Source organism: Hymenobacter sp. B81, assembly GCF_044628455.1.
Taxonomy (GTDB): domain Bacteria; phylum Bacteroidota; class Bacteroidia; order Cytophagales; family Hymenobacteraceae; genus Solirubrum.
Window position 1 is genome coordinate 189199 of record NZ_JBIYZW010000003.1, and the last position, 115343, is coordinate 304541.

The 115343-nt window shown below is 65.7% G+C and carries 89 protein-coding genes (1 of these 89 running past the window's edge); 39 read left to right on the forward strand and 50 right to left on the reverse strand.

The window, feature by feature from the left end:
- The coding region (gene hrpB, locus ACE191_RS17770; protein WP_400193581.1) for an ATP-dependent helicase HrpB at positions 1–1735 on the forward strand (1735 nt) is incomplete at its 5' end.
- Between the two features lie 410 nt (positions 1736–2145).
- Here hrpB and ACE191_RS17775 read toward each other — a convergent pair.
- The 3 genes from ACE191_RS17775 to ACE191_RS17785 form a co-directional block, all read right to left on the reverse strand.
- On the reverse strand, positions 2146–2997 hold the full coding sequence (locus tag ACE191_RS17775) for an FRG domain-containing protein (protein ID WP_400193582.1): 852 nt from the start codon (positions 2995–2997) through the stop codon (positions 2146–2148).
- Between the two features lie 70 nt (positions 2998–3067).
- Positions 3068–3748 carry a potassium channel family protein gene (locus tag ACE191_RS17780; protein ID WP_400193583.1) on the reverse strand — a complete coding sequence of 227 codons (681 nt, stop codon included), beginning with the start codon at positions 3746–3748 and terminating at the stop codon, positions 3068–3070.
- 15 nt (positions 3749–3763) lie between these two features.
- The gene (locus ACE191_RS17785; protein WP_400193584.1) at positions 3764–5584 is read right to left on the reverse strand and encodes a TrkH family potassium uptake protein; all 1821 of its coding nucleotides are present in this window, start codon (positions 5582–5584) and stop codon (positions 3764–3766) included.
- 190 nt (positions 5585–5774) lie between these two features.
- Here ACE191_RS17785 and ACE191_RS17790 point away from each other — a divergent pair, with 190 nt between their 5' ends.
- Both ACE191_RS17790 and ACE191_RS17795 read left to right on the forward strand, forming a co-directional pair.
- Positions 5775–7007, forward strand: coding sequence for an acyl-CoA dehydrogenase family protein (locus ACE191_RS17790; RefSeq protein WP_400193585.1), 1233 nt, complete (start codon positions 5775–5777; stop codon positions 7005–7007).
- Between the two features lie 70 nt (positions 7008–7077).
- The gene (locus ACE191_RS17795) at positions 7078–7770 is read left to right on the forward strand and encodes a hypothetical protein (protein ID WP_400193586.1); all 693 of its coding nucleotides are present in this window, start codon (positions 7078–7080) and stop codon (positions 7768–7770) included.
- Positions 7771–7844: 74 nt separating this feature from the next.
- Here the strand turns inward: ACE191_RS17795 and ACE191_RS17800 are convergent, their stop codons facing one another.
- The 3 genes from ACE191_RS17800 to ACE191_RS17810 all read right to left on the reverse strand — a co-directional run bounded on the left by ACE191_RS17800 (position 7845) and on the right by ACE191_RS17810 (position 9875).
- Positions 7845–8264, reverse strand: a complete 420-nt coding sequence (locus tag ACE191_RS17800) for a hypothetical protein (RefSeq protein ID WP_400193587.1) — start codon at positions 8262–8264, stop codon at positions 7845–7847.
- Between the two features lie 87 nt (positions 8265–8351).
- Entirely contained in the window at positions 8352–9371 is a 1020-nt protein-coding gene (locus ACE191_RS17805) for a hypothetical protein (RefSeq protein WP_400193588.1), read from the reverse strand.
- A 42-nt stretch (positions 9372–9413) separates the two neighbouring features.
- Complete coding sequence (locus ACE191_RS17810; RefSeq protein ID WP_400193589.1) at positions 9414–9875, reverse strand: DUF4268 domain-containing protein; 462 nt, start codon at positions 9873–9875, stop codon at positions 9414–9416.
- 115 nt (positions 9876–9990) lie between these two features.
- On the opposite strand from ACE191_RS17810, the gene ACE191_RS17815 reads away from it, so the two are divergent.
- Positions 9991–10329, forward strand: coding sequence for an HIRAN domain-containing protein (locus tag ACE191_RS17815; RefSeq protein ID WP_400193590.1), 339 nt, complete (start codon positions 9991–9993; stop codon positions 10327–10329).
- A gap of 118 nt (positions 10330–10447) precedes the next feature.
- On the opposite strand, the gene ACE191_RS17820 is transcribed toward ACE191_RS17815, so the two are convergent.
- Positions 10448–10882: a hypothetical protein gene (locus tag ACE191_RS17820; protein WP_400193591.1), complete on the reverse strand. Its 435-nt coding sequence runs from the start codon at positions 10880–10882 to the stop codon at positions 10448–10450.
- 705 nt (positions 10883–11587) lie between these two features.
- Between ACE191_RS17820 and ACE191_RS17825 the strand changes: the two genes are divergently transcribed.
- From ACE191_RS17825 to queG, 3 genes are all read left to right on the forward strand, one after another.
- Positions 11588–12013 carry a hypothetical protein gene (locus tag ACE191_RS17825; protein WP_400193592.1) on the forward strand — a complete coding sequence of 142 codons (426 nt, stop codon included), beginning with the start codon at positions 11588–11590 and terminating at the stop codon, positions 12011–12013.
- Between the two features lie 245 nt (positions 12014–12258).
- Complete coding sequence (gene ruvB / locus ACE191_RS17830; protein ID WP_400193593.1) at positions 12259–13308, forward strand: Holliday junction branch migration DNA helicase RuvB; 1050 nt, start codon at positions 12259–12261, stop codon at positions 13306–13308.
- A gap of 133 nt (positions 13309–13441) precedes the next feature.
- Positions 13442–14419, forward strand: coding sequence for a tRNA epoxyqueuosine(34) reductase QueG (gene queG / locus ACE191_RS17835; RefSeq protein WP_400193594.1), 978 nt, complete (start codon positions 13442–13444; stop codon positions 14417–14419).
- Here the strand turns inward: queG and ACE191_RS17840 are convergent.
- The 7 genes from ACE191_RS17840 to ACE191_RS17870 form a co-directional block, all read right to left on the reverse strand.
- Positions 14416–14610 carry a hypothetical protein gene (locus ACE191_RS17840; RefSeq protein WP_400193595.1) on the reverse strand — a complete coding sequence of 65 codons (195 nt, stop codon included), beginning with the start codon at positions 14608–14610 and terminating at the stop codon, positions 14416–14418. The two genes, queG and ACE191_RS17840, sit on opposite strands and share 4 nt — an antisense overlap.
- A gap of 243 nt (positions 14611–14853) precedes the next feature.
- Positions 14854–15672, reverse strand: a complete 819-nt coding sequence (locus tag ACE191_RS17845; RefSeq protein ID WP_400193596.1) for a ferritin-like domain-containing protein — start codon at positions 15670–15672, stop codon at positions 14854–14856.
- Between the two features lie 20 nt (positions 15673–15692).
- A complete protein-coding gene (locus ACE191_RS17850) occupies positions 15693–16385 on the reverse strand; it encodes a ferritin-like domain-containing protein (RefSeq protein WP_400193597.1) in 693 nt (230 codons plus the stop codon).
- Between the two features lie 174 nt (positions 16386–16559).
- Complete coding sequence (locus tag ACE191_RS17855; RefSeq protein WP_400193598.1) at positions 16560–17462, reverse strand: ferritin-like domain-containing protein; 903 nt, start codon at positions 17460–17462, stop codon at positions 16560–16562.
- 42 nt (positions 17463–17504) lie between these two features.
- Positions 17505–18248, reverse strand: coding sequence for a ferritin-like domain-containing protein (locus ACE191_RS17860; protein ID WP_400193599.1), 744 nt, complete (start codon positions 18246–18248; stop codon positions 17505–17507).
- Positions 18249–18574: 326 nt separating this feature from the next.
- The gene (locus ACE191_RS17865; RefSeq protein ID WP_400193600.1) at positions 18575–19570 is read right to left on the reverse strand and encodes a ferritin-like domain-containing protein; all 996 of its coding nucleotides are present in this window, start codon (positions 19568–19570) and stop codon (positions 18575–18577) included.
- Positions 19571–19617: 47 nt separating this feature from the next.
- The gene (locus ACE191_RS17870) at positions 19618–20385 is read right to left on the reverse strand and encodes a ferritin-like domain-containing protein (RefSeq protein WP_400193601.1); all 768 of its coding nucleotides are present in this window, start codon (positions 20383–20385) and stop codon (positions 19618–19620) included.
- A 240-nt stretch (positions 20386–20625) separates the two neighbouring features.
- On the opposite strand from ACE191_RS17870, the gene ACE191_RS17875 reads away from it, so the two are divergent.
- From ACE191_RS17875 to ACE191_RS17890, 4 genes are all read left to right on the forward strand, one after another.
- A complete protein-coding gene (locus ACE191_RS17875; protein ID WP_400193602.1) occupies positions 20626–22203 on the forward strand; it encodes a BatD family protein in 1578 nt (525 codons plus the stop codon).
- 106 nt (positions 22204–22309) lie between these two features.
- A complete protein-coding gene (gene aroC, locus ACE191_RS17880) occupies positions 22310–23389 on the forward strand; it encodes a chorismate synthase (RefSeq protein WP_400193603.1) in 1080 nt (359 codons plus the stop codon).
- Positions 23390–23492: 103 nt separating this feature from the next.
- The gene (locus ACE191_RS17885; RefSeq protein ID WP_400193604.1) at positions 23493–23693 is read left to right on the forward strand and encodes a hypothetical protein; all 201 of its coding nucleotides are present in this window, start codon (positions 23493–23495) and stop codon (positions 23691–23693) included.
- Between the two features lie 113 nt (positions 23694–23806).
- Positions 23807–24427: a NifU family protein gene (locus tag ACE191_RS17890; protein ID WP_400193605.1), complete on the forward strand. Its 621-nt coding sequence runs from the start codon at positions 23807–23809 to the stop codon at positions 24425–24427.
- Between the two features lie 108 nt (positions 24428–24535).
- On the opposite strand, the gene ACE191_RS17895 is transcribed toward ACE191_RS17890, so the two are convergent.
- The 10 genes from ACE191_RS17895 to ACE191_RS17940 form a co-directional block, all read right to left on the reverse strand.
- Positions 24536–25462, reverse strand: coding sequence for a DUF5777 family beta-barrel protein (locus ACE191_RS17895; RefSeq protein WP_400193606.1), 927 nt, complete (start codon positions 25460–25462; stop codon positions 24536–24538).
- 13 nt (positions 25463–25475) lie between these two features.
- Positions 25476–26027: a YceI family protein gene (locus tag ACE191_RS17900; RefSeq protein WP_400193607.1), complete on the reverse strand. Its 552-nt coding sequence runs from the start codon at positions 26025–26027 to the stop codon at positions 25476–25478.
- Positions 26028–26039: 12 nt separating this feature from the next.
- Positions 26040–26417, reverse strand: coding sequence for a hypothetical protein (locus ACE191_RS17905; RefSeq protein WP_400193608.1), 378 nt, complete (start codon positions 26415–26417; stop codon positions 26040–26042).
- 87 nt (positions 26418–26504) lie between these two features.
- Positions 26505–28199, reverse strand: a complete 1695-nt coding sequence (locus ACE191_RS17910) for a hypothetical protein (protein WP_400193609.1) — start codon at positions 28197–28199, stop codon at positions 26505–26507.
- Positions 28186–28776 carry an RNA polymerase sigma factor gene (locus ACE191_RS17915; RefSeq protein WP_400193610.1) on the reverse strand — a complete coding sequence of 197 codons (591 nt, stop codon included), beginning with the start codon at positions 28774–28776 and terminating at the stop codon, positions 28186–28188. The genes ACE191_RS17910 and ACE191_RS17915 overlap by 14 nt, the downstream gene beginning before the upstream one ends.
- A gap of 301 nt (positions 28777–29077) precedes the next feature.
- Entirely contained in the window at positions 29078–32059 is a 2982-nt protein-coding gene (secDF, locus tag ACE191_RS17920) for a protein translocase subunit SecDF (protein ID WP_400193611.1), read from the reverse strand.
- 162 nt (positions 32060–32221) lie between these two features.
- Complete coding sequence (locus ACE191_RS17925; protein WP_400193612.1) at positions 32222–32590, reverse strand: hypothetical protein; 369 nt, start codon at positions 32588–32590, stop codon at positions 32222–32224.
- Between the two features lie 98 nt (positions 32591–32688).
- On the reverse strand, positions 32689–33318 hold the full coding sequence (locus ACE191_RS17930) for a uridine kinase (RefSeq protein ID WP_400193613.1): 630 nt from the start codon (positions 33316–33318) through the stop codon (positions 32689–32691).
- 130 nt (positions 33319–33448) lie between these two features.
- The gene (rdgB, locus tag ACE191_RS17935; RefSeq protein ID WP_400193614.1) at positions 33449–34042 is read right to left on the reverse strand and encodes an RdgB/HAM1 family non-canonical purine NTP pyrophosphatase; all 594 of its coding nucleotides are present in this window, start codon (positions 34040–34042) and stop codon (positions 33449–33451) included.
- Positions 34043–34238: 196 nt separating this feature from the next.
- Positions 34239–34649 carry a hypothetical protein gene (locus tag ACE191_RS17940; RefSeq protein WP_400193615.1) on the reverse strand — a complete coding sequence of 137 codons (411 nt, stop codon included), beginning with the start codon at positions 34647–34649 and terminating at the stop codon, positions 34239–34241.
- A gap of 208 nt (positions 34650–34857) precedes the next feature.
- Here ACE191_RS17940 and ACE191_RS17945 point away from each other — a divergent pair, with 208 nt between their 5' ends.
- The 6 genes from ACE191_RS17945 to ACE191_RS17970 all read left to right on the forward strand — a co-directional run bounded on the left by ACE191_RS17945 (position 34858) and on the right by ACE191_RS17970 (position 39557).
- Complete coding sequence (locus tag ACE191_RS17945; protein ID WP_400193616.1) at positions 34858–35106, forward strand: type B 50S ribosomal protein L31; 249 nt, start codon at positions 34858–34860, stop codon at positions 35104–35106.
- Between the two features lie 186 nt (positions 35107–35292).
- A complete protein-coding gene (locus ACE191_RS17950; protein WP_400193617.1) occupies positions 35293–36531 on the forward strand; it encodes a GlmU family protein in 1239 nt (412 codons plus the stop codon).
- A 23-nt stretch (positions 36532–36554) separates the two neighbouring features.
- The gene (locus ACE191_RS17955; RefSeq protein ID WP_400193618.1) at positions 36555–36833 is read left to right on the forward strand and encodes a hypothetical protein; all 279 of its coding nucleotides are present in this window, start codon (positions 36555–36557) and stop codon (positions 36831–36833) included.
- A 23-nt stretch (positions 36834–36856) separates the two neighbouring features.
- Entirely contained in the window at positions 36857–37999 is a 1143-nt protein-coding gene (locus ACE191_RS17960; RefSeq protein ID WP_400193619.1) for an ATP-binding protein, read from the forward strand.
- A 143-nt stretch (positions 38000–38142) separates the two neighbouring features.
- Complete coding sequence (gene hemC / locus ACE191_RS17965) at positions 38143–39099, forward strand: hydroxymethylbilane synthase (protein ID WP_400193620.1); 957 nt, start codon at positions 38143–38145, stop codon at positions 39097–39099.
- A 74-nt stretch (positions 39100–39173) separates the two neighbouring features.
- On the forward strand, positions 39174–39557 hold the full coding sequence (locus tag ACE191_RS17970) for an NTF2 fold immunity protein (RefSeq protein WP_400193621.1): 384 nt from the start codon (positions 39174–39176) through the stop codon (positions 39555–39557).
- A gap of 85 nt (positions 39558–39642) precedes the next feature.
- On the opposite strand, the gene ACE191_RS17975 is transcribed toward ACE191_RS17970, so the two are convergent.
- Positions 39643–40272, reverse strand: a complete 630-nt coding sequence (locus tag ACE191_RS17975) for a DUF2238 domain-containing protein (protein ID WP_400193622.1) — start codon at positions 40270–40272, stop codon at positions 39643–39645.
- Positions 40273–40636: 364 nt separating this feature from the next.
- Here ACE191_RS17975 and ACE191_RS17980 point away from each other — a divergent pair, with 364 nt between their 5' ends.
- The 3 genes from ACE191_RS17980 to ACE191_RS17990 all read left to right on the forward strand — a co-directional run bounded on the left by ACE191_RS17980 (position 40637) and on the right by ACE191_RS17990 (position 45032).
- A complete protein-coding gene (locus tag ACE191_RS17980; RefSeq protein ID WP_400193623.1) occupies positions 40637–41341 on the forward strand; it encodes a peptidylprolyl isomerase in 705 nt (234 codons plus the stop codon).
- Between the two features lie 27 nt (positions 41342–41368).
- Positions 41369–42271, forward strand: coding sequence for an SDR family oxidoreductase (locus tag ACE191_RS17985; RefSeq protein ID WP_400193624.1), 903 nt, complete (start codon positions 41369–41371; stop codon positions 42269–42271).
- Positions 42272–42377: 106 nt separating this feature from the next.
- Positions 42378–45032: a S8 family serine peptidase gene (locus tag ACE191_RS17990; RefSeq protein WP_400193625.1), complete on the forward strand. Its 2655-nt coding sequence runs from the start codon at positions 42378–42380 to the stop codon at positions 45030–45032.
- Between the two features lie 336 nt (positions 45033–45368).
- On the opposite strand, the gene ACE191_RS17995 is transcribed toward ACE191_RS17990, so the two are convergent.
- Positions 45369–46139, reverse strand: coding sequence for a M57 family metalloprotease (locus ACE191_RS17995; RefSeq protein ID WP_400193626.1), 771 nt, complete (start codon positions 46137–46139; stop codon positions 45369–45371).
- A 599-nt stretch (positions 46140–46738) separates the two neighbouring features.
- Between ACE191_RS17995 and ACE191_RS18000 the strand changes: the two genes are divergently transcribed.
- From ACE191_RS18000 to ACE191_RS18010, 3 genes are all read left to right on the forward strand, one after another.
- On the forward strand, positions 46739–48142 hold the full coding sequence (locus tag ACE191_RS18000; RefSeq protein WP_400193627.1) for a stage 0 sporulation family protein: 1404 nt from the start codon (positions 46739–46741) through the stop codon (positions 48140–48142).
- Positions 48142–48648: a gliding motility lipoprotein GldH gene (locus ACE191_RS18005; RefSeq protein WP_400193628.1), complete on the forward strand. Its 507-nt coding sequence runs from the start codon at positions 48142–48144 to the stop codon at positions 48646–48648. The genes ACE191_RS18000 and ACE191_RS18005 overlap by 1 nt, the downstream gene beginning before the upstream one ends.
- 228 nt (positions 48649–48876) lie before the next feature.
- Positions 48877–50574, forward strand: coding sequence for a hypothetical protein (locus ACE191_RS18010; RefSeq protein WP_400193629.1), 1698 nt, complete (start codon positions 48877–48879; stop codon positions 50572–50574).
- Positions 50575–50815: 241 nt separating this feature from the next.
- Here the strand turns inward: ACE191_RS18010 and ACE191_RS18015 are convergent, their stop codons facing one another.
- The 5 genes from ACE191_RS18015 to ACE191_RS18035 form a co-directional block, all read right to left on the reverse strand.
- Positions 50816–51691: a hypothetical protein gene (locus ACE191_RS18015; RefSeq protein WP_400193630.1), complete on the reverse strand. Its 876-nt coding sequence runs from the start codon at positions 51689–51691 to the stop codon at positions 50816–50818.
- A gap of 186 nt (positions 51692–51877) precedes the next feature.
- The gene (locus tag ACE191_RS18020) at positions 51878–52852 is read right to left on the reverse strand and encodes a ComEA family DNA-binding protein (RefSeq protein ID WP_400193631.1); all 975 of its coding nucleotides are present in this window, start codon (positions 52850–52852) and stop codon (positions 51878–51880) included.
- A 598-nt stretch (positions 52853–53450) separates the two neighbouring features.
- Positions 53451–54383, reverse strand: coding sequence for a hypothetical protein (locus tag ACE191_RS18025; protein ID WP_400193632.1), 933 nt, complete (start codon positions 54381–54383; stop codon positions 53451–53453).
- Positions 54364–55158, reverse strand: coding sequence for a UDP-2,3-diacylglucosamine diphosphatase (locus ACE191_RS18030; RefSeq protein ID WP_400193633.1), 795 nt, complete (start codon positions 55156–55158; stop codon positions 54364–54366). The genes ACE191_RS18025 and ACE191_RS18030 overlap by 20 nt, the downstream gene beginning before the upstream one ends.
- Positions 55142–55795, reverse strand: a complete 654-nt coding sequence (locus tag ACE191_RS18035) for a lactate utilization protein C (protein ID WP_400193634.1) — start codon at positions 55793–55795, stop codon at positions 55142–55144. The genes ACE191_RS18030 and ACE191_RS18035 overlap by 17 nt, the downstream gene beginning before the upstream one ends.
- Before the next feature lie 192 nt (positions 55796–55987).
- Here ACE191_RS18035 and ACE191_RS18040 point away from each other — a divergent pair, with 192 nt between their 5' ends.
- A complete protein-coding gene (locus ACE191_RS18040) occupies positions 55988–56803 on the forward strand; it encodes an alpha/beta fold hydrolase (protein WP_400193635.1) in 816 nt (271 codons plus the stop codon).
- Positions 56804–56884: 81 nt separating this feature from the next.
- On the opposite strand, the gene ACE191_RS18045 is transcribed toward ACE191_RS18040, so the two are convergent.
- Together ACE191_RS18045 and ACE191_RS18050 are read right to left on the reverse strand one after the other, a co-directional pair.
- Entirely contained in the window at positions 56885–59005 is a 2121-nt protein-coding gene (locus ACE191_RS18045) for an OmpA family protein (RefSeq protein ID WP_400193636.1), read from the reverse strand.
- Positions 59006–59031: 26 nt separating this feature from the next.
- Entirely contained in the window at positions 59032–60045 is a 1014-nt protein-coding gene (locus tag ACE191_RS18050; protein ID WP_400193637.1) for a tetratricopeptide repeat protein, read from the reverse strand.
- Between the two features lie 363 nt (positions 60046–60408).
- On the opposite strand from ACE191_RS18050, the gene ACE191_RS18055 reads away from it, so the two are divergent.
- Positions 60409–60825, forward strand: coding sequence for a BrxA/BrxB family bacilliredoxin (locus ACE191_RS18055; protein ID WP_400194115.1), 417 nt, complete (start codon positions 60409–60411; stop codon positions 60823–60825).
- A gap of 72 nt (positions 60826–60897) precedes the next feature.
- Here the strand turns inward: ACE191_RS18055 and ACE191_RS18060 are convergent, their stop codons facing one another.
- The 3 genes from ACE191_RS18060 to recQ all read right to left on the reverse strand — a co-directional run bounded on the left by ACE191_RS18060 (position 60898) and on the right by recQ (position 66034).
- Complete coding sequence (locus ACE191_RS18060; protein ID WP_400193638.1) at positions 60898–61419, reverse strand: dihydrofolate reductase family protein; 522 nt, start codon at positions 61417–61419, stop codon at positions 60898–60900.
- Between the two features lie 136 nt (positions 61420–61555).
- Complete coding sequence (locus ACE191_RS18065; RefSeq protein ID WP_400193639.1) at positions 61556–63652, reverse strand: M3 family metallopeptidase; 2097 nt, start codon at positions 63650–63652, stop codon at positions 61556–61558.
- A 153-nt stretch (positions 63653–63805) separates the two neighbouring features.
- Positions 63806–66034 (reverse strand): DNA helicase RecQ, encoded by a 2229-nt coding sequence (gene recQ, locus ACE191_RS18070; protein ID WP_400194116.1) that lies wholly within the window; start codon positions 66032–66034, stop codon positions 63806–63808.
- 84 nt (positions 66035–66118) lie between these two features.
- Between recQ and ACE191_RS18075 the strand changes: the two genes are divergently transcribed.
- Positions 66119–67099, forward strand: coding sequence for an SIS domain-containing protein (locus tag ACE191_RS18075; protein WP_400193640.1), 981 nt, complete (start codon positions 66119–66121; stop codon positions 67097–67099).
- 151 nt (positions 67100–67250) lie between these two features.
- Positions 67251–68345, forward strand: coding sequence for a mannose-1-phosphate guanylyltransferase (locus ACE191_RS18080; RefSeq protein WP_400193641.1), 1095 nt, complete (start codon positions 67251–67253; stop codon positions 68343–68345).
- 151 nt (positions 68346–68496) lie between these two features.
- Here ACE191_RS18080 and rlmB read toward each other — a convergent pair whose 3' ends face one another.
- The 5 genes from rlmB to ACE191_RS18105 form a co-directional block, all read right to left on the reverse strand.
- Complete coding sequence (rlmB, locus tag ACE191_RS18085) at positions 68497–69354, reverse strand: 23S rRNA (guanosine(2251)-2'-O)-methyltransferase RlmB (protein ID WP_400193642.1); 858 nt, start codon at positions 69352–69354, stop codon at positions 68497–68499.
- Entirely contained in the window at positions 69309–70547 is a 1239-nt protein-coding gene (locus ACE191_RS18090) for a GWxTD domain-containing protein (protein ID WP_400193643.1), read from the reverse strand. The genes rlmB and ACE191_RS18090 overlap by 46 nt, the downstream gene beginning before the upstream one ends.
- A 305-nt stretch (positions 70548–70852) precedes the next feature.
- Positions 70853–73843, reverse strand: coding sequence for a DUF2723 domain-containing protein (locus ACE191_RS18095; RefSeq protein WP_400193644.1), 2991 nt, complete (start codon positions 73841–73843; stop codon positions 70853–70855).
- 165 nt (positions 73844–74008) lie between these two features.
- A complete protein-coding gene (locus ACE191_RS18100; RefSeq protein WP_400193645.1) occupies positions 74009–74635 on the reverse strand; it encodes a T9SS type A sorting domain-containing protein in 627 nt (208 codons plus the stop codon).
- A 240-nt stretch (positions 74636–74875) separates the two neighbouring features.
- Entirely contained in the window at positions 74876–75640 is a 765-nt protein-coding gene (locus ACE191_RS18105) for a biotin--[acetyl-CoA-carboxylase] ligase (RefSeq protein ID WP_400193646.1), read from the reverse strand.
- A gap of 41 nt (positions 75641–75681) precedes the next feature.
- Between ACE191_RS18105 and rsfS the strand changes: the two genes are divergently transcribed.
- Positions 75682–76068: a ribosome silencing factor gene (rsfS, locus tag ACE191_RS18110; protein ID WP_400193647.1), complete on the forward strand. Its 387-nt coding sequence runs from the start codon at positions 75682–75684 to the stop codon at positions 76066–76068.
- Between the two features lie 130 nt (positions 76069–76198).
- Complete coding sequence (gene ftsH / locus ACE191_RS18115; RefSeq protein ID WP_400193648.1) at positions 76199–78343, forward strand: ATP-dependent zinc metalloprotease FtsH; 2145 nt, start codon at positions 76199–76201, stop codon at positions 78341–78343.
- A gap of 441 nt (positions 78344–78784) precedes the next feature.
- Here the strand turns inward: ftsH and ACE191_RS18120 are convergent, their stop codons facing one another.
- The 4 genes from ACE191_RS18120 to ACE191_RS18135 form a co-directional block, all read right to left on the reverse strand.
- On the reverse strand, positions 78785–79753 hold the full coding sequence (locus ACE191_RS18120; protein ID WP_400193649.1) for an ABC transporter permease: 969 nt from the start codon (positions 79751–79753) through the stop codon (positions 78785–78787).
- Complete coding sequence (locus tag ACE191_RS18125) at positions 79750–80748, reverse strand: ABC transporter permease (protein ID WP_400193650.1); 999 nt, start codon at positions 80746–80748, stop codon at positions 79750–79752. Before ACE191_RS18125 ends, ACE191_RS18120 begins: the two co-directional genes overlap by 4 nt.
- Positions 80749–80755: 7 nt before the next feature.
- Entirely contained in the window at positions 80756–82498 is a 1743-nt protein-coding gene (locus tag ACE191_RS18130; RefSeq protein WP_400193651.1) for an ABC transporter substrate-binding protein, read from the reverse strand.
- Between the two features lie 72 nt (positions 82499–82570).
- Positions 82571–82762, reverse strand: coding sequence for a hypothetical protein (locus ACE191_RS18135; RefSeq protein WP_400193652.1), 192 nt, complete (start codon positions 82760–82762; stop codon positions 82571–82573).
- 355 nt (positions 82763–83117) lie between these two features.
- Between ACE191_RS18135 and ACE191_RS18140 the strand changes: the two genes are divergently transcribed.
- The gene (locus ACE191_RS18140) at positions 83118–84632 is read left to right on the forward strand and encodes a hypothetical protein (RefSeq protein WP_400193653.1); all 1515 of its coding nucleotides are present in this window, start codon (positions 83118–83120) and stop codon (positions 84630–84632) included.
- 136 nt (positions 84633–84768) lie between these two features.
- Here the strand turns inward: ACE191_RS18140 and ACE191_RS18145 are convergent, their stop codons facing one another.
- Positions 84769–85128 (reverse strand): hypothetical protein, encoded by a 360-nt coding sequence (locus ACE191_RS18145; protein WP_400193654.1) that lies wholly within the window; start codon positions 85126–85128, stop codon positions 84769–84771.
- Positions 85129–85557: 429 nt separating this feature from the next.
- Between ACE191_RS18145 and ACE191_RS18150 the strand changes: the two genes are divergently transcribed.
- Positions 85558–86133 carry a DinB family protein gene (locus tag ACE191_RS18150; RefSeq protein ID WP_400193655.1) on the forward strand — a complete coding sequence of 192 codons (576 nt, stop codon included), beginning with the start codon at positions 85558–85560 and terminating at the stop codon, positions 86131–86133.
- Here the strand turns inward: ACE191_RS18150 and ACE191_RS18155 are convergent.
- Positions 86130–86894, reverse strand: coding sequence for a fatty acid desaturase (locus ACE191_RS18155; protein ID WP_400193656.1), 765 nt, complete (start codon positions 86892–86894; stop codon positions 86130–86132). The two genes, ACE191_RS18150 and ACE191_RS18155, sit on opposite strands and share 4 nt — an antisense overlap.
- A gap of 273 nt (positions 86895–87167) precedes the next feature.
- Here ACE191_RS18155 and ACE191_RS18160 point away from each other — a divergent pair, with 273 nt between their 5' ends.
- The 3 genes from ACE191_RS18160 to ACE191_RS18170 all read left to right on the forward strand — a co-directional run bounded on the left by ACE191_RS18160 (position 87168) and on the right by ACE191_RS18170 (position 94934).
- Positions 87168–93557 carry an alpha-2-macroglobulin family protein gene (locus tag ACE191_RS18160; RefSeq protein ID WP_400193657.1) on the forward strand — a complete coding sequence of 2130 codons (6390 nt, stop codon included), beginning with the start codon at positions 87168–87170 and terminating at the stop codon, positions 93555–93557.
- A 149-nt stretch (positions 93558–93706) separates the two neighbouring features.
- A complete protein-coding gene (locus ACE191_RS18165) occupies positions 93707–94384 on the forward strand; it encodes a hypothetical protein (protein WP_400193658.1) in 678 nt (225 codons plus the stop codon).
- 106 nt (positions 94385–94490) lie between these two features.
- Positions 94491–94934, forward strand: coding sequence for a hypothetical protein (locus tag ACE191_RS18170; RefSeq protein ID WP_400193659.1), 444 nt, complete (start codon positions 94491–94493; stop codon positions 94932–94934).
- Between the two features lie 177 nt (positions 94935–95111).
- Here ACE191_RS18170 and ACE191_RS18175 read toward each other — a convergent pair whose 3' ends face one another.
- The 3 genes from ACE191_RS18175 to ACE191_RS18185 form a co-directional block, all read right to left on the reverse strand.
- Positions 95112–95438, reverse strand: a complete 327-nt coding sequence (locus ACE191_RS18175; RefSeq protein WP_400193660.1) for a 2Fe-2S iron-sulfur cluster-binding protein — start codon at positions 95436–95438, stop codon at positions 95112–95114.
- Positions 95439–95525: 87 nt separating this feature from the next.
- Positions 95526–96542 (reverse strand): NAD(P)/FAD-dependent oxidoreductase, encoded by a 1017-nt coding sequence (locus ACE191_RS18180; protein ID WP_400193661.1) that lies wholly within the window; start codon positions 96540–96542, stop codon positions 95526–95528.
- A gap of 196 nt (positions 96543–96738) precedes the next feature.
- A complete protein-coding gene (locus ACE191_RS18185) occupies positions 96739–97371 on the reverse strand; it encodes a peroxiredoxin (RefSeq protein ID WP_400193662.1) in 633 nt (210 codons plus the stop codon).
- A gap of 222 nt (positions 97372–97593) precedes the next feature.
- On the opposite strand from ACE191_RS18185, the gene ACE191_RS18190 reads away from it, so the two are divergent.
- From ACE191_RS18190 to ACE191_RS18210, 5 genes are all read left to right on the forward strand, one after another.
- Complete coding sequence (locus ACE191_RS18190; protein ID WP_400193663.1) at positions 97594–97866, forward strand: antitoxin VbhA family protein; 273 nt, start codon at positions 97594–97596, stop codon at positions 97864–97866.
- A gap of 372 nt (positions 97867–98238) precedes the next feature.
- Positions 98239–111054, forward strand: coding sequence for an amino acid adenylation domain-containing protein (locus ACE191_RS18195; protein WP_400193664.1), 12816 nt, complete (start codon positions 98239–98241; stop codon positions 111052–111054).
- Positions 111055–111170: 116 nt separating this feature from the next.
- The gene (locus ACE191_RS18200) at positions 111171–112589 is read left to right on the forward strand and encodes an aspartate aminotransferase family protein (protein WP_400193665.1); all 1419 of its coding nucleotides are present in this window, start codon (positions 111171–111173) and stop codon (positions 112587–112589) included.
- A gap of 15 nt (positions 112590–112604) precedes the next feature.
- Positions 112605–113486 carry a cupin-like domain-containing protein gene (locus ACE191_RS18205; protein WP_400193666.1) on the forward strand — a complete coding sequence of 294 codons (882 nt, stop codon included), beginning with the start codon at positions 112605–112607 and terminating at the stop codon, positions 113484–113486.
- A gap of 211 nt (positions 113487–113697) precedes the next feature.
- A protein-coding gene (locus ACE191_RS18210; protein ID WP_400193667.1) for an amino acid adenylation domain-containing protein crosses the window boundary here: on the forward strand, positions 113698–115343 show its 5' end (the start). Its footprint extends 6175 nt past the window's final position; the window shows 1646 of its 7821 coding nt (coding positions 1–1646); its start codon is at positions 113698–113700; its stop codon lies beyond the right edge, outside the window.

The following is a 115343-nucleotide window of genomic DNA, read 5'->3' on the forward strand; positions in this document are numbered from 1 at the left end:
CGCGCCGGCCGGCCGGCGCAAGGTGGTGCTGGCCACCAGCATTGCCGAAACCAGCCTCACCATCGAGGGCGTGCGCGTGGTGGTCGACGGGGGCTTTGCCCGCGTGCCGCGCTTTGTGCCTCGCACGGGGCTCACCACCCTCGAAACCGTGCCCGTGAGCCAGGCCGCCGCCGACCAGCGCCGCGGCCGCGCCGGCCGCCTCGGCCCGGGCACCTGCCTGCGGCTGTGGACGGAAGCCGAGCAGCAGCAGCTGCCCGCGCACCTGCCCGCCGAAATCCTCACCGCCGACCTCAGCAGCCTGGTGCTGGAGCTGGCCCTGTGGGGCAGCGACGCCTCGGCCCTGCGCTGGCTCGACGCCCCGCCGCCCCCGGCCGTGGCCCAGGCCCGCGATCTGCTGCTGCGCCTCGGCGCGCTGCTGCCCTCGGGCCAGCCCACCGCGCACGGCCGCGAGCTGGCGCGCCTGGGCTTGCCGCCGCGCCTGGGTCACCTGGTGGTGCGCGGCCGCGAGCTGAACCACGGCGCCACGGCCTGCCTGCTGGCGGCGCTGCTGGCCGAGCGCGACATGCTGCGCGCCGCCGACCCCAGTCAACCCGCGCCGCCCGATCTGCGGCTGCGCCTCGAAGCCCTGCACACCGGCCGCTCACCCTTGCCCGGCCTGGTAGTAGATGCCGGGGGCTTGCGGCGGGTGCGCGAAGCTGCGGCCGCCCTGCGCGGCCGGGCCGGCATCAAAAGCCAGCAGGTGGAGCCCGACGCGGCGGGGCTGTTGGCCGCGCTGGCTTACCCCGACCGCCTGGCTCAGCGCGAAACGCCCGAGCGGGTGCGCCTGGTAACGGGGCAGCGGGCCGCGCTGGCAGCCGAGTTCTTCGGCGCGCAGGACCAGTTTTTTGCCGTGGCCTACCTCGATGGCACCGCCACCGCGCCCCGCGCCGGGCTGGCCGCGCCGCTCACGTTGGCTGAACTCGAGCAGCTGTTCCCCGAGCAGGTGAAAACCCGCGACGAAGTACGCTTTGATGCCGCCGCGGGACGGGTGGTAGCGCGCCGCCTGCGGCGCCTGGGGGCTATGGTCCTCGCCGATTCAGCCCTGAGTCAGCCCAGCGCCGAGCTGGTCAGCCAGGCCTTGCTGGAAGCGGTGCGCGCCGCCGGCGTGGGGAATTTGCCGTGGCCCGAGAGTGCCCGACAGCTGCGCGAGCGGCTGCAGTTTCTGCACCAGCAGCTGCCCGCCGACTGGCCCGACTTCTCCGACACCGCGCTGCAGGCCGAGCTGGATGAGTGGCTGGGGCCGCACCTGGCGGAATTGCGCAGCCTCGGCGACCTGGCCCGGCTCGACTGGAATGAGCTGTTGCTGGCGCGGCTGCCCGGCGGCTGGGCCCAGCGGCAGGAATTGGAACGGCTGGCCCCGGCGCACCTCGAAGTGCCCAGCGGCTCCCACATCCGCCTCGACTACGCCGACCCCGCCGCGCCGGTGCTGGCCGTGAAGCTGCAGGAGGTGTTTGGCCTGCTCGATACGCCGCGGGTGGTCGGCGGCCGCGTGCCCCTCACCCTGCACCTGCTCTCGCCCGGCGGCCGGCCGGCGCAGGTTACCCGCGACCTGCGCAGCTTCTGGCAAACCGGCTACTTCGAGGTGCGCAAGGATTTGCGCGGCCGCTACCCCAAGCACCCCTGGCCCGACGACCCGCTGTCCCACGTACCCACCAAGCTCACCAAAAAGCGCTTCGACCAGAGCCAGAACCGCTGAGTTCCTTGGCGCCCGGCCCGGCTCCCAACGGATTGGCGAAGCTCAAAAAGCCCTCAATAGCCTTAATTAAGCTTAGCTAGCCTGATTTTGCCTTCGCTAAGCTGAAATCAGGCTAGCGAGGCTTGTTTCAGCTTAGCGAAGGTCGAAGCAACGCTAGCTAAGCTGATTTTGCCTTAGCTAAGGTTGAAGCAAGCTTAGCTAAGGCTGATTTGACGCTAGTGAAGCTTGTTTTTGCCTTCGCTAGCCTGATTTCAGCTTAGCGAAGGTCGAATGAAGCTTCGTCAGGCTAAAAGCAGGCAAAGCAGGGAGGAATTGGCAGGAGCCAGCGGCACTTCAGTTCAAGCAGCGGGAGAGAACGGGCAACGAATAACTGGCAACTGGCAACTGACAACCGGCAACCGACAACTGCTTTAGCCGGGTACCTGGTCGAGGCCGGAGTGGGCGTCGTGGCTGGGGGCGGGGCTGTAGTGGCGGTGCAGCCAGCGGCTGAGGCCGCCCAGGCCGGGGAACAGCACCCGCTCGGTGATGTTGGCCTGGTCGAGCTTGTCGCGCACTTCCCACTTCAGGCGCGCCGGCAGAATGATGCGGAAGTACAGCTCGGGGTGCTGCTCCAGCCACTGGGGCAGCACGGCCTGGGCCGTGGACATGAGCGAGAACAGGGCGTACTGGTGCACGATGCGCGCGTCGATGGAGGGCGGCTCGAGAAACAGCATATAGGGCTCGTGGGGCTGCATATCGGCCAGCTCGCGCAGGCTGGTGCACACGGGCTGCAGAATCTCGGGCGTAAACACGTTGGAGCCTTCCTGGCGCAGGGCGTCGCGCAGGCGCTCGGGCATGTATTCGGCGGCCTTCACGTAGTTCAGGGCCCAAATCACGCCGTCGCGGTCGTAGGCCTCAATGTCGTCGGTGGCAAAGTGCAGGGCCACGTAGGGCGAGTACGTCCAGTCGAGCAGGCGGGTGGGCAGGCCGTGGTGCTGGGCCACGGCCAGCCAGTTCCAGAGCGAGGCCGTGTCCATCATGGGCGTGTCGTGGGCGTACTTGCGGAAGTTGCGCAGCAGGTGGTGCTCCAGCTCGTGGTACTGCCCGCCCAGGCGCTGCAGGCTGGTGGTCAGGGTGTAGTCGCGCGAGCGGACGCCCCGGTACACGAAGGGCGAGCGGAAGCGCCCGATGCGGCCGTCCCAGGTGTCGCGGAACAGCACGTGCTGCAGCTCTTCCCAGGATTGTACCTGGATATCGATGGGGGGCAGGGGAGAAGGGGCCACGGGAAAATCAGGAAGGAGTAAGCGGCGGCGTGAAGTACGCAAATCGGCGCGCTAGCGGCCAAGCGCGGGCCTACCGCAGCACTTTGCGGATGTCCTCCATCTTACCGAAGAGCACCATCACGTCGTCGGCCTCGAACACGGTGTCGGCGGCCACCACCCCGATGGCGGCCGGGCGGCGCTGGGCGCGGCCAAACAGGTTGGTGGTTTCCTTGGGGCGGATGATGGTGAGCACGTTGATGTTGTAGCGCTGGCGGAAGTTGGCTTCCTGAATGGTTTTGCCCACGTAGCGCGGCGGCACCGTGGCCTGAATGATGTTGTAGTCCTCCGTCAGATCCAGCGAGTCCAGAATGCCGGTCAGATCGAGGCTTTTGGCCAGGCGCTCGGCAAACTCGGTTTCGGGCCGGATGATCTTGTCGACCCCGATGGCCTCGAGCACGGTCTGGTGCAGGGGCGAAATGGCCCGCCCCACCAGCTTTTTGGCGCCCAGCTGCTTGAAGTTGGCCACGGCCATCACGGAGGCGCCGAAATCCTCGCCGATGCCCACCAGCACCACATCGGTGTCGCCCAGCGGCAGGGTAGCCAGGGCCTGCTGGTCCTTGGCATCGAGGCACACGGTATGAGTCACGCGGTCTTTGAACTCGGTGACCTTGTTCAAGTCGCTGTCGACGGCAATGACCTCGTGGCCCATTTCGGTGAGCTTCATCGACAGCGAGGAGCCGAAGTAGCCCAGCCCAACAATGATGTATTTCATGCGGCGACGGGGGCGTTAGGTGATGATGATGCTCTCGGCGGGGTAACGGTAGTGCAGGTCGTCGGTTTTGCGGAGCATGCCGGCAATGAGGGTAAAGGTACCCACGCGGCCCAGCAGCATGGTGAGCACCAGCACCAGCTTGCTGCCCGCGCTCAGCCCGGCCGTGATGCCCAAACTCAGGCCCGCGGTGCTGTAGGCGGCAAAGGCCTCGAAGGCAATGGACAGCGGGGGCAGGCCGGGGTTGAGGGCCGCCAGCGCCAGCGTGGCCAGCCCCACTACCAGAAACGAGAGCATCATCACGGCAAAGGCCTGCTGCACCGAGCGCGCGGGCACCTGCCGGCCGAAGAGTTCTACCCGCTCCTTGCCCCGGGCAATGGTGTAGATGTTGAGCACGGCCAGGGCGAAGGTGGTGGTTTTGATGCCCCCGCCCGTAGACGCCGGCGACGAGCCGATCCACATCAGCAGCAGATACACCAGCACCAGCGGCAGCGTCAGCCGGCTCAGGTCCACGGTGTTGAAGCCGGCCGAACGGGGCGTGACGCCCCCGAACAGGGCCGTAACGAACTTGCCCGCGCCCTGGTGCTCGCGCAGGCTGTGGTGGTACTCGAAGCCCAGATAGGCCGCCGTGCCCAGCACCAGCAGCGCCGCCGAGGTCAGCAGCACCACCTTGGTATTCACGTTCAGCAGCCGCGGCCGGTACACGTAGCGTTCCTGGTAATAGAGCTGCCGCCAACGCTGGTAGCTTTTCTCGCGCAGGTAGCGGTAGAGGTTGAAGATGATGGGAAAGCCCAGCCCGCCCACCAGCACCAGCCCGATGATGACCAGCTGCAGCGGGTAGTTGAAGCGGAAGCTGCCCTCGTAGAGCCCGGCCGGCAAAGTCGAAAAACCCGCGTTGCAGAAGGCCGAGATGGAGTGGAACACGGCAAAGCCCAGCCGCTCGTGCAGCAGCGGCATCACGGCCGCGTCCAGGCTGAAGAAAATCAGCCCCGCGCCCAGCAGCTCCACCAGGAAGGTAATCCAGACGATGTTGCCGATGGTGCGCATGGTGTTGCCGATGCTTTCCTCGTTGATGAGCCCCTGCATGAAGAGCTGATTCTGAAACGACGACGAGCCCTGGAAAAACTGCGTCAGAAAGCTGGTAAACGTCATCACGCCCAAGCCGCCGAGCTGAATGAGCAGCAGCACCACGGCCTTGCCGAAGGTGGTGAAGCCGTTGGCAAAATCCACCGTGAGCAGGCCGGTCACGCACACGGCGCTGGCGGCGGTAAACAGCGCGTCGAGCGGGCTGATGCCGTGCACCGTGGCCCGCGGCAGCAGCAAGAGGCCGGCTCCCAGCAGAATCAGCACCACGAAGCTGCCGATGAACAGCAGCGCCGGGTTGTACTGCCGCCGGTAGAAGCTCAGCGAGCGGCGCGACAGCTCAATCAGGAACACGTACAGCAGCACCGCCAGAATCAGCAAATCCTGCTCGATGTAGCGGCCCAAGCGGGTGCCTTCGAGCACGAAGCGCTCCGGGAAAAACGTGAGGTACACGCCGTAGGCGGCCACCAGCACCAGCAGGCACTCCACCACCAGCCAGCGGCGGGGCACGCCCACGCGGTTCAGCAGCACCAGGCGCAGCACCAGCACCAGGGCAATGCCCAGGGTATATACTCCGTAGAAAATGTTGAGCGCCGCCTCGCCCGCGGCCGAGTGCGCAAAGCCCAGGTCGTAGAGAAACACCAGCAGCCCGCCCAGACTCAGGTAAAACAGCGCCGCATCGGCCCGCACCAGCAGCCGCGGGCGGTGTTCCTGCAGGCGTTCGTAGAGGTGTTTGCTGAGCTGGGCAAAAAGCATGGCGGGGCGGGGAAGCCGGCGGGGCGGAAAGCACTGCCGGGGCTAGGCCCTACGCAGCGCGGGGGCAAAAGATGGGCCGGCCGCTCCGGGCGCGGCGTCGGTAAAAGTAGCACCGGCTGCGCCGTGGCGGCCGCTTCTGCAGGGCGAAATCTGTATCTTTGAACGTCTGAACTCACCCATTTCCCTGCTCATGTCCTCCCAAGCTGACGTACTCTCGCCCCAGGCTAAAGCCGAACAGCGGCGCGGCTCGCTGAACGCCGCCGGTTTCACCGACTACTACGACATCGACGGCCTGCTCACCGAAGAGCACAAGCTCATCCGCCAGAGCATCCGCGACTTCGTCAAGAAGGAAATCAGCCCCAACATCGAGAAGTGGGCCCAGCAGGCGCATTTCCCCTCGGAAATTGTGCGCAAGTTCGGCGAGGTGGGCGCGTTCGGCCCTACCATTCCCACCGAGTACGGCGGCGGCGGCCTCGACTACATCAGCTACGGCCTGATCATGCAGGAAATTGAGCGCGGCGACTCGGGCATGCGCTCCACGGCCTCGGTGCAAGGCTCGCTGGTGATGTACCCCATCTACGCCTACGGCTCGGAGGAGCAGCGCAAGAAGTACCTGCCCAAGCTGGCCTCGGGCGAGTGGCTGGGCTGCTTCGGTCTTACCGAGCCCGACCACGGCTCGAACCCCGGCGGCATGACCACCACCATCAAGGACATGGGCGACTACTACCTGCTCAACGGCGCCAAGCTGTGGATCAGCAACTCGCCCCAGAGCCAGGTAGCCGTGGTGTGGGCCAAAAACGACGAAGGCCGCATCCGCGGCGTCATCGTGGAGAAAGGCATGGAAGGCTTCACGGCCCCCGAAATCCACAACAAGTGGAGCCTGCGCGCCAGCATCACCGGCGAGCTGGTGTTCGACAACGTGAAAGTGCCCAAGGAAAACCTGCTGCCCAACGTGGAAGGTTTGCGCGGCCCGCTCGGCTGCCTCGACTCGGCCCGCTACGGTATTGCCTGGGGCGCCATCGGCGTGGCCATCGACTGCTACGAGTCGGCCCTGAAGTACTCCCTGGAGCGGGAGCAGTTCGGCAAGCCCATTGCCGGCTTCCAGCTGCAGCAGAAAAAGCTGGCCGAAATGATTACCGAAATCACCAAGGCCCAGCTGATGGTGTGGCGCCTGGGCGTGCTCAAGAACGAAGGCAAGGCTACCTCGGCCCAGATTTCGATGGCCAAGCGCAACTCCGTCGATATGGCCCTGCACATTGCCCGCGAAGCCCGCCAGATCCACGGCGGCATGGGCATCACCGGCGAGTACCCCATCATGCGCCACATGATGAACCTGGAGTCGGTCATCACCTACGAAGGCACCCACGACATTCACCTGCTCATCACCGGCGCCGACATCACCGGCATTCAGGCGTTCAAATAGCCCCTTGGTAAATAAGCAAAACGGCCGCTCCGGTATCGGGGCGGCCGTTTTTCGTTGCTACCTTTTCCGCATGAATAAGAATTATAGCAGCCGATTGACAGGGTGGTTGGTGATAGTGCTGGTGAGTATGGCCGCCTGCCAGTCCAGGCGGCAGGCCGAGCTGGATGCCACTTTTATTGCCGGAGTCCAGGATGGGATACAGGCCAACAAGACTACCGATGGGGCCGAGGCGGAACGCCTGCGCCAGCGCGCCCTGAAGCAGCTTTTCCAGGTGCTGGGCGCCGATTCGGGCTATACCGGCGTGCGGCTCGTTATTGCCCGCACGTACAGAGGGCGCAGCAGCTACCAGCCGGCCATCCGCTGGTTCGAGCAGTCCCGGCGCAAGGAGCCCGAATACTGGCAGCCTACTGCCCAGAACGCCAAAAACTACTACAACCTGGGCTACTGCCAGCTGGCTGCCCGGCAGTGGGATGCCGGGCTGGAAAACGTGGAACGCGCGGTAAGCCTTGACCCCACCAACCAGCTGCGCCAGCAGGCCGGCAACGACTTGCTGCTCATGAGCCGCCTGTGCCAGCGCATAGCTGCCGACCGCGCCGTGGCCGGCGACGTACCGGCCGGCCGGGCCTCGGCCACGCAACTGCGGTTCGTGGCCGCCTCCCTGCTGGAGTTTGCCCAGCAGCTGGACTCCACCCGCACCGACCTGCGGCCCCCGCTCGATTCGCTGCGGGCCATTCCGGCGGTGCGCCGAATGCTGGAGCAATAGCCTGCGTACAACGAACTAAACCAGAAGGGCCGCCCCGCTACCGGGGCGGCCCTTCTGGTTTATGGTAAACGATATTATTTCAGCACGGGCCCATCCTGGCGCAGCAGGTAGCGGGTCGTGAGGCCTTCGTGGGTGGTGCTCACCAGCGTCCAGCCCCGGGCGGTGTACTCGTTCAGCTTCAGCAGCTCGGCCTGGTAGACTTTCAGGTGCGCGTACCGGTTGCGGCGCATAACCAGCGTGGTCGAGTCGGCAATGCCGCGGGCCAGGGAGGCATTGAGGGCCTTTTTGGAAATGCTGTTGAAGTAGGTGGCAAACTCCTCGGTCTTCATGGTGCCGTCGGGCTCGATAACCGTCAGCGCCGACAGCACGTGGGTGGGCCCGGTGGGAATTTCCTTTTCGTGCACCAGCATCAGGTAGCGGGGGGCGGCGGGCTGTTGGGCCCGGGCCGCGGTGGAAGCCAGCAGCAGGCCGGCGAGGATCATAATCCTGTGCATAAGGGGAAGAAGGTAAGCTGAAAGTTGACGGGGCTTTTAGGCTGGAAATAGCCAGCGGGAGGAAAGCAAGTACGTGAGCCGAAGCGCTTAGAGCAGCTCGGTCAGCTCCCGCGTTTCGGCGTCGGCGCGGGCAAAGTCGGGGTGGTCGGCGCCGAAGTGCTCCTGCACCCGCCGGCAAAAAGCCTGCAAATCGGCCGGGCCGGTCGTGTTCACCAGATCAAGCTGCTCCTGCTCGTAGGTCGAGAGGTATTTCTGCGGCGGATCGGGCTTCAGAATCCGCGACGCCACCCAGTCGGCCCAGGTGCCTTCGGGAGTAATTTCCACGAGCAGGGCCAGCAGGGTAACCTGGGCAGCCTGGTAGAGCACCAGCGCCTCAAGTTCGGTAAGGCGGATTTCGGTATCGGCGGGCAGCTCAATCAGGCGCTTGTACAGCGGCTGCCGCACGCTGGCCTGCACGAAGCTCAGGTTGGCGAAACCCAGCACCAGGGCGTGCTCAGAAATCAGCGACAGGTGTTCGATCAGGCTCACGGCCAGCAGCAGCAGCTGGGCCAGGGCAGGCGCAACCGTTCCGAAATCGGCCGACTCGGGCGTATCCGTAACGGCCATGCCGGCCCGCACGGTGTGGCCGAGGCGGGCAAAGGCGCTCTGAATGGCTAGCCGCTGCAGGTGCATCTCTTCGGTCAGCTGGGGATTGCGCACCATCACGCGCCGAATCAGGTGGTGCGTCACCTCCAGGCAGAGGCGGCAATCCCGGTATTTCTTTGCCAGGGCCGCCGGCTCCAGGTCGGCGGCATTGGTCTTATGCCGCCGCGACAGCGTCGTCCAGATCGACGGACACTCCAGCGCCAGCCGCGCCACCGTCAGGTAGCGGTGCATGGCCGGCAGGCCGGTGCGCAGCTCGGTAAACAGCTGGGGCAGCTTGCGCACGTCCCGGCAACGCTCCTGTTCCTCCAGGGTAAAGCCAAACTCCTTGGCCAGAAGGCGGGGCAGCGGGTCGTGAAAATTCAGGGTGAGCAGGGTGGTGGTAACGTGGGCCAGGCCCAGTCCAATCGACACGTCTTCGGCCAGGTAGTTGTCATTCGGGGGCAGGCCTTCATCGGAAAACATAGCGGACACAGTAGCAGTGAATAGTGCGGGTAAGATAAGTATCTAGCGGAGCTCGTCAAACGCATACTGGCCCGTGCTCCAGAACTCGTCCAGCGCCAGCAGCCGGGGCTTGAAAAAGGAAATCAGCTGGGGCCAGTCGTCGCGGCTGAACAGGTTCACCGGCGTCAGCTCCTGGGAAATGCGCGCAATGGCCTGCCCGTGGTCGTCGAGGGCTGCGGGCTCCCAGGTCCAGGTCTCGCCGGTGACGTCCTCCAGCATGGGGCGCAGCTCCCGAAACTGCTCGTAGTACAGCTCGCGTAGGCCCGCGTCGCGGTGGGTTATTTCAATGGCCACGCGGGCGCGCTTGCCGTCGGCGTGCAGGCGGAAGTACACGTGGCGCAGGCCGGTCTTGTAGTTGATCCAGTTGGTGGGCAGCCCCTCGGCCGACGGCACGGGCTGCATGTATTGGCCAAACGTGGTCCAGAATGCCTGGCGCAGGTGGTGGGCTTCGGTCTTGCTGTACATGGGGCGCAAACATACCGCGGTCGGGGCGGCTCAGGCCAGAAGATACGCAGCCCGCCGGCTTCGCGGCCAAAGCCGGTGCCGTCTGCTATTTTGCGGACCCTAAGCTCCTTTCCGCATGTCTGTTGACTCTGCTTCCAAAACCCTGGTGCTGCTCGAATGCCTGGTGGCCGGCACCTCGCACCGCGACAACCTGGCCGCCCACGAACCCGGCCTGCGCCTCGACCAGGCCCTGGAGCTGCGCCGCGAGGCCGACAGCACCTACGACGACTGGGCCGTGCAGGTGCACACCCGCCCCGAAGACGGCGCCGTGTGGCTGGGCTACCTGCCCGAAGGCCGCAACGAAACCGTCGCCCGCCTCATCGACGCCGGCAAGCACCTCTCCGCCCGCCTCACCCACAAATCCTGGGAAGACGACTGGCTCTACCTCAACATCGAAGTCCTGCTCCACGAGTAGGCCCCACCCGGCGTCACGCAGCTACCCCCCCTTGTAGAGACGCATACTTGCGTCTCCCGTTGAACGTCGTCTCCCGTTGAACGGCGCTTCCCAATGAACGGCGCCTTCCCGTCCCGCGTCACGCCGTTGGCGGCTCGGCCGGCAGCGGCGTTTCCTGCACCACGGCCAGCAGCCAGTCCTCCCCGTAGCGCGTAAGCCAGTAGGCTTGCGTGCGGCTCTGCGGCTGCATCTGCGCCAGCCCCAGTTCCTGCAGCCAGCCCATGTCAGCCAGCACCGTGCGCACGTGCAGCCCGGCCGCCGCCGCCAGCTGCGCCGTCGTAAACCGGGGGCCGTGCATCAGGCCCCAGCACAAAGCCGCCAGGCTGCGCAGGCGCCGCGGGTCCAGGTCGCCCAGCCGCGCCGCCAGCGCCCGCCCAATGCGCGCCCGCACCTGCGGCGGCTCAAACCGGTCGGGCGCCGGTGGGGGAGGGGGCGCATCGCGCTGGGCAATGCGGGCCGCAAACTGCGCCAGCAGCTGTTCGGCGGGGGAGAGGGCAGACGCTGGTTCGGGCATGGCACAAAAGCCCCGGCCGCCGGGCAGGCGACCCCCGCTGCCCCGGCCAAATGGCTGCCGCCTAGTTAGCAGTTTTTGCCCAGCCCACCACCCAGCATCACCCTCCGCCGAGCCGGCCGAGGCCAAAAAGAACGTCCTGCTAAGCAAAGCCGAAGCATCTCTACCGCCTCGTTAAGCTTACCGCCTCCCCAAGCCGGCAAAGCAAAGGCCCCCCTTTCATTCCCCCAGCCCAAAACCAGTTCCACGTTAGCAGATACGGATTCCAGGCAAACAGATAACTTTTCCACGCATTCAGATATGACTTACAGGTAAGAAGATGCCATTTCCGCGCACGCAGATACAGTTTCCAGGAGCGTAAATATTCTTTCCGCGCACGCAGATACCGTTTCCAGGAATGCAGGCATCCTTTCTAGGAATGCAGATACGATTTCCAGGATCGTAGATATACTTTCCAGGAGTGCAGATATCCTTTCCAGGAATGCAGATACGGCTTACGTGCATGCAGATGCTGTTTCCACGCACGCAGATACGTTTTGCGCGAGTGTAGCTGTCGTTGCCACGCACGTCGCCCGCCCCGCCCCGCACGGCGTAGCCCGAGCTGCCTCCCCGCTCCAGACCACCGCCCCCAGGCCCCGCCCCCACCTCGGCTATATCGACGGCGGCCCCCCGGGCGTATACCCCGCTTGTACCAACCGCTTTACTGCCATGGCTACCAGCAACCAGAACCCCACCAACCGCAACCCCCAGGGCGGCGCCAACGACGACCGCAAAACCGCCGATTCGCGCTACCAGCCCGACCGCAACCACCCCCAGCGCAACCACGACCGCGACCCGCAGGATGACGGCCCCAGCGCCCAGAACTTCAACACCCGCGCCGCCGACGGCACCTCCGACGGCGTGGCCAAAACCATGGCCGGTGACGGCGCCAACAACGGCGGCCCCGGCGGCCGCGTGGGCGACCGAACCGATAGCCCCAACCGCGACCAGGGCGGCACCCGCGGCGCCGCCGAAAGCCGGGAACCCCACCTGCGCACGCCCAGTGCCCAGTCGTCGAGCCAAAGCCAGCCCAACCAAACCCAGGGCGAGGGCCAAAGCGGCCGCGCCGGCCGCCGCGGCGGCAGCAAAGAGTAGCTCAGCCTCACCCAGGCTACTGCGAGTACAAGCCCGGGCCGGCAGGTCCGGGCTTTAGCATGGGGGCCACCTGCAACCAAGCCGCTGGCGGGCCGTTCGGCGAAGCCCGAAAAGCCAATTGCTAATTAAATTGGTAAAAACCGGAAATGATGTAAGCCGGCCGGGGATAGTTTGCTAAAAAACGGGAGCTTTTTACCGTCCGCCGACGTTACCTTTCGACACCACAACCGCTACTTTTGCTCCCTATGCGCGAAACGTACCTGACCGGAGGCAGCGCCAACTTAGATGCCACGGATAAAGAAATCGACAAGGCCCTGCGCCCCCTGTCCTTCGCCGACTTTACCGGCCAGGACAAGGTGGTGGAAAACCTGAAGGTGTTTGTGGCGGCCGCCCGCCAGCGCGGCGATGCCCTCGACCACGTGCTGCTGCACGGCCCGCCCGGCCTGGGCAAGACCACGCTCTCGCACATCATCGCCAACGAGCTGGGCGCCGGCATCAAGATGACCTCCGGCCCGGTGCTCGACAAACCCTCCGACCTGGCCGGCCTGCTCACCAACCTCGAGCCCCACGACGTGCTGTTCATCGACGAGATTCACCGTCTGAATCCCGTGGTCGAAGAGTACCTCTACTCGGCCATGGAAGACTACCGCATCGACATCATGCTCGACTCGGGTCCCAACGCCCGCTCGGTGCAGATTTCCCTCTCGCCCTTCACCCTCATCGGGGCCACCACGCGCTCGGGCATGCTCACCTCGCCGCTGCGCGCCCGCTTCGGCATCAGCTCGCGCCTGGAGTACTACGACGCGAACCTGCTCACCGGCATTGTGCAGCGCTCGGCCGAAATCCTGGGTACGCCCATTCACGCGGATGCGGCCTTCGAAATTGCCCGCCGCTCGCGCGGCACGCCCCGCATTGCCAACAACCTGCTGCGCCGCACCCGCGACTTCGCCCAGATCAAGGGCACCGGCACCATCACCGTCGACATCTCGCAGTTTGCCCTCAATGCCCTCGACGTCGACCACCACGGCCTCGACGACATGGACAAGCGCATCCTGTCCACCATCATCGACAAGTTCAAGGGCGGGCCGGTCGGCATCAGCACCATTGCCACCGCCTGCGGCGAGGAAGCCGAAACCATCGAGGAGGTGTACGAGCCCTTCCTGATCCAGGAAGGCTACCTCAAGCGCACCTCGCGCGGCCGCGAAGCCACCGAAGCCGCCTACCAGCACCTGGGCCGCCCGCTGCCCCAGCACCTGCGCGGCAACGTGGCCGGCGACCTGTTCACCCAGGAGTAAGGCTGGTTGTTTGTTGTTGGTTTTTGGACCTTTGCCTTTCGGGAGCGTGTCTGAGTTTTCAGGCACGCTTCTTTTTTACCCGCGTCGGTTTTTGGTCGCAGCCAGCAACCAAATACCAATCACCGAAAACCACATGCAAGCCGCCGACCTCACCCGCCTCGAATACACCGCCTTCATCAAGCGCCGGGCGGCCGAGCTGGGGTTTATGGCTTGCGGAATTTCCCGGGCCGAGTTTCTGGCCGACGATGCTCCGCGCCTGGAACAGTGGCTGGCCCGCGGCATGCAAGGCCAGATGCGCTGGATGGAAAACCACTTCGACAAGCGCCTCGACCCGCGCCGCTTGGTCGACGGAGCGAAGTCGGTGATTTCGCTGCTGCTCAACTACTACCCGCCTGCCGACGAGCAGCAGCCCGACGACACCCTGAAAGTGAGCAAGTACGCCTACGGCCGCGACTACCACCACGTCATCAAGGGCAAGCTCAAAACCCTGCTGCAGGACATGCAGGCCCACATCGGCGAAATAGGCGGCCGCGCCTTCGTCGACTCGGCGCCGGTGCTCGACAAGGCCTGGGCCCGTAAGAGCGGTCTGGGCTGGGTGGGCAAAAATGCCAACCTGATTACGCCCGGTGCCGGTAGCTTCTATTTCATTGCCGAGCTGATTGTGGACGTGGAGCTAAGCTACGACGGACCCATCCGCGACTACTGCGGCTCCTGCACGCGCTGCCTCGATGCCTGCCCGACGCAGGCTATCGTAGAGCCCTACGTGGTCGACGGCAGCAAGTGCATCAGCTACTTCACCATCGAGCTAAAGGATCAGCTACCCGCCAGCGTGGCCGGCCAGTTCGGCAACTGGATTTTCGGCTGCGACATCTGCCAGGATGTGTGTCCCTGGAATCGGTTCAGCCAACCCACCGGGGAGGAGGATTTTCGCCCGCACCCGCAGCTAAAAGACCTGCGGCCCGCCGATTGGCAGGAAATTACCCACGAAGTATTCAATGAGTTGTTTCGGCACTCGGCCGTGAAGCGCACTGGTTACGCCGGCCTCACGCGCAACATCCGGTTCGTAGCCGGCGACGCCACTGCGGAGTCGCCGGCTGCGCCAACCGACTAAGCTAGGCGAACCTGGGCGAATACCCGCCGCAGCACACGGCCGTAGAGCTTGGCAAACTGGGTGTAGCACCAGGACTTCAGCTGCTTGACCTCCTCAGGAATGAGCAGGCGCAGGGCCTTGCGAAGTTCTTTCTCAAACAGCGTCCGGTCGAAGCTGACTTTGACAAGAATGGTCTTCACGTATTCCAACATGGTACGCGGGTGTTTGGAGGTGGGGAAATGGGGGTTGGGAGTGTAAACCGCGACCCTATACGAAAGGAAGCAAGAAAGGCTTGGTCTACACGGGGCAGTTGCGGGGAATCCGAAGAAAGATACTACAATTAAGCAGCTAAATGCAAGACATTTTTTTTGATAGTATGTTCATAACATATAGAAAAAATCCCGTCCGGCACGAAGCTGAACGGGACGTTTTCGGCCTTGGCTGGCTACGGCAGCTCAGTACGTGAATTTGGCCAGCAACGCTTCCGCGCTGATGCCCAGCGGCTCATCGAAGGCTTGGGTAATGGGGGCCAGCTTATCAGGCGTGCCGTAGCCGGTCAGCTCGGTAATATTCTGCTCGCTGGTAGCGGTCAGGGGCTGCTTCACGCGGTCTTCGCCGGCGTAGGCAAAGTCGGTTTTGCCCGGTACCGGGCCGTTGCCCTCGACTTGCGAAACCCAGGCTTTCTGACCGCGCAGGCGCCGCACGTAGGCCGAATGCCGCGCCTGCACCGCTTGCATGCTCACTGCCAGCCGCATCAGGTCGTTGTCGGACATGAGCAGGGGCAGCAGGGTTTTGCCGGCCCGCACGCAGGCATCCTCCACAGTTTGCGCCACGCTCAGGAAAGTCGCGCGGTTGGTAAACACGTCGGCCGGGAAGATGGCCGGATCGGCGCCGTTACGGCTGCCGGTGAAATCGTAGTTAACGGTAGTGGGCAGCTCACCGCCCGAGTCAAGCACGACCTTCTCCAGGCGCGTTACGTGCTGCGTTTCGTGGACGTAAAGCGGCTCGATGGCGCTGTGCAGGTCGGCGAGGCCGGGCGCGGTGCGGGCGCGGCCGTAGAGTGCCTGTTGCAGCCGGGCCAGCTGCAGGGCTAATTTCACCAGGTCGAGCAGCGTGCCAATGCGCTGCGCGCGGGCCGGGGTGGCTACACCCGCCAGTGCAAACGGTAGCGCCGCGGCGGCTACGCGGCTCAGACGCAGGAGGGACGAGCGGCGCTCCAGCGAGCCAGTCGAGTCGGCCTGGCCGAGCTCGTCGAGAAAATCAAGCAGGTTCATCACGGAAAGACGGAGCCGGGTTAGCTGGTGGGCAGCTGCGCTGCCGTGAAAGGAATGCTGGCGTACTTGTTCAGCTCGGTGACGACCTCGTCCACGGTTTTCGTTTTTTCGAGGCCGGTAGCGGGGTCTACCACTTCGGCGGCGGTAAACGAGCCGGGTACAAGTAACTCGCGCACTGTGGTCGAGTGGCGGGCTTCCACCGAGGCCATCTTGGCGGCCACCTGCATGAACAGGCTTCCCGTGAACAGCGGCAGCGTGCCGTGCACAGCCGCTACGGCCAGGTCTTCGAACGAGCGGGCCGTGCCCAGCACCTGCTCACGGGTGACGAGCGTGAGGGTGTCGAACGAGAATACGCCGATGGCGAACAGATCGGTCTGGTTGTTCTGGGCGCCCACGGCCAGCAGGTAGTCGCGCTGAATCTGCTCGTGCAGGGTAATTTCCTTGAGCGTGTCCAGCTCGCCGGCGCGCAGGTCGGCCGGGGGAGTGGTGGTTACCTTCTGATAGAAGGCGGCCTGCCACTGCTTCAGGCGGAACAGGTAGTGCAGCAGGCCCGCGTCGCCGCTGCCGAGGCTAATAAGGGCACTGCTCGTGGGCTCAACCTGAGGGTCGTCGCCGCATGCGGCCAGCACCAGGGAAGCCGCTACGGCCGTGCCGGCCGAACGCAAAAACCGGCGACGGGGCGGTTCAGCGGCGGGGATAAGAGAAGAAGACATGGCTAAGTCAAGCGGGCCGCCGGTTCGTACCAGCGGCATCAGTAAACAAAGGTAGCCGTAAACGGCCAAACCGGGTTCTGCCAAAACGAGGCCGGGCCGGCCGCCGTGGTTGCACGCCGGGCCACAAAAAAGGCAGCCCCGAAGGGCTGCCTTTTTTGTGCCGAGCTCTGCTAATTAATTGAGGAACGGCGTGACAATGCTCAGCACCTGGGCCTTGGTCAGCGGCTCGTCGAAGGCCTCGGAGGCCGCCGTGGCCGAAAGGCTGTTGGCCGTGGCAATGCCGGCCAGGCTGACGCCGGCCTGGGTGGTCAGCTCCTCGCCAGCGTAGATGGCGTCGGTTTTGCCCGGGGCCGGACCGTTGCCGTCGTTGCCCACAATCCAGCTTTTGGGCGAGGCGCTGAAGCTGGGCGAGCCGGCCGTAGCCGTGTTGGGCGTGGCGCCGACGGCATTGGCGCGCACCCGGCGCATGGTGCGGATGTGCGAGGCGTGGCGGGCCTCCACCGAGTGAATGTTGAGGGCGGCCTCCAACACGGTGTTGTTGCTAATCAGCTCGGCGGCCTGGCCCTTGTAGGCCCGCACGCCGGTATCCTCGAAGGCCTGCGCCACGGCCAGGAAGGTGTCGTAGTTGCTGAATACCGTGGCGAAGTTGCCGTCGGCGGTAAAGTCGAACCGCGACGCCGGCACGGTTACCAGCGTGGGGTCCACGTCGGTCTTGAGCACGTCCTTAAGGAAGTTGACGTGAGCCAGCTCGTTGTTGCGAATGTCGGTAATGGCCGTGGTGGCGGCACCGGTCGGAATCAGGGCCGCGCCCTTGCTCAGGGCCTCGTTGTAGTAGTGGTATTCAAGCCACTCCAGCGTAAGGGCGAAGTTGAGCACGTCGCGGATGTTCTGGGGCAGGCCGCTGCCCTGCCCGTAGGCCTTGTTAAACATGGAACCCAGGGCCAGCGGTACGGCCGCGGCGGCCAGGGTTTTGCCAAAGCCCGCGAAGTGCTTGAACATGCGCCGGCGCGAGTCCAGGCGTTCGTACACCTCGGGGTCTACTTTTTCGATTTCGGTGATTATCTGGAAGACGTTCATGACGGTAAGGCAGGTGGGGGTAGAAAAGGCGCCGGGCGCCAACTATTCTTTGGGCAGGTTGGCGCCGTTTAGTTTCGAGCCTTCCTTCAGAAAGCCATTAGCGGCGGCGGCCACGTCGGCCGGGGCCTTGGACAGCTCCAGGCCCTGGGCATTTACCACGTTGCTGGCCACAAACGAGCCGTTGCTGATCAGGTCGCGGATCAGGGCGGCGTGCCGCGCTTCCACCGACACGATTTTGCCGGCAATGGTGAGCAGGGTAGCTCCCAGAGTAGTGGCGCTGAACAGCTTGCCAGCGCCGTTGTAGGCGGCCACCCCCAGGTCTTCGAAAGTGCGGGCGGTTTCGAGCACGCTGGTTTTGTTGCCGAAGTTGATGGCCGAGAAGTCCACTTCCAGGGCCTTGATGGGCGTGCCGCCGTTGGCCGAAATGGCGGCCTTCAGAAACTCGCGGTGGATAATCTCGTGGGCAGCCAAATCGTCGAGCACCGATTTTTCGGCGGCCGAGGCGCCGGCGTAGTAGGCCCCGCGCTTCACCTCGGTATAGAAGGCGGCCTCCAACTGCTCGAGGGCGTAGGCGTAGTTCAGAATGCCGATGTCGCCGCTGCCCAGATCTACCGTGCCGGGCGCATCCACGTTGTTGTCATCGTCGTCGCAGCCGGCCAGCAGCAGGCCGGTGGCAGCTACCGCGGCGCTGGAGTAAAGCAGAAAGGAGCGGCGGCGCATGGGCTGCTGCAGGGTGGGGCCGAGGTCGGAGGAGCCGGTCTCGGGCGCGGGAAGGTGTCTGGACATGGCGTAGGGTGAGGTTAGCGTGAATGAAAAAGTCAAAGCATCCCCTTCCAGCCCCGGGCAGGGCGGTTGCATAGCAGAAAAGCAAGGCGAAGTGGGATTTGTCGGCACTTACGGTAGCCGGATAGCTACTGGATTGTGCCGAGCTGCAAGAAACATTTGGCGGTTTTCTGCCGTAGGGCCAGCCATTCAATTCTAAAAACCGCATTTCGGGCCTGCAAACGGCTTTTATAGCGGCAGCTTGGGGAAAGCAAAAACCGAAACAGGCCCATAAAAAAAGCCGGCTGCTCCATCGAGCAGCCGGCTTTAAACCCTGAATAGCACGTCTCCTAGCTAAAGAGCCCGAGGCTGACTCCCAAGGGAGAGCGGAAGTTTCGGGCAATGGCTTTGACCGTAGCCGCATCAAGCGGCTCGTCGAAGGCCTCGGAAGCAGCGGCCGTGGTCACGGTCAGCCCGCCTGGCGCGGTGGTGCTGGTTTGCACGTTGATGGTAGCATGGATAATGTTGTCCTCGGCAGGGCTAGGCAGTGATACCCCGCCGACCACGACGGCCGCGCCAGGGCCATATACCGGCCGGGTCGAAACGGGCTTATCCGCGCCCGGGCCGCCGTTGTCGGTACCTGAAATCCAGCTTTTGGGCCGTAGGTTCAGCTCGGCCGGGGCAGTGCCACCCGGAACGGTGGTAGCCTCCTGGCCGAATTTGCTTTGGGTGAGGCCGCGTCGGATGGTGCGCACGTGCGAGCAATGACGGGCCTCCACCGAGTGAATGTTGAGGGCCGCCTGCAGAATGTCCTTGTTGGCCATCAACAGCGGGGCGCCGCCCTTGTAGGCTCGGATGCCGGTATCGACAAAGGCCTGAGCTACTCCATAGAAAGTGGCCGGGTTGGTAAACACATCGGCGTAGCTGCCCATGCCGGTGTAGTCAAAGGCGGCGGCGGTGGGGTCGGCTTGGCTGAAGGCCTGGGAGCCCAGCGCCGTGCGCAGCACCTTGATGTGGCCCGACTCGTCGTTGCGGATCAAGGTTAGGGCGGGGCGGTCGGCGGCATTGATGAGGGTGCCGGCATTGAGCGCCGTGTTGTAGAAGTGGTACTCCAGGTATTCCAGCTGCAAGGCCAGGTTCAGCACGGCCACAATTTCGGCCGGCAGCGAGGCCCCCTGACCATAGGCTTTGGTGAACACGGTGCCGAAAAATGCTGGCAGGGCAGCGGCCGTGAGCTTTTTGCCCATGCCGCTGAGGTGCCGGAAAGCCCGGCGCCGCGTGTCGAGGCGGGCGTATACTTCGGGGTCGACTTTCTCGATGTCGGAAATGAGTTGGAAGATATCCATTGCGAAAGAGGCAAAAGAGATGAGGCGAAACAGATGAAACCGAGAAATTAGCCGAGGCTGGAAGCGCGCAGTTTGGAGCCTTCGCGCAGAAACTGATTGGCTATGTCAACCACCTGGCTAGGCGTTTTGGAGCGCTCCAGCCCGGTACCAGTGCCCTCGCCCGGGGCCGAGGTGGCCGAGGTGGGCGTAAACAGGTCTACCACTTCGGGCGCTACAAAGGTGTTGTAGGCAAGCAGGTCGCGGATGAGGGCGGCGTGCCGGGCCTCTACCGACACGATTTTGCCCGCCAGCGACAGAAACAGGGGATTGGTGAGGTAGCGCCCCGCGCCGTTGTAGGCCGCCACGCCCAGGTCCTCGAAGTCGCGGGCCGCCTTCAGCACCGAGTCCCGGCTGCTGAAGTCGATGCTGTTGAAGTCGGGCTCCAGATTCTTGATGAGCGTGCCGCCGTTGGCGGGAATGGCCTTTCGGAAGAAGTCGGCGTGAATCTGCTCGTGCAGGGCTAGATCGTCCAGAACCTGCTTCTCGGCGCTGCCCGCGGCCAGCCCTTTGTAGTAGTTGCCACCCAGCACCGCCGTGTAGAAGGCCGCCTCGAGTTGCTCCAGGGCGTAGGCGTAGTTCAGCACGCCCACATCGCCGCTGCCCACATCCACGGTTTCCGCCGGGTCGTTGTTGTCGTCGTCGCAGCCCGCCAGCGCCAAGCTAGTAACGGCTACGGCCGCGCTGGTGTAGCGCAAAAACGAGCGGCGTTGCATAGGCCGCTGCAGGGCGTCGGCCGGCTCGGCTTGCGGGTTAGGGGTAAGCGGTTGGTGATTCATGAGCTAAATGTTTTGGTTGGTAAAAGGCAAAGCGCAGCCCGGCTGCTTCTGAGTGGAAGCCAGTGGGTAACCAGAGGATTGGCGGGGGGAAGTGTGCCAGCTTTTACGCCCCCCGTAGAAAATCGGTGTCGAATTCGGTCAATTTCTACTTAAAAAAATTATAAGCTCAGCAATAAACACTACCTCTGCCGAGCTTGCGGCCGCGGGGCATAACTGGCATTTCTGCGTAGTTTTGACTGAATGCCATTCCGAGTGTTTTTCTGGGTGTGGGGCCTGGTTGCGGTCCTGTTAGCTGGGCTGCTGATCCTGGTTGGCCCCGTTGCGGCCCAGCAGCCGGCGGTGCCCCCGGCTCCCGTGCCCGTAGCCCCGGTGCCGGGTGGGGCGGCCGCCACCCCGCCCGTGGGGCAGCAGGCCGAACTGGTGCTGGGCCGCACCACCTTTCCCATCAACGAGTACTTTACCATTGCCCTGCGCCTGCGCGGGGCCCCGCTCGAGCGGTACTCGGCCTTCCCCGACATCGAGGGGTTCAAGAAAAGCGGCAAGTCGTCGACCACTACCACGCGCATCGTGGGCGGGCGGGCCACGGTGGAGCTGCTGCTCACCCAGCGCTACGCCGCCTTCGCCGAGGGTGACTTCGAGCTGAAGCCGTTTTCGCTCACCGTCAACGGCCAGGTAGTGCGCTCGGTGGGCGCCACGCTGCACGTGGGGGCGCAGGTAGCACCCGCTGCGCCGAGCGCAGCCGCCAAGCCGCCCCTGCAGGGCATTGGGTCGCTCGATCAGCTGTTTGGCAAGCCTAAACCGCAGGATTACATCGAGCCGCGCGACAACGCCTTCCTGGCGTTGGTGCCCGACAAAGCTAGGGTATGGGTGGGCGAGCCGCTGCACGTGGGCTTGTACTTCTACCTGGCGCCCGCCGACCAGGGCCTGCTCGACTTTCACCGCTTTGCCGAGCAGCTGCCCGCCCTGCTGCGCCAGCTGCGGCAGCCCTCGGCCTGGCAGGAAACCTTCGACGAAACCGACATCGTGCCCGACTCGGTGCGGGTGGGGGGCAAGCCGTTTCTGCGCTACCGCCTCTACGAGGCGGTGTACTACCCGCTGAATGCCCGCCCCCTGCAGTTTCCGGAGCTGAGCCTGCAGATGAAAAAGTACCGGGTGGCCAAGAGCCCGGTGGAAGGCGCTGATAATCGCCTGGTGGGCTACAAAACCTACCGCAGCGCGGCGCGCACGGTGCCGGTGCAGCCCTTGCCCCCCAATGCCAACGCCCCGGCGGTGGCCGTGGGCCGCTACCGCCTGCTCGAAGGCATCGACCGCACCACCTTCCGCACCGGCCAGAGCATTGGCTACACGATAACGCTGGAAGGCGAAGGCAACCTTACTGCCCTGCCGCTGCCCACGGCGCTGGTGCTGCCGGGCCTGGAGCTGTTCGGCCCCGAGGTGCGCCAGGAAATAACCCGTCAGAACGGGCGCGTGGGCGGCCGCAAGGTGCTGCGCTACCGGCTGGTGGCCCGCCAGCCCGGTACCTACCGCCTCGACAGCCTGCTGGCCGTACCGGTGTTCGACCCCGAAACCGGGCGCTACGCCGCACTGCGGCCCGAGCTGGTGCTCACCGTGCAGGGCCGCCCGGTGCGCCCGGCCACCGAGGCCGCTGCCTTCATTCGCACCGATCCGTTTTACGCCCAGCACATTCCCACCGCCGACAACACCCTGCAGGCCCGCGATACGCCCCGGCAGGTGCGCCGCTACACCTACGCCGTGCTGGGCGTACTGGGCATGCTGGCCGTGCTGGGCTGGTGGCGGGCTGGCCTGCCGCGCGGCTGATGCCTGCTGGGGCCGCAACAATGGCGTCCGCTGCCGGTAGTGTTGCCGCCAGCTTTTAGTAGCTACCCGCCCGGGGCCGGGCTCTTTTCCTTCCGCAATCCTTCGCATGAGCAATTCTTTTGGCACCCTGTTTCGCATCAGCACCTTCGGCGAGTCGCATGGCCCCGGCATTGGCGTCGTTATCGACGGCTGCCCGGCCGGGCTGCCGGTGGCGGTGGCCGACATTCAGGCCGCGCTGGACCGCCGCCGCCCGGGCCAGTCGGAGCTGACGACGCCGCGCAATGAGGCCGACCAAGTCGAAATCCTGTCGGGGCTTTTTGAGGGCGTTACCACCGGCACGCCCATCAGCCTGCTGATTCGCAACCAGGATCAGCGCAGCCACGACTACACGCACACCCAGCACGCCTACCGCCCCTCGCATGCCGACTACACCTACGACCAGAAGTACGGCCGGCGCGACCACCGCGGCGGCGGCCGCTCGTCGGCCCGCGAAACGGCGGCGCGAGTGGCCGCCGGGGCCGTGGCCACACTGCTGCTGCGCCACCACGGCATCGAAGTGCGCAGCTACGTGTCGCAGGTGGGGGCGGTGGCCGTGCCCCTGGGCTACGAGCAGCTCGACCTGGGCCTGATTGACTCGAACCCCGTGCGCTGCCCCCACCCCGAAACGGCCGAGCGCATGGCCGAGCTGATCCGGCAGACCCGCGACCGGCACGACACGGTGGGCGGCATCGTGACGGGCGTGGCCACCGGCGTACCAGCCGGGCTGGGTGAGCCGGTGTTCGATAAGCTGCACGCCGAGCTAGGCAAGGCCATGCTGAGCATCAACGCCGTGAAAGCATTCGAGTACGGCTCGGGCTTCGCAGGTACGCTGCTGTTCGGCTCGGAGCACAACGACGCATTTTACACCGACGAAGCCGGCCGGGTACGCACCCGCACCAACCACTCGGGTGGGGTGCAGGGCGGCATCAGCAACGGGCAGGACATTTACTTCCGCGTGGCCTTCAAGCCGGTGGCTACCATCCTGCAGCCCCAGCAAACCATCGACGACCAGGGCCGGGCCGTGGAGCTGGCCGGCCGCGGCCGCCACGACGCCTGCGTGCTGCCCCGCGCCGTGCCCATCGTGGACGCCATGACCGCGCTGGTGCTGGCCGACATGCTGCTGCGCGCCCGCGCCAGCCGGCTCTGAGGGGGTGCCCGGTTCGGTAGTTGCGGCAAGAAATAAGGGCTGTTCAGCTGACTATAAACCAGGCAAGTTTGCACTATTCCACCGAATCGGGGGTTTACAAGGCATGAAGGTATTCTGGAAACAATACGATGTGGCCTGTGCCTGTGCCGACTTGAGTACGGCGGCGTTGCGCACTCAGCGTGAAACCAGCTTCCACCAAGACCAAGCCCACTTCTGGGCCGGCGTTAAACGCGAGCTGCGCGCAGCCCTGCGCAACGCCGAAACCACCTTGCTGCTGGGAAGCCGCCCCGTGCTGCCGGGCTAGGCGGCAGGCCACACAATCTGCTACTTTTGCAACCGCAGGGCCGGTGTCGCGGTTATAGTCCCGGCCACCCTGCGGTTGCCTTCTCTCTCTCCCGTAAGCAGCTCGTTACTACCATGAATACTACTGCCCCCGCCGGCTCGGTTTCCATTTACGCCGAAGCCTCGCCCAACCCCGAGTCGATGAAGTTCGTGCTTAACGCCCAGCTCGTGAGCGAGGGCGTGAGCGTGGATTATCCCTCGGCGGCCGAAGCCAGCAACTCGCCCCTGGCCCAGGAGCTGTTCAAGTTCGATTACGTAGGCCGCGTGTTCATTGCCGCCAACTTCGTGACGGTCACCAAGACCACCGACCACGCCTGGACCCAGCTCATTCCCGAGCTGCGCACCTTCCTGAAGTCGTACGTGGAGTCGGGTGGCCCCATTTTCCTGGTCGACCCCGCCGCTGAGCAACGCTCGGCCCAGCAGGCTGCCAGCGAAGGACATTCGGCCGAAGACCAGGAAACGGCCCAGAAGATCATCGATCTGCTCGACAACTACGTGCGCCCCGCCGTGGAGCAGGACGGGGGCAACATCACCTTCAAAAGCTACCGCGAAGGCGTGGTGACGGTGAACCTGCAAGGCTCGTGCTCGGGCTGCCCCTCGGCCACCGTCACGCTCAAATCGGGCATCGAGAACCTGCTCAAGCGCATGGTGCCGCAGGTAACCGAGGTGGTTGCCGAAGGTGTAACCACGTTCTAGCCCCAGGATTCCTCCGGCTTCCGGTAACCTGTTTCGGTACCGCTCCCCAACGCACAACGCCCGGCCGGCCTGGTCGGGCGTTGTGCGTTTCAGGCAATCGTCGAGGCGTTACTCGCGGAGCCTGCCGGTGGCAAACGAACGGCTGATGTTGAAGCCGAAGTAGATGTCGCCGTCGAAAAAGTCGCCGGCGGTGCGGGGCAGAAACAGCGGCTCCACCATGGCCTGGGCATTGGTCAGGTGCAGCTGAAACACGTGGCCACCGGTTTCGATGTCGAAGCCCAGCGCCAGCGGGTTGCGCCCCTGCGCCGCGGCCTGCTCCGACAGCACGTAGTAGTACTCGGCCGTGAGGGCCAGGCGGCGGGTAAGCTTCTGGCGCACGGCCCCGCCCAGGGCCAGCACGTCGTGGTCGTCGGTGGTGCGCGGTACCAGGTTGCGGTGCACCAGCGTGGGCATCAGCTGCACCGACAGCCCCGGGCTGAACTTGCGGGCCACCAGCGCCTGATAGGCGTAGGCCAGCCGGGTACCCAGCTTCCGGTCGGCGCCGGTGCTGTATTTGAGCGTGTTGAGCGTGCTGGCTGCCATCAGCGTCACGGTAACCGGGGTGGCGCGCGGGCCGGTGTGCTGGCGCAGCAGCTTGTATTTGAGGAAGGCGTCGTAGGTTTTGTCGAGGGAGCTGCGCCCCGCACCCAAGGCCAGGCGGTCGGTCAGACCGTATTCCAGCCCCAACCGGATGGTGGCCTGGTCAAGGCCGAACAGGTTGTAGGCGCCGCTGTTGAGCGTGCCGAAGCGGTGGCCGATCAGAAACACCAGCGTGCGGCCCGGCGGCGTTTCTACGGAGTGGCCGTTGACGATGCGCGTACCCTTGAAGGTGGCCGTGGCAAAATCGGGCGCGGTGCTGTCGGCGGCCTGCTGCTCGAGCTGGCGGAGCAGGTCGTCCTGGGCTGCGGCCGGCGCGGCGCGCAGCAGCAGGGCCAGCAGCAGCAGTGCCGGAAGCCGGCCGCCCGGAGCGCTTTTGATAATGGATAAACAGGTCATCGGCGTAACGGAATCAGGGTTGGGGCGCGCACACCGCCTGCACGCGCACGGTTACCGACTTGGCAATGTGTTCCCGCACCAGGGCCGGAATCTCGATGTGGTAATCGGCCGGGGCTACGTCGAAGCGGGTGGTGGCCACCAGTTGGGCGCCTTGCCGCTCCAGGGTACCGGGCACCCGAATGCGGCGCTTCACGCCGCGAATGGTTAGCTCGCCCTCCACCTGCACGGGCACCGCGCCGCTGGCCGGCAGCCCGGCGGCGGGCCAGTCGAGCAGACGTCCGCTGAACGTGGCCCGCGGGTACTTGTCCGACTCCACATAGTTCTCGTTGAAGTGCTGCTGCATCAGCCCGTTGGCAAACACGAACTCCTTCATGGGCACCACGAAAGCGAGCTGCTGCGTGCCCAGGTCGATGGACGCCGCGACCTGGGTGTTGCGGGCCGAAATGTCCTCGAGCGGGGCCGACGAAAAGAACGTGACGGTGCCCGCCCGGGCGGCGTATTTCTGGGCCACCGCCGGCAAAACGAGCAGCAGGCCGGCGGCCAGGGCAATCAGCAGCGGTTTCATACGGCAGCCGGATTAGTTATTGGGGGCCCCGGCCTGTACCCAGGCGCGCAGGCGGGCCACGTCGCAGTCGGCCAGCTTGGGGGCGTTTTTGGGCATGGCGGGGTAGCCGGGCGCGTGGCTCACTACGCCCAGCAGGCTGGGCAGGCCGGCATACACTTTCACGGTAGCGTAGTCGCTCAGGTCGATGCCGGCTTCGGGGGCGGGGCCGCTGTGGCAGGAAACCCCGTTCTGGTTGTAGCAGTGCTGTTGGAGCAGGGGCTGCACGTGGCCCGCGTAGGTAACCATTGCCGGCTCGCAGGCCGGCGCAAACAGCTCTTCCTCGGTTTGGTAGGTGCAGCTGCCCAGCCCGGCAGCAGTCAGTAACAGCAGCAAGAGGAGCGCTCGGGACATGGCAGTGGGGCGGAAACGGATGGACAATAAGGCAGCGGCCGGGCCAGCAGACCGGATGACGCAAAGCAGGAAGTAAGGCGGGGCCGTTTACAGGCCGTATTTCACGCCGAGGAACAGGCCGCCGCTCAGCAGGCGGATCTGGCCGTAGCCCACCCCACCGAGGGGAACTTTGACGAAGGGCTCGGCCTGCAGGCTCCAGCGCCCGCCGAGCTGCCGCTCGTAGCCCGCCGAGAGGTTGAGCACGCTCAGCAGGTGGCGGCCGCCGTTGCTCAGGCGCTTGTCCCAGGTGTAGGTCACGGGCTCGTTGTAGCGGCCGCGCACCACGTAGTGGTAGTAGTAATGCTCGCGCCGCATGAAAAACGACGACAGGCCCAGGCTGACGAAGGCCTGCTGGCGCTGGTCGCTGAGCCAGTCGTAGCGCAGGTTCAGCGGCACGTCGAGGATGGTGCAGGTGCCCTGCACCCAGTCGTAGTTGACCGGGTAGGGGCTGGGGGGCGAGTAGGGTAGCCGGTAATCTTCGCGGCGGGCGCGGTAGTCCTTGTCGGAGCGAATCAGCCCGGTGCTCAGGCGCAGGCGGGAGTTGAAGCGATACTCCAGCAGGGCGCCGAAGTTGGTGCCTGGTGACTTCACGTCGGCAAACTTGACGGTACTGAAGTCGGGCGAGTACAGCAGGCCCAGCACGAGGCGGTGGCCCAGTGGGCGCCGCGGTGCCGGCTCAACCACAAGCGAATCGACCGCGGGCAACGGATGAGCGGTCAGGACCGGCAGCCCGGTTCCGGCAGGTAGCTCCGGCTGGCTAATGCGAAACGCCAGCAACGGGTACGAGCTGGCCGCGGCCGGATCGGCCGCTATTTCGGCGGGTGCCGTTGGGTTTTCCGGAGAAGAAGCAGCCGGGGCGGCAGCGGCGGGCATGCCGCTTCTGGCCGTGGCTGAAGTACTGCTTGCATTCTGATCAGCGGCGCCGGACTGATCCGTTGCAGGGGCGGCGGGGCGGTGGGCGGCGGATTCGCGGGCGGCTACCGGGGGCGCCTCACCTTGCCGGGCTGCGCTACTGGAAGCCTGTTGAGCCAGGGTGTTGGTATCGGCACTACCGGGGGGCCCGGAAAGGGCCGCCGACTCAGGGGACGTCAGCCCCGCCGCGGCCGGTGCCGTGCCGGCCGCGGACTCACCAGCGGCAGCCCTGCTCGCCAACGCTGCCAATTCAGGTTGTGCCGGCTTGGTAGCTACCAAAGCTGGCTTGGCCGGCGGCGTAGCTGGGGCCAGGCGGACAACTGCGGGCGGACGGCTGCGGGCGGCCAGCAGTGCGTGGGTAGCGGTGGGTTGCCGGGGCGAAGCAATAGTGGCCGGAGAGGCAGCGGCCGGAGCCATTACGGACGGCGGCTGGGTTGCCCGCGAAGCAGCGGCAGCAGCAGAGGCTGCGGCAGTAGACGCCGCCGGGGCGGGCTGAACCTGGGCCAGGGCGGGCGCAGCCGACTGGTTGGGCGAATCGAGGCGGGTAGCGGCGGCGGATGGGGTAGCGGCCGAAGACGTCGCGGCCAGCGGCTGGGAAGGGGCCAGTTCGCGGAAGCCCAGCCACAGCAGCAGCAGCAAGCCCACGGCCGCTATTTCGGCGGCGAACAGGCGCGCTACCCGGCGGCGGGCCAGGCGCTGGGCGTCGGCGGCTTCGAGCTGCTGCTCCATGCGCAGCCACGCGCCCAGGGGCACTTCGTCGTCCGGGTAGTCGTGGGCCCCCCGCCGGAACAGTGCGTCCAGTTCTTCATCCGACAAGTCAGGCGTAGGCATGGTGGGCGGTTTTAAGCAGCATGGCCTTGAGGTGGGCCCGGGCTTTGGACAGATTGGATTTGGAGGCTCCGACGGAAATGCCCAGCTGCTGGGCAATTTCCTCGTGGGTGAAGCCGTCGATGACGTAGAGGTTGAACACGGTGCGGTAGCCGGGGGTGAGGCGCTGGATAAGCTGCAGCAGCTCGTCGTAGGCCAGGGAATCGAGGGCGCTGGCGCCGGTGTCGGGGTGGTAGTTGCTGACCTCGTCGAGGTCCTGCTGGTGCTGGTGCTTTTCGGTGGCGCGGTAGTGGTCGATGGCGGTGTGAATCATGATGCGCTTGAGCCAGCCGCGGAACGAGCCGTTGAGCTCGTGCTTGGTAACGTCGAAGCGGATGATGTCGCGGTAGATTTTCATAAAGCCGTCGTTTACGGCTTCCATGGCCTCGTCGCGGGTGCGGGTGTAGCGCAGGCACACGCTCATGGCGTAGCTGTAGTAGCGCAGATACAGCTGCCGCTGGCATACCCGATCGGCACGGCGGCAGCCGGCCAGGATGGCCAGTAAGGCTTCGGCGGCGACGTGGTCGGGCTGGGGGGACACGGCTACGGGGGAGAGTTACTGCCTACTCGGCGGCGGCAGGTAAAAAGGTTGCCCGGATCTGTAAAAAGTTACGCATTTGGGCGCAATGCCCACTACCGATGGCGAAAGCCCCGGGTGCGACAATGCAAAATCAAGCTTGCCGCGCGGCAACGGCCCGTTTCAACCCCAGGGAGCGGCGGCTCAAACGGGCGGCGCGGCAACAAATGCCGTGGCGGGACAAAACAAAACCGCCCGGCCACTGGGGCCGGGCGGTTTGCCAAATCGTCCCCGAAATCCTGGGGACCCGTCGAATCCGTGGTTTTTACTGCACGGCGGTGGAAAGCTTGGGCGCGTCGGCGGGGGTGTTGCCGAGGTGCTGCTTTTCCTTGTCGCCGTAGGTGTCCAGAATCAGCGGGGCGGCGATGAACAGCGAGGAGTAGGTACCCGCCAGCATGCCGATAATCATGGCGAAGGAGAACGAGCGCAGCGTTTCACCGCCGAAGATGAACAGCACTACTACTACCATCAGCACGGTGGTGGCCGTAATCATGGTGCGCGAGAAGGTGCTCACCAGGGCGGGGTTGACTACCTGGGCGAAGGTGAGTTTGGGGTTCTCGTGCAGGTACTCGCGGATGCGGTCGTAGATAACCACGGTGTCGTTCATGGAGTAGCCCAGCACCGAGAGCACGGCGGCCACGAACACCTGATCCATTTCCAGGTTCAGGCCCAGGGCGCGGGCAATGGGGTAGGTGGCAATGATGAACAGAGCATCGTGGAACAGGGCCACTACGGCGGCCATGGAGTACTGCCACTTTTCGAAGCGGAACAGCACGTACACGAAGATGGCGACCAGCGTCAGGCCCAGGCTCAGGATGGAGGTGCGCTTAATGTCGTCGGCAATGGTGGCGCCCACTTTCGAGGAGCTGCGGATCTGCGGGTCGTCGGCGCCGAACTCGGCCAGGCCTTTGAGCAGGGCCGATTCGACTTTCTTGTCGGCTTCCACGCTCTCGTCGTCGGCCAGGTAGCCGGTGGTGATGCGCAGGCGGCTGTTCGAGCCGTAGGTTTTCACTTCGGTGCCGGCGTTCTGGAAGTCGTCGAGCAAAGCTTCGCGCACGTCCGACGATACTTCGGCCTTGTTGAAGTCGACCACGTAGGCGCGGCCGCCGCGGAAGTCTACGCCCAGGTTGGGGCCGCCCTGAATGGCCATCAGCACGAAGCCGATGGTGATGTACACGGCCGAACCAATGTAGGCCAGCTTGCGCTTGCCCACGATGTCGAAGTTGACGCCCTGGAACAGCTTGCGCGAAAGGAAGGTGGAGAAGGTGATGGCCGAGCTTTCCTTGCCCTTGGTGAGCCACTCGATGATGAGGCGCGACACGAATACGGCCGACAGGAACGAGGTGAACACGCCGATGCCCAGGGTAATGGCGAAGTTCTGCACCGGGCCCGTACCGAAGAAGCCCAGAATGATGGCTACGATGAGGGTGGTGACGTTGGAGTCGAAGATGGCCGAGAAGGCGCGCGAGTAGCCCTTGTTGATGGCGTCCTTAACGAGCAGGCCGTGGCTGAGCTCTTCGCGGATGCGCTCGAAGATCAGTACGTTGGCATCGACCGAGGTGCCGATAACGAGTACCATACCGGCAATGCCAGGCAGGGTGAGGGCGGTGCTGAACTGGGCCAGTACGCCCAGAATCAGGAACATGTTGAACAGCAGGGCGGCATCGGCTACCAGACCGGCACGGCCGTAGTAGAAGGCCATGAAGATCATGATGACGGCCAGGCCGGCCAGCGAGGAGTAGAGGCCCTGGTTGATGGCTTCCTGGCCGAGCGAGGGACCCACTACGGCTTCTTCCACGATGCGCGTGGGGGCGGGTAGCTTACCGGCCTTGAGCACGTTGGCCAAATCCTGGGCTTCCTCGATGGTGAAGTTGCCCGAGATGCTGGAGTTGCCGCCGGCAATTTCCGACTGCACCACCGGGGCCGAGTACACGTAGTCGTCGAGCACGATGGCCACCTGCTTGCCGATGCTGGCGGCGGTGAGCTTCTGCCACTTCTTGGCGCCCGAGGGGTTCATCTGCATGCTCACTTCGGGGCGGCCACCCTGGTCGTAGTCCTGGCGGGCGTCCGATACCACGTCGCCGCCCATGGGGGCGTTGCCGCCGGCCTGCTTGCGGATGGCGTTCAGCTGCAGGTATTCCTGCTTGTCGATGGTGGTGGGCTTCACGTCCCAGAGGAACGTGAGGTTGGCGGGCAGCACGGCGCGTACTTCGGGCGAGCGGAGCAGGTCGTTCACGCGGGCGGTGTCGCGGATGTTGGCGCCCAGCGTGCCGGGCATAGTGAAGTACTTGGCCAAGCCGGTGCCGGCCTGCTGGGCCGTGGCGGCCGTGTCGGTTTTAGCGTTTTTCTTGGCCAGCTGGCTGGCCAGCGAGGTCGAGTCGGCGGCAGTTGCGGCGGTGTCGACGGCAGCGGCGGGCGGAGCAGCGGCGGCGGTAGCGCCGGCGCTGCCGGCGGCGTCGCGGGCCTTGATGATTTCGTCGAGCTGCTGCAGGTAGGGGAAGAAGTCCTGCTGGGGCCACACTTCCCAGAACTCCAGCTTGGCCTGGCCCTGGAGCAGCTTGCGCACGCGGTCGGGGTTGTCGACGCCCGGCAGCTCAATCTGGATGCGGCCGGTGCCTTTCACGCGCTGGATGTTGGGCTGGTTCACACCGAACTTATCGACGCGGGTGCGCAGGATGCGGAAGGCGCGCTCAATGGCTTCCTCCACTTCCTTGTCGACTTCGGCCAGCACTTTCTGGTCGGTCGAGTTGTAGTCAATGCCGCGGCTCTTGTTGGTGGTGTTGGCGAAGATGCGGGCCAGCTTGTCGCCGGGCGCTACCTCGCGGAAGGCCTGGGCAAACAGGGCGGTGAACGAGGTGGAGGGGTTCTGCTTCTGCAGCTGCTGGGCGCGGGTGAGGGCCTGGTTGAACTTGGGGTCCTTGGAGTTGCCGGCCATGGCCCGCACAATCTCCACCGGCGACACTTCCAGCGTCACGTGCATGCCGCCTTTCAGGTCGAGGCCGAGGCCCAGCTCCGAGGCGCGCACGTCGCGGTAGGTGTAGTCGACGCCGAGAATGTTGGTGACTGGGGCGCGCCACACCGAGTCGAGGTAGTGCTGGCGCTGCTGCTGGTCGACCTTGCCGTTCTGAGTGGCGTACTGCACGGCGTCGTTCTGCACGCGCCGCGAAATGAAGGTGAAGTAGAGGAAGTAGAAGCACAACGCCGACACGATAAGCGTCAGCGCAATGACCAAACCTTTGTTACGCATGTAAGGGGTACTAAGTAATGAGCAATGAACGGGAGCAATTGGCCGGTGCCAGCCCCAATCGACGGTCAGAGGCTCCGGGCCCGGCTGGGGCCGGGGAGCGGCGCAGTGCGTGGACGCACCTGGCCAATTGCCCGTAGTCGATTGTTAAAGGCGGCTGCCTGTTTAGGGCGCGTGCGGCGACAGCGCCGAGCCCAGCAGGCGGGCGCCAAACCAGTTGGGCCGGGCCTCGGGCCGGGGGCGCGGGGCTGCGGGCTGGGGGCGGTAGGTAGCAAACAGCCGGGCCTCGGGCGCGGGCGGCAGCCAGCCATCGACGGCGGGCAGCAGCCAGGGAGCCAGCGAGGCCGTGGCTTCGAGGGTTACTTTCTGCTTGACCACCGTGCCCTTGGGGGCGCCCTGCAGCTGGGGCACGTTGGCCTTGGCGGGGGCCGCACGGAAGGTGGCTACGGCCTGGTTGTTCAGCCCCACTACCAACAGCAGCGTGACAGCCAGCAGGCTGAAGCGCAGACGGGGCAATATGGCGGTGAACAACAACACGTTGGGGCAGTAGGGTTGCAAATATAGCCAAACGGCCCGCTTCGGAAAAGAAGCGGGCCGTTTAACACGGTTTTTGCCCTAGCGGCGGCTTGCTGCTAAGCCGGCTGCTGATGCACCTTGGTTTTCAGGAACGACACGAGCACGTCGAGGCCGCGGTCGAAGTGGCGGTTGTTGGGAATGATCAGGTCGGCGTCGTGCTTGAAGGGCTTGATGTACTTCTCGTAGGTGGGGGCCACGTGGTGGGTGTAGCGGTAGAGCACGTCCTCCAGGTCGTAGCCGCGCTCGTCCCGGTCGCGCACGATGCGGCGCAGCACTTTCACGTGCTCCCGGGCGTCGATGTATACCTTCAGGTCGAGCAGCTTGGCCACTTCCTCGAAATAGAACACGAAGATGCCCTCCACCACCACGATGGGGGCCGGATTGAACACCAGCTCCTTGGGCGTGGCGCCGGGGTTGTTGAAAGTGTACTCGGGGCGGCGCACCTCCAGGCCCTGGCTGATGCGCAGCACGTCGGCGGCGTAGGCGGCCGAGTCGATGGAACCGGGCAAATCGAAGTTGGTGACGCCCTGGTCATCTACCTGCTGGCTTTCCCGCGGGTGGTAGTAGTTGTCCTGGGAAATCAGGCAGATTTCGTCTTCGGAAAACGAGGAAAGCAGGCGGCGCAGGAAGGTGGTCTTGCCCGAGGCGCTGCCCCCGGTAATGCCGACGATGAAAGGTTTTTGCATGGGGGAAATACCGGACCTGTGGCTGGTTCAACCTTGCAAAAGTACGGAGCCGCCCCCGAAGAACCGGGAAAATGTGTGTCGGCCGCTCCCAGAAAGCCGCCCTGGCGGCGGGCACGCGCTTACGGGCGGCCTAGGCCAGGCGCGGCAGCCGGTTGAGGAACGCCACCAGCTGGCCGACGGCGCGGGCGCGGTGACTGAGCTGGTTTTTCTCGTTCAGCGCCATTTCGGCGAAGCTGCGCCCGTCGCCCTCGGCGGGCACGAATACCGGGTCGTAGCCAAAGCCGCCGCTGCCGCGCTGCTCCGGGGAAATCTGGCCCAGCACCTCGCCCGCAAACAGGTGCTCGTCGGTTTCACTGAGCACCAGGGCCACCACCGTGCGGAAGCGGGCCGATCGGTCGGCGTGGGGCCGCAGCTCGTGGAGCAGCTTCTGCACGTTGTCGGCGGCCGAGCGCTGCGGGCCGGCGTAGCGGGCCGAGTACACCCCGGGGGCGCCGTGCAGGGCGGTTACTTCCAGGCCGGTGTCGTCGGCAAAGCAGGGTACGCCGTAATGCTCCCACACGTAGCGGGCCTTCTGGCGGGCGTTACCCTCCAGGGTATCCTGGGTTTCGGGCAGCTCCTCCTGGCAGCCAATGTCGGCCAGGCTCAGCAGCTCGGTGCCGGCCGGCAGCAGGGGCCGGATTTCCTCCAGCTTGTGGGCATTGTTGGAAGCAAAGCAGAGGCGCATGGGGTGGGGTAATGAGGTGACAGGTGACAGGTGACACGTGACAGGTTGCGGGGACCAGGGAAGCGCAACGGCCGTGGGGCAAAAGTACCGTTGCCGACCGCGCACAAAAAAACCGGCCGTGCCGGTTATCTGATCTAACTCCCCAGGAGTACCACCCTGTCACCTGTCACCTGTCACCTGTCACCTGTCACCTGGCTTACCGGAACATCGACTTGATGCTGCCCCAGGAGCGCTGCACGGCGCTGGGCGTCTGGGTAAGGTTGGTGGTGTAGGTTTGGTCGCCGGTGCTGGCGTGCACGGTGAGGCGGTAGGTATAGGGCCCCCCGCTGGTGGTAGTGGCCGTGCCGCCGCGGTACAGGTTGGCGTCGGTGTACTGGTAGCGGCGCTGCCCGGTGGGCGTCACGTTGATAACGCGCTCGAAGGGCTCGTTGCCGCTGCGCCGGTGCAGGTCGAAGGAGTTGACGCCGCTTTCGCTGACCACCTCCCACTCGATGCGCACGGAGGTACCGTCGGGCGTGGCTTGAAACAGCGTGACGGTGACGGCCCAGGCCGCCGGCACGGCCACCAGCAGGGCCAGAAAGAGCAGGAGTAGCGGTTTGCGGATCATGCGGCGCGCGGCGGAGAGGGTGGGGAAGGGCGGGGACAACGGGCCGAAGCGGACCAAAAATAACCAATTCCGGGAATTACCAGCACCACACAAAGAGGGGAGGGCGGAAAAAAGCCTCAACGCTTTTGATTTCAGCGCCAAGCATGTACCTTTGCCCTCCCTTCCGCAAAATCGGCAGGGCCCCAAGGCATTAACCGCTTTTCGCGTCATGAAAAAAGACATCCACCCCGAGTACCGCGAGGTAGTGTTCCAGGACACCTCGAGCGACTTTAAATTCATCACCCGTTCGACGATGACCTCGAATGAGACCATCACGATGGAAGACGGCAAAACCTACCCCGTCATCAAGGTGGAAGTTAGCAGCCAGTCGCACCCGTTCTACACGGGCAAGAACATGTTCATCGACACCGCTGGTCGCGTGGAGAAATTCCGCACCCGCTACGCCAAAAAAGCTTAAGCAAGCTGCTTGTTGCGGGTTGGCGGCGGCCTTGTTTCGCCGGCAACCTCGCACCGAAAACTCCCGCCGGCCCTGCCGGCGGGAGTTTTTGTTTTTCAACTGGCGCCGGAACGCGACCTTTGCGCCCGGTGCGCGGCCAACAACCAGCTAGCGGCGCGCCCCGTCTACCGGTAACTGACTTCCCTGATGACCGTTCTGCTCTTTGACGACCCGGCTATCCGGCCCCACCTGCTGCCCTTCACCTTCACGCGGCCCGTGGCGGCACTGCGCTGCGGCATTCTCACCATCGCCGAAAAGTGGCAGCACCGCCTCGGCAGCGAGGTACACTACCTCACCGAGCCTTACCTGCAGGCCAAGTTCCCCGCCGCCCCGGCCCAGGGCCCAGCCCTGGTTATCAACGGGGCCGTGTGCCCCGACGACGTGCTGACCCGGCAGGTGCAGGGGCTGCAGCCCGGCGAGGCGCTCTATTCCGACGAGGTGCTGGTAGCCGCCCACCTGGCCGACGCTACGAAAGTTGCCGAGCTGATCCAGGACGGCTTTGCCAAAACCACGGAAACGGCCGAGCCGGTCACCGTCATCAGCCGGCCCTGGCACCTGTTTCTGCGCAACGGCGCCGAAATCCGCCGCGACTTTGCCCTGCTCACCCAAGGCCGCGAGTCGCAGCCGGTGGGCGATGCGCACACCATCGTGTACGCTCCCGAAAACATCTTCATCGAGGAAGGCGTGAAGATCCGGGCGGCTATTCTCAACGCCGAAAACGGCCCCATTTACCTGGGCCGCAACTCGCAGGTGCACGAGGGCGCCATCATCAGCGGGCCGCTGGCCCTGGGCGAGGGCGCCCACATCAACCCCGGCGCCAAGATGCGCGGCGACAACACCGTAGGACCGCACTGCAAGGTGGGTGGTGAGGTAGGCAACTCCATCCTGCTGGGTTACTCCAACAAGGGCCACGATGGCTACCTGGGCAACTCGGTTATCGGCGAGTGGTGCAACCTGGGGGCCGACACCAACACCTCGAACCTGAAAAACAACTACGCCCCGGTGAAGGTGTGGAGCCACGCCGCCGGCCGCTTCGTGAACACCGGCCAGCAGTTCTGCGGGCTGATGATGGGCGACCACAGCAAGTGCGGCATCAACACCATGTTCAACACCGGCACGGTGGTGGGCGTGGCGGCCAACGTATTCGGGGCGGGTTTCCCCAGGCAGTTTATTCCTTCCTTCAGCTGGGGCGGGGCTTCGGGCTTCGAAACCTTCCGCCTGCCCAAGGCCGGCGAGGTGGCCGAGCGCGTCATGGCCCGCCGCCACCTGCCCTACGACGAGGTGGAGCAGGCCATCATGGCCAAGGTGTACGAGCTGACGGTGAAAGACCGCGTGTGGGAGCGAACGGCGGCGCCCGCGGGCGGCGAGGTAAGCTTTGAACTGTAGAACAACTGATTTTCTGAGCTGATATGGCCGAGGAACAACAGCCGTTGCGCGGGGCCGATTACGGCATGGCCGCCTTTCTGGTCGCCGCGCTGGTGGGCGGCAACTTCCTGGATTTCGTCACCTCGTGGCGCATCGGGCTGGTGTCGCTGGTAATTACGGCGGCGGGCATCTGGCTGCTGCTGAAAGTGCTGCGCCGGCCGCTGCCCATTTCCAAAAAAGCCCTGTACGCGCTGGGCATTGCCATGCTCACCATGGCCTTGCGCATCGGCGCCTTCACGCTGCTGCGCAAATATTTGCAGTAAGCGGCTTTCCCCGACTGGCTACTATGCGTTTCGCTGATATTCCCGGGCTGGAAGAAGTAAAGCAGGTGCTGGTGCAGAGCGTGCAGCGCCAGCACGTGGCCCACGCCCAGCTGTTTCGCGGGCGCGAAGGCTCGGGGGCGCTGGCCCTGGCTTTGGCCTACGCGGCCTACCTCAACTGCGAAGACCGCCAGCCCCAGGACTCCTGCGGCCTCTGCCCCAGCTGCCGCAAAATCGACCGGCTGGTGCACCCCGACCTGAACTTCATTCTGCCGGTAACCACCACCAAGCAAGTCAGCAAGGACGCGCTCAGCCACAAGTTCGCGGCCGAGTGGCGCAGCTTCGTGCTGACCGAGGGCGGCGCCTATCAGGGGCTGAACGACTGGATGCAGCACATTGGGGCCGAAAACAAGCAGGGCAACATCTCCAAGGACGAGGCCGTGCAGCTGCTGCGGCTGGTGTCGCTCAAGGCCTTCGAAGCCCAGTTCAAGCTGGTAGTTATCTGGCTGCCCGAGCTGATGCACCCGGCCGCGGCCAACGCCGTACTCAAGCTGCTGGAAGAGCCGCCGCCCGCCACCGTGTTTCTGCTGGTGTGCCAGCAGCCCGACAAGCTGCTGCCCACCATCCTGAGCCGGGTGCAGCTGGTGCCGGTGCGCCAGTTCCGCGACGAGGAAATTACCCAGCACCTGGCCGGGCAGTACGCGGTGCCCGAGGTGAAGGCCCGGCAGCTGGCCCAGATCAGCGAAGGCCACCTGGGCGCGGCCCTCTCGGCCCGCAGCCACGACGGCGGCAACGACTACTTCGGCACCTACGCCGACTGGATGCGCGCCTGCTACGCCCCGAGCCTGGAGAAAATCGTGGCCGCGGCCGATGCCTTTCAGAAAATGGGCCGCGAAAACCAGAAGGAGTTTTTGCAGTATGCCCTGGGCCTTACCCGCAAGGTGCTGCTCTACGGCCTCGACCCGCAGCTGGTGCCCCACCTGCCGGCCCAGGAGCAAACCTTCATCAGCCGCTTCTGCCAGTTTGTGCACCGCCACAACGCCGACGACCTGACCCGCGAGCTGAACGACGCGCACTTTCACATCGAGCGCAACGCCAACCCGCGCATGGTGTTCGTGGACGCTTCCCTGCAGCTAGCCGACTACCTGCGCGCCCCAGCGAATGATTGAATGAAGAAATGACTGAATGATTGAATGTCGTTCTGACTGCGCCAGCCGCGCGGCTCCGCGCCTCCCGAACGTCAATCACTAAGTCACCACCTCGCTCATTCACCCATTCAATCATTCACCCATTCAATCATTCACTCATCGCTATGTCCCACTTCCCCATTCGCATCGGCACCCGCGGCAGCAAGCTGGCTTTGTGGCAGGCCAATCACGTGGCCGATACCCTGCACGCCGCCGGCCTGCGCACCGAAATCGTCATCATTACCACCAAGGGCGACGTGGTGCTCGACCGCTCGCTCGATAAGATTGGGGCCAAGGGCGTGTTTACCGAGGAGTTGGAGGAAAGCCTGCGCACCGGCCAGATCGACATTGCCGTGCACAGCGCCAAGGACGTGCAAAGCCATTTGCCCGACGACCTGGAGCTGCTGGCTTTCATGAAGCGCGAGCAGGTCAACGACGTGGTGGTGAGCTTCGACCCGGGCTTCTCGCTCGACCGGCCCGACATCGTGCTGGGCACCAGCAGCACCCGCCGCCGCGCCCTGCTCAAGCGCCACTACCCCCATGCCATTACGGCCGAGGCCCGCGGCAACCTGCAAACGCGCCTGCGCAAGCTCGAAGAAGGCCAGTACGACGCGCTGGTGCTGGCCTACGCCGGCGTGCACCGCATGGAGTACGACGAGCTGATCGTGAGCGTGCTGCCCCAGACGCAGTTTATTCCCGCTGCCGGCCAGGGCTCGGTGGCCATCGAGTGCGCCAAGAGCCTCGACCTGCCCCGCAAGCTGGCCCTGCGCAATCTGCTCGACGACCCCGACACCCATACCTGCCTGCAGGCCGAGCGCGCCTTCTTGCGCACCATGGAGGGCGGCTGCAGCATTCCCTCGTTTGCCCTGGCCACCTATACCGACGAAGGCACCCTGCAGCTGCACGGCGGCCTCATCAGCCTCGACGGCCAGCAGTACGTGGAGGAAATCCGCAGCACCACTGACCCCGCCGCCGCCGAGGAGCTGGGCCACGCCACCGCCCAGGCCGTGCTCAGCCGCGGCGGCGTGCAAATTCTGGCCGACATCCGTCAGCACCGCGACTCGGAATCGGCTACGTTTTAGCCCGCGGTGGTGGCACGACTCAAAGTCGTGGCACTACTACGTTTAAGCTGCCCGTTCCAACCAATTACAAGCTCATGCGCCGGTTTTCGCCCATCTGCACCCTTGGCATGATACTGCTCAGCGCCTCCGCATTCGGGCAGCAGCCGGCTGATCAAAACCGCAAGCAGGCGCGGGAAAAGTGGCTGGCCGAGATGCTGCAGGAGCCGGTGGAGCGGCGGATTCTGGTACGGCCGGTCATCCGAAACGAAAAGATGGCAGTGGCAATTGCCGAAGCCTATGCCTTCAGCGTTTACGGCGAAAAGCAAATTAAGGAACAGCGCCCCTACCACGTGGAGCTGATAAACGGGTACTGGGTAATTTATGGGCGCTTGCCAGAGCCCTATGACGTTGGAGGGTTCCTTGAAATCGTGCTCGATGCCAAGGACGGCCGGGTGGTGCGGTTCCTGCACAGCAAGTAAGGCCGCTACGGATAGCCGCCGGAACGGAATGAGCGGCGCATTTATGCGCTAGCCAGAAAGTAAACCTAGCGCTTTGGAAGCGGGACTAATGCCGTGCCGGCTCCGGCTCGGCGGGCGCCGAGCCGGTAACTGCGTACAGCCCCAGGGCCAGCACGGCCCCGCTGGTGTCGGCCAGCATGTCCTTCTGTGCGTCCCAGATGTCGCCCTGGCTGCCCAGGAACGCGGCGCCGGCGTCGCCGCCGGCCGTGGCGGCGTAGAGCCACTCGATGATTTCGTAGCTCATGGCCACTGTGCCGATAACGCAGAGCGCCAGCAGGTAGGCCACCCAGCGCACCCGCACCGTGCGGGTGCGGTCGAGCTGCTCCAGAATGGCGTAGGCAAAAAAGCCCACGCTCACGTGCGCTACCCTATCGTACATGTTGCGCTCGAAGCCCAGTAGCTGGTTGAACCAGTCGAAGGGCACCCGCTCGAAGGTGTAGTAGCCGCCGATGGTGTGCAGGTAAATCAGCACGCTCATCAGCGCGTAGGCCAGGTTGGAAAAGCGCGTGCCGCGCCGGTACAGCAGCACCAGCGCGGCCACAATGAGCACGATGGGCAGGTTTTCGGCTACCCAGGTGCCGCGCTCGTGGGGCGTAATGGCCAGGGCCGCAAACAACACGAGGTAGGCTGCCAGCAGCAGCTTGGGAAACCAGGCAGAGGGGGAAGAAGAGGGCATGGCGGAAGGTAAAGCTGCGCCGTGTACGGCCCGCGCCGCCGCGGGTAGGGCCACGGGGGCAATCGGCAAGGCCGGGGACTACCAGTCAGTGCATGATGAAACGTTTTTCCGCCCGGCGACTAAAGCGTTTCACGCTGCTTGAAACGTTTTCAGCGCAATGGCCCAAAACGTTTCATTCCGTCTGAAACGTTTTGACGAGCCGGTGAAAAAACGTTTCATCTACGCGGGGGCCGCTCGGGCAACGGAATACCGGAACAACCGGGGCTGGCCCGCCTTCCCGAAACCGCGTAGCTTCGCAATGGCAAAGCGGCCCCGTTATCTGCCGCTTCCGCCGGCTTTTATTCTGCCACCCGACCTTCCACTTATGTTTGCTTCCCTGCGTCTTACCGCCACAATAGCCGCCCTGTTGCTGGCCGCCGCCCCGGCCGTGCAGGCCCAGCAGCCCGCCGCTGCCACCGAAACCAAGACTAAAACCAAGGTGAAGGCGCCCAAACCCAGCAAAAAAGACGAGCTGGTGACGCTGACTGTGACCCAGAACGGCACCGCGCTGGGCGAGATTCGCCTGCTGACCTACGAGCAGACGCCCCTGCACCGCGCCAACTTCCTGGCTAAGGCCAAAAGCGGCTTTTACTCCGGCACTACCTTCCACCGCGTTATTCCCGACTTCATGGTGCAGGGCGGCGACTTCAACTCCAAGGACGAGGACCCCAACAACGACGGCATGGGCCAGCCCAATGACCCAACCATTACGGCCGAAATCCGCCCCGAACTCAAACACAAGCGCGGCGCGCTGGCCGCCGCCCGCCAGGGCGACTTCGTGAACCCCACCCGCGCCAGCAGCAGCAGCCAGTTCTACATCGTGCAGAACCCCAAGGGCACGCCCCACCTCGACGGCCAGTACACCGTGTTCGGCCAGGTCATCCAGGGGCAGGAGGTAGTCGATAAGATTGCCCAGACGCCCCGCAACGAAATGGACCGCCCCACCGAGGCCGTGAAAATGACGGTGAAGGTGGAAAAGCTCAGCAAAAAGAAAATCACCAAGCTCTACGGCTACACCTACGGCAATTAATCATAGCTATCAACTAATGATAAACTCATGCGTCTGCTGATCACCGGAGCCAACGGCCTGCTGGGCCAGAAGCTGGTGGAGTTGCTGCACCGCCAGCCCGAAGTGGAACTAGTAGCCAGCTCGCGCGGCCACAACCGCCTGGCCGACCGCTACCCCGCGCTGCGCTTCGAAACCCTCGACGTGACCGACGCGGCGCAGGTGGAGGAAGTCATCGGGCGGGTGCGGCCCAGCCACGTCATTCACACTGCGGCCATGACCAACGTGGACGAGTGCGAGCTGAACCAGGACGCCTGCTGGCTCCAGAACGTAACGGCCACCGCCCACCTGGCCCACGCCTGCGCCGCCCATGCCGCGCACCTGACCCACCTGAGCACCGATTTCATCTTCGACGGCTCGCACGGGCCGCTCACCGAGGACGCCGCGCCCAACCCCATCAGCCACTACGGCCGCAGCAAGCTGGCCGCCGAGCAGGCCGTGCAGGCAACCGCCGGCCTGCGCTGGGCCATTGCCCGCACGGTGCTGGTGTACGGCGTGCTCCACGGGGGCGGGCGCACCAACATCGTGCTCTGGGTGCGCGACTCGCTGCGCGCCGGCAAGCAGATAAAGGTCGTCAACGACCAGTGGCGCACGCCCACCCTGGCCGAGGACCTGGCCCAGGGCTGCTGGCTGATAGCCCGCCAGAGCGCCCGGGGCGTCTACAACATCTCGGGCCGCGAGCTGCTCACGCCCTACGCCATTGCCCGGCAAGTAGCCGCCCACTTCGGCCTCGAGGCCTCGCTCATCGAGGAAGCCGACGGCTCGACTTTCACCCAGCCCGCCCGGCGGCCGCCGCGCACCGGCTTCGTCATTGGCAAAGCCGAGCAGGAACTGGGTTACCGCCCGCACTCCTTCGCCGAGGGTATCGACATCGTGGCGGCCCAGGCACCATAAGGGAGTGGGTGGGGCGGACGTTTTTCGCCCGCGCGGGCTATCTTTAACGATGGACACTGCCGTCAGGTAAAGTCCACTCGCGCCACCAACCCAACCAAAACCACCGATGACCTTTCCCCAGCCGCCCCGCGAATTCCGCTCATCCTGGAAACGCGGGTTGCTGAGTTGCTGGCTGCTGCTCTGCGGGGCGGCTGCCGCGGCCCAGTCGGCCAGCCCGGCCGATAAGCTGGCGCCGGCCCTGCAGAACCTGGCCGCCCGCGGCAGCAAAAGCCCGGCGCAAACGGTGCGCGTGAGTTCTGCCCAGCCTGCGGCGCTGCGCGAGTGGGCGGCGCGAGAGCTGCCCCAAGCCCGCTTTCGGCCGCTCACGCCCGAGGTGCTGGAGGTGTCGGGGCTAAGTGCCGCGCAGCTGCCCGCGCTGGCCGCTTCGCCCTTCCTCACCTTCGTCGATGTGGCCCGGCGCCCGGGGCGGGAAGAGCGGCTTATCAGCTTCAACGACCTGAGCGCCAACCGGGCCAGTGTGGTGCACCAGCAGCTGCCCCAGCTCAGCGGCGCGGGCCTCACGGTGTCGGTCAAGGAAAACGCCTTCGACCCGGCCGACATCGACTTCAAGGGCCGGGTGCTGGCGGCCCCCAGCGGCGCGCCCGTCTCGCCGCACGCCACCATCATGGCCACCATCGTGGCCGGGGCCGGCAACTCGGGCCCCACGGGCAAAGGCGTGGCCTGGCAGGCGCGGCTGACTCCGGCCAGCTTCGCCTCCTTTCTGCCCGACGACGGCCAGGCGCTGACGCAGGCCGGCGTGTCGGTGCAGAACCACTCCTACGGCTCGAGTGCGGGCATCGAAAACTGGTACGGGCTGGAAGCGCGCGAGTACGACCGGCACACCCGCCTGTTTCCGGGCTTGCTGCACGTATTCTCGGCCGGCAACTCGGGCACCGATACCAGCCCCAGCGGCCCTTATGCAGCGGTGCCGGGCTTTGCCAACCTCACCGGGCAGTTTAAGATGGCCAAGAACGTGCTGAGCGTGGGTGCCACCGATGCGCTGGGGCAGGTGGCCGCGCGCAGCTCCCGCGGCCCGGCCTACGACGGCCGCGTGAAGCCCGAACTGGTGGCCTACGGCGACGGCGGCACTTCCGAGGCGGCGGCCATGGTGTCGGGCATTGCCCTGCTGGTGCAGCAGGCCTACCGCGACGGGCACGGCGGCGCCCTGCCGACGGCCGCCCTGGTGAAGGCCGCGCTGCTCAACAGCGCCGACGACGCCGGCCGGCCGGAAGTAGACTTTGCCACCGGCTTCGGCCGCGCCGACGCCCTGGGCGCCGTGCAAACCATTCGCGAAGGCCGCTTTGCCGCCGGCAGCAGCAGCCCCGGTGCCACGCAGACGTTTCCACTCACCGTGCCCGCGGGCATGCGGCAGCTGAAGGTAACCCTGGTGTGGCCCGACGCCGAGGCGGCCGCCAACGCCCCGCGCGCCCTGGTCAACGACCTCGACCTGGAACTGGTGCAGCCCGCTACCGGCCGGCGCTGGCGGCCCTGGGTGCTGAGCAGCTACCCCCACGCCGACTCGCTGCAGCTGCCCGCCCGCCGCCGTGCCGACCACCTCAACAACGTGGAACAGGTAACCCTGGCTTTGCCCGACGCAGGCAGCTACGAGGTGCAGGTGCGCGGCTTCGACGTGCCCGTGGGTCCGCAGGCCTTCAGCCTGGCCTACGAGTGGGAGGCCACCGGCCTGAGCTGGACCCGCCCCCAGGCCGGCGACGACCTGCGTCCCGAAGAAAGAAATACGCTGCGCTGGCAGTGGCGCGGGCCAGCCGCGACGGGCCGGCTGGAGTACCGCCCCGTCGGCAGCACGGCCTGGCAGTTGGTTGAGGCCGCGGTGAACCTAGCCGACGAGCAGTGGGCCTGGACGCCGCCGGCGGCCGAGCAGGTAGCCGAGCTGCGCCTGAGCGTGGGCAGCAGCGCCTGGACTTCGGAGAAATTCACTCTCACCCGCCGGCCCCTGCCGCAGGTGGGTTACGCCTGCCCCGAAGAAGTTCTGCTGTACTGGCCCCGCACGACCGGCGCTACCCAGTACCAGCTTTACCGCGTGGGGGCTACCCACCTTGAGCCGCTGGCTTTGACCGCCGACACAGTGCTCGTCATCGACCGCCGGCAGCAGCCCGAGACCTACGTGGCCGTGGCGCCCATCCTGCAGGGCCTGGAAGGCAGCCGCAGCTACACCGTGGGCTACAACGAGCAGGAAACCAGCTGCTACGTGAAAAGCTTTCAGCCCCGCCAGCTGGTCAACGACACGGCCGTCTTCGACCTGGAGCTCGGCAGCACGTTCCGGCTGCAGTCGGCCACCCTGGAGCGGCGCAGCGGCGCGGGCTTTGTGCCGGTACAGACGGTGGCGCCCGTGACGCAGCTGCGCCTGAGCCTGGCTGATCGGCTGCCGGCTTCTGGCCGCTACGAGTACCGCGTGCGCCTCGAAACCACCGACGGGCGGCAGTACTACTCCCAGACCGAGCCCATCTTTCAGGCCCTGGCCGGCGACGTGCTGGTATTCCCTAACCCCGTGCCCAGTGGGCAGCTGCTGAACATTGTGACTACCGAAAGCGACGGGGTGGAGTTGAGCATATACGACCTGCGCGGCCGCCTGCTGCGCCGCAGCACCGAGGCCAGCGCCATCATCAGCTTAAACCCCGCCGGCCTGCCGCAGGGCACCTATCTGGTACACGTGCGCACGCCGCGGGGGCAAACTACGGTGCGGCGGATAGTGGTGCTGTAGCCTGGCAGCGGGCAGTGCTTTTTTCTGTCGCCCGCTGCCAAGGGGCCCGGCTCGGCATGCTCCGACGCAACTTGCCCCCGAATCGAGCAGCATCAGTCCAGGCACTGCGGACTGCGCCATGAAATTACCGCTCGAAGCGCAACTTCGGGCCGCTCAGGCGGCCTAGCCCAGTACGCCCCGAATGCCGGCTTGGTCCTGGTACGGCCTGGGCGGCTCCCGCTGCGTGCCCCGAGGAGCACTAGCACTGTGCGGCCTGCGAACGGAAGCCAGGAACGCAAAGAGGCCCGGCTCCTTTGCGGGAACCGGGCCTCAGGTTGAACGGACTAACTCAGCCCGTTAGTACAGGTAGTTGAGGGCCGTGCGGTCGTTGGTGTTGAACGGACGGTTGGCACCGGTGCCGATGCAAGCCAGCATCCACGAGGTAGCGTCGCCGTTGTAAGCCGTGGGCGTGCCGGGAATGTGGACGGCACCCACCGTGCTGGCGCCTTCGTTGGTGTAGGCCCCGCCGCAGCTGTAAGCGCGGTTGGCGTAGTCAGTGTGGCGGAAGCCGATGCAGTGACCAACTTCGTGGGCCAGGATGGTGGCCAGGTAGTTGGTGCCGGGGTTAGAGCCCAGGTAAGTCGAGTTCACCAGCACTTGGCTGTGGGGGTTGCCGGCCGAAGTCGGGAAGCCCGCCGAAGCCAGGTAGCCGGCGCCGCTCGGGGCCTTGGTCAGGGTGATGTTGGCGCCCGAGGTTACGCGGCGAAAGCGCAGCCGCAGGTTTTCGGCGTTGTAGCGGCGAATCAGTTCGTCGGTAGCCGTTACGTAGGCCGAAGGCAGGGTGCTCGACACGGCAATGTTGATGGTGCGGGCAGTCGAGCCCACGCTCACCAGGTTATTGGTGCGGTACTGCTCTTCGTCGCCCACGCGCAGCATTTTGTACTCTGGGTTGCCCTGCAGGTCTTCGTTCTTGAGCAGGATGTCGCCCTCTACCAGCACGCCGCCGTCTACCTTGGTAGCGTTGTGGGTGCTGAAGCCGAGCTTCTGAATCTGGCTGAGTGTTTCAGTCGAAAGTTGATCTTTGGCAAGAACTTCCTCTTTTTTGGAGCACGAGGAAAAGGCTACCATTGAGAAAGCGGCAACGGTGAGGGCAGGTAGGAGTTGGGGGAATTTCATAAAAGTGTTTTGGGGTTTTGGTTGGTTTGGTTGAAGAACGGGCAAAAATTGCGAATAAAAATTTGAAATGTCAACAAAAAAATAACGAAACTTTATTGATGTTGTAACAGTACGCACGCTCCTACGCGGGTTAAACCATTAAGGAGTTGGCCGCTTTGCCATTGAACATTTGCTTATATTAATATTTGTATAAAACCGATGTCAGTCTGCTAGTGCCTTGTTGGGGTGGGTACGCCCTGCATTACTGGGTGCTGCCGTGCTGGATCTTGTGGAGGGCAGAGGCGGGGCTCCCGGAAGGATTATGACCCTGTCTCGCCCGTAGCGGCTGGTGCCGGGCTGAACAGGGGCCGCCCACCGGCTTTTCTTATCTTTGTTAGGAACCGTTCTTCCCACAAGAGCCGTTGGCCCTTGTTTACTTATAGATCTTTCTGCCCGTGGCTTGCACATCATGTTCCAGCGGGGGCGGTTGCTCAACGTCGGGTTGCGGCTCCAAAGGGGGCTGTAGCTCGGGCGGCTGTACCCGCCTCAATGTATTCGACTGGCTGCAGGACTTGGACCTGCCCGTCGATTTTAAAGAATTTGACCTCGTTGAAATCCGCTTCAAGGGCGGACGCAAAGAGTTTTTCCGCAATACCCACCGCCTGCGCCTGACCACCGGCGACGCCGTGGTAGTAGAAGCCGGCGGCAACGGCTGGCATCTGGGCTACGTCTCGCTGAAAGGCGAACTGGTGCGCCTGCAGATGCGCAAGAAAAAGGTGCCCGCCGACCACAAGGACATCCGCGGCATCCTGCGCATTGCCACGCCCGACGACGTGGAGCGCTACGAAGCTGCCCGGGAGCTGGAGCTGAACACCATGTTCAAGGCCCGCTCCCTGGTCGACGAGCTGCGCCTGAAGATGAAGCTCTCCGACGTGGAGTATCAGGCCGACCGCACCCGCGCCACTTTCTTCTACTCGGCCGAAGACCGCGTGGACTTCCGCGACCTGATCAAGCGCCTGGCCGATGAGTTTCGGGTGCGGGTGGAGATGCGCCAGATTTCGCTGCGCCACGAGGCCGGCCGCCTCGGCGGCATCGGCTCCTGCGGCCGCGAGCTGTGCTGCTCTACCTGGCTCACCGAGTTCAAGAGCGTGAGCACCACCGCCGCCCGCTACCAGAACCTGAGCCTGAACCCCGCCAAGCTTTCGGGGCAGTGCGGCCGCCTCAAGTGCTGCCTGAACTACGAGCTGGAAACCTACCTCGACGCGCTCAAGGACATTCCGCAGGTGCAGCGCCCGCTGCAAACCGCGCAGGGTGAGGCCTTCCTGCAGAAGACCGACATCTTCCGCAAGCGCATGTGGTTTGCCTACCGCGGCGACAACAACTGGCACATGCTCTCCACCGAGCGGGTGCGCGAGATTCAGGCCCTGAACAAGGCCGGCGAAAAGCCCGACGTGCTGCTGGCGCCGGTGGTGGAGGAGGCGGTGACCCCCAGCGTGCAGGAGCACGTGGAAGGCTCGCTCGACCGCCTCGACGACAAGATTAAGGGCAGCAAGCGCGGCAAGCGCAAGAAGAAAGCGCCCACCAGCACGGCCCCGGTTACCAACCAGCCCAAGCCCCAGGGGGCCGCTCCGCGGTCGGCGCCCGCGCCGCGGCCCGAGCCGCGGCCGAAAGCCGAGCCGGTAGCCACCGCCTCGCCCACTGAAGGCGACGCCCGTCCGCCCCGCGGTGGAAGCCGGGGCGCCAACCGCCGGCCGGGGCGCAACGCCAGCAGCGACGCCCCCCGACCCGAGCGCCCCACGCCCCGCTTCGACCCGCGCTTCCGGCCCGCACCCAACGCCGGGGGCAGCCCGCCGCCCCCCGACGGCCCGGCGCCGGACGGGGAGCGTGCCGGACGCTCGGGCCGCTCCCGGCGGGGCTCCCGCCGCGGCGGGGCCGGTGAGGCGGGCGTGGGTGCTACTCCTCCAACGGCTTCCTGATGATGACGCTGCGCTTTGCTTTCCGCCGCCGCCTGTGGCTGGCTTTGCTGCTGCCCCTGGCTGCCTGCGACCCGGCCCGGGTGTACGAAACCAACACCGATCTGCCCGACTACTCCTGGTCGGTGCAGAACAAGCCGGCGTTTGAGTTTCAGATTGAGGACACCACGCAGGTGTACGACGTGTACTTCAACGTGCGCAACGCCTCGGCTTACGGTTACTACAACCTGTACGCCAAGCATACGCTCACCGACCCCCAGGGCCGGGTACGCTCGCAGCTGCTGCACCACATGATTCTGATGGACCCCAAGACCGGTGAGCCGTTGGGTGACGGTACCGGCGACATCTTCGACCACCAGTTTCTGGCCCTGCCCAAGCAGCGGTTCGGGACGGCCGGCACCTACCGCATTGTGCTGGAGCAGTACATGCGCCAGGATGTGCTGCCCGGCATTATGGCGGTGGGTGTGCGCGTGGCCAAAGCCGCTGAAAAGCCAGCTGCCAAGCCCTGAACAAGGTCTGGTAGCCCAACTTCGGGCCGGTCGCTTTCCCCGGAAAGCGACCGGCCCGTTTTTTTGGTAGAAGCTGAAAACGAGTTGGAACCAGAAAAATAACGGGGCGAGAATATAGGAATGGAGCGCAGGAAAACCGGACAAAAAAACTCAACTCGGCCGCGCCCGGCGCGTATAGGGTTAGCGCTTTTTGTATTTCCCCATCTTCCAACCCAAAACACCCCAACCATGGCAGACAACACCAAAAATCAGAATGACGCCAAGGGTCAGAATTCCGGTTCGATGCAGGCTGGTACTTCGGCCTCTGGCTCGATGAATGCCGGCGGCTCCAGCTCCGGCCTCAATCAGTCTGGTTCCTCGTCGGGCCTGACCAGTGGCAGCACCGATAGCAGCCGCTCGTCAGGCTCGAGTGTTTCCAGCCAGTCGCTGGCTGATTCGCAAACGAGCATGGGCCAGGGTGGGGTGTCGGGCAGCAGCCGCAGCACCACGAGCAAGTCGGGCGGCTCGGCCTCGGGCAGCAAGTCCGGCTCGGCTTCGGCCGGCAAATCGACCGGCGCCAAATCGGGCTCGGCCACGGGCAGCACCGCTTCGTCGGCCACGGCCAAGAAGTCGGGCAGCAGCTCGAAAGGCTCCAGCACCTCCACGTCGAGCAGCCGCGGCAGCAAAGGCCAGGACGCGGACATGCAGTCGTCGCAGTCGTTCTCGCGCGGTCAGCAGGAGGGGAGCAGCAACGAGGAAAACCGCGGTAACTACGGCGGCAACTTCGGCAACAGCACCCAGGGCAGCTACCAGGACCGCGACCGGGACGAGAACATGTACAGCGGCGCTGGGCGCGGCGAGTACGGCAGCCAGGGCCAGGGCAACACCCAGGGTGGCTACGGCAACCAGAACCGCGACTACGACACCCGCTCGCGCGGCGGTAACTACGGCCAGGACGAGTACAATCGTGGCCGTGAGGGCAACTCCTACGGCCAGTACGGCGGCCGCGACGAGTACCAGGGCGGCCAGGGTGGCTACGGCAACCAGGGCGGCTACAGCGGCAGCTACGGCCGGGGCGGCGGCATGCAGAACAGCATGAACAGCGGCTTCGGCCAGCGCGACTCCTACGGCTACCAGGAGCGCGGCTACGAAGGCCAGGGCGGTATGATGAACCGCGGCAACCAGGGCAGCAGCATGGGCCGCGGCGACGACTACAACAATGATAACGGTTCGCGCTACGGCCGCGGCCAGGGCTACAGCGAAGACTACGGCCGCTCGTCGCAGGGCGGCGGCACCATGAACCGCGGCAACCAGGGCATGCGCGGCGGCTACGGCCAAGACGACGACAGCCAGTACGGCAACCGCAACCAGCGCGAAGATTACCGCCCGTCGCAGGGCGGTTCCGGCAGCCAGGGCTCGGGCCGCTCGCAGAACATGGGTGGCGGCTACCAGGACAGCTACGGTTCGCAGGGTGGCGACTACGGCGGCCGCAACTACGGTGGCTCGCAGCAGGGCAGTGGCTACGGCCAGGGCCGCGACGACTACGGCCGGGGTTCCCGCGGCATGAGCGGCGGCAACATGGGCGGTGGCTACGGCGGCGGCTACAACGACGACCGGTACGGCTCGGGCCGCTCGGGCTCGTCGCACTCGTCGAGCCAGGACAGCTACGGTCAGCGCAGCGGCTACAACGAAGGCCGCGGCGGCTACGGCGGCAACTCGGGCGAGGGCTACGGCTCGCGCGGGGGCTCCTACAACGACGAGTACGATTCGTCGAACCGTAACTCGCGGCAGGGCTCGGCCTCGCGCGGCGACTACGACTCGCAGGACCGCGGCCGCAACTACGGCCAGGAAAACCGCGGCAATTACCGCAACCAGTCGGGCGACGACTCGGACTACGGCTCGGCGCCCCGCCGCAACCGCGGCCGCGACGAAGACGACCGGTACTAACGATTTTGAGTAGTTTGTGAAAAAGGCTCCCCGCATTGCGGGGAGCCTTTTTGCTGTTGCCTGAAGTCGGGCTGCTAAGCCAGTTAAGCGAAGTCAACCTGCCTGATTCAGGCTGCGCGCGAGGGCCGCAACGCGCGGGCGCTGATACAGTCTGTTCCGGGAAGGCGACGCCATTGGCTTCGGACAAACGGCTACCACACTCAAGCCCCAAAGCCACCGTGGTGCCGAGCACCGCAGTTGGTTAATTGGCTGGCTTACGGGTGGCGCGGTACAGGCGGCCTTTCTCGTTGCTGAACACGAAATCGGTGTCGTTGACGAAGGTCAGCGCCTCGGCCTGGCCGCTGACGGCCACCGGCAGGCAGCTTTTGGCGCCGTCGAACAGGCGGCGGCCGGGCTGGGGCGCAATCAGGTACACATGGCCGTAGCCCAACAACGCCACCGTGCGGCCGTCGGGGCTGATGTCGGCCGAGGTAATCCAGGTGTTGATGCGGATGCTGTCGGCTAGGCGGGCCACGTGCTGGCCAGGACGGGCCGGCAGGTGGTATTCCTTCACCCAGTTGCCCTTGCCGCGGTTTTTGGTGAACAGGTAGAGGCTGTCGTCGCGGAAGAAAAACGCCTCGCAGTCGAAGTTGCGCCGGGGCTTCTTGGGCGGAAACTTGCGCTGGTCGGGGTAGCGGAACGTGATGGTGTCGACCCGGGTGAACTGCGGGCCGCTGAGGCGGAAGATGCGCAGGTCGCGGCGCTTGTTGGCGTTGTTGCCGAAGTCGCCGATGTAGAGGTGCCCGCGCTGCCGGTCCAGGGCCAGGTCTTCCCAGTCCACGTTGGATGCCCCGCGTACCGGCAGCGTGCGCAGCAAATCGCCCTGGGGCGTCACCAGGTAGAGGTTGTTGGTGTTGCCCCCGTCGCCGTGGGTCCACAGGTCACCCTCGGCGTTGGCCTGGGCCAGCCCCGAGCTTTCCACCACCTCGTCGCGTACCATGCGCCCCACCTGCTGCACCGCGTAGTTCTGCGACACGCGGTCGAAGTTGCCGCGCCCCTGGTCGTCGGCACAGCCGCAGAGCACCGACTGCAGAAAGATAAAGAGGGGAACCAGCTTGTCGCGTAAGACGAAAAGCATGAGCGGAGGAGTTGAGTGAGCGGATGCGGCTACCAAGCCTACGGGGCGCTTACGCAAAGTATAGCCCGGCGGCTGTATTTACCGGCTGCATCCGGCCGCAGGCGTTCAGCCGCCGGGCAGGGCCGGCCGATTTCCGGGACCGGCAATCAAGCCAGGCGACGGATGCCCGTAGGGTGCTGCCGGCTTTCAAAAGCGCAGGTAGGGCAGCAGCTTCTGGTAAGTTTCGTCGTCGATAATGCGGATCTGGCGCAGGTCGGCGGGCTCGCGGAAGGGGCCGTGCTGGGCGCGGTAGGCCACCAGCACCCGCGCCAGGCGCTTGCCCAGGTAGGGGTGCTGGCACAGCTCCTCGAAAGCGCCGCCGTTCACGTTCAGCGGCGCGGGCTGGTAGCCGGCGCGCACGAAGGTGTACTTGCGCAGGCTGTCGACCAGGTCGGGCGCGTCGCGCAGCACGTAGATTTCGGCGGCCTGACCGGGCGAGGTGAAGCCGCCCAGCCGCTCGCGGTAGTCCACCAGCCGCGCGGCCAGTCGCCGCCCCACGCCGCGAATCTGCATGAGCTGGGTGGTGTCGGCCACATTCAGGTCGAAGGGCTGCAGGTTGCGCGGCTTGCTCACGAACCGGCTTTTGGGCCACTCGCGCCGGGCAGAGTCGCGGCGGGGGTAGCGGCTGGTGTAGGGCTGGTCGGAGCGGGCAGGCAGGGTTTCGGGCAGCTGCAGGTAGGGAGCGAGGCGGGCGTACTGTTCAGGACTCAGCCCATAGGCTTTGCGCACCTGCTCCTTGGCCCGGAACCCACCGATGACCTCGCGGTAGCGTACCAGCCGTCGGGCCAGAAAGTGCGGCAGCCCCCGGGCCTGCCAGCCGGCTTCATCCAAGGTGTTGGGGTCGAAGGGCGCCAGCGCAACCTGCGGCACGGCGGGGTAGCGCGACTGGCGCGGCGGGTAGCGGCGCGCGGCCGGCCGCTGGGCGGCCAGCTCGGCCGTCAGCTGGTTGAGCGCGCGCCGGTCCTGGGCCGAATGGTAGCGGGGCAGGGCGGGCCGTAGCAGCAGGGGGGCGGCCAGCAGGGCCAGCAGCAGCAGGAGCAGCACCGCAAAGCCGTTGGTTTCGGTGCGGGAAAACCCGAAATGCCGGCGCACTGCCCGGCGCAGAGGCGTAATAAACAGCATGATAAGTCACTAAAAAAAGCGTCGTCGGAATAAAGCCGCCGGCGCCACGGGGCGCAAGGGGCTGAAATAAAGTAAAGAAATCAGCGGGATAATACCTAGAGGGGCTGCCGCGCAGCAGGGGCGGGCTGCCTGGGACTGAAGCGCGGCTTTCTACAGGACGGCTTCAGCCGAACCAGCGGCGTGCGGCGGCGCCTGCTCAACCAGTATCCCGCGGCCCAGCCCTGACTGCGCTGGGCGACGGAGCCTTGGCGGATGTGCGGTATGGGTTTTATCCTAAACAGCTGTTCAGTACCCGGGCCGGGGTCAAGTTCCCATTTCCGTATAGGCACCGTATAGGCACTCCGTACTCAGAGTATACCCACGCCGGAGGCAGGCTATCGGCAGAATGCAATCGGCGGCTACCCGCTCCGGGGCTATAGAGGCCGGGAGCCAGCCGCCGCCGGGACTGTGGGAGAGAAAGGCAAGTACGCGTACTCCGTGCGCAGGAAGTGCGCGGAGTTGGCACGGGTCACGCTCACCGTCTGCGGCACGATGGGGCCGGGGCAATGGTCGGCGCGGCCAGCCGGGATGCTGCCCGAAGCGGGGCGGCCGGCTCAGCCTACTTCAACTGCGGCAGGCGATACACCTGAATGCCGGCCGGCACAAAGCAGTAGGCGTACTGCTCGCCCACCAGCACCTGGCTTACCGGCGCATCGGGGGGCGTGGGCAGGGGCTGGGTGCGCTCCTGCAGCTGGTAGAGGTGAAAGAAGTGCAGGCGGTTGTCTTTCAGGTAGTACAGCTCGTCGCCGCGGAAGCCGATGGTGCTCAGGCCGGTAAAGGGCAGGCGCTTGCGGAAGTTGCCCAGGTTGTCGAACACCCACACGTCGGAGTTGCGGTCGACCAAATAGAGGTTGTTCTGGTACTCGCGCAGAAAGCGGAAGTCGGGCTTCTGGCGGCCCAGCAGCAAGTCCAGCGGCGTCTGAATACTGAAGCGCTGCTGGCGGGGGCTGAACTGCGACAGGCGCAGGTCGCTTTCGTTGAGCAGCCACAGGTTCTCGTCGGGGGCCAGCGTGGCGGTGCGAATCTGCCCGTCGGTCAGCTCGGAGAGGCGGGTGCTGGAAATCGGGGCCAGGAAGCGGTCCAGGAATACCAGCTCCTGCCGGTCGTCGTAGAACACCAGCACCTTGGTGGTGTTCCAGGCTTCTACTTGGGCGGTGTGGCCGGGCAGCGGCGGCGAGTACACGGCCAGCGGCTGCCCGTCGGGGGCGAACTGGCGCAGGTTGTTTTTGGCGTCGGCCACGTAGAGGTTGCCGCGGCGGTCGAGCGAGGCCGGGCCGGGCCGGGGCAGTTCGATGGTGCGCACCAGCGTCCAGGCATCGGCGGCGGCCGGCGCCGCGGTGGCGGCGGGCAGCGCCTGAGCCGGTGGGCGCACCGCGGCCGGGGCCGAGGGCGGAGTAGTGGCCGTCTGGGCCGCCAGCGTCAGGGGGAAAGCTAGCAGCAAGGCCCCCGCCAGCACCCGGGCGGCGGGGCGGTTACCCGCGGAAATGCTCAAGGGCCAGCTGCTGTCCGTCATACACCGCGTAGCTGCAATAATTGACCCATTCGCCCAGGTTCACGTAGCGGCTGCCCGGGCCGACTTCCACGTCGAGGGGCAGGTGGCGGTGGCCAAACACGTAGTAGTCGTGGTGCAGGCGCTTTTCCAGCTCGCGGCAGTACACCAGCAGCCACTCCTCGTCGCCGAAGTAGTGGTCGTCCTTGCCCGCGTTGCTGATGCGGCTGCGCTGGCTCCAGCGGTTGGCAATGCCGATGCCCAGGTTGGGGTGCAGGCGCGCAAACAGCCACTGGGCCACCGGCGAGGCAAACACGCGCTTGAGCATCTTGTAGGTGTAGTCCTTGGGCCCGAGCCCGTCGCCATGGCCGATGTGGAAGCGCTGCGCGCCGATGGTCAGGCTCACCGGGTGGCGCAGCACCGGAATGCCCAGCTCCTCGGTGAAGTAGCCAAACATCCACATGTCGTGGTTGCCGGTGAAGAAGGTGATGGGCAGGCCCGCGTCGGTGAGCTCGGCCAGCTTGCCCTGCAGGCGAATGAAGCCGCGGGGAATGGCGTGGCGGTACTCAAACCAGAAGTCGAAGATGTCGCCCACCAGGTAAATGGCCGCCGCGTCGCGGGCCGCCATATCCAGCCAGCGCACGATGCGCCGCTCCCGCTCCTGCGAGGCCGCCGCCGAGGGCGCGCCGAGGTGAAAGTCGGAGGCGAAGTACACGCGCTGACCCGGCCGCAGCGGCACGTCAGGCAGGGTGGGCAGCAGCTTAGGCGCCGAGGTCATCAATCAGAAACAAGGTGATGCTGCGCGGGCCGTGGGCACCCAGCACCAGCGTTTTTTCAATGTCGGCCGTGCGGCTCGGGCCGGTGGCCAACCCCAGCATGGAAGGCAGCTTGTCGGCGCCGTAATGCCGGGTGAGCCGGGCCAGGGCGTCGCCGATGTCGGCCACAATCTGCGAGGCGCGGGCCAGCACCAACTGCTGATCGGGGTAGATGCTCAGGCGCCGCCCGCTGGCCGTGGCCGAGCTCAGCACCACCGAGCCGGTGCGCGCCACCAGGGCCTCGCAGCTGGTCAGCCCCGCGTCGGCGTGGGCAATAAAGCCGGCCTCGTCGCCGGTGAACACGATGCCGCCCGCGTGCAGCAGCTTCTTGAGCTCCGGCTCCCACACGTAGAGGTGCTCGAGGTTGCGCTCCTTTTTCAGGGCGAAGAGCTGGTCGAAGAAGTCGTTTTCGGAGGCGCAGTAAATGAAGGTGCCGCCCACCCGCACGAAGCTTTCGGCAAAGACCACCGTCAGATCGTCGGCCGGCGGGGCAAACAGCGGGGCCGTGAAGTTGGGCGTCGCGGGCGTGCCGGGGCTGGGCTTTTGCAAAGCCTCGCGGATGCGGCGCAGCACGATGTCGCGGGAAGTTTCGGACGGCATAGACTACAAAAATCACGGATTCCGGCGGATTTTTCGGATTCCCCCGAATCCGGGGATGATTTCCGCCCGGCAAGCCGGGCCGGAACCACCGTTTCGGGCCCGCTGCCGGTGCCGTTGAGCGGGCCTGGCAGCGCGCAGGGGTACCTTTGCCGCGGCACGGCGCACCGCCCGTTGTGTCCTTGCGATTTGCCGATGACTGCTGCCGAAACCGTTGCCCGCCACGAAACTAACCTAGCCGGGGCCGATTATTTCCTGCGCGTACTCACCCTGCGCGGGCCCGACCCGGCCGCCGACCAGCGCCCCTGGCTGGTGTTTCTGCACGACTCGCTGGGCTGCATTGCCCTGTGGCGCGACTTCCCGGTGCGGCTGGCCGCGGCCACCAGCTGCCACGCGCTGGTGTACGACCGCCGCGGCTACGGGCAGTCGGCGCCGCTGGGGGAAGGGCCGCGGCCCCACGACTACCACGCGGCCGAAGTGCCCGACCTCTGGCGGGTGCTCGATTTACACGGCATCGAGCGGGCGGTACTGGTAGGCCACTCCGACGGCGGCACCATTGCCCTGCAGGCGGCGGCGCTGGGGCCCGAGCGCGTGTCGGGCGTGGTAACCGAGGGCGCACACGTGTTCGTGGAAGAGGAAACGCTGGCCGGCATCCGGCAGGCCCGGCAGCTCTACCAAACCACCGATTTGCCCGCCCGGCTGGCCCGCTACCACGGGCCCAAAACCGAGGCCGTGTTCCGGGCCTGGACCGATACCTGGCTGCGACCCGACTTCCGAAGCTGGAACGTGGAGGAGTACCTGCCGCGCGTGCAGTGCCCGGTGCTGGTGCTGCAGGGTGCCGCCGACGAGTACGGCACCTGGGCGCAGGTCGATGCCATTACCGCGCAAACGGGAGGGCCGTCCCGCAGTGAGCGGCTGCCGGGCGTGGGCCACACGCCCCACAAGGAAGCTCCCGCCGCTACGCTGGGGCTGATGACGGATTTTGTCAACTCGGTGGTGGCTCCGGTCTGAGGCCTGGCTTAAGCGGATGCCAACAAGAACGGGCCCCAGCTACTGCAGGGGCCCGTCTCAGTGTGTGCGAAGTGGGCTGCCTTACTTGGCCACTACCTTGAACTCGGTGCGGCGGTTGAGCTGGCGGCCGGCGTCGGTGGTGTTGGGGGCCACGGGTTGGGTGTCGCCGAAGCCGGCGGAAGTGAGGCGGGCGGCGGCCACACCCTTGCCGGTGAGGTAGTCGACCACGGCCTTGGCGCGGCGCTGCGAGAGGTCCTTGTTGTACTCGGCTTTGCCCACGTTGTCGGTGTGGCCCGAAATTTCAATGCGCAGGTTGGGATACTCGGTGGTCAGCAGCTGCACCATGCGCTCCAGTTCGGCGGTGCTTTCCTTGCGCAGCGTGGCCTTGTTGAAGTCGAAGAAGATGTTGTTGAGCACCACTTTGGCGCCCACATCGAGCTTCTTAAGCGGAATGTCCTTGACCACCTGGGCGTAGGCCGCGCCGGCGGGCAGGTCGAAGTTCTCGGAGTGGAACAGGTAGCCATCCTTGCGCACCACAATGCCGTAGTTGGTGCCCGAGGGCAGCGACACCAGGTAGCGGCCCGACTGCGAGTTGCTTTGGAACGAGGCAATGGTCTGGGCCAGGGAGTTGTCGACCAGGTCGATGGTGGCTTCCAGCGGCGCCTTCGAGTCGGCATCGGTTACCACGCCCTTCAGAATGGTTACCTGGGCCGAGGCAATGGCTACCGGCGGGGCCAGTAGGGTTTCGCGCAGCGGCGCGGCCCGCGAGGCCAGCAGCTGGTCTTCGCCCGACAGCACCGGCGGCTTCTCGGGGCCCAGGAAGGTAATCTGGTAGATGTCGCGGCTGCCCAGGCCGTCGTCTTCGCGGGTGCTGGAGTAGTAGCCGTGGCGGCCCGAGGCTGAAAGCACAAAGAACACGTCGTCGTCGGGGGTGTTGATGGGCCAGCCCAGGTTTTCGGGCTTGGTCCACTGACCGTTTTTCCACTCCGAGCGGAAGATGTCGTAGCCACCCATGGAGTTGTGGCCTTCCGACGAGAAGTAGATGGTTTTGCCGTCAGGGTGCACGAAGATGCCGTCCTCGTTGTAGGGCGTGTTGATGACCGAGCCCAGGTTTTCGGCCTTGCCGCGGCCTTCGATGTCGAGGCGCCAGATGTCGTGGCCGCCGCGGCCGCTTTCCACCGAGCCGTTGCTCACGAAGTACAGCGTGCGGCCGTTGGGGGCGTAGGCCGCCGATGACTCGTGCGACTGACCGCCGTTGATGCGCCGGCCCAGCTCCTGGGGCTTGCGCCACTCGGCGCCCTTGAGCGAGGCCTCGTGCAGGTCGCCGGCGCCGTCTTCCACGTAGGTAATGAGGCGCTGGCCGTCGGGCGCCAGGGCCACCACCGCGTCGTGGCCCTTGGTGTTCACGGTGGGTCCCAGGTTGCGGGCCGGGCGCCAGCTGCCGTCGGCGTTGCGCTGGGTCATCCAGATGTCCTCGAAGTAGCCGCCGGTTTCGGGGTCCTTGTCGTCGCCGGTGCCGCCCTCGCGCCGCGAGGTAAACAGCATCACCGACTCGTCGGCCGTGATGACCGGGCCGTAGTCGGCCGCCACCGAGTTCACGGCCGGCCCCACGTTGTCGATGAAGGCGCGGGTGGGGTTCTTCTGCAGCGCCAGGCCCGACTCGCACTCCTGAATCTTCTTGCGAATGTCGTTCTGGGTGGCCGTGGCATTCTTGGCGCCGGCCGGCGGCTGGGCGGCCTTGTACTCGGCAATGGCCTCGGTCCACTTGGCATTCATGTGCAGGGCCCGGCCCAGCAGGTAGTGCACGTTGGCGTCCACCTGCGGGTCGAGCTGGTAGGCTTTCTGCAGGTAAGGCAGGGCCTTGGCTTTGAGACCGGCCGAGCCGAGGTAGCAGTGGCCGATGCGGTAGTTGAGGCGGGCGTTGTTGGGGTTGAACTGCTGGGCGGCCAGGTAGTGGGGCAGGGCCTGCTCAAAGCGCGGCGGGTCGGCGTCGTACCACTCATCGCCCAGCTTGATTTCCTTCTGGGCCGTCTTCAGCCCCTCTTTGTCGCCCGAAAACCGGTCTTTGGTAAATTCCACGCTCTGCGCCGAAGCCAGCAGCGCGCTGCCCAGGGAAAAAGCCACGCTCAGGGCCAGGGCGCGGCCCAGGAAAGCGTGGCGCAGGGCCACGAAGTTGGCCGGGTAAGAAGAAGTCAGGATCATCTGCGGAGAAATCAATCGGCCCGTGTTTATTCGCAGCCCGCCGCGGCGGCGTAGCTGTTGCCGGCCTGCAGACCCAGCTCGGCGGCCTTGCGCCAGTCGGCGCAGGCGCCCTTGGGGTTGCGCAGCATTTCGCGGGCGTGGCCGCGGTTGAGGTAGGCTTCGGCGTACTGGCCGTTGGCCTGCAGGGCCGCCGTGGCGTCGGCTTCGGCGCCCTTGTAGTCGTCGAGCTTGAGCTTGGCGGCGGCGCGGTTGTTGAGCGCCAGCGCGTAGCCCGACTTCAGCTGCAAAGCCTTCGAGAAGTCTTCCACCGCGCCCTTGTAGTCCTCGGCCTCGAAGCGGGCCTGGCCCCGGCCCAGGTAGGCCACGGGGTTGTCGGCGTTGCGCCCGATGTAGGTGTTGTAGTCGGCCAGGGCACCCTTGGCGTCGCCCTGCCGGCGCTTGGCAGCGCCGCGGTTGAGCAGGGCCACTTCCAGCTCGGGCTGCAGGCGCAGGGCCTCGGAGTAATCCTGCACGGCGGCGGCGTAGTTGCCGAGCTGGCGCTGGGCGCTGCCGCGGTCGTGCAGGGCGTAGGCGTACTTGGGGTCGGCTTTGAGGGCGGCGCTGAAGTCGGCCAGGGCAGCCTGGTAGTCGCCTTTCTCGAAGCGCAGGTCGCCGCGGTAGTACCAGGCCGGGGCGTAATCGGGCTTCAGCTCGGTAACCTTGCCGTAGTCCTGCTCGGCGCCGTCGTTGTCGCTTTGGGCCTGCTTGGCCTGGGCGCGGCCGTACCAGGCCGTGAAGCTGCCGGGCTCGAGGCGGATGGCCTCGTTGTAGTCCTGCACGGCCGGGGCGTACTGCTTCAGCTCGTAGCGGGTGGCCGCGCGGTTGTAGTAGGCTTTGCTGAAGTCGGCCTTGGCTTTGATGGCCTGGTCGAAGTCGAGCAGAGCGGCCTGGTAGCTTTTCTGGTTGAACTTCGCCACGCCGCTATTGTAATATTTCTCAGCTACCTGAGCAGGCGGCAGGGTAGTGGCCCGCACGGTATCCACCTGCGCCTGAGCCGTCAAACCTGCGGCCGAAAGGGCAAGAGTAAAGAGTATTTTTCGCATCATCCTGGGGAGCCGGCGCAGCGCCGGGAGGCGGGCCGTGCCGAAATATATTGGATTTTTCCGCAGCTACCGCCGCTGCCCCGGCAGAATTTCCCGCAGAAGCCCCGGCCGGGACCAACGGCCCGGGCCCGCCGGTACGGCGGCCACCGCGGGCTGCCGACCGGCCAACCGAGTAGTTACTGCGCACTGGGCAAAACCAACTACCCCGCTTCGGTGGTTATAGAGCGCGGCGTGCCGGAGTTTGCGTAATTTTGCGTCCGGTGCGACGCCCCGCCTCGCCCGCTTTCTCCCTGTAACCCAAGTTTGTCAACTACTATGGCAATGTACCCCGAATACATGGTGGCTCCCATCCGCCAGGACCTCACCGAAGCTGGTTTCGAGCAGCTCATGTCGCCCGAAGAAGTAGAAGCCGCCCTCAAGCCCGCCAGCGGCACGGTGCTGGTAGCCGTGAACTCGGTGTGCGGCTGCGCCGCTGCCAAAGCCCGCCCGGCCCTGAAAATGGCTTTGTCGAGCTCCGATAAGAAACCGGCCAAGCTGGTAACCGTGTTTGCCGGCATGGAAACTGAAGCCGTGGCCAAGGTGCGCGAGCATATGCTGCCCTACCCGCCCTCGTCGCCAAGCATTGCCCTGTTCAAGGACGGCGAGCTGGTGCACATGATCGAGCGTTACCACATCGAAGGCAACGACCTGATGCGCATTGTGGATAACCTTCAGGGTGCCTTTGCCGAATACTGCTAAGAATAGTAAGTTTTTCGTGCGAAAAAGGCCCGCGGCACCTGCCACGGGCCTTTTTGCTTTTTGGCCACCGCGCTACTTGTCGAGCCGATAGTCGAGCATCAGCACGCCGTTGCTGTATTTTTTTACGTCCTGCAGCCGTAATTTCTGCGGGGGCGGCGTGCTCAGCAGCTTGATGCCCCGGCCCAGGAAAACCGGCATCACCGCCAGCAGTAGCTGGTCAATAAGGCCAGCCGCGTTGAACGCGTCGATGAGCTGGCCGCCGCCCACCAGCCAGGTGCGGCCGGCGGGCAGCGTGGCCGCCAGCTCGGCTACCGAGCCGTGCCACAGGCGGATGTCGGGGTCGGCGTCGGTGGGCAGCTCGCGGCTGGTGCACACGTAGGTGGGCAGGCCGGCGTAGGGCCAGGCAATGCCGAAGCCCAGCACCTGCTCGTAGGTACGGGCGCCCATCACCACGGCGCTGAGCGAGGCCAGCAACTCGGCGTAGCCATAGTCTTCGTCGGGCTGCTCGAAGGCGTGCAGAAAGTCGACGCCGCCCTGCTCGTCGGCGATGTAGCCGTCGAGGGAAGCAGCAATGTAAAGGACGGTTTCGCGCATGTGACAGGTACTTGGTATTAGGTATGAGGAGCCAAGTATGGGGGTGGAGGGCCCGGGGCTGGCTTGCGGTTCAGGAATCCTCGCTGACAATGGTTTTAGCCCCAAAACCGAATACCTAAACCCTAATACCTAAATCTTATAGCCCCAGCGACTTGAAGAAGGCTTCCTGGTTGGGTTCGCGGCCCAGGAACTGCCGGACCAGCTCCAGCTCTTCCTGGGTACCGCCCTGGGCCAGCACGATGTCGCGGTAGCGCAGGCCGGTTTTCTGGTCCATCACGCCGTTTTTCTCGAACACCGAGAACATGTCCTCGGCGTACACCTTCGACCACATGTAGCCGTAGTAGCCCGCGCCGTAGCCGGTGAGGTGACCAAAGGCGGCCTGCATGTGGGTGCCGTCGAGGTAAGGGTAGGGCATCACCTGATTTTGCACGCGCTTCACCACGTCGGTGGTCGTTTCCCGGCCGGTGGGGTCAAACTTATCGTGCAGGGTCATGTCGAGGGTACCGTAGAAGATCTGGGCCGAGGCGGCAATGCCCGAGCCCACGTTGCGGGCGGCCCACATCTTGTCGTAAAGCGCCTTGGGCAGCACCTCACCGGTCTGGTAGTGCTTGGCGAAGCCCTTGAGGGCCTCGTAGTTCCAGGCCCAGTTTTCCAGAATCTGCGAAGGGGCCTCCACAAAGTCGCGCTTGACGCTGGTGCCCGACTGCGACGACAGCTCCGCCGTGGTCAGCAGGTTGTGCATCACGTGACCAAACTCGTGGAAGAAGGTCACCACCTGCGAGTGCGACATGAGGGCGGGCTTGCCGGCCGTGGGGGCGTTGAAGTTGCACAGCAGCACGGCAGTGGGAATCTGGTAGCCCTGGGGCGTGGCCTTGCCCGGCACCACGCCAAAGCAGGCGGCGTGGGTGTACTTGTTGTCGCGCGGGTGCAGGTCGAGGTAGAAGCGGCCCACCAGTTTTCCGTCGCGCTGCACTTCAAACATGCGGGCGTCGGCGTGCCACACCGAGGCGTCCTTTACCTCCGAGAACTTGAGGCCGAACAAGTGCTGGGTGGTCTGAAACAGGCCGGCCATCACGCGGTTCAGCTCGAAGTACTCCTTCACCTGTTCGGCGTCGAGCTGGTACTTGTTTTTCATCAGCAGCTCGTTGTAGTAGCTCACCTCCCAGGGGTTGAGCGTGGCCGCCGCGGGGTCGTTGTGTGCGGTGCGCTTCACGGCCAGCAGCTCCTGCACGTCTTGGGCGGTTTTCTGCTTCACGCGCTCCACCAGCTTGGCCTCGAAGTCCCACACCGTTTGCGGGGTTTTGGCCATGCGGCTGCTGATCTGGTAGGCCGCGTAGCTGGGGTAGCCCAGCAGCTTGGCCTTTTTCTGGCGCTCCAGCAGCACCTGCTGCAGCACGTCCAGGTTTTTGTCGGCCGCGCGGTTGTTGTACTTGATGAACAGCTGGCGCCGGGCCTCGTCGGAGGCGGCGTACTTCATGAAGGTGCTGTACGAGGGGCCGTCGAGGCCGATCTTGTACTTGTCGCCTTCGCGGGGGCGGGCCTTCTTGTAGTCCTCGGGCAGGCCCTTCATGTCGGCCTCGCTCACCAGCAGAAAGTCCTTGTAGGCGGCGATGTTGTTGCCGAACGTCAAACTCAGCTCCGAAATCCGGTCGTTGATTTTCTGCAGCTCCTGGCGCTTTTCCGAGCTCAGGGCGAAGCCGCTGCGCTCGTAGTCCTCAATGGTTTCGGTCAGGAACTTCTTGCGCGGACCTTTCAGGGCCTTGGCCTCGGCGGTCTGGGCGTAATCCTTCACAGCCTTGTAGAGCTGCTCGTCGAGCTCCAGCTGGTTGCCGTAGCGGCTCAGCTCGGCAATGCTGCGCTGGGCCTGGTTGCGGATGGCCGAGTCGGGGCTGGCGTTGGCCAGGATGTTGATGGAGCCGCCGGCCTGCCCCAGCCGGGCCGAGAGGTTGTCGAGGGCCAGCAGGGTGTTGGTGAAGGTGCGTTTGCCAGCCGGCACCAGGTAAATGGCGGCCAGGGAGGCTTTGGCTTCGAACACGGCCAGCTCGGCGGTGCGCTTCACGTCGGCCTTGGTGGCCTTGCCGAAGGCCACGGTTTGGTTGAAGGTGGGCAGCAGGACCGTGGTGGCGGGCTTGGGGGCCGGGCCGTTGCCGGCCGCGGCGGGCGCCAGCGCGGTGCAGGTCAGCGCCAGGGCCAGCCCGAGGCGGGCGGTGGCGCGGCAGTAGGAGGGAAGCATGCCAAGGAATAGTAAGGGTGAGAAAGGAAATTCGGCGGAGCCGAAAGGACGCCGCAGGCCCGGCAACGCTGCACGGGCCAAACAGAAAAACGCCCGTGGCCACCATGACCGCGGGCGTCCCCAACATCCGAAAAATCCGAGAAATCCGGGGCCCTAGTTGGCCACTTCGCTCAGGAACTTGATGCGCATCAGGCGCAGATCTTCCTCGGTGTAGTCATCGGTACCCAGTTCCTTGAGGGCCACGGCAATGTTGTCAGTTGGCGCCTGCATGAAGTAGTCGTAGATTTCCTCCTGCCGGTCCTGGTCGAGCACCGAGTCGATGTAGTAGTCGAGGTTGAGCTTGGTACCGGAATAGCAGATGTGCTCAATTTCCTCCATCAGCTCGCGCATGTCGATGCTCTTGGAGGCGGCAATCTCCTCCAGGTCCATCTTCTTGTCGATCTGCTGGATGATGTAGATTTTGATCTTGGACTTGTTCACCGCCGACTTCACCACCACGTCGGCCGCGGTTTCGATGTCGTTGTCCTGCACGTACTTCTTGATCAGCTCCAGGAAGGGCGCGCCGAACTTGTGGGCCTTGCCCTGGCCCACGCCCGACACGTGGGCCAGATCGTCCATCTTCGTGGGGAAGGTGGTGGCCATTTCCTTGAGCGAGGGGTCCTGGAACAGCACGTAGGGCGGCAGGTTTTTCTGCTGGGCCAGCTTTTTGCGCAGGGCCTTGAGCATGTCGAACAGGGCCGCGTCGTGGCCGGCCGACTGCTGCACTTCCTCCTTCTGCTCTTCCTGCTGCACTTCCTGCTCGTAGTCGTGGTCCTTGGCAAACTTCAGGCTGTAGGGCTCCACCAGGAAGTCCTCGCCCTTGTCGCAGATGCGGATGACGCCGAAGCTTTCGATGTCCTTGCCCAGGAAGCCCGAAATCATGCACTGGCGGATGATGGAGTGCCAGAAAGCCACGTCGTGGTCCTTGCCCGCCCCGTACACCGGCAGCTGGTTGTGGCCGTAGCTTTCCACGTGGGGGCTGGTCATGCCCGTGAGCACGGCCGTCAGGTGCTCGATGCCAAAGCGCTGCTCGGTTTGCACCACGGCCTGCAGGGCCAGCTTCACAAACTCCTTGGCCTCGAACTTCTCGCGCGGGTGGCGGCAGTTGTCGCAGAAGCCGCAGTCCTTCTCGTACACCTCGCCGAAGTAGTGCAGCAGCTGCTTGCGCCGGCACACGGCCGAATCGGCGTAGTTGGCCATTTCCTGCAGCAGCACCTTGCTGTTGTCGCGCTCGGTAACGGGCTTGTCCTTGTTGAACTTCTCCAGCTTCACGATGTCGTCGTAGCTGTAGAACATCAGACAGTCGCCCTCCAGCCCGTCGCGGCCGCCGCGGCCGGTTTCCTGGTAGTAGCCCTCAATGCTCTTGGGCGTGTCGTAGTGAATCACGAAGCGCACGTCGGGCTTGTCGATGCCCATGCCGAAGGCAATGGTGGCCACGATAACGTCGCACTCCTCGCTCAGGAAGGCATCCTGGTTGTTCATGCGGGTCTGCGGGTCGAGGCCGGCGTGATAGGGCAGGGCCCGCACGTCGTTGACCTTCAGCAGCTCGGCAATTTCTTCCACTTTCTTGCGGCTCAGGCAGTACACGATGCCGGCCTGGCCCTTGCGCTGCTTCACGTACTGAATCAGCTGCTTCTTGGTCTGGTGCTTGGGCCGCACCTCGTAGTAGAGGTTGGTGCGGTTGAACGAGGTCTTGAACACCGACGCGTCGTCCATCTGCAGGTTTTTCTGGATGTCCTGCTGCACCTTGGGCGTGGCCGTAGCCGTGAGGGCAATGATGGGAATGCCCGCGCCGAGGTTGTCAATGATGCCGCGAATCTTGCGGTACTCGGGGCGAAAGTCGTGGCCCCACTCCGAAATGCAGTGCGCCTCGTCGATGGCCACAAACGAGATGGTGGCCTTCTGCAGAAAGTCCAGGGTTTCTTCCTTGGTCAAGGACTCGGGCGCCACGTAGAGCAGCTTCACCTCGCCGTTGATGACGTCCTTCTTCACCCGGTTGGCCTCCGTCTTGGTCAGCGTGGAGTTCATCACCTGGGCATTCACGCCGAAGGCATTGAGCTGGTCGACCTGATTTTTCATCAGGGCAATGAGGGGCGAAATCACGATGGCCGTGCCCGGCAGCACCAGCGCGGGCAGCTGGTAGCACAGCGACTTACCGGCCCCGGTGGGCATAATCACGAAGGTGTTGTGGCCCTCGATGACGTTCTGAATGATGGCTTCCTGCGTGCCGCGGAACTGACCGTAGCCAAAAACTTCCTTTAACTTGGCTTTCAAATCGGCCCCGACGGGCTGGGCAGCCTTCTTACGGGCTACCGGCTCTGCTGTGTTGGCTTCTGCTGACATCATCGTTCTTCCTCTTTGAGCAAAGGGTGCAAACCGGGCGGAAACTTGGGAAGGGGTTTACTGCTCAATCTAAACAAAGTTAGATTGAAAGCCCAGACGGACATTACTTCTATCGGAAAAAAAGTGCTTCTGCAAGAAGCTGAAGCCATTCGCGGGGTAGCCGATGCCATTGGCCGAACCGGAGATTTCCAAGATTGCGTGCGCGCCATCCTGCAGCTGCGCGGCCGCGTGGTGGTCACCGGCATCGGCAAGAGCGCCCACATCGCCGGCAAAATCGTGGCCACGCTCAACTCCACGGGTACGCCCGCGCTGTTCATGCACGCCGCCGATGCCATTCACGGCGACCTGGGCATGATTCAGCCCGAGGACTTCGTGGTGTGCATCAGCAAGAGCGGCGACACGCCCGAAATCAAGGTGCTGGTGCCGCTGCTGCGCCGCAAGCGCGTGCCCATGGCCGCGCTGGTGAGCAACCGCGACTCCTACCTGGCCGTGCAGGCCGACTTTATCCTGCACGCCCCGGTCGAGCGCGAGGCCTGCCCCCACAACCTGGCGCCCACCACCAGCACCACCGCCGCCCTGGCGCTGGGCGACGCGCTGGCGGTGGCCTTGCTGGAGTCGCGCGGGTTCAGCTCCCAGGACTTTGCCCACCTGCACCCCGGCGGCACGCTCGGCAAGAAGCTCTACCTGAAGGTGGGCGACCTGAGCCGGCAAAACCAGGCCCCGCAGGTGCCCACCGGCGCCGGGCTGCGCGATGTCATCCTCGAAATTTCCGGCAAGCGCCTGGGCGCCACCGCCGTGCTCGACGAGGCGGGCCAGCTGCTGGGCATCGTCACCGACGGCGACCTGCGGCGCATGCTCACCAACTTCGCCCCCGAGCGGCTGGCCGCCGTGCGCGCCCACGACATCATGACGCCCCGGCCGGTAACCATCGACGTGGAGGAAATGGCGGCCGAAGCCCTGGCCCGCATGCAGGCCCGCAACATCACCCAGCTGGTGGTGACGGAGGCCGGCCGCTTCGCCGGCTTCATTCACCTGCACGACCTGCTGCGCGAGGGGCTGGTGTAGCACCGGGCCGCGCCGGCTTTACCGGCCCTCGCGCCCGGCCCAAACCGCGGCGCCAAACTTCGGCGCGCCGCCGCGTTGAGTTTACCGCCGAAACCTGATATTAGCTGCGCGTCGAACCCGGCGCGCCTTCCTTCCGCAACTGACACCTCGTATGCCTTCTTCCGCTGCTCCTTATCTCGTGGTCATGGCCGGTGGCATTGGCAGCCGCTTCTGGCCGTTCAGCCGCACCCAGCACCCCAAGCAGTTTCACGACGTGCTGGGCGTGGGCAAGTCCATGTTGCGCCTCACCGTCGACCGCTTCGCCGGCATCTGCCCGCCCGAGAACATCTTTGTGGTCACCAACCGCGACTACGTGGACCTGGTGCACCAGCACCTGCCCGAGCTGGCCCTCGACCACATCTTGGCCGAGCCCATCGGGCGCAACACGGCCCCCTGCATCGCCTACGCCAGCTACCGCATTGCCCAGCTCGACCCGCGCGGCGTGATTGTGGTGACGCCGGCCGACCACGCCGTGCTCAAGGAAGACGAGTTCCGCGACGACATTCGCCGCGCCGTCGATGCGGCCCGCAACCACGACATTCTCATCACCCTGGGCATTCAGCCCTCGCGCCCCGACACCGGCTACGGCTACATTCAGTTTCACGACGACGGCAAGACCCAGGAGCTGGCGGGCCTCAAGAAGGTGAAAACCTTTACCGAGAAGCCCAACCTGGAGCTGGCCCAGATGTTCGTCGACAGCGGCGACTTCCTGTGGAACTCCGGCCTGTTCATCTGGCGCGCCGACGTGATTCTGCACGCCTTTCACCACTACCTCTCCGACATTGCCGAGGTGTTCGACGAGGGCAAGCTGATGCTGGGCACGGCCATGGAAAGCACCTTCGTGCAGGGGGCCTACTCGCGCTGCCGCAACATCAGCATCGACTACGGGGTGATGGAGAAGGCTGATAACGTGTACGTGCTGCCCGCCGACTTTGGCTGGAGCGACCTGGGCACCTGGGACTCGCTGCACCGCATGGGCCACCACGACGCCGACGGCAACGTGGTCGACGGCGACGCCATCCTGTACGACACCAAAGAGTGCGTCATCAAAACGCCCTCCGAGCGCCTGGTGGTGGTGCAGGGCCTCGAAGGCTACATCGTGGCCGAGTACGACAATGTGCTGCTCATCTGCAAGCGCACCGAGGAGCAGCGCGTCAAAGACTTCGTGGCCGACGTGAAGTCGAAAAAGGGCCAGGGGTATAATTAGGGCTGCCAGGTGATGCGGTGACACGTGACAGATTTTCGGTCAGGCGTTGCTGCCGACTGCAACTAAAAGGCCGGCTGCTCTGATGAGCGGCCGGCCTTTTAGTTGGATGGGACGTGTGGCTTGTCAGGTGTTACGTGTCACCCCAAACCCGTCACTTGCCTTCCGTTACCAAACGCTGGCGCAGCACTTCGTAGAGCAAGATGCCGCTGGCGACCGACACGTTCAGGGAGCCAATCTGGCCGATCATGGGAATGCGTAGCTTGGCGTCGGCCAGGGCCAGTAGCTCGGGACTGATGCCGTCTTCCTCGCTGCCCATCACCACGGCCAGCGGGCCGGTCATGTCCAGCGGGGCGCGCTCCAGGCTGGCGTCGCCCTTCTCGGTGCAGGCCACCACCTGCAGGCCCGAGTCTTTGAGGCGGCGCAGGGTGCTGTGCAGGTTCGGCTCGCGGCTCACCGGCACGCGGGTGAGGGCCCCGGCCGAGGTCTTGAGGGCGTCGCCGTTCATCTGGGCCGCGCCATGGGCCGGCACCACAATGGCATCGACGCCCAGGCACTCGGCCGAGCGGGCAATGGCGCCGAAGTTGCGCACGTCGGTGATGCGGTCGAGCACCAGCACCAGGGGACTCTTGCCCTGCTCAAACAAACCGGCCAGCAGCGAGTCGAGCGGCACGTAGTCGATGGGGGAGAGGAAGGCTACCGCGCCCTGGTGGTTTTTGCGGGTGAGGTTGTCGAGCTTCTCGCTGGGCACCAGCGACACGGGTGTGCCGGCCCCGCGGGCCAGTTCGCTGATGTCCTGGGTGAGCGAGTTGCGCGTTCCTTTCAGCAGGAAAATCTTTTCCAGGGTGCGGCCCGCCTGCAGGGCCTCCATGATGGGCCGCAAACCGAAGATCATCTCGATGCTGCGGTCGGCGGCGGGGCGCGGCGGGTAATGCTTCTTGGCTTGGAAGGCGGGGCGGCGCTCGTTCAGCGGCCGGCCTCCGCCCGAGGGGCGTTCAGACCTGTTCTCCATTGTTGCACGGCGGCGTACCAGAGCGGTTCGTACTCGGGGCGGCGCACCAGTTCGTAGTAATCAGGGGCAAAGGTACTGGGTTTGGCGCGCAACACGTAGGTGGCGCTGCCATAGCCCGTGTTGGCGTAGTGCCAGTGCTCCTCGGCGCCGCTGCGCACCACCCGCTCGGGCGGCCCCAGCACGATGTAAAGCAAGCCGCGGTCAGTCATCCAGCCGGGCTTGTGGGCCGAAAAAAGCTGGTTGGCATCTTCCACGCGCTCGTAGAACCGGCGAATGAGCAGCCGTGCCGTTTCGGGCTGGTCGCGGGCGGCGCGGAGCCAGAAGGCATCCACGGCCCGCTTGGGGACCTCGGCTTTTTCCAGCCGGGCGCGCTCCTCGCTGGTGGTCAGGTAGCGCAGCGGGGCAATCAGCTCCTGGGCCGTGCTCAGGTTGGGGTAGTCGCCGTCGGGGGCCAGCAAACCCAGCGCGGGGCCGCCCGCGGCGGGCTGCACGGTGTAGAGGCCCGGGCCAGCCAGCCGAACGAGCTGCCCCGGCCGCAGGGTTTCCTCGCCGTCGGGGCGCAGGGTGCGGGCTTTGGGTTCGGGGGCAGCGGGTCGAGCGTGGGGCGGGCGGGCTGGGGCGAAGTCGGCGGCGTAGCGGCGCAGGGTCAGCTCCTGCTCGGGGCCGTAGCCAGCCACGCCGAATGGCTCACCCACCCGCACGTAGCGGCGCAGCAGCGGCTGGCCCAGCGAGTCGGTGAGCAGGTAGGGGCGCTGCAGATCCGCGGGCGTGAGGCTCAGCCAGGCGGCGGCCCCGGGGTTGTCGGGCAGCTGGCGGGCGGGCCAGAGGGCCAGCACGCGCACCGGGGCGAGGGCCGCGGCCGACACGCGCAGCTCCACCCACAAAGCCGCGCCCTCGCGGCGCAGGTCGGCGGCCCGCAGCACCCGAGTGTGCTGCCAGAGCGGCACCCGGGCCGAGTAGCCGGCCCAGCCCAGCAGCTGCAGCGACTCGCCGGCCCGCAGCGCGCCCGCGTCGGGCAGGCGCAGGTACAGGCGCAGGCTGTCGCCCTCGCGGCGCACCTCGGCCTGGGGGCGGCGCTGCGGGTGGTAAAGGCCGCCTAGATCGAGGCGGGCGGGCACCGGCGGGCGCTGGGCCCGGGCCGGCCAGGCCGCGGCCCCAAGCAGCAAGGCGGTAAGCAGAATCACGTAGCGCATCAAGGCTAATAACGCGAAGTCGACGCAGGCGATGTACCGGTTGGCGTTTCCCAAGTTCCAGAAGCTGGCCGAGCCGCCCTGGGCCGGCTAGTAAACGAGCCGCCCAACGCCGCTGGTAGCACGTGATTCTTCCCGGGTAGTCCGTCCGCAGGGAGGAGGGGAGAAAGGTCGGTCAGCTGCAACAAAAAATCTACAACAATTCAGAATGTTGCAGATTTTTTGTTGCAAGCTCCAGCAGCGGAAACAGCAACGCCGCCCGGCGCGAACCAGGCGGCGTTGGCAGGCAGCAACAAGCTAGCGGTGGGCTATTGTTGCGGGTAGTATTGCTGGAGCAACTGCAGGGCCTTGGTGGCGCGGGCCCGGTCGCCGGTTTTCTCGGCGGCGCGGTACACGCTCTGCAGGGTGAGCAGCTGCAACTGCACTTCCATGTCGAACAGGCCGCTGCCCGGGCTGGTGCTGTAGTAGGCCAGGGCCTGCTGGGCGCGGTTGGTCATGGTGTCCATGATGTCGTTGGCTTTCTGGGTTTCGCCCACGCGCACCAGTGGCTCCACCAGCTGGGGAGTGTAGTAGTCGAAGGGAATAGCCTTGTCGGGCATCACCTTCAGGCAGTAGTTGACCACTTCCTTGGCGCGGGCCAGGTCGCCCTGGGCCACCAGCGTCTGGGCCAGGCGGGCAAACTTGTCGCGGTAGTTGGCCGGGAAGCGCAGCTGGTTTTCGTCGTAGAAGATGTCGGCCCGGTCGAGGTTGCGGTAGGCAAACTTCTTCATCAGGTTCTCATACATCAGGTCGGTGGCCACGTAGCCTTCCTCGCCCTGGGGCTGGTAGTTGGGGTCGCGCAGGGGCAGAATGCGGTAGGCCATGCCCTCGAGCTGGAAGTAGGGCTGTAGGCTCATAAAGTCCTGCTGGTTGACGGTGGACGAGAAGTAGATGGGCCGCTCCCAGTTGTTGGTGGCCAGCATGTCCAGAATTACCAAGTTCTTTTTCTCGATGGCGCCGCGGCCCATGTCCCACTCCATGCGCGAGACGAGCTGCCCGCGGCGCTCGGCCGGCACGATGCCCAGCTTCTGCACGGCCGAGGTATCGACGGGCAAAAAGAACTTGCGGGTGGGGAAGGAAAGCAGGGCGTGGCCGCTCTGGGTCTGCACCTGCAGCAGGGGCGAGTTCTGCTTCACCAGCTCGATGAACTCGCGCAGGTTTACCTGGCTCACCGAGGGGTTTTCCACGAAGGGCAGGTAGTCGTTGGTGCCCTGCACGTAGTTCGGGTTCTGCAGCGAGATGGGCAGCGGCTGCGACTTGTAGGCGCGGCGCTTCATCTGGTCGATGTACCAGTCGGTGTTGAGGTAGCTGAGCACGGCCACGCGCACGTCGGTGCGCACGCCCTCCACTTCCTGGGCGTACCAGAGCGGGAAGGTGTCGTTGTCGCCGTTGGTGAACAGCACCGCGTTCGGGGCCAGGGAGTTCAGCAGGTTCTTGGCCGAGTCCACCGAGTTGTAGCGGTCGGAGCGGTCGTGGTCGTCCCAGCCCTGGGCGGCCATCAGCGCGGGGGCCACCAAGCCCAGGGCCACGGCCACGCCGCCGCGCAGGCTATCGGCCTTGAGCAGGGCGCGCAGCCCTTCGGCCAGGCCCAGCACGCCCAGCCCGATCCAGATGGCGAAGGCGTAGGTGGCACCGGTGAAGGTGTAGTCCCGCTCGCGCGGCTCGATGGGCGGCTGGTTGAGGTAGATGACGATGGCCAGGCCGGTGAACAAGAACAGCAAACCCACAATGAGGGCGTTGCGGCCGTCGCGGCGCACGTGGAAGAACAAGCCCACCAGGCCGAAAATCAGGGGAATGGCGAAAAAGTTGTTGCGGGCGGCGCTGTCGGCAATGCGCTCGGGCAGGCCGTTCTTATTGCTGTCGGTGGGCCAGAGCACACCCGCCTGCTGCACGTCGCTCTCGCGACCCACGAAGTTCCACAGGAAGTAGCGCCAGTACATGTGGCCCATCTGGTACTTGGTCAGGAAGGCCAGGTTCTGGCCCATGCTCGGGCGCTGCCCCTCGCGGATGTCCACCCACTTCTGGTACTGGCGGATGTGCTCGGGGGCCGGGCTGTAGAGGCGCGGCAGCAGCATCTTGTCTTCGGGGCGGTAGATGGTTTCGAGCTTGTACTCGGCAATGACGTACTTATCGCCGCGGCGCACGTAGCGCGGGGCGCCCTGCTTCTGGTCGATAGGCTCGGCGCTGAACTGCGGGCCGTAGAGCAAAGGCCGGTCGCCGTACTGCTCGCGCTTGAGGTAGCTCACGAACGAGAGCACGTCCTTGGGCTCGTTCTCGTTGATGGTGGGCAAAAACGACGAGCGGATGGGAATGATCAGGTACGAGGAGTAGCCGATCAAAATGAACACGAAGGCCAGCAGGGCCGTGTTCAGCACGCGGTTCTGGGCGCGGAAGGAGTAGCGGAAGCCAAACCAGATCAGGCCCAGGAACAGCACCAGGAAGATGATGACGCCCCAGTTGAAGGGCAGGCCCACCGAGTTGACGAAGAACACCTCGAACATGCCCGCCAGCGTGGGCAGGCCGGGGATGATGCCCACCAGAATCAGCCCCACAATGAGGCTGCAAATCACCAGGGTGATAATGCCCCCCGTCCAGTTGGCGTTGGTGGTGCGGCGGAAGTAGTAGATGAGCCCCAGGGCCGGAATGGCCAGTAGGTTGAGCAAGTGCACCCCGATGGAGAGGCCCATTACGTAGGCAATCAGAATCAGCCACTTGTCGGAGTCGGCCTCGTGGGCGCGGTTTTCCCACTTGAGCATCAGCCACACTACCACCGCCGTGCACAGCGACGACATGGCGTAGACCTCGGCCTCGACGGCGTTGAACCAGAACGAGTCGGAGAAGGTCAGCGCCAGGGCGCCCACCACGCCGCTGCCCAGGATGAGCAGCGTTTGCCCGCCGCTGGGCTCCAGGCCGCGGTCGTCGTGCATGCCGGGGCGGCCCAGCACCAGCTTCTTGGCCAGCATGGTGATGGTCCAGAACAGAAACAGCACGGTAAACGAGCTGCTCAGCGCCGACAGCGCGTTAATCAGCACCGATACCTTGGTGACGTCGCCGAAGGAAAACAGGGAGAAGATGCGGCCCAGCAGCAGGAAGGTGGGCGCCCCGGGCGGGTGTGGCACCAGCAGTTTGTAGGAGCAGGCGATGAACTCGCCGCAGTCCCAGAAGGAGGCCGTGGGCTCGAGCGTGAGCAGGAAGGTGACGGTGGCAATGGCGAAAACCAGCCAGCCCACCAGGTTATTCAGACGATGGTATCGCTGCATAGAGGCTTTTTCAGAGAAGCCAAAAGTAGGCATAAATCCCCCACGCGCCCAGCCCGCCGCGTCGCAGGCTCCCGAACACAAAAAAGCAGCCGCCCGGTGGGGCGGCTGCCGCAGGCAACCCAGGAGCCGGGTTGCCGAAGCAAAAAGGCAAGTCAGTCCTGCAAGTCAGTCCTGTAAGGTCACGCGCTTGGTGGCCACGGCTTTGTCGCCCACCAGCAGGCTGCAGAAGTACACCCCGGCCGGCAGCGACGAGAGGTCAACCGGGTGGCCGTTGGCCACCAGCTCGGGGCGCAGCACCACCGAGCGCACTTCGCGGCCAATGACGTTGGTCACGCGCAGGCGGTAGGCGGTGCCGGCTTTGCTTTCGGGGGCCGACACGGTAATCTGCCCGCCGCGGGCCGGGTTGGGGTACACATTCAGGGCCGAAGCCAGGGCGCGGGCACTGGCCGACGCCGTGGGAATGCTCACCGTGATGCTGCCCCACATGCCCGACTGCGGCCCGCCGTGGGCCATGCAGTGGTAGTCGTACTGACCCAGGGCCGTGAGCGTGATGGTGCGCTGCGGGCTCGACGCGTTCATCTGAAAGGTGGGAAACGCGGCCGGGCTGCTGTCCGACATGGTGGGGTGGCTGCCCGACTGCCACTGGAAGGTTACCTGGTCGCCGGGCGCCACCACCAAAAACTGCGGGGAGTATTCAAAGTCGCCCACCGTCACGATGTGGGTGGCCGCGTAGGCCGAGCCGGCGGCCAGCCACAAGCTCAGGGCGACAAACAAGCGGGTAAAGGTTTTCATGGGAGAAGGTCTGAAGCCGGACGCCCCCACGGGGCGCAAAAAAGAAAGAGGAGAGGGGGCAAGCCGCTGGGCCGGGTAAGGCAAGCACCGTGCCCGAGTGCGGGCCGCGGCGGCGCGCCCCGGCTGCTTGGAGCAGCCGGCGGGGCGAAGGTTTAACGTCAGGGTGCGGGCATGGCAGCGGGCCGGTGGGTTGCCTGCTTACTCGGAGGCCCCGGCCAAAAAGGTTGCCTGCCCGCGCCGCTACACGTGGCGGATTTCCTGCAGGTCGAAGTGGCGGGTGGTGCCGTTGTCCTGCTCCAGCACCAGGTGCCCGCTGTCGAGCACGTCCACGATGCGGCCGGCCAGGCGGCGCCCGCTCACCTCGTAGGAATGCCACTCGTCGTAGCGGTAGAGGCGGGCCAGATAGTCGCGGTGCAGGGCGGCGTGGTGGCCGCCGCGCAGCTGCAGGTAGCGCTGCTCCAGGCACTCGAGCAGGCGGCTGGCCAGCGGCGCCAGCTGGTAGGGCCGGCCGGTGAGACAGGCCAGGGAGGTAGCCGTGGGCACCCCAAACGCCGTCTGATTTACGTTCAGCCCCAAACCAACCACGCTCCAGTGAATTTGTGCGCCGCTGAGCGTGTTCTCAATCAGGATGCCCCCCAGCTTCTGGTCGTAGTAATAGAGGTCGTTGGGCCACTTCACGCGCAGGGCGGGGTCGGGGCCCAGCAGCTCGCGGGCCCAGTCGTGGGCGGCCAGGGCCACGGCCAGGTTCAGCCGGAACTGCGCCGCCGCCGGCAGGAAGGTGGGCCGCCACACCACCGATACTGTCAGGTTCTCGCCCGGGGCGGCCTCCCAAACGTTGCCACGTTGGCCGCGCCCGGCCCGCTGATGGTCGGTTATGACGGTGCAGCCCTCGGTGGCGCGGTTTTGGCCGATTAACTCCCGGGCCACGGTGTTGGTGGAGTCGCATTGCGGCAACCACTGCACCTGCCGGCCCGTGAAGAGGGTTTGGGGACTGATTTGCTCCACCCGATTTTTCCTACTTTGTGTTGACAAACCTACCTTCTCTTATGAAAATTTCCCCGGTTCGGCTGGATTCGGACAACTTGGCAGACCTGGTGGTCCGCGGCATGCAGGAAAAGAAAGCCGTGGACATCGTGGTGCTCAATCTTAAACATCTTAAAAACGCCGTAGCCGATTACTTCGTCATCTGCTCGGCCTCGTCCGATACTCAGCTCGACGCCATTGCCCGCTCGGTGGAAGAGGAGGTAGAAAAAGCTACCGGCCAAAACCCCTGGCAGAGCGAAGGCCGCCTGAACCGCGAATGGATCCTGCTCGACTACGTGGACGTGGTGGTGCACGTGTTCCTGCGCGACCGGCGCCAGTTCTACGCGCTCGAGGAGCTGTGGGGCGACGCCGAAATTTCCTACATCGAAGAGGAAACCGCGGTAAAATAGCCGCCGCGCCGAATTGCTTTAAAGTAATTCCGGCCGGCGGGCGTTAGCCTCCCCAACGCCGCCCCCAACAAACCATTCGAGCGGCTTGTTGGCTGCGGGGCCTCTTCCACGTCGCAGACTTTTCTTGTACATGCCAGATAACACTCCTTCCCCGAAAAAGAAAAAACCCATGCTGCCCACGCCCGGCGCCCCGCGCCCCGGCATGCAGCTGTGGGTATTGCTCGGGCTGGCCGTGCTGGTGTTTGGGTTATTCTACCTGAACAAAAGCAGCTCAGCCCTTAAAATCAACCAGAAACGGTTCGAACAGATTGTGCGCGACGGCGACGTGCGCACCGTCACGCTGGTCAACGACCGGGCCGTGGAGGTGACGCTCAAGCAGGAGGCACTGCAGAAAGACCAGTACCGCCGCGAGCTGCGCAACCGCAGCCCGCTGGCCTTCGAACAGGGTCCGCAATACACCTTCAACGTCGTCGACGGCAAGACCTTTAAGGAGGACTACGACAAGCTGCGCGCCACCATCCCGCCCGATCAGCAGGTGGGCCTCGACGTGGACAACTCCCGCACCAGCATCAGCGACATTATTGCCAGCTGGGGCTTCTTCCTGCTGCTGCTGGTGGGCTTCTGGTTCCTGATGCGCCGCATGAGCGGCGCGGCCGGACCCGGCGGGCAGATTTTCAGCATCGGCAAGTCGCGCGCGGCCTTGTTTGAGGGCGGCGACAAAGTGAAGATTACCTTCAAGGACGTGGCCGGCCTGGAAGAGGCCAAGGAGGAAGTACAGGAAATCGTGGAGTTCCTCAAAAACCCCTCGAAGTTCACCATCCTCGGCGGCAAAATTCCCAAGGGCGCGCTGCTGGTTGGCCCCCCCGGTACCGGCAAAACCCTGCTGGCGAAAGCCGTAGCCGGCGAGGCCGACGTGCCCTTCTTCTCGCTCTCGGGCTCCGACTTCGTGGAAATGTTCGTGGGCGTGGGCGCGGCTCGGGTGCGCGACCTGTTCAAGCAGGCCAAGGCCAAGGCGCCCTGCATCATTTTCATCGACGAAATTGACGCCATTGGCCGCAGCCGTTCGCGCGGCAACGTGCCCGGCGGCAACGACGAGCGCGAAAACACCCTGAACTCACTGCTGGTGGAAATGGACGGCTTCGGCACCGACTCCGGCGTCATCATCCTGGCCGCCACCAACCGCCCCGACACCTTGGACTCGGCCCTGCTGCGCCCCGGTCGCTTCGACCGGCAGATCAGCATCGACAAGCCCGACATCGTGGGCCGCACCGAGATTTTCCGCGTGCACCTGAAGCCGCTTACCCTGGGCCCCGACGTGGATGCCCGGAAGCTGGCGGCCCAGACGCCCGGCTTTGCCGGCGCCGAAATTGCCAACGTCTGCAACGAAGCCGCCCTCATCGCCGCCCGCCGCGACAAGAAAATGGTGACCATGCAGGACTTCACCGATGCCGTCGACCGCGTGATTGGCGGCCTGGAGAAGAAAAACAAGATTATCAGCCCTGAGGAAAAGAAAATCGTGGCCTACCACGAAGCCGGTCACGCCATTGCCGGCTGGTTCCTGGAGCACGCCGACCCCCTGGTGAAGGTTAGCATCGTGCCCCGCGGCGTGGCCGCGCTGGGCTACGCGCAGTACCTGCCCAAGGAGCAGTTCCTCTACAACACCGAGCAGCTCACCGACGAGATGTGCATGGCCCTGGGCGGCCGCGCCGCCGAAGAGCTGGTGTTTGGCAAGATTTCCACCGGCGCTTTGTCCGACCTGGAGCGCATCACCAAGATGGCCTACAGCATCGTGACCATGTACGGCATGAACCCGAAGCTGGGCAATATCTCGTTCTACGACTCGAAGAGCAGCAATGAGTACGGCTTCACCAAGCCTTACTCCGAAGCTACCGCGCAGATGATCGACGAGGAAGTGCGCACCATCATCGAAAACGCCTACATCCGCACCAAGCAGCTGCTTACCCTGCGCAGCCGCGAGCTGGAGATTGTGGCCCAGGAGCTGCTGGAAAAGGAAATTCTGCTGCAGGACGACCTCGAGCGCCTCGTGGGCAAGCGTCCCTTCGATACCCAGACCGCCTACCAGGCTCACACCGCCGGCACCGACCGCAGCGAGACGCTGAGCGAGCGGAAGCAGGAGCACCCCACCGGCACGCCCCTGAGCAACGACCTGCCCGAGCTGAACCTGCCGGGCCAGCCGCTGTCGTCGGGCGACGAGCAGCCCGCGGGCGGCCCCCTGCCGGGCCAGAGCGTCCCGAGCGGCACCGCCGTTTCGTAGTAGTAGGCGCAGTACCCAAGCAACGGCCGCTTCCCAACCGGGAGCGGCCATTGCTTTTTTAGGGGAAACGCAAAAAAACCGCTGGCAAAGCCCGCGGTTTTTCCACACACCTATTGGTCCAATATTTCACCGCAGATGAGCCCATTACCCCTGAGCGCATCCGCCGGATAGACACGTTAATGGGTTAGGTGTAGTGCCGAGTCAGTTCGTAGTGGTGAGGCTGCTAGTTGCAGCCTGCGTAATGCCGTTGTCCTTACAAGATTACGGCGCTCAGGAAGCTATGGAAAGGAAGGAACCCGCTCGCCGGTGACTAGTAAAATGGCGGTGGCTATATTGGATTATGGAGCAGAACAAGGTTGATAATTGACTGATTGAGCTAGTTAGCGTAGGATCTGTAGTTGCATGGTAGAATTAATTTCGGCCTGTTTGTGACGGAGTATGCTAGTTGCTTTCCTTATTCAAAGCGGCTGGTAGCAGGGTATGAAGCGCGATGGAAGTGGCCGCCAGCGCCAGGAGCGGAAACAGCACTAGCCACCAGGCACCCGGCTCAAGCCGGGCCAATGCCAGCAGTCGGCCCCAGTCGGCCGCCTCGGGCGGCAAACCCAGGCCCAGGAAAGCCAGGGTGGTTTGCAGGCCGAGGCAGGTGTGCAGGTTCAGCGGCAGCACCGCCCGCAGCACCGGCCAGCTGTTGGGCAGCACGTGGTACCGCAGCAGCCGGCTGGCGCTGAAGCCCTGCGCCCGCCCAGCTTCGATGAAGCCCAGGACGCTAAGCTGGCGAACCTGGCTCCGGGCCAGACGGGCGGTAGCCTGCCAGCCGGTGAGGGTCAGCACAGCGACCAGCAAACCCGGGGCAGGTGACCCCAGCGCACAGAACGCGAGTACCAGCACCAGGCGGGGTAGCGCGCCCAGCAGCAGCGTGGAGGACAGCAGCAGGGCGTCGAGCGGTAGAAACCAAGCAGGCTGCGCGGGCCACAGGCGCCGCAGACCGCCCGCCAGCAATAACAGTAAACTGGCCGCCGGCAGCCAGTTCCACGAGGGCGGCTGCCAGCCCATCAGGCTCAACGCTACCAGCGCCACCAGCCCGTCGGAGCAGGTCAGCCGCGGACCGCGGTTTCCCCACCAGCCCGCCGCCGCGCCCAGCAGCAGGCCGAGCACCGACATGAGCGCCGCCGCCGGCAGGCTGACCAGCAGCAGGCTGCGGGCACCGCCTACGCATAGGGCCAGCACGTCGCGGCCGTACGGGTCGGTGCCCAGCCAGTGCGCGGCGCTGGGCGGGCGCGTGGCCAGCAGCGGGTTGAGCGCCGGGGTCGGCCCGAGCAGCAACTCCGCCAGTAGCGCCGCCAGCAGCAGGATCAGCAGCCAGCCGCTAGCCAGTCTGCGCGGGATGGGTTGGCGCCGCGTCGAACTCATATGGTTGGCCGTAGACGGGGATAGGCCAGAGCTGAAACCACGTCGGCCAGGAGCCAGGCCAGCAGGCGCGCCGCCGCCGTGAGCAGTACGCCGCCCAGCAGCACGGGATAGTCGCGGGCGGCGGCGGCTTCGAGCAGCAGGCGGCCCATTCCCGGTAGGGCAAACACTACCTCCACCACCACCGCGCCGGCGGTCAGGGCCGGCAGCAGATCGGTAAAGCGGGTGATGAAGGGCGGCAGGGCATTGGGCAGCAGGTGTCGGTGCCACAGGCGGTCGGCCGGGGCTCCCTTGGCCCGGGCCGTGACGGCGTAGGGCTGGTGCTGCTCCTGACCCAGGGCCGCCGTCAGCGGCAGAACCAGCCCCGGCAAAGCAGCCAGCACCAGGCTGCTGGCCGGCAGAATCAGGTAGATCAGCCCCGGTAGTTGACCGGCAGCGGCGCCCAGGCCGTAGGCGGGCAGAAGGGCCAGCCCTTCGGGGCTGGCCAGCAGCCACAGCAGCAGCATAGCTACCACAAACAGGGGCAGGGCATCGAGCAGCAGCAGGCCGGGCATCAGACGACGACGCCACTTGGGCCGGCGGGCCAGCGCCAGCGCCGCCGCCCCGGCCAGACTGCCCGTCAGCGCGAGGGCTAGGACTACCAGGGGCAGCGTCACGGCCAGAGCCTCCCTCAGCAGCTGGGCGACCGAGCGCCCGTCGCGGTAGGAGTAGCCCAGGCTGCCGCGGGTCAGCCCGCGCAGCCAGTGGTGGTATTGGTTGTCGAGGCCGTGCCAGCGCCAGGGCCACACGCCCACGTAAAACACGGGCACCGCGAGGCCGAGGCGTTGGGCGTAGCGCTGCTCACTGGCTTGCAGCTGGCGGGTTGACGAAGTACGTACCAACTCGGCGGCCATCAGGCGCGGGGCGGGCAGGCTGCGGCTCAGCAGGAATAGCACCGATACGATCAGCCAGGCGGCGGCCAGCACGCGCAGCAGGCGGACGAGCAGGTTGCCCCCCATAACGCCGCTATTTGCTGCCGGGCGCCGCGGCGCGCAGGGTGGTCAGATCGTAGCCGGGCTCCAGGCCGGCCGGCTGCAGGTTGATCAGGCGCTTGGTTACGGCCAGCCGGTTGGGTTCGTAGTACAGCACATTCAGGGCTGCCGCCTCGTGCATGATCAGCTGCAGCCGGCGCAGCAGCCGGGCTTTGCGGGCCGAGTCCTGGGCTGCCACAATTTCTTCCAGCACGCGGTCGGAAGTGGCCGAGCCAAACCCGGAGGTGTTGCCGCCCGCTACGCCGATGCTGGCCGTGTGCAGCAGGGGGCGCAGGTCGTAGGCGAAAGGGTTGCCGTACACCTTGCGCAGCACCAGCTCGTGCTGCCCGTTGCGGCGCAGCTCCGACAGCACGGAGGCCTCGGTGGGCTGCAGCTGCAGGGGAATGCCCAGCTGAGCGGCGTTTTGCTGCAGCAGCAGCGCGGCGGTTTCCATAAGCCGGTCGCCGGCGCGGTAGTGCACTTTCAGGGCCAGCTGGGCCTGGTCGGTGGGGCGCTGCCACTGGTTCGGGCGCGCGCGTTGCCAGCCGGCTACGCGCAGCAGCTCGGCAGCCCGGCCCGGGTCGTAGCGGCGCAGCGGCAGGCTGTCGTGGTAGGCCCACCGCTCGTTAGGGCTCACGAGACCCACGCTGCGCTGGCCCAGTCCGTACTGGGTAGCCTCAATCAGCTGGGGTACGTCGAGCAAATGCAGCAGTGCCTGCCGGGTGGCCGGCTGGCGCAGCAGCGGCTGCCGGGTGTTCATTTCCAGCACCACCATGCGGTAGGAGGGCGGCGAATACAGCTGAAACTCCCCGGCCTGGGGCGAAGTCCGAAGCTTGTCGAAGTCGGCCGCCGCCATGTTGGGGTACAGGTCCACGTCGCCGCGGCGCAGAGCCAGCAGGGCCGTGGCCGGGTCGGGAATGATGTGGAACTCCAGCCGGGCGGGGTGGGCCAGCAGCTTGGGCTCGGCCGGCTGTAGCCCGTCGGCCCACCAGCGGGCCTTGCGGCGCAGCACCAGCCGCTGGCCCGCCTGCCACGAAACCAGTTCGTAGGGGCCGCTGCCCCGCACCTGATCCGGCCGGCGCCAGCGCAGCGGGTCGTTGAACTGCCGCGCAAACTCCCGCACGGCTGCTTGCTGGGCGGGGGCCAGCACCGAATCGGTGAGCCCGGCCAGGGGCACCTGGCGCAGCAGGTGCTGGGGGTCGAGCAGGTACTCGGGCAGAATGGGGAAGTCGCCGCTGGACGTGCGGTATTCGGGCGCCGCCCCGCGGCAGACGAAAGTAAACCGCCGGGCATCGGTGGAATCGAGCTGAACCTCGTCAATAAAGCCCACCATGTTGCTCAGCAGCTCATTGGGCAGGCCCGGGCAGCGCAGGGCGCGCAGCGTAAAGAGCACGTCCCGGCCGGTGATGGGCTGGCCGTTGTCCCAGGTCGCCTGGGGCCGCAGCCGGTAGCTCAGCCGCGTGAGCGAGTCCTGCACCTGTACCCGCGGCAGCGCTTCAGCCAGCCAGGGCACGTAGCGGCGCTGAGGCCCATCGACCACCAGCAAACTCTGGTAGAGCAGGTTGTTGAGCTGCATGGCAAAGGCATTGGGCAAGGCCACGGGGTTCAGCGACTCGGGGTCCTGGGGCCAGCAAACGCGCACGGCCGGGGCCGGCGTGGTGGTAGCCGACGGGCCGCAGCCAACAAGCAACAACTGGCTCAGCAGCAGGACTGCCACGAGCAATACGAAACGGGGCATAAGGGGAGGCGCGGCGGGCGGGGCGGAAAAGGCCGGGGATGAAGTGGGGCCAAGATAAGGCCGGGCTCCGGGTTAGGGCTTAGGCGTCTGCCCGGCAATGCCGCCGTCACCCCAGGAGCCGCCACCGGTGTCGTTGGTCGATTCGAGGCTGACCTCAAGCTGAGCGTTGGAGCTAAGTTCGGCTACGGGAGCTCCTGGTTGGGTGGGGGGGGGCGAAAAAAGCAGGTGAAACTGAAGCAGGGCGAGGGTAAAGATTTCTAACATGGCAGCAGGTGGGTGGTCGTCAAGTCATTGACTGACACAAACTTCTGCCAGGGTTTCGCCGAAATAAAGGCACAGATGCCAATAGGGGTGACTAGGATTATTTGTATTAATTTGTATTACTATGGTTTTGAAAAGATGCTTTAACGGCTTTATTGCGTGTTTTTGTTAACCGGCTACGGTGAATCGTTTATAGTTATGTGACAATAGCTTTAGATTTAGCCCAGTAATCCACATTACAAATGTGGAGCGGGCCTTGCCGGGTAAAAAGGAAAGACCCGCGGTATCTGTGACGGGAAGATCGGGTAGTATACCTGCTATAAAAGCGCTTTAGTTTTCAGAATAACGATGTTTTACGATGATTGAGCTGACAAATCTAGCCAAGATTGTGACCAACCGTCGCCTCGCCAATCTGCCTTTGCTGGGGGTGGCGAAGGGCAAAGGCAAGGGCCGCAACCGCGAAGAGGAGCTGCTGCACCTGCTTACGACCGAAACCAACCTGACCAGTCTGCAGGCGGCTAAAATGCTCTACGGCAGCACCTCGGCCCAAAGCCGGGCGGCGGTGCGCAAGCTCAAGCAGCGGCTGCAGGAAAAGCTGCTCAATCATCTCTATTTTCTGGATTACTCCGACCCGCGTCACCCCGTCTTTCGCCGCTACGAGCAGCAGTGCCTCGATTTGCTGCAGCAGGCCCGGGTGCTGTGGTGGGAAAGCGAACGAAGCCTGCTGCCGCAGCTGCTGCGCAAAACTTTGCGCCTAGCCCAGGACGGCGACTTCACGCAGCACGTGGTGAGCACCCTGGATCTGATGCGCAACCTCTACGTGGAGTCCAACGACTTCGCAAAGTACCGGGCAACGGTGCGCCTCAGCGAGCGTTACCAGGAAGTGCTGGAAAAGGAGCGGGAGGCCCTGCACCTGTTCTGGGGCGCCAAAATGGATTTGATGCGCTCGGTCCAGGCCCGGCGCCGGCTGTTGCAGTACTTACCCGAGGTGATTGGTAAGCTCGAAGAAAGCAGCCGCGCTACCCGCTCCTACGTCATCTACGACGCGCTGCTGAAGCTGCAGCTCATGCACCAGGAACTGCTGGGCAACTTCGAGGAAATCATCACCATCACGGCCGAAGCTGAAGACCTGTACGCCAAGGGCAAGCTCAACCGCAAACGGTTTGATAGCCGCTTCACCAAGTTCTACAGCCTATACGCCCACCTGCGGGCCCGGCGCCTCGACGAAGGCCTGGCCCTGGGCGAAAACTATATGAAGGCCTTCAGCCGCTCGACCGGCAACTGGTTCAGCATGCTCGAAAACTACTTTCTGCTGGCTATGCACAGCGGCGAGTACGTGAAGGCCGGCGAACTGCTGAAGCGCATGCAGCAGAACCCGTTCGTGACGCGGCTCACGCGCCCGGCCGTGCAGCGCTGGGAGCTGATGCGGGCCTATCTGTACTTTGTACGCCCCGAAGAGGCGGGGCGGCGCACCCTGCAATTCGCTCAGCTGGTGCAGAGCATTCCCGACCACAGCCGCGACAAGCGCGGCTACAACGTGGCTATCCTGATTCTGCAGTTTCTGCACTACCTGCGCCAGGGCCACGACGAGGCCCTGCTGGCGCGGCTGGAGGGGTTGCGTAAGTACGAAACGGCTTACCTGCGCGACGCCTCCACCCTGCGCAGCAGGCTGCTGTTTCGGCTGCTGCAGCTCACCGTCAAGCAGAATTTTGATCCGGTGGCCGTGGAGGAAAAAGGACAGGCGCTCTTTGAGCGCCTGCGCGATGCCCCGCCGCCCGGCGAGGCATACTCCGAAATCGAAATCATTCCCTACGAAAACCTCTGGCGGCTCACCCTGGGCATCCTGCGGCAGCGGAAAGCCGAAGCCCGGTAGCCGGGCCAGCCGAGAACTACCGGCAAATGCGACCTCGCCTGACTGAGCCGCAGGCCAGAACTCCTCAACGGGAGTCTGGTGGCCGCGTATTCAGCTAGGTGCGGTGCCCGAATTATCAGGGACGCGGGGCATTGGCCTAGGGCCGAACCGTAGCGTGGGCCGTGCTGGCGGCCGAAAGCTGCTGGTAGCGCTGCAGTTGGGTAGGCGTGAGTACCTGCTGCAGCCGGGTTTCGTAGCCGCTCACCACTTCGCGCAGCTTGGCGGTCAGTACGGTTTGGTCGCCGGCGTACATCTGCTCGACTTCGGCCTCCTGCTGCAGGCGCTCAACCAGCAGGCGGCGGACCTGCATCTGGCGGGCCTCGTCGAGGTTAAGCTGGGGTGCCAGTTGGCGGGTCATTTCGGCGGCGCGCTGACGCAGAGGCTCCGAGCCACTCTGGGCTTGGGAAATACTGGCGGTGCTGCAGCAAAGGGCGAGGAAGAGTACGAAACGTTTCATGGCTAAACGGTGGGATTTAAGCCGGAAGACTTACTGATGACTGTGCAAATGAAAACAAAAAATTAGAGGAAAAATACATATTGATGAAAAATATTCTCGGTATCCTTAAATAAAACGTTTGTAATGCTATAAACGGCCTGTAAAACTTCACCCCTGAGCTAGCCCATTTGGGAAGCATCGCGCTACCCATCTGGAGTAGCATCAGTTAGGGTAATTTTTTGATAGTGACTACTTTGCGGCTGGTGTTCTTGCTCAGGCATTTTGCAATTCTGGCCGAATAAGTCAACCGCTGCGGGCGCTAGTGGTGGCCGGCGCTGGCGGGGCGGTGCCCGGGCGGTATTATGGGGCCGGGCAGCCGGGTTCGTTGGCAGAACGCCCGGACCGCCGTATTTTGGCCGAACGGTACACGCCGCCGCTATCTTCCCTGCTATGTCCTCAGCCCCCGTTCGCACCGTCGACTTCCTCAACCAGCTCACCCGCTCCGTAGAAGAAGTGCGTGAGGTGGCCCAGCAGCGGTTCCGGGCGCTGAACGAGGACGACCTGAACCGCCGACCGGCGCCCGACAAGTGGAGCGTGGGCCAGTGCCTGGAACACCTCAACATTATCGGCGGCTTTTACCTGCCGGAAATGGGGCAGCGGCTGCGCCGAGCCAAGGAGCGTGACAGCCGCCCGGCCGAATTCGTGAAATCGGGGCCGATTGGGCGGCGGCTCACCCAGGCCATGCTGGTGCCGGCCCGGGAAAAGCCGCTGAAGACCCCCCAGCAGTTTGCGCCCAGCGGCTCGCGCCTGCCGCGCACGGTAGTAGAGGTGTACCTGCGCCAGCTCGACGAGCTGCTGAATCTGCTGCGCATGGCCCGCGACGTCAACGCCAATGCTGTGCGCATTCCCAACGCCGTCATTCCACTGATCCGGCTGCGCCTGACCGATCAGTTTGCATTTATGATTGCCCACCTGCAGCGCCATACCGCCCAAGCCGAGCGCGTACTGAACAGCCGCCCGCGCTAGTGGCCGTGCCCGGCGGGGGGAGGAGGCAGCTCCGCAGCCGCCCGCGGCAGTAAAGCCGTGGGCACCCGCGGATACTGGTGATGCACGTGGTGAAAGGCAAACGAAGCCACCACCGGCGTCCAGACCTGCGCCACGGCCGAAGCGGCCCGGGCGGCTGGGTGCTCGGCAGCCAGGTGATGCGGAATGTAGGCCGCCCAGATGGGCAGCGTGGCGCTCATCGCAAAAGCCACGGCCCAGTAAACCAGTCCCACTGCCGATCCGGTCCTTACGTACAGCGCCACAAAACCCGCTAGCAACAGCAGGGTAAGGCCGGTTTCGAGCAGCTGAATGCGGTGCGTGTGCGGGGCCATGCGCAGTGACTCACGGCGCAGCATCAGAATGTGGTAAGGACCCTGCCACAGCACCCGGGCAAAGCTCCAGGTAGCCGGCGCGCCCTCGGGGTCGTCGGGGCTGAGGCAACGGGCGTGGTGGCGCAGGTGAGTGACTTGCAGGGCGTGGCCGCTTTTGAGCAGCAGCAGGCCGCTAAGGGTCAGCAGCCGGTCGTTGGCGGCTTTCGGCAGCTCCAGGGCGTTGTGCATGGCATCGTGCATCTGCACGAAGGCCGCCAGACACACGGCTACCGCGAGCGGCCCGGCCAGCCACCACCAGCCCGGGGAGGCCGCAGCGACATACAGGGCCAGCAATACCCAGGGACGGGCCAGCTCGACTATGCGCTGGGACGAAGTAAGGCGCAGATGCGCCGCGGTGCTGGCGGAATTCATAATCTAGTGGGTAGCAGACTGCTTATCAGGAGTATCTGCGCTTGAGCGGCACGCCGCGAAGCCGGAGTATCCCGGTGGCAAGGGGCAAGGTAGCGGCTACGGCCGGGGGCTTCAAGGAAATATTAAGAAATAGCGCCCGGTTCGGCCCGGTTTTGGGCAGGAACTAACTTGCCGCGCCCCCAGGGTGGTTTTTCGCGTGTGGATTCACGCGGAACGGCGCATCAGCTCGTTGTTGAGCTGCTAGCCTGCTGCCTTTCCTCTACCTTCTGCCTTATGCGTTTTTCGCTTTTGTTGCTCGCCGCCTGGCTGCTCTGCATGGTAATTCCCTCCAACGCCTCGGCCCCGGCGGCCGGCGGCCCCTACGCCGCCCAGTGGAAGAAAATCGACGCGCTGCTAAGCAAGGACCAGACCGCCGCGGCCGAAAAGCTGGTGCTCGACATCTACCAGAAGGCCCGCGCCGGCCGCCAGCCCGCCGACCACGTGCGCGCCCTGACGTACCGCCTGCACCTGCTGGAGCGCCGGGAGGAAGACGCCGATGTGAAGGGCATCAAGCTGCTGGAAGAAGATTTGCGCAGCGCCACCTTCCCGGCGCGGCCGCTGCTGCACAGCCTGCTGGCCCAGGAATATCACCAGTACCTGCGCCAGAACCGCTACCGCCTCTACGACCGTACTCAGGTGCAGCCCGTCAACGACGAGCTTGGAGTCAATGACCTGCAAACCTGGGATGCCGCCCGGCTGGCCGCCCAGGTGGTGCGCCACTACCGCGCCTCGGTGGAAAGCGAAACGGCCCGCCAGCAGCAAACCACCCTGCGCGAGCTGGGCCAGCTGGTGACGCCCGCTGATGCCGCCGGCCAGCAGCTGCGCCCCACGCTCTACGACCTGCTCGTGCACCGCGCCATCGAAGGCCTGAACGACGACGAGCTGTACCTCACGCGCCCCGCCGAGCAGTTTCGCTTTACCGACGCACGCCTGCTGGGCGCCGAGGCGGAATTTCTGGCCCTGCCGCTCACGGCCCCTGCCGCCGACTCGCTCAACGGTCCCTGGCATGCCCTGCGCCTGTGGCAGCAGCTCACGCGCTTCCGCCAGGCGGGCCCCGCGGCCGCCCGCGCCGACGTGGAGCGCCTGCGCCTGGCCTTTGTGTACCAGCACGCCGCCTTCCCTGACAAAACCAAAGCCTACGAAGCCGCCCTGCGCCGCGCCGCCGGCCAGTACGCAGCCCTGTCCGCCTGGGCCGACTTTCAGGCCGAGCTGGCCGAGCTGGCCCGGCAGCAGAACCGGCCGACCGAGGCCATGACTCTGGCCCGCGAGGCGGTGAAACGCTTTTCCAAATCGGTGGGCGGGCAGCGGGCCCAGGCCCTGATCAACGAGCTGGAGCAGCCCGAGTTGAGCGTGCAAACCACCGAGGTGCAGCTGCCCGACGAGCCGCTGCTGCTCAACGTGGGCTTCCGCAACCTCAAGCAGGCCCACGGCTTCGCCTGGAAACTGCCCGCCGCGGCCGTGCTGCGCGAGCTGACCGGCCAGCGCGAAACCGAGATTCCGAAAGCATACGCCAAGCGCCTGGCCACCGCGCCCGCCGCTACTTGGGCGCTGGCGCTGCCCGGCCCCACCGACTACCGGAGTCATCGCGCCGAGCTGGCCGGGCCGAAGCTGGCGCCGGGGCACTACCTGCTGGCCGTGAGCAGCGCCGCCGCGCAGCCCACCAAGCAGCGCGCCAACGTCACCACGGTGTACGCCTTTGTATCGGTGAGTGAGCTGGGCAGCGTGCACCGCGCCGCGCCGACCGGCGGCACCGATCTGTGGACGGTGAACCGCCGCAGCGGCCAGCCCGAGGGCGGCGTGACGGTGCAGCCCTGGTACCAGCAGTACCTCAACGGTAAAACCCAGCACGTAGCCGGCAGTAAGCTCACCACCGCCGCCGACGGCCACCTGACCGTGCCGGTGGAAGCCGGGCAACGCCGCTACATGCAGGCCCTGCTGCTGAGCCGCGGCCGCGACTCGCTGGTGCTGGGCGAAAGCCTGGGCGGCTACCGTCCGCCCCTGCCGCCTGAAGCCGAGCGGGTGCAGCGCCGCGCCTTTGTGTACACCGACCGCGCCATTTACCGCCCGGGCCAGACCCTGTACTTCAAGGGCATTCTGGCCGAAGAGCAGAAGGGCCGCAGCCAGGTGAGCAAGAACGTGCCGCTGCGGGTGCGCCTGCTCGACGTGAACGGCCAGCAGGTGCTGGAGCTGCCCTTCACCACTTCCGATTTCGGCTCCTTCCACGGCTCCGTTACACTGCCCACGGGTCTGCTCAACGGCGAGATGCAGCTCACGGTGCAAACCACGCATTTCGGCAAGGAAGAGTGGCTGGGTCGCGCCGGTTTCGCAGTGGAAGACTACAAGCGGCCCACGTTCTTCGTAACCCTCGACCCGGTAGGCGGCACGCCCAAGCTGGGCGACACGCTTTCGGTGCGCGGCACGGCCACGGCCTACGCCGGCCAGGCCATCGACGGGGCGCAGGTGCAGTACCGCGTGGTGCGCCGCACGGTGTGGCCCATGTTTGGCTGGCACGAACTGGACTTCGGCTTCGGCCGAGAAGGCAGCGGGGGCGGTATGCGCCGGCCGTACTTTCCCGGTGGGGGCGAGCAGCAGCAGATTGCCAGCGGCACGGTAACTACCGACGAAGCCGGTCGCTTCCGCGTAGCCTTTACCGCCACTCCGCCCGATGAGGCGCTGAACGAGGAAGACCGCAACCCCGACGACGAAGACGGCGGCTACCGCCCGCCCCGCCCCGGGCGCCCGACGTATGTATTTGAGGTAACGGCCGACGTGACCGACCCCAACGGCGAGACCCGCTCGCAGCAGCGCGGCGTGTCGCTCGGCGGGCCGGCGCTGAATTTGAGCTTGAGCGGTCCGCGCGAAGTAAACCAGGCCAACGCGGCGCGGGCGCCGTTCGCGGTGCGCAGCCAGAACGCCACCGGCGAAGCCGTACCCGCCACCGGTACGCTGCGCCTGTACCGCCTCACGCCGCCGGCCCGCACCCTGCGCCCGCGCTTCGGCCCGCGCCCCGACCAGCCCGGCCTGAGCCGCGAGCAGCACCAGCAGCTGTTTCCGCTCGATGCCTGGCTGCGGGAAGACGACCCGGCTACCTGGCCGCGCACGGTGGCCGGCGAGTGGAAGTTTGACACGCAACACAGCGGCGAGTTGCCGGAAATGGTGCGCGTCCTGACCGCGCAAGCGCCCGGCGCCTACCTGCTCGAAGCCCAAAGCGTGCTGGGTGCCGATACGGCCAAGGCCCGGCTTGGCTTCACGCTGTATAGCCCCACGGCGGCCCAGCCGCCGCTGCCCGTGCCCAGCTGGCTGGTGAGCTTGCAGGACAGCGTAGCGCCCGGCCAAGCCGCGCAACTGCTCATCGGTACCGGCTTCGAGCAGGTACAGGCCCGGCTGGAAGTGGAAAGCCAGGGCCAGCTGCTGCGCGCCGAGTGGCTGACCTTGCGCCGCGAGCAGCGCGCCATCAGTCTGCCCACCGCGGCGGCCAACGCCGGGCCCCTGCACGTGCGGCTGGTGTTCGTGCACGCCGGCCGCTTCTACCAGCGCGAAGTCACGGTGCAGGTGGCCGAGCCAGTGCGTCCGCTGCGCCTGGACATCAGCACCTTCCGCGACAAGCTGCAGCCCGGTCAAAAGGAAACCTGGCGCGTGACCATCAGGAACAGCCAGAACCAGCCCGCCGCGGCCGAGCTGCTGGCCTCGCTCTACGACCAGTCGCTGGATTACTTCCGCCCGCACGCCTTCGAGCGACCCGAGCTGCCGCAGCCCTACGTCGGGGAGCGGTTCAACTGGTCGGCGCGCTTCGGGGCAGAGCAGTGGGAGACATTGTTTGCAGAATTCTCCGGCAAGGCTACCGGCCAGCAGTATTACCTCTATCCGGGTTTGCGGCTGGATTACTGGGACTGGGCGAATCTGGAAAAACGCAGCGCCGTCAAGTTTACGCCGCCGGTTATTAAGCGTGACGAGGAAGGGATGTATGGCGCAGCCGAAATGACTCAGTCGGTAAAAGGAAATGCTGGACGGGCAGTTATGCGTATGTCGGCTCCCGTTGCTCCACCTCCTCTAATGGCGCCAGGGGCGGAAATGAAAATGTCGGCTGATGCGGCGGGTCTGGTGGAAGAAGAAAGCGCCGCCGGCAATGCCGTGTCTGCTCAGGACGGTCAGAAGCCCACCGACCTGGCCAGCGTGCCCGTACGCGCCGATTTCCGCGAAACGGCCATGTGGATGCCCGCCGTGCGCACCAACGCCCAGGGCGAAGTGGTGCTGGAGTTCCAGATGCCCGAGGCCGTCACGCGCTGGCAGCTGCTGACCCTGGCCCACACGCCCGACCTGCAAACCGGCCTGCTGGCGCGCCAGCTCGTGACGCAGAAAGAGCTGATGGTGACGCCCAACGCCCCGCGCTTTTTCCGCGAAGGCGACCAGCTGCGCTTTTCGGCCAAAATCAGCAACCTCAGCGGCCAGGCCCTGAGCGGCACCGCCCAATTGCTGCTCTTCGACGCCCGCACCAATCAGCCCCTGGATAAGCAGCTGCTGCAAAGCCCGGCCCAGGTGGCTTTCAATACTGCCGCCAGCCAAAGCACCACCGCCACCTGGGACCTCAGCATTCCCGCCGGCCTCGAGGCCGTGACCTATCGCGTGGTGGCCTCTGGGCAGTTGGCAGTTGACAGTAAGAAGTTGTCGGGCCAGGAGAAAAAAGCCCGCCGCAAAGCCAAGAAGCAGACAACTGACAATTCGCAGCTGTCATCTTTTTCAGATGGCGAGGAAAACACCCTGCCGGTGCTGCCCAACCGTTTGCTGGTGCTGGAAGCGGTGCCGTTGGCCGTGCGCGGCAACACCACCCGTGAATTCGAGCTAAAGAAGCTCACCAGCACCAGCTCGCCCACGCGCCAGAACCAAAGTCTCACGCTGGAGCTGACCGCCAACCCCGCCTGGTACGCCGTGCAGGCCTTGCCCTACCTGATGGAGTACCCCTACGAGTGCTCGGAGCAGGTATTCTCGCGCCTCTACGCCAATACCCTGGCCGCCCGCATCGTGCAGCAGAACCCGCGCATCCGCCCCGTGCTGGACGAGTGGAAGAAGGCCGCTGCCAGCGGCGACCCGAACGCGCTGCGCTCGAAGCTGGAGCAAAACCAGGAGCTGAAAGCCCTGCTGCTGCAGGAAACGCCCTGGGTGCGCGAGGGCCAGAGCGACACCGAGCGCATGCGCCGCCTCGCCGACCTCTTCGACGAAGCCCGCCTGCAGGCCGAAACCCAGCGCGCGGTGCAGAAGCTGGCCGAGCTGCAAAGCCCCAGCGGCGCCTTCCCCTGGTTTAAGCAGATGCCCGACAACCGCTACATCACCCAGCTCATCGTGGCCGGCTTCGGCCGCCTGCGCAAGCTGGGCGCCTTTGATGCCCGGCAGGATGCGCGCACGGCGGATGTGCTGCGGCAGGCCGTGGCCTACCTCGACCGCGAAATCCAGCGCGAGTACGACCAGCTGCGCAAGCGCAAAAACGTGAAGCTAACCGACGACCACCTCGGCGACGCCACCCTGCACGCGCTCTACGCCCGCTCGTTCTGGACCGCGGAGCTGCCGCTGCCCGCCGCCAGCAAAACCGCCTACGACTACTACCGCACCCAGGCCGGCCAGCACTGGCTCAAGCGCAACCGCTACCTGCAGGGCCTGGCCGCCATCACGCTGCACCGCGCGGGGCAAACCAAACCCGCCCGCGACATCATGGAAGCCCTGCGCCAGAATGCGCTGCAGACTGACGAGCTGGGTATGTACTGGAAAGACGTGCGCGCAGGCTTCTACTGGCAGCAGGCGCCCACCGAAACCCAGACCCAGCTCATCGAGGCGTTCAATGAGGTCAGCAACGACCAGAAAGCGGTAGAGGAAATGAAGCTGTGGCTGCTGGCCCAGAAGCGCACCCACAACTGGGAAAGCACCCGCGCCACTGCCGATGCCTGCTACGCCCTGCTGCTGCAGGGCTCGCGCAACTGGCTGGAACCGACGAAGCCCCTGCAGGTGACGCTCGGCGGGCAGGCCCTCAACACCACCGAGGGTGCCGAAGCCGGTACTGGCTACCTGAAGCGCAGCTTCCCGGCCGCCGAGGTGAAGCCCGCCATGGGCAAGGTGCGCGTGCAGAAAACCGATGCCGGCGTGGCCTGGGGCGGGCTGTACTGGCAGTACTTCGAGCAGCTCGACAAGATTACCCGGGCCGATAACGCCCCGCTGGGCCTGACGCGCCAGCTCTTCCGCGAAACCACCGGCGCCAGCGGCCCGGTGCTCACGCCCATGACCACGGGCACGCCGCTGAAAGTAGGAGAGGTGCTGGTGGTGCGCCTGGTGCTCAAAACCGACCGGGAGCTGGAATTCGTGCACCTGAAGGACACCCGCGCCGCCGGCCTGGAGCTCATCGGCCAGACCTCGGGCTACCGCTACCAGCAGGGCCTGGGCTACTACGAAAGCCCCCGCGACGCGGCCACCAACTTTTTCATGGACGTGCTGCCGCGCGGTACCCACGTATTTGAGTACCGCCTGCGGGCCGCCCAGGCCGGCGACTTTTCCTCCGGCATCAGCCAGGTGCAGTGCCTCTACGCGCCCGATTTCACCAGCCACTCGGCCGGCCAGCGCCTGAAAATCGGGGGGCAGTAGCGCGCCAGTAACCCAGCAGGGCATAGTGGTCCTACAACTCCCAAGTTGTAGGACCACTGTCGTTGCGGCCGTTGCCCGGCCTGATGATGGGCGGCGGCGCAACAGCGCCGCCGCCGGCCCGACTATTCCGTGGTTCTTTTCCCAATGCTATGCCGCGCTTTACTGTGCCTTCGGCTTTTCTGATTTGCCTGCTGCCGCTGCTGGCCGGCTGCGCGCCGGGCCGCCCGGCTGGCCGCGCCGCGCCTGCCGACGTGGCCGCGCTGGTGGAAGCCGGTAAGGTGCGGGTGGTCAACCGCGCGGCCACGGCGCTGCGGGAAGCTGGCAGGTCGGGACTGCGCTTCGATTCGAGGCCGCTCGACGGCCTGGCCTGGCTGCCCAACGTGGCGTTTGCCGAGGGCACGGTGGAGTTCGACGTGCGCGGCAAGGACGTGCTGCAGCGCAGCTTCGTGGGGCTGGCCTTCCACGGCCTGAACGACTCCGCCTTTGAGGCCGTGTACTTCCGGCCCTTCAACTTCCGCCACGCCGATAGCCTGCGGCGCCGCCACGCGGTGCAGTACGTGGCCATGCCGGAGCATCCCTGGAACCGCCTGCGCCGCGAGTTCCCGGGCCGCTACGAAGCCCCCGTGCAGCCCGCGCCCGACCCCGGCGGCTGGCTGCACGTGCGGCTGGAGGTGCGCCCAACCGAAGTGGCCGTGTACGTAGATGAAGCCCCCGTGCCGGCCCTGCGCGTAGTGCCGCTGCGGCCCGCCGCTGGCCGGCAGCTGGGTTTTTTCGTGGGCGACAACTCCGACGGCGACTTCGCCAACCTGCGCGTGCGGCCGCGCTGAAGCCGATTTGCGCCTCAAAACGAGGGGATTGGATTATCAGGGGGTTGTCTTTCCGCCCCAAGGCTGGTACTTTCGCGGTCCTGTTGAAATAACCGGAGGACTACGTATGTATAAATACCTTCTGTCGATGGCGCTGGGGCTGGCGCTGACTTCCGCGGCCCAGGCTCAGCAACAGCCCAGTGCCAAGTCGGCCGCCGAAGCGGGCGGCAAGGTGGCGGTGCCGGTAGGGCCCATCCTGCCCGGCGAGGAAAAACTCAGCGCCCAGGAGCGGGCCGAGCGTACCTTCCTGATGCCACCGCGCAAGAAAATGCCCTCTGTGCGCGCCGCAGCTCCGCAGCCCCAGCACGACCCCAGCAGCAGCGAAGCCATGGCCATCGGGCCGCCCACAGTGGAGGAAATGGCTGAGGAAAACGCCGTAGCGCCCAAAACGACCACCAAGGCCGCGCCCAAGCGCACCTACCACCGCCGGACCAGCAGCAAAAAGAAAGCCGTGGTGCGCCGCAGCAGCTCGACTGCCAAGAAAAAAACCACCACGAAGCGCCGGCGTTAAGCCCGTTGGCAGCCAAGAGCACAAGCGGCGTTCCGGCAACGGGACGCCGCTTTTTGCTGCTGCACTTGCGCTGCGCAGCCGGCCGCTCCCACGCGACGCAAGCAAAACGGTCGGCCAGTGGCTGCGCACGAAGCGCAGTGCCACTGCCGACCGTCGGGACTTAGTGAGCAGCCGAAGCTACACGTTCTGGGGCATCAGGCGTACCACCAAGCCGTCGAGGCGCTCGGAAATGCGGATCTGGCAGGAGAGGCGGCTGCCCTGGCTCATGATGGGCAACGACTCGAGCATGGCCATTTCATCGTCCGAGGGCTCGGGCAGCTCGGGGCCGGCCAGCACCTCCACGTGGCAGGTGCCGCACAACGCCATGCCGCCGCAGGTGGCCTGGATGTCGTAGCCCGAGGCCTTCATTACTTCCATCAAGCTCAGGCCCATATCGGTGGGCGCCACCAGCTCGGTGCGCTGCCCCGGTGCCTCTTCCACGTACACGCGTACTTCGTCGGTCATTTGTTTGGTTTTTGGTTGTTGGTTATTGGTTGTTGGCCTCGATACCACCCCAGTGTGTACCAACAACCAACAACCAATAACCAAAAACTAGAGAGTGGGCACCCCGTTGACGGTGGTGTATTTGAGCACGTAGCGCTTGTCGGGGAAGATGTGCTTGTAGGCGCCCTGGGCCATGAGCGCAGCCTCGTGGAAGCCGCACAGAATCAGCTTGAGCTTGCCCGGGTAGGTGTTGATGTCGCCGATGGCGTACACGCCGGGCACCGAGGTGCTGTAGTCCAGCGTGTTCACCTTCACCGCGTCGTCTTCCAGCTCCAGGCCCCACTCGCCGATGGGCCCTAGCTTGGGCGTGAGGCCGAACAGGGGAATAAAGCTGTCGACTTCCACGCTGCGCGTCGAGCCGTCGTTGGCGGTGATGGTCACGGCTTCGAGACGCTCCTGGCCGTGCACGTGGGTCACGTTGGAGCTCAGCACCAGGTTTACCTTGCCCGCCTCGTGGAGCAGCTTCACCTTCTCGGCCGAGTCGGCGGCCCCGCGGAAGGTGGTGCCGCGGTGCACCAGGGTGACTTCCTTGGCCACGTTGGCCAAGAAGATGGTCCAGTCCAGGGCCGAGTCACCGCCGCCGGCAATGACCAGGCGCTGGTCGCGGAAGGTTTCCGGGTCGCGCACCATGTAGTACACGCCGCGGCCGCCCTCGTACTTCTCCAGCTCGTCGATGGCGGGCTTGCGGGGCTCAAACGAGCCCAGGCCGCCGGCAATGGCAATGGCCTTGCAGCGCACCTCGGTGCCGTCGGTGGTGGTGAGCACGAAGGAGCCGTCGTCGAGCTTCTCGAACTTCTCGACCCGCTCGCCCAGGGTGAAGGTGGGGTGGAAGGGCTCGATCTGGCGCATCAGGTTCTGAATCAGGTCGCCGGCCAGCACCTCGGGAAAGCCCGGAATGTCGTAGATGGGCTTCTTGGGGTAGATTTCCGACAGTTGCCCACCCACCTGGGGCAGGGCATCGACCACGTGGCAGCGCAGCTTGAGCAAACCGGCTTCGAACACGGCGAACAAGCCCACGGGGCCGGCGCCGATGATGCAGATATCAGTGGAAATGGTGGAGTGCATTGAGAGGTGAAAACAGTCGGGAGCGGGCCGCAGCGGCCTTGCGCTCAGTCGGTAGCAGCAGGGTAACCGCGGCGCGGGGCCGGTGGTTGCCTTGCACGGAAAAATCGCGCGCAAAGGTAGGGCCTGCGCCCCACAAACGCGTCGGCCCGGCCGCACAAAGCGCAGCCGGGCCGACGGGGGCAGCGGGCCCGCGGGCTTAGGCGGGCAGGGTGGTGTAGCGCAGGTAGGGCTTCACGCGGCGGTGACCCTGCGGAAACTTGCTCTCGAGGTCCTCGTCCTTCACCCCCAGGCCGATGATGACCTCGTCGCCGGGGCGCCAGTCGACGGGCGTAGCCACGGGGTGCTGGTCGCCCAGCTGCAGGGCGTCAATCACGCGCAGCAGCTCGTCGAAGTTGCGGCCCACGGCGGCGGGGTAGGTAAGGGTGAGGCGCACCTTCTTGTTGGGGTCGATGATGAACACCGAGCGCACGGTGAACTTCTCCGAGGCGTTGGGGTGAATCATGTCGTAGAGCTCGGCCACCTTGTGGTCGTGGTCGGCCACGATGGGGTAGTCGACCGCCGCGCCCTGGGTTTCGGCGATGTCCTGGGCCCACTGGTGGTGGTTGTCGAGCGCGTCCACGCTCAGGGCAATCATCTTGGTGTTGCGGCGGGCAAACTCGCTGGCCAGGTTGGCGGCGCGGCCCAGCTCGGTGGTGCACACGGGCGTGAAGTCGGCCGGGTGCGAAAACAGGATGCCCCAGCTGTTGCCGAGGTAGTCGTAGAAATTGAGGCGGCCCTGGGTGGTATCGGCCGAGAAATCGGGGGCGGTGTCGCCTAAACGGAGTGCCATACGCGTCGGAGTGAAGTTGAGCTTGCCAATGTAAGCGCCGAGCGGTAAAAATTGTTGGGCCGGCCCGAAGCCGGTTTCGGGAACCAAAACCGGCTTCCCGGCCCCGGCGCCCCGCCCCAGGCCGCGCCCGCGCCAGCTTTTTTCGGGGCGGAACGGCGGCCAAGGGTATCCAAATTTGCGGTGAATACGTACAGGATTGCTGAGACAATTGCTTCTGAATCAATGGAAAGTAAATATTTCAAAGATTTGCCCCCGGGGCTGTCTGAGGCCGAAGGCGCCGCCCGGCGCAAGCGGCAGCAGCACGCCGAGTGGGGCATTGCCGTGGCGGCAATGGGCGGTACCACGCCCAGCGAAGCCGCGCTGACCGAGCTGCAACGCTACATCGATGGTGAACTGAGTCTGGAGGAGCTGGCACGGTTGGGGCACCCGCCCCGGCCCGAAACCCGCGTGTTTGAAGCCACTGCCAACCGTGAACGAATAACCCAGATGGCCTGAGGGCCCGCCGTTTCGCCCCCCGAAAACCCCGCCGCTGTTGCGCCGGGGTTTTTTCGTGCCCGGGCGCGGCGGTTACCGGGCCCGCTGGGCCCATGAGCGAGGCGGGAGAGCGGGCGCCGCTGGGGGGCGCCAACGCCGGGTTTATCCCGGCCAACGGGGCATTGGTGTAAAAAAATTTCGGGCCGCGGCGCCGCAATCAACCTTTCTGTCAGGAATGTGAGAAAGGCCGGCGGCCCCGGGCCCGAGTGAGCTGCTCGCGGCCAACGGCTGGCGGACCGCCAACCCGGCTTGCATTCCGTGCTCCGGCGCGCCAAGTGGCGGCCGGTCGGTCACGTTCTCCCCGCTCTCCAACGGCTCTTGCTACTCCCTTTCATGTCCACGCAGCTTCCCGCCCCCGAACCGCCCATCGTGCTGACCCCCGCTGATGAACGCCAACTGCTCACGGTGTTCAACGACACCTGGGCCGACTATCCGCGGCACGAAACCATGATCAGCCTGTTTGAGCAGCAGGTGGCCCGCACGCCCGACCAGCCGGCCCTGCTCTGCGGCGACCAGCAGCTGAGCTACCGGGAGCTGCAGCAGCGCGTGAACCAGCTGGCCAACTACCTGCGCGGGCGCGGCATCGGGGCGCAGACGCTGGTGAGCGTGTGCATGCCGCGCACCGTGGAGCTGGTGGTGAGTTTGCTGGCCATCCTGAAAGCCGGCGGCGCCTACGTGCCCATCGACCCGGCCTACCCGCGCGAACGAATTCAGTACATGCTGCAGGACAGCCAGTCGGCGCTGGTGCTGACCACCACCCAGGAGCAGGTGCTGCTGGCGGGCAACAGCGACGCGGCCGTGGTGTGCCTGGACACGCTGGCCGACGAGCTGGCCTGGGAGTCGACCGAGCTGGCGCTGCCCGCCAGCGGCTGGCACGAGCTGGCCTACGTCATCTACACCTCCGGCTCCACGGGCCAGCCCAAGGGCGTGATGATCGAGCACGGCAACGCCTACACCTTCGTGCGCTGGTGCCAGCAGGAGTACGCCGCCAGCTCCTTCGAGGTGGTGTACGCGGGCACGTCGATCTGCTTCGATCTGTCCATCTACGAAATCTTCTACACGCTCAGCATCGGCCGCGTAATTCGCCTGCTCGACAGCGGGCTGGCCATTGCCGAAGCGCTGGAGCGCGAAACCTCGCGAGCGGTGCTGCTCAACACCGTGCCCAGCATCATCCGTCACCTGCTCAACGAGGGCATCGACTGGCAGAAGGTCACCGTCATCAACATGGCCGGGGAGCCCATTCCCGTCGACGTGCACCAGCGCGTGGACCTGGCCCGCATTGAGGTGCGCAACCTCTACGGCCCCTCCGAAGACACCACCTACAGCACCTGCCAGCGCCTGCTGCCCGGCGAGCCGGTGCTCATCGGTCGGCCCATTGCCAACACCCAGGCCTACATCGTCAACGAGCACCTGCAGCTGTTGCCGCTGGGCGCCGTGGGCGAGCTGTGCCTGGCCGGCGACGGCCTCTCGCGCGGCTACCTCAACAAGGCCGAGCTCACCCGCGAGAAGTTTCTGCCCAACCCCTTCCCCGGCGGCGACCGGCTCTACCGCACCGGCGATTTGGCCCGCTGGCGCCCCGACGGCATCATCGAGTACCTCGGCCGCCTCGACACGCAGGTGAAAATCCGCGGCTACCGCATCGAACTGGGCGAGGTGGAAACCCGCCTGCAGCAGGCCCCCGGCGTGGCCCAGGCCGTGGTGCTGGCCCGCCCCGACGCCGCGGGTGCCCTGCAGCTGGTGGGCTACGTGGTGCCCGGCGCCGGCTACGACCCGGTCGCCGTGCAAAGCCACCTGCGCGTGACGCTGCCCGAGTACATGGTGCCCGCGGCCTGGGTGGAGCTGGACGTGCTGCCGCTCACGCCCAACGGCAAGGTCGACAAGAAAGCTTTGCCCGAGCCCCAGCTCAACGTGTGGCGCCAGCAGCCCTACGTGGCCCCGCGCACCGAAACCGAGCAAACCCTGGCCGGCATCTGGCAGCGCCTGCTCGAAGTAGAGCAGGTGGGCGTCCACGACGACTTCTTCGCCCTGGGCGGCCACTCCCTGCTGGCGGCCCGGCTGATGGTAGCCATCGAAAAGCAAACCGGCACGCGCCTGCCGCTGCGCACGGTGCTGGCCAACCCCACCGTGGAACAGCTGGCCCGGCAGCTGGGCCAGGCCTCGGCAGCCGAAGAGGAGCTGGTTCCCCAGGAGCGCCCCGCGCGCCTGCCGCTGGCCTTCATGCAGGAAGGGTTGTGGCTGGTCGACCAGATGGAGGGCAGCGTGCACTACAACGTGCCCCTGGTGCTGCGCCTGCACGGCGAGCTGCACATAGCGGCCCTGACCACGGCCCTGCGCCAGTTGGTAGTCCGCCACGAAGCCCTGCGCACCGTGGTGCTCACCGACGAGCAGGGCGCCTACCAGCAGGTGCTGCCCGCCGAGGACTGGCAGCCCGAGCCACTGACGGTGCTGGCCGAAAACCAGACCGAGGCCGACGTGCTGCGCCCCTGGCTGGAAGCGCCCTTCGATTTGGCCCACGACTACATGATGCGCGCCCACCTGCTGCGCGTAGCCGAGCAGGAGCACCTACTCGCGTTCAGCGTGCACCACATTGCCTGCGACGGATGGTCGTTGGGCGTGATGGTGCGCGACCTGGCCGCGCTCTACGAAGCCACGCTGACCGGCGCCGCGCCCGCCCTGCCGGCCCTCGACGTGCAGTTTGCCGACTACGCCCTCTGGCAGCGCCGCCACCTCACGGCCGAGGCCCTGGCCCCCAGCCTGGATTACTGGAAAAACCAGCTCCACGGCCTCAGCCCTCTGCAGCTGCCCACCGACTACGAGCGGCCCGCCGTGCCCAGCCGCCGCGGTGGCCTCATCCGCGTGGAGCTGCCCGCCGGTCTGCAGCAGCAGCTGGAGCAGGTGAGTCAGCAGGCCGGCGCGACGTTGTTCATGGGCTTGCTGGCGGGCTTCCAGGCCTTGCTGGCGCGCTACAGCGGCCAGACCGACATCTGCGTGGGCACGCCGGTGGCCGGCCGCACCCAGGCCCGGGAGGAAACCATGGTAGGCCTGCTGGTGAACACGCTGGTGCTGCGCGGCGACGTGAGCGGCAACCCTTCGTTTGCGGAACTCTTGCAGCGCGTCAAGCAAACCACCCTCGCGGCCTACGCCCACCAGCACGTGCCGGTGGAGCAGATTGTGGCGGCCGTAGCGCCCGAGCGCGATTTGAGCCGCAACCCGCTCTTCCAGGTCATGTTTGCCTTGCAGAACATTCCCGAGGTGCCGCTCAGCGAGTTCGGCGGCCTGCGGGTGCAGGGCCAGCCCTACGAGTGGAACCACGCCAAGTGCGACCTGACGGTGGAAGTAGACCCCACCGGCGCGGGCTGCCTGCTGCGCATCGAGTACAGCCGCGACCTGTTCGAGGAAGCCACCATTCACCGCCTCGTGGGCCACTTCCGGCAGGTGCTCACCCAGCTGGCCGCCGACCCGCAGCGGCGCGTGCAGGAGCTGGAGCTGCTCACCGCCGCCGAGCAGCACCAGCTGCTGCACCAGTTTAACGATACCCGCGCCGACTACCCGCAGACCGAGACGCTGGTGAGCTTGTTTGAGCAGCAGGTGGCCCGCACGCCCGAGCGGCCGGCCCTGCGCTTCGGCGCCGCCACCCTCAGCTACCGCGAGCTGAACGAGCAGGCCAACCAGCTGGCTTACCTGCTGCGCGCCCAGGCCATCCGGCCGGGCGAGCGGGTGGGCGTGCTGGCCCGCCGCAGCCCCGATATGCTGGTGGCTTTGCTGGGCATCCTGAAAAGCGGGGCCGTGTACGTGCCGCTCAACACCGACTACCCCGCCAGCCGCCTGCGCTACATTGCTCAGGACGCGGCCCTTCAAGCCGTGGTGTGCACCCACCCCGAGCTGCGCACGGTGCTGCCCGACTACCCCGGCCCGCTGCTCAGCCCCGCCGAGGCCGCGCCGTACCCCACCACCAACCCGCCGCTGGCCCTCGACCCCGAAGCCGGCGTGTACGTGATGTACACCTCGGGTACCACCGGCCAGGCCAAGGGCATTCAGGTTACCCACCGCAACGTCATCAAGCTGGCCTTCGACCCGGGCCCCATTCAGGTGCAGCCCACCGACACGGTGCTGCAGTGGTCCAACTTCGCCTTCGACGGCTCGACCTACGACATCTACGGCAGCCTGCTGTGCGGGGCCTGTTTGCAGCTGATTCCCGAGTCGGCCGCCGCCGATGCCGACGAGCTGGCCGCCATCATCACCGAGCACCAGGTGAGCGTGGCCTTCGTGACCACGGCCTTGTTCAACGCCCTGGCCGACACCCAGCTGACGGCCCTGCGCGGACTGCGCAAGGTGCTGTTCGGCGGCGAGCTGGTGTCGGTGCCCCACGTGCAGCGCGCCCTGCGGGCCCTGGGGCCCGACAAAATCGTGCACGTGTACGGCCCCACCGAAACCACCACCTACGCCACCAGCTACGCCGTGCGCGCCGCGGGCAGCGCGGGCACTGTGCCCATCGGTTACCCGCTGGCCAACACCCAGGCCTACGTGCTCGACGCGCAGCGGCGGCCCGTGCCGGTGGGCTGCCCCGGCGAGCTGTACATCGGCGGCGCGGGCGTGGCCCCAGGCTACCTCAACAAGCCCGAGCTGACGGCGGAGCGCTTCGTGGACGTGGCCGGCCTGGGCCGCCTCTACCGCACCGGCGATTTGGTGCGCTGGCAGCCCGACGGCGCGCTCAGCTACCTCGGCCGCCTCGACGACCAGGTGAAAATCCGCGGCTACCGCGTGGAGCTGGGCGAAATCGAAACCCTGCTGCAAACCGCGCCCGCCGTGGCCCAGGCCGTGGTCACAGCCCGGCGCGACGCCTCGGGCACCCTGCAACTGGTGGCCCACGTGGTGCCCGAAGCCGGCTTCAGCGTGGCCGAAGCCAGCCGCCACCTGCGCCAGCGCCTGCCCGAGTACATGGTGCCCGCGGCCTGGGTGGAGCTGGACGTGCTGCCGCTCACGCCCAACGGCAAGGTCGACAAGAAAGCCCTGCCCGAGCCGCAGCAGGTGACTGAAGCCGAGGCCTACGTGGCCCCGCGCACCACCACCGAGCAGGCCCTGGCCGAGGTATGGCAGCAGCTGCTGAAGCGGGAGCGGGTAGGCGTGGAGGACAACTTCTTCGCCCTGGGCGGCCACTCCCTGCTGGCCACGCGCCTGGTGGCGGCCATTCGCCACCAGCTGGGCCGGCCGGTAACCATCCGCCAGATTTTCAGCCGGCCCACCATTGCCGGGCTGGCCGAGCTGCTCGACCAGGCCACCGACCTCAAGCTGATTGCCCCGCTCACGGCCCAGCCCCGGCCCGACCGCCTGCCGCTCTCGTTTGCCCAGGAGCGCCTCTGGTTTATCGACCAGCTCGAAGGCAGCGGCAGCTACACCATTCCGCTGGTGCTGCGCCTGCGCGGCGAGCTGCACGAGGCGGCCCTGACCACGGCCCTGCGTCAGCTGGTGGCCCGCCACGAAGCCCTGCGCACCGTCATCGGCGCCGACGCCGAGGGCGCCTGCCAACGGGTACTGCCCGCTGAGGGCTGGCAGCCCGAGCCCGCGCTGGTGCTCGGCGCCGAGCAAACCGAAGCCGAGGTGCTGGCCGGCTGGCTGGCTGCGGAGTTTGATCTGAGCCGCGACTATATGCTGCGCGCCCACCGGCTGCAGCTAAGCGAGCAGGAGCACCTGCTGGCTTTGGTAGTGCACCACATTGCCTGCGACGGATGGTCGCTGGGCATCATGGTGCGCGAGCTGGAAGCGCTGTACCTGGCCGCCGCGGAAAACCGCCCGGCCGCCCTGCCGGCCCTCGACGTGCAGTACGCCGACTACGCCCTCTGGCAGCGCCAGCACCTCACCGACGAGGCCCTGGCCGATGGGCTGCGCTACTGGAAAAACCAGCTCAACGGCCTGAGCGCCCTGCAGCTGCCCACCGACCACGAGCGGCCCGCTGTGCCCAGCGGCCAGGGCGGTCTGCTGCAAACCACGCTGCCCCGCGAGCTGCAGCAGCAGCTGGAGCAGGTGAGCCAGCAGGCCGGCGCGACGTTGTTCATGGGCTTGCTGGCGGGCTTCCAGGCCTTGCTGGCGCGCTACAGCGGCCAGACCGACATCTGCGTGGGCACGCCGGTGGCGGGCCGCACCCAGGCCCGCGAGGAAACCATGGTGGGCCTGCTCGTGAACACGCTGGCGCTGCGCGGCGACGTGAGCGGCAACCCTTCCTTCAGCGAGCTGCTGCAGCGCGTCAAGCAAACCACCCTCGCGGCCTTCGCTCACCAGCACGTGCCCTTCGAGCGGGTGGTGGAAGTGGCGGCGCCCGAGCGCGATTTGAGCCGCAACCCGCTCTTCCAGGTCATGTTCAGCCTCTACAACGCGCCGGCCGTGCCCGAAGCACAGCGCTGGGGCCAGGTGCTGGAGCTCAGCACCGAGGAAGTACCCTGGGCCAGCAGCAAGTTCGACCTGGGCTTCGACGTGGACCACACGCCCGAGGGCCTGGTGCTCAGCATCGAGTACAGCCGCGACCTGTTCGACGAGGCCACCATTGCGCGCCTGCTGGGCCACTACCAGCAGTTGCTCACGGCCCTGGCCACCGACCCCGCGCAAACCATTCTCGACGTGGACCTGCTCTCGGCCGCCGAGCGCCGGCAGCTGGTACACGCGTTCAACGACACGGCCCGGCCGCTGCCGCTGGACCGAACCGTCGATCAGCTCATCGACGCCGTGGCCGATGCCACGCCTGACCGGACCGCAATCGTGCACGGCCAGGAAAGCATCAGCTACGGTGCCCTGCGCGAACGGGCCGAGCAAACCGCGGCCTTTTTGCACCACGAGTTGCAGCTGCCGCCGCAGGCCATCGTGGGCGTGCTCACCGACCGCTCTATTTCCATGCTGGCCGGCATCTACGGCGTGTGGAAGGCCGGCGGCGCTTACGTGCCCCTGCACCCCGAGCTGCCCGCCGACCGCCTCGCCGTGGTGCTCGACGACGCGCAGGTAGCCGTGCTGCTCTACGAAGAAAAGTACGCTGCCCTGGCCCGCTCAGTGCAGCAGCGCTGCGCCGGCCTGCGGCACCTCGTGTGCCTCGACGCCCGCGGCCCCGTGCCCGCGCCGGCTTCGGCCAGCCAGCACAGCCACGCGCTGCCAACGGAAGTTCCGGCTTGGAGCGGCCGCCCGGCCGGCCCGGGCAACGACGGCCTGGCCTACGTGCTCTACACCTCCGGCTCGACGGGCCGGCCCAAGGGCGCCATGGTCGAGCACAAAGGCATGCTCAACCACTTGCTGGGCATGATCGACGAGCTGCAGATGAGCGCCGACAGCCGCATGGCCCAGAACGCCTCGCAGAGCTTCGACGTGTCGGTGTGGCAGATGTTTGTGGCCCTGATTGTGGGCGGACAAACCGTCATTCTGGGGCCCGAAGTGGTGCAGCAGCCGGCCGATTTCGTGGCTGAAGTCACGGCTAAAGGCGTGACGGTGCTGGAAGTGGTGCCGAGCTACCTCTCGGTGCTGCTGGAGGAAACCGGTAGCTCCGCCGCCGATGCGCCCTTCGCCAGCCTGCGCCAGCTGCTTGTTACCGGCGAAACCGTAACGCGCCCCCTGCTGGCGCGCTGGTTCCGGCAGTTCCCGCAGGTGCCCGTGGTCAACGCCTACGGCCCCACCGAAGCCGCCGACGACGTGACTCTGCACCACATCCATGCCCTGCCCGAACGGGCCGTGGTGCCCATCGGCAAACCCATTCAGAATACGCGCATCTACATCGTGAATGAGCGGGGGCAGCTGTGCCCACTGGGTGTGAAGGGCGAAATCTGGGTGGCCGGCGCGGGTGTGGGCCGCGGCTACGTCAACGACGCCGCCAAAACCGCCGCCGCCTTCGGCTTCGACCCTTTCGGCGGCGAAGCCGGCGTGCCCCTGTACCGCACCGGCGACCTGGGCCGCTGGCTGCCCGACGGCAGCATCGAGTTTTTCGGGCGCCGGGACTACCAGGTGAAAATCCGCGGGCACCGCATCGAGCTGGGCGAAATCGAGCAGCATCTGGTGGCCACGGCTGGGGTGAAGGAGGCCGTAGTGGTGGACCGCCGCGACGCCGGTGGGCACACCTACCTGTGCGCCTACTTCACCGCCGACGCGCCCGGCCTCGAGCCCGCCGCGCTGACCCAGGCCCTGGCCGCCCGTCTGCCCGGCTACATGCTGCCCACCTACCTGATGGAGCTGCCCGCGCTGCCGCTCACGCCCAACGGCAAGGTTGACCGCCGCGCCCTGCCGGCCCCCGAAGCCGCCGTCGCTGCCGAAGGCCCGGCGCTGGTAGCCCCGCGCACCGAGCTGGAAATCCGCCTCGCCGCCATCTGGCGCGAGCTGCTGGGCCAGTCCGACATCAGCGTCACCGACAACTTCTTTGCCCTGGGCGGCCACTCGCTCAAGGTCACCCAGCTCACGGCGCGCATCTACCGCGAGTTCGGCGTGAAGCTGCCGCTGCGGGCCGTGTTTGCGGCTCCCACCCTGGAAGGCGTGGCCGCCGCCGTGGGCCAGGCCCGCTACTCGGCCTATGCCCCCATTCCGCGGGTGGCCGAGCAGCCGGTGTACGAAACGTCCAACGCCCAAAAGCGCCTCTGGATTATCGATCAGCTGGCCGACGACCTGGTGGCCTACAACTCCTTCCGCGCCTACCGCCTGCGCGGCGAGCTGAACGTGGAAGCCCTGCAGGCCGCGGTAGACGTGCTGGTGGCCCGCCACGAAAGCCTGCGCACCACCTTCGTGGCCGTGGGCGGCGAGCCGAAGCAGCGCATTCACCTGCCCGGCGAGCTGCCCACCAGCCTCGACGTGGTGGACTACCGCCGCACCACGAAGTCGGCCGAGGAGGTGGCCGCCGAGCTGGCGCGCCGCGGCCGAGCCCCTATGAACCTGGCCACCGGCCCGCTGTTCCAGATGGCCCTCTACCGCCTGCCCGACCAGTCGTACTACCTGTTCTGCGTGATGCACCACATCATCTGCGACGGGTGGTCGAACAACCTGCTCATCGACGAGCTGCTGACCGCCTATCAGGCCCTGGCCGACGGCCACGCCGTGCCGCTGCCCGCCCTGCCGCTGCAGTACAAGGACTACGCCGCCTGGCAGACTGCGCAGCTGGCCACGCCCGAGTTTGAGGCCCACCGCCAATACTGGCTGCGGAAGCTCGGCGGCGAGCTGCCGGTGCTCAACTTCCCCAGCTACCGCCCGCGCCCCGCGGTGCAAACCTTCAACGGCCGCACCCTCGAGCACCAGTTTGCCCCCGAAGCCCTGCAAGCCCTGCGCCAGCTCGGCGCCCGCGCCGACGCCAGCCTGTTCATGACGCTGACCGCGCTGCTCAACCTGCTGCTCTACAAGTACACCGGCCAAGCCGACCTGGTAGTGGGCGCGGCCACCGCCGGCCGCAGCCACCCCGACCTGGAAAACCAGATCGGCTACTACCTCAACACCGTGGCGCTGCGCAACGAGGTGCAGCCCGCCGGCTCCTTCGAGCAGCTGCTGCGCGGCGTGCGCCAGAACATGCTCGAAGCCTTCGAGCACCAGGACTATCCCTTCGATTTGCTCATCAGCCAGCTCGACGGCCCGCGCGACCCCAGCCGCAACCCGGTGTTCGACGTGCTCATCATCCTGCAGAACTTCGACCAGGACGAAACCGGCCTGCTGCACCAGCACCTGCGCCGCCTGCAGATCGAGCCGCTCGACATCGAAGGCCGCAGCACGGTTTTCGACCTCGACTTCGACTTCACCGAAAGCTCGGCCGGCCTGGCGCTGCAGCTCTCCTACAACACCGACCTCTACGAGGACGCGCAGATGGCGGCCCTGCTGCGCCACTTCGAAGCCCTGATTGGCAAAGTAGCCGCGGCCACCGACCAGCCCCTGGCCCACTTCGACGTGCTCACCGACGCCGACCGCCGCCAGCTGGCCGCCTTCAACGACAACGCCCGCGACTTTGCGCTGGACCTGACCTACCACCAGTACGTGGAACGGTTTGCGCGGGAAACGCCGGCTAAAACCGCCGTTATCTGCCGCGAGGCCCGCCTGAGCTACCAGGAGCTGAACGCCCGCGCTAACCAGCTGGCCCGCGCCATCGGCCGGCACGTGGCCCTGGGCGAAGACGACCTGGTGGCCGTGTACATGGACCGCTCGGAAAACATGCTGGCCTCGATTCTGGCCGTGTGGAAAAGCGCCGCGGCCTACATCCCGGTCGAAACCAAGTTCCCGCTCAACCGCGTCGAGGGCATCGTGCACGACGCCGGCGCCAAGCTCGTGGTGGCCCAGCGCAGCGCCGAGGCGCTGGAGCTGCGCCAGCGCCTGTGGGGCCAGTGCCCGGTGCTGTTCCTCGACGAGCTGCTGGCTGCGGCCGAAGCCGAGTCGCAGGCCAACCTGGAGCGCGTCATCAACCCCGACAGCCTGGCCTTCGTCATCTTCACCTCGGGCTCGACGGGCAAACCGAAAGGGGCCATGAACGAGCACCGCGGGCGCATGAACCACGCCCTGGCCACGGCCGCCTACCTGGGCCAGGACGCCGACACGGTGCTGGTGCAGAACGCCTCCCACGGCTTCGACATCTCGGTGTGGCAGTCGTTCAACGCCTTCGTTACCGGTGGCACCACCCTCATCTACGACGACGAGCTGGTGGCCCAGCCCGAGCTGCTGCTGCAGGACTTGCTGCGCAACCGCGCCACGGTGCTGCAGGTGGTGCCCTCGTACCTGAGCGTGCTGCTCGACTTGATTGAGAAAGACCGCCCGGCCTACGACTTTGCTTTGCGCCACCTCATCAGCTGCGGCGAGCGGCTGCCCCCGGCCCTGGCCCAGCGCTGGTTTGCCAGTTACCCCGCCGTGCGCATGGTCAACGACTACGGTCCGGCCGAAGCCTCCGACGGCACTTCCTGGTACGTGTTCGACGCGGTGCCCGAGGGCGAAAGCACCATTCCCATCGGCTGGTCGGTGCACAACATCACCAACTACGTGGTCGACGAGCACCTGAACCTGTGCCCGATAGGCGCCCTGGGCGAGCTGTGCGTGGCCGGCGTGGGCGTGGGCCGCGGCTACGTGAACGACCCGGAGCGGACTGCCCGGGCCTTCATGACCGACCCCTTCGCCCCCGAGAAAAACCAGCGCCTGTACCGCACCGGCGACCTGGCCCGCTGGCGCCCCGACGGCCTGCTGGAGTTCCACGGCCGCAAAGACTACCAGGTGAAGGTGAACGGCCAGCGCATCGAGCTGGGCGAAATTGAAACCCGCCTCACCGAGCTCAGCGCTGTGGCCGACGCCGTGGTCATCGACCGCGAGGACGCCACCGGGCGCCGCTACCTGACGGCCTTCGTGGTGCCCGCCGACCCGGCCCAAGCCAGTGCCGCCCGCATCAAGGAGGCGCTGGGCCGTGAGCTGCCGCCCTACATGATTCCGCGCCGCTTCCATTTGCTTGACGCGCTGCCGGTAACGGCCAACGGCAAGATTGACCGCAAGCTGCTGGCCCGCTGGGAAGCGCCCGCCGCCGACGAGGAAACCAGCTACTGCGCCCCCGCCACCGAAGCCGAAGAGCTGCTGGCTGAAGCCTGGGCCGCCGTGCTGCGCCGCGAGCGGATGGGCGTGACCGAGAACTTCTACGACGCCGGCGGCGACTCCATCAGCGCCATTCAGGTGGCCTCGCGCCTCTACAAGCAGGGCTACCGCGTCGACATCCGCGACATCATGCGCCAGCCCACCATCCGCGAACTAGCCGGCTGCCTGCGCCCCCTGCAGCGCGTGGCCGAGCAGGGCCCCGTAACCGGCCCGGTGCCGCTGACCCCCATTCAAGCCGACTTCTTTTCCACCGCCAAAACCAACCCCGAGCACTACCACCAGTCCCTGCTGCTGACGGCCGCCGAGCCCCTGCAGGCAGCCGCCCTGCGCACGGCGCTCAATCAGCTGCTGACCTGCCACGACGCGCTGCGCCTGCAGTTTGCGCAGCAGGCCGGCGAGCTGCGGCAGTTCAACGCCGCGCCGGGCCTCGAGGCCGAGCTGCGCAGCCACGATTTGCGCGCCGAAGCCGACCCCTGGCCGCGCATGGAGCAGCTGGCCCTGGAGCTGCAGGCCGGCTACAACCTGGCCACCGGTCCGCTGCTCAAGGCCCTGCACCTGCGCACCGCCACCCAGGACTACCTGCTGCTGTGCGCGCACCATTTGGTGGTCGACGGCGTGTCGTGGCGCATTCTGCTCGAAGACCTGACCGCCTTCTACCAGGCCGCGGCCCGGGGCGAGGCACCGGAGCTGCCCGTCAAGACCGACTCGTTTAAGCTCTGGGCCGAGCAGCTGCGCGCCTACGCCCACTCGCCGGCCTTCACCGCCGAGCAGCTTTACTGGCAGCGAGTAGTTGACTTGCCCGCCGACGCCATTCCCCACGATTTGCCCAGCGCCGCGCCGGGCACGGTGGCCGACCTGGGGCAGGTGAGCGTGGAGCTGGACGCGGCCACCACCGAGCGCCTGCTCACCCAGGCCCACCAGGCCTTCGGCACCGAGGTCAACGACCTGCTGCTGACGGCCCTGGGGCTGGCCACGCGCCAGACCTTCGGCACCACCCAGCTGCGGCTGATGCTGGAAAGCCACGGCCGCAGCCAGCAGCTGCCCGAGCTGAGCGTGGACCGCACCGTGGGCTGGTTTACCGCCGAGTACCCGGTGCACCTCGACCTGAACCCAGCCTTCGATTTGGCGCGGCAGCTCAAGGAAGTGAAGGAGAACCTGCACAAAGTGCCCCACAACGGCACCGGCTACGGTTTGCTGCGCTTCGCCCCCGATGCCCTAGCCACTGAGCGGCCCCGCCCGCAGCTGGTGTTCAACTACCTGGGCCAGCTGGGCAACGACGAGGCAGACGCTTTCTTCCGCTTCGAAGAGCGCAGCCTGGGCCGCGACGAAGCCCCGGAAAACCGCAGCGACTACGAGCTGGAGCTGATTGGCAGCGTGCAGCAGGGCCGCCTCACGCTCACCCTGCACTACCACCGCCCGCACTTCTTGCCCGCCACCATCGAGGCCTGGATGCAGGCCTACCGCCAGCAGCTCGGGCAGCTCGTGGACTTCTGCACCCAGCGCGACACCCGCGAGCTGACGCCCAGCGACTTCGCCTACAGCGAGCTGTCGTTCGACGACCTGGACGCGCTCAAGTCCCTGTTCGACTAAGCCCGCCCTGATTTCTCAACCCGCCTGACTGCGGCCGGCCGCCCGGCTGCCGGCCCCCAACTCAACCCAGCCCGACTACTCAACTTTCTCTTCAACCCGCCAACCCCCCGCGTACCATGACCGATTTTACCAATTACCATTTTTCCGAAGAGGCCCGCATCGTGAGCGAATCGATTCCCGGCGAGCGGTCCAGGGAGCTGATTCAGCAGCAGATAGAACTGGAAGGCAGCGTGGTGTCGTACCCGCGCAGCATTCCCATTGCCCTCAAGCGCGCCAAGGGCGCCATTGTGGAAGACGTGGACGGCAACCAGTTCATCGACTTCTTTGCCGGCGCCGGCGTGCTGAACGTGGGCCATTCCAACGAGGAGGTAATGGCCTACGCCGTGGAGCAGCAGAAGCACCTGGTGCACGCCCTCGACTTTCCCACCGAAAACAAGCTCTCGGCCATTCGCAAAATCCTGGGCTGCCTGCCCGAGGCGCTGCGCGACCAGTACAAGGTGAGCTTCGGCGGCCCCACCGGCTCCGACGCCATCGAGGCGGCCATCAAGCTGGCCAAGATCAAGACCGGGCGCGACACCATCATTGCCTTCACCGGCGGCTACCACGGCATGACCTCGGGGGCGCTGGCCCTGACCTCGAACGTGGGCTTCCGCAGCAAGCTGCCCTCCTTAATTCCCAACGTGCACTACGTGCCCTACAGCTACTGCTACCGCTGCGCCTTCAAGCAAAAGCCCGGCGCCTGCCAGAACCAGTGCGTGGACTACCTGCGGCAGGTGCTCGAAAACTCCCACTCGGGCGTGCCCAAGCCGGCGGCCATCATCATCGAGCCCATTCAGGGCGAGGGCGGCAACATTGTGCCGCCGGAGGGCTACCTCGAAGACCTGGTGCGCCTGGCCCACCAGCACGACGTGCTGGTCATCTTCGACGAGATTCAAAGCGGCTTTTTCCGCTCGGGCGAGTTCCTCTCGTGGATGCACACCGACGCCGTGCCCGACATCATTGCCATTTCCAAGGGCCTGGGCGGCGTAGGCTTCCCCATCTCGGGGCTCATCTACCGCAAGGACGTGGAGGCCTGGGGCCCGGGCGCGCACATCGGCACCTTCCGCGGCAACCAGGTGAGCTTGGCCGCCGCCAACGGCGCCTTCGACTTCATCGAGCGCCACGACGTGCGCCAGCACACCAAGGAAATGGGGGCCTACCTGATGGAGCGCCTCGAAACCCTGAAGGCCGACTGCCCCTACCTGGGCCAGGTGCGCGGCCGCGGGCTGATGATCGGGATGGAGTTTGTGCGCGACGCCGACACCAAGGAGCCCTTCCCCAGCTTCGTGAAGGCCTTCCGCGCGGCCTGCCTGCAGCGCGGGCTGCTGTTTGAGGTGGGCGGGCACTACAACAACGTGGTGCGCCTGGTGCCCCCGCTCATCATCACGCCCGCCATCGTGGACGCGGCCGTGGACATCATGCGCGACGCGCTGACCTTCCTGCTGGCCACCGAGCCCGAGTTTGCCCGGGCCGATCAATCCCTCACCCTCGCTTAACCTTCCCGCCCCGTCATGAAAAAGATTCAGGTTGTCGACACCATCTCCGGCCGCGAGTTTCACGAGCGGTTCGTGAAAACCAACACGCCCGTGCTCATCCGCAAGATGACCCAGGGCTGGGACGCGCTGCACGCTTGGCAGGCCGACTACTTCAAGGAAATTGAGGGCGGCGTGCAGATGGCCACCAAGGTGGGCGACGTGTCGAAAGGGGAGCGGAAGTCCATGCTGCTGAGCGAGTACGTGCGCCTGCTGCAGGGCTACGAGCAGCAGCTCAGCAACGGCGAGAAGCCGCCCAAGCCGCCCTACCTGCACGACGTGCCCATCTTTCACCTGCTGCCGGCCCTCATCAAAGACATCGAGCCCTTCCCCAAGGAACTGCTGCCCGAGTGGTACCACGACAAGTGGTACAACTACATCCAGTTCTTCATGGGCGCCACCGGTAGCCTCACGCCCCTGCACTTCGACACGCTTTACACCCACAACCTGTTCTTCCAGGTGGCCGGCCACAAGCGCTTCATCCTGATTCCGCCCGATCAGAAAGACCAGTGCTACGTGGAGGGCTGGCGCTGGGCCAAGTTTGACCCCAGCCGCCCCGATTACGACAAGTTTCCCCGGGCCCGCGGCGTGGAGCCAATGGAGGTGGTGCTGGGCCCCGGCGACATCCTGTTCATGCCCTCGGGCACCCTGCACCAGGTGCACGGGCTGAGCTACTCGGTGTCGTTCAATATCGACTGGCACACGGCCAAAACCGCCCGCAAGGGCATGCTCTCGGTGTTTCGCGGCGCGCCCCGGCAAAACGGCTACTACAACATGCTCATCTGGGCCGGCCTCTCGCTGAAAGTGCCCCCGCGCTACATTTTTCCGCGCTACAAGTCCTACCTGAACTACGTCAGCTAGGGAGCTGCAGCAGCTTTTCGCGGCCCCGTCGGTGCCGGCCCCCGTGGTCGGTGCCGGCGGGGCCGCTGGCGTTGGGTGGGCGCCGCGGCGGGGTTTATCCCGGCCAACGGGGCATTGGTGTAATAAAGTTTAGCTGCCTAAGGCGGTGCCTGATCTTTCGGAAGGTCAAAAAATGCGGGGGGCCTTGGGCCCGGCCGCCAGCTGCACTGCCATGAGCGAAAAAGAGAATATCCAGCAGATTTACCCGCTGACGTCGATGCAGGAAGGCATGCTCTTCCACACGCTGCGCGACGCGTCGAACGCCTACTTCTCGCAAACCACTTACACGGCCCGCGGCGAGCTGCGTGCCGACCTGCTCGAGCGCAGCCTCGACGAGCTGGCCCGGCGCCACGACATGCTGCGCACCTCCTTCGTGTACGAGAAGGTGGAGCAGCCCCTGCAGGTGGTGCTGCGCAACCGCCGCATTGCCCTGCACGTCGAGGATATCAGCCACCTGAGCGAAGCCGAAGCCGCCGCCTACCTGGCCGACTTCCGCCGGCGCGACGTGGCCCGGGGCTTCGACCTGACCCGCGACCCGCTGATTCGGCTGAGCGTGCTGCGCACGGCCGAGCGCCGCCACGAGTTCGTGTGGAGCTACCACCACATGCTCATGGACGGCTGGTGCCTCTCGACTTTGCTCACCGAGCTGCGCGAAATCTACCGCGCCGCTCAGGCCGGGCGGCCCGCCCAGCTGCCGCCGGCCCAGCCCTTCAGCCGCTACATCAAGTGGCTGGGGCAGCAGGACAAGCCGGCCGCGGCCGCCTACTGGCAGCAGTACCTGCGCGGCTACGAAACCCTGGCCGCCATTCCGCCCGACCGCGAGGCCCAGCCCGGGGTGCCCTTCACCGCGCCCGAGGTGGCCTCGCTCACGCTCGGCGCCGAGCAGACCCGCCAGCTCGAAGCCTGGGCCCGCCGCCAGCACACCACCCTGAACACCGTGTTCCAGGCCGTGTGGGGAATCTTGCTGGCCCGCTACACCAACGTGACCGACGTGGTGTACGGCAATGTGGTGTCGGGCCGCCCCGCCGACTTGCCCGGCGCCGACCAGATGATCGGGCTGTTCATCAACACCGTGCCGCTGCGGGTGCGCTTCACGGCCGCCACGCGCTTTGCCGAGCTGGTGCGCCAGCTGCACCACGACGCCGTGGAGGCCGTAACCCACCACCACCACCCGCTGGTCGACATCCAGGCCGGCACCGAGCTGAAAAGCCAGCTGATTCAGCACGTGGTGGCCTTTGAGAACTACCCGGTGCAGGACGACCTGCTGGAGGCCCCCGAGGGCGACGACCCTTTCAGCCTGGGCAACGTGGGCGGCTTCGAGCAAACCAGCTACCAGCTCGACGTGGACGTGGAAATCGGCCGCGAGCTGACCGTCACGCTGTACTTCAACCCCCAGCACTACTCGCCGGCCTACATCCAGCGCCTCACCCGGCACCTCAATCAGCTGCTCGAGCAGGTGCTGGCCAACCCCGAGGCCGTCATCAGCGAGCTGGAGCTGATTACGCCCCAGGAGCGCGCCGAGCAGCTCGCGGGCCTGAACCGCGGCGCCGTGGCGTTGGGCAACGACCAGCCCATCAACCTGCGCTTCGAGCAGCAGGCCGCCCGCTGGCCCGCGGCGCCCGCCGTGCTGCACCGCGACACGACCTGGAGCTACGCCCAGCTCAACGAAGCGGCCAACCGCATCGGCCACCAGCTGGGGGCCCTGGGCGTGGCGGCCGGCGCGTTTGTGGGCGTGCACCTGGAGCGTGGCCCCGAGCTGGTAGCCGCCCTGCTGGGCATTCTGAAGCTGGGTGCCCACTACGTGCCCCTCGACGTGCA

Excerpts from the sequence above, each read along its gene's own strand:
- ACE191_RS17780 (WP_400193583.1), bottom strand. The coding sequence starts at position 3,748 with ATGAAATACATCATTGTTGGGCTGGGCTACTTCGGCTCCTCGCTGTCG.
- ACE191_RS17785 (WP_400193584.1), bottom strand. The coding sequence starts at position 5,584 with ATGCTTTTTGCCCAGCTCAGCAAACACCTCTACGAACGCCTGCAGGAA.
- ACE191_RS17790 (WP_400193585.1), top strand. The coding sequence starts at position 5,775 with ATGTCCTCCCAAGCTGACGTACTCTCGCCCCAGGCTAAAGCCGAACAG.
- ACE191_RS17795 (WP_400193586.1), top strand. The coding sequence starts at position 7,078 with ATGAATAAGAATTATAGCAGCCGATTGACAGGGTGGTTGGTGATAGTG.
- ACE191_RS17800 (WP_400193587.1), bottom strand. The coding sequence starts at position 8,264 with ATGCACAGGATTATGATCCTCGCCGGCCTGCTGCTGGCTTCCACCGCG.
- ACE191_RS17805 (WP_400193588.1), bottom strand. The coding sequence starts at position 9,371 with ATGTTTTCCGATGAAGGCCTGCCCCCGAATGACAACTACCTGGCCGAA.
- ACE191_RS17810 (WP_400193589.1), bottom strand. The coding sequence starts at position 9,875 with ATGTACAGCAAGACCGAAGCCCACCACCTGCGCCAGGCATTCTGGACC.
- ACE191_RS17815 (WP_400193590.1), top strand. The coding sequence starts at position 9,991 with ATGTCTGTTGACTCTGCTTCCAAAACCCTGGTGCTGCTCGAATGCCTG.
- ACE191_RS17820 (WP_400193591.1), bottom strand. The coding sequence starts at position 10,882 with ATGCCCGAACCAGCGTCTGCCCTCTCCCCCGCCGAACAGCTGCTGGCG.
- ACE191_RS17825 (WP_400193592.1), top strand. The coding sequence starts at position 11,588 with ATGGCTACCAGCAACCAGAACCCCACCAACCGCAACCCCCAGGGCGGC.
- ruvB (WP_400193593.1), top strand. The coding sequence starts at position 12,259 with ATGCGCGAAACGTACCTGACCGGAGGCAGCGCCAACTTAGATGCCACG.
- queG (WP_400193594.1), top strand. The coding sequence starts at position 13,442 with ATGCAAGCCGCCGACCTCACCCGCCTCGAATACACCGCCTTCATCAAG.
- ACE191_RS17840 (WP_400193595.1), bottom strand. The coding sequence starts at position 14,610 with ATGTTGGAATACGTGAAGACCATTCTTGTCAAAGTCAGCTTCGACCGG.
- ACE191_RS17845 (WP_400193596.1), bottom strand. The coding sequence starts at position 15,672 with ATGAACCTGCTTGATTTTCTCGACGAGCTCGGCCAGGCCGACTCGACT.
- ACE191_RS17850 (WP_400193597.1), bottom strand. The coding sequence starts at position 16,385 with ATGTCTTCTTCTCTTATCCCCGCCGCTGAACCGCCCCGTCGCCGGTTT.
- ACE191_RS17855 (WP_400193598.1), bottom strand. The coding sequence starts at position 17,462 with ATGAACGTCTTCCAGATAATCACCGAAATCGAAAAAGTAGACCCCGAG.
- ACE191_RS17860 (WP_400193599.1), bottom strand. The coding sequence starts at position 18,248 with ATGTCCAGACACCTTCCCGCGCCCGAGACCGGCTCCTCCGACCTCGGC.
- ACE191_RS17865 (WP_400193600.1), bottom strand. The coding sequence starts at position 19,570 with ATGGATATCTTCCAACTCATTTCCGACATCGAGAAAGTCGACCCCGAA.
- ACE191_RS17870 (WP_400193601.1), bottom strand. The coding sequence starts at position 20,385 with ATGAATCACCAACCGCTTACCCCTAACCCGCAAGCCGAGCCGGCCGAC.
- ACE191_RS17875 (WP_400193602.1), top strand. The coding sequence starts at position 20,626 with ATGCCATTCCGAGTGTTTTTCTGGGTGTGGGGCCTGGTTGCGGTCCTG.
- aroC (WP_400193603.1), top strand. The coding sequence starts at position 22,310 with ATGAGCAATTCTTTTGGCACCCTGTTTCGCATCAGCACCTTCGGCGAG.
- ACE191_RS17885 (WP_400193604.1), top strand. The coding sequence starts at position 23,493 with ATGAAGGTATTCTGGAAACAATACGATGTGGCCTGTGCCTGTGCCGAC.
- ACE191_RS17890 (WP_400193605.1), top strand. The coding sequence starts at position 23,807 with ATGAATACTACTGCCCCCGCCGGCTCGGTTTCCATTTACGCCGAAGCC.
- ACE191_RS17895 (WP_400193606.1), bottom strand. The coding sequence starts at position 25,462 with ATGACCTGTTTATCCATTATCAAAAGCGCTCCGGGCGGCCGGCTTCCG.
- ACE191_RS17900 (WP_400193607.1), bottom strand. The coding sequence starts at position 26,027 with ATGAAACCGCTGCTGATTGCCCTGGCCGCCGGCCTGCTGCTCGTTTTG.
- ACE191_RS17905 (WP_400193608.1), bottom strand. The coding sequence starts at position 26,417 with ATGTCCCGAGCGCTCCTCTTGCTGCTGTTACTGACTGCTGCCGGGCTG.
- ACE191_RS17910 (WP_400193609.1), bottom strand. The coding sequence starts at position 28,199 with ATGCCTACGCCTGACTTGTCGGATGAAGAACTGGACGCACTGTTCCGG.
- secDF (WP_400193611.1), bottom strand. The coding sequence starts at position 32,059 with ATGCGTAACAAAGGTTTGGTCATTGCGCTGACGCTTATCGTGTCGGCG.
- ACE191_RS17930 (WP_400193613.1), bottom strand. The coding sequence starts at position 33,318 with ATGCAAAAACCTTTCATCGTCGGCATTACCGGGGGCAGCGCCTCGGGC.
- rdgB (WP_400193614.1), bottom strand. The coding sequence starts at position 34,042 with ATGCGCCTCTGCTTTGCTTCCAACAATGCCCACAAGCTGGAGGAAATC.
- ACE191_RS17940 (WP_400193615.1), bottom strand. The coding sequence starts at position 34,649 with ATGATCCGCAAACCGCTACTCCTGCTCTTTCTGGCCCTGCTGGTGGCC.
- ACE191_RS17945 (WP_400193616.1), top strand. The coding sequence starts at position 34,858 with ATGAAAAAAGACATCCACCCCGAGTACCGCGAGGTAGTGTTCCAGGAC.
- ACE191_RS17950 (WP_400193617.1), top strand. The coding sequence starts at position 35,293 with ATGACCGTTCTGCTCTTTGACGACCCGGCTATCCGGCCCCACCTGCTG.
- ACE191_RS17955 (WP_400193618.1), top strand. The coding sequence starts at position 36,555 with ATGGCCGAGGAACAACAGCCGTTGCGCGGGGCCGATTACGGCATGGCC.
- ACE191_RS17960 (WP_400193619.1), top strand. The coding sequence starts at position 36,857 with ATGCGTTTCGCTGATATTCCCGGGCTGGAAGAAGTAAAGCAGGTGCTG.
- hemC (WP_400193620.1), top strand. The coding sequence starts at position 38,143 with ATGTCCCACTTCCCCATTCGCATCGGCACCCGCGGCAGCAAGCTGGCT.
- ACE191_RS17970 (WP_400193621.1), top strand. The coding sequence starts at position 39,174 with ATGCGCCGGTTTTCGCCCATCTGCACCCTTGGCATGATACTGCTCAGC.
- ACE191_RS17975 (WP_400193622.1), bottom strand. The coding sequence starts at position 40,272 with ATGCCCTCTTCTTCCCCCTCTGCCTGGTTTCCCAAGCTGCTGCTGGCA.
- ACE191_RS17980 (WP_400193623.1), top strand. The coding sequence starts at position 40,637 with ATGTTTGCTTCCCTGCGTCTTACCGCCACAATAGCCGCCCTGTTGCTG.
- ACE191_RS17985 (WP_400193624.1), top strand. The coding sequence starts at position 41,369 with ATGCGTCTGCTGATCACCGGAGCCAACGGCCTGCTGGGCCAGAAGCTG.
- ACE191_RS17990 (WP_400193625.1), top strand. The coding sequence starts at position 42,378 with ATGACCTTTCCCCAGCCGCCCCGCGAATTCCGCTCATCCTGGAAACGC.
- ACE191_RS17995 (WP_400193626.1), bottom strand. The coding sequence starts at position 46,139 with ATGGTAGCCTTTTCCTCGTGCTCCAAAAAAGAGGAAGTTCTTGCCAAA.
- ACE191_RS18005 (WP_400193628.1), top strand. The coding sequence starts at position 48,142 with ATGATGACGCTGCGCTTTGCTTTCCGCCGCCGCCTGTGGCTGGCTTTG.
- ACE191_RS18010 (WP_400193629.1), top strand. The coding sequence starts at position 48,877 with ATGGCAGACAACACCAAAAATCAGAATGACGCCAAGGGTCAGAATTCC.
- ACE191_RS18015 (WP_400193630.1), bottom strand. The coding sequence starts at position 51,691 with ATGCTTTTCGTCTTACGCGACAAGCTGGTTCCCCTCTTTATCTTTCTG.
- ACE191_RS18020 (WP_400193631.1), bottom strand. The coding sequence starts at position 52,852 with ATGCTGTTTATTACGCCTCTGCGCCGGGCAGTGCGCCGGCATTTCGGG.
- ACE191_RS18030 (WP_400193633.1), bottom strand. The coding sequence starts at position 55,158 with ATGACCTCGGCGCCTAAGCTGCTGCCCACCCTGCCTGACGTGCCGCTG.
- ACE191_RS18035 (WP_400193634.1), bottom strand. The coding sequence starts at position 55,795 with ATGCCGTCCGAAACTTCCCGCGACATCGTGCTGCGCCGCATCCGCGAG.
- ACE191_RS18040 (WP_400193635.1), top strand. The coding sequence starts at position 55,988 with ATGACTGCTGCCGAAACCGTTGCCCGCCACGAAACTAACCTAGCCGGG.
- ACE191_RS18045 (WP_400193636.1), bottom strand. The coding sequence starts at position 59,005 with ATGATCCTGACTTCTTCTTACCCGGCCAACTTCGTGGCCCTGCGCCAC.
- ACE191_RS18055 (WP_400194115.1), top strand. The coding sequence starts at position 60,409 with ATGTACCCCGAATACATGGTGGCTCCCATCCGCCAGGACCTCACCGAA.
- ACE191_RS18060 (WP_400193638.1), bottom strand. The coding sequence starts at position 61,419 with ATGCGCGAAACCGTCCTTTACATTGCTGCTTCCCTCGACGGCTACATC.
- ACE191_RS18065 (WP_400193639.1), bottom strand. The coding sequence starts at position 63,652 with ATGCTTCCCTCCTACTGCCGCGCCACCGCCCGCCTCGGGCTGGCCCTG.
- recQ (WP_400194116.1), bottom strand. The coding sequence starts at position 66,034 with ATGTCAGCAGAAGCCAACACAGCAGAGCCGGTAGCCCGTAAGAAGGCT.
- ACE191_RS18080 (WP_400193641.1), top strand. The coding sequence starts at position 67,251 with ATGCCTTCTTCCGCTGCTCCTTATCTCGTGGTCATGGCCGGTGGCATT.
- rlmB (WP_400193642.1), bottom strand. The coding sequence starts at position 69,354 with ATGGAGAACAGGTCTGAACGCCCCTCGGGCGGAGGCCGGCCGCTGAAC.
- ACE191_RS18090 (WP_400193643.1), bottom strand. The coding sequence starts at position 70,547 with ATGCGCTACGTGATTCTGCTTACCGCCTTGCTGCTTGGGGCCGCGGCC.
- ACE191_RS18095 (WP_400193644.1), bottom strand. The coding sequence starts at position 73,843 with ATGCAGCGATACCATCGTCTGAATAACCTGGTGGGCTGGCTGGTTTTC.
- ACE191_RS18100 (WP_400193645.1), bottom strand. The coding sequence starts at position 74,635 with ATGAAAACCTTTACCCGCTTGTTTGTCGCCCTGAGCTTGTGGCTGGCC.
- rsfS (WP_400193647.1), top strand. The coding sequence starts at position 75,682 with ATGAAAATTTCCCCGGTTCGGCTGGATTCGGACAACTTGGCAGACCTG.
- ftsH (WP_400193648.1), top strand. The coding sequence starts at position 76,199 with ATGCCAGATAACACTCCTTCCCCGAAAAAGAAAAAACCCATGCTGCCC.
- ACE191_RS18120 (WP_400193649.1), bottom strand. The coding sequence starts at position 79,753 with ATGAGTTCGACGCGGCGCCAACCCATCCCGCGCAGACTGGCTAGCGGC.
- ACE191_RS18125 (WP_400193650.1), bottom strand. The coding sequence starts at position 80,748 with ATGGGGGGCAACCTGCTCGTCCGCCTGCTGCGCGTGCTGGCCGCCGCC.
- ACE191_RS18130 (WP_400193651.1), bottom strand. The coding sequence starts at position 82,498 with ATGCCCCGTTTCGTATTGCTCGTGGCAGTCCTGCTGCTGAGCCAGTTG.
- ACE191_RS18135 (WP_400193652.1), bottom strand. The coding sequence starts at position 82,762 with ATGTTAGAAATCTTTACCCTCGCCCTGCTTCAGTTTCACCTGCTTTTT.
- ACE191_RS18140 (WP_400193653.1), top strand. The coding sequence starts at position 83,118 with ATGATTGAGCTGACAAATCTAGCCAAGATTGTGACCAACCGTCGCCTC.
- ACE191_RS18145 (WP_400193654.1), bottom strand. The coding sequence starts at position 85,128 with ATGAAACGTTTCGTACTCTTCCTCGCCCTTTGCTGCAGCACCGCCAGT.
- ACE191_RS18150 (WP_400193655.1), top strand. The coding sequence starts at position 85,558 with ATGTCCTCAGCCCCCGTTCGCACCGTCGACTTCCTCAACCAGCTCACC.
- ACE191_RS18155 (WP_400193656.1), bottom strand. The coding sequence starts at position 86,894 with ATGAATTCCGCCAGCACCGCGGCGCATCTGCGCCTTACTTCGTCCCAG.
- ACE191_RS18160 (WP_400193657.1), top strand. The coding sequence starts at position 87,168 with ATGCGTTTTTCGCTTTTGTTGCTCGCCGCCTGGCTGCTCTGCATGGTA.
- ACE191_RS18165 (WP_400193658.1), top strand. The coding sequence starts at position 93,707 with ATGCCGCGCTTTACTGTGCCTTCGGCTTTTCTGATTTGCCTGCTGCCG.
- ACE191_RS18170 (WP_400193659.1), top strand. The coding sequence starts at position 94,491 with ATGTATAAATACCTTCTGTCGATGGCGCTGGGGCTGGCGCTGACTTCC.
- ACE191_RS18175 (WP_400193660.1), bottom strand. The coding sequence starts at position 95,438 with ATGACCGACGAAGTACGCGTGTACGTGGAAGAGGCACCGGGGCAGCGC.
- ACE191_RS18180 (WP_400193661.1), bottom strand. The coding sequence starts at position 96,542 with ATGCACTCCACCATTTCCACTGATATCTGCATCATCGGCGCCGGCCCC.
- ACE191_RS18185 (WP_400193662.1), bottom strand. The coding sequence starts at position 97,371 with ATGGCACTCCGTTTAGGCGACACCGCCCCCGATTTCTCGGCCGATACC.
- ACE191_RS18190 (WP_400193663.1), top strand. The coding sequence starts at position 97,594 with ATGGAAAGTAAATATTTCAAAGATTTGCCCCCGGGGCTGTCTGAGGCC.
- ACE191_RS18195 (WP_400193664.1), top strand. The coding sequence starts at position 98,239 with ATGTCCACGCAGCTTCCCGCCCCCGAACCGCCCATCGTGCTGACCCCC.
- ACE191_RS18200 (WP_400193665.1), top strand. The coding sequence starts at position 111,171 with ATGACCGATTTTACCAATTACCATTTTTCCGAAGAGGCCCGCATCGTG.
- ACE191_RS18205 (WP_400193666.1), top strand. The coding sequence starts at position 112,605 with ATGAAAAAGATTCAGGTTGTCGACACCATCTCCGGCCGCGAGTTTCAC.